The organism is Halorientalis litorea, assembly GCF_023028225.1.
In the GTDB taxonomy this organism is placed as follows: Archaea; Halobacteriota; Halobacteria; order Halobacteriales; family Haloarculaceae; genus Halorientalis; species Halorientalis litorea.
Genome location: NZ_CP095482.1, coordinates 162,467 through 271,019, shown reverse-complemented (window position 1 = coordinate 271,019; position 108,553 = coordinate 162,467). Strand labels below are relative to the sequence as shown.

124 protein-coding genes and 4 tRNA genes (2 of these 128 cut by a window edge) are annotated in these 108,553 nt (G+C 66.5%); 53 read left to right on the top strand and 75 right to left on the bottom strand.

What is annotated here, in order from left to right; all coding sequences use genetic code 11:
• Together MUG95_RS01545 and MUG95_RS01540 are read left to right on the top strand one after the other, a co-directional pair.
• Positions 1-271: the 3' end of an ABC transporter permease gene (locus MUG95_RS01545; protein WP_247009309.1), read on the top strand. It extends 974 nt beyond the left edge of the window; the window shows 271 of its 1,245 coding nt (coding positions 975-1,245); its start codon lies off the left edge, out of view; its stop codon occupies positions 269-271.
• Between the two features lie 67 nt (positions 272-338).
• Positions 339-1,100 carry a hypothetical protein gene (locus tag MUG95_RS01540; protein WP_247009308.1) on the top strand — a complete coding sequence of 254 codons (762 nt, stop codon included), beginning with the start codon at positions 339-341 and terminating at the stop codon, positions 1,098-1,100.
• 5 nt (positions 1,101-1,105) lie between these two features.
• Here the strand turns inward: MUG95_RS01540 and MUG95_RS01535 are convergent, their stop codons facing one another.
• The gene (locus tag MUG95_RS01535; protein ID WP_247009307.1) at positions 1,106-3,373 is read right to left on the bottom strand and encodes a CDC48 family AAA ATPase; all 2,268 of its coding nucleotides are present in this window, start codon (positions 3,371-3,373) and stop codon (positions 1,106-1,108) included.
• The gene (locus tag MUG95_RS01530; RefSeq protein ID WP_247009306.1) at positions 3,370-3,609 is read right to left on the bottom strand and encodes a DUF7127 family protein; all 240 of its coding nucleotides are present in this window, start codon (positions 3,607-3,609) and stop codon (positions 3,370-3,372) included. Before MUG95_RS01530 ends, MUG95_RS01535 begins: the two co-directional genes overlap by 4 nt.
• Positions 3,610-3,769: 160 nt before the next feature.
• Between MUG95_RS01530 and MUG95_RS01525 the strand changes: the two genes are divergently transcribed.
• Entirely contained in the window at positions 3,770-4,561 is a 792-nt protein-coding gene (locus MUG95_RS01525) for an alpha/beta fold hydrolase (RefSeq protein WP_247009305.1), read from the top strand.
• Positions 4,562-4,572: 11 nt separating this feature from the next.
• On the opposite strand, the gene panB is transcribed toward MUG95_RS01525, so the two are convergent.
• On the bottom strand, positions 4,573-5,385 hold the full coding sequence (panB, locus tag MUG95_RS01520; RefSeq protein ID WP_247009304.1) for a 3-methyl-2-oxobutanoate hydroxymethyltransferase: 813 nt from the start codon (positions 5,383-5,385) through the stop codon (positions 4,573-4,575).
• A gap of 93 nt (positions 5,386-5,478) precedes the next feature.
• Between panB and MUG95_RS01515 the strand changes: the two genes are divergently transcribed.
• Positions 5,479-5,718, top strand: coding sequence for a DUF5822 domain-containing protein (locus MUG95_RS01515; protein ID WP_372608182.1), 240 nt, complete (start codon positions 5,479-5,481; stop codon positions 5,716-5,718).
• On the opposite strand, the gene MUG95_RS01510 is transcribed toward MUG95_RS01515, so the two are convergent.
• Genes MUG95_RS01510 through MUG95_RS01500 form a run of 3 tightly spaced genes read right to left on the bottom strand, consistent with a single transcriptional unit; the run spans position 5,719 to position 7,981 of the window.
• Positions 5,719-6,258 carry an HAD family hydrolase gene (locus MUG95_RS01510; protein WP_247010507.1) on the bottom strand — a complete coding sequence of 180 codons (540 nt, stop codon included), beginning with the start codon at positions 6,256-6,258 and terminating at the stop codon, positions 5,719-5,721.
• Positions 6,259-6,317: 59 nt separating this feature from the next.
• Positions 6,318-7,442, bottom strand: a complete 1,125-nt coding sequence (locus tag MUG95_RS01505) for an acyl-CoA dehydrogenase family protein (protein ID WP_247009303.1) — start codon at positions 7,440-7,442, stop codon at positions 6,318-6,320.
• A 41-nt stretch (positions 7,443-7,483) separates the two neighbouring features.
• Positions 7,484-7,981: a helix-turn-helix domain-containing protein gene (locus MUG95_RS01500; protein WP_247009302.1), complete on the bottom strand. Its 498-nt coding sequence runs from the start codon at positions 7,979-7,981 to the stop codon at positions 7,484-7,486.
• 121 nt (positions 7,982-8,102) lie between these two features.
• Between MUG95_RS01500 and MUG95_RS01495 the strand changes: the two genes are divergently transcribed.
• Positions 8,103-8,187 (top strand) — tRNA-Leu (locus tag MUG95_RS01495).
• A gap of 209 nt (positions 8,188-8,396) precedes the next feature.
• Here the strand turns inward: MUG95_RS01495 and MUG95_RS01490 are convergent.
• On the bottom strand, positions 8,397-9,008 hold the full coding sequence (locus MUG95_RS01490; RefSeq protein WP_247009301.1) for a response regulator: 612 nt from the start codon (positions 9,006-9,008) through the stop codon (positions 8,397-8,399).
• 377 nt (positions 9,009-9,385) lie between these two features.
• On the opposite strand from MUG95_RS01490, the gene MUG95_RS01485 reads away from it, so the two are divergent.
• Complete coding sequence (locus MUG95_RS01485) at positions 9,386-10,507, top strand: S1C family serine protease (RefSeq protein WP_247009300.1); 1,122 nt, start codon at positions 9,386-9,388, stop codon at positions 10,505-10,507.
• A 51-nt stretch (positions 10,508-10,558) separates the two neighbouring features.
• Complete coding sequence (locus MUG95_RS01480) at positions 10,559-11,119, top strand: DUF420 domain-containing protein (protein WP_247009299.1); 561 nt, start codon at positions 10,559-10,561, stop codon at positions 11,117-11,119.
• A gap of 116 nt (positions 11,120-11,235) precedes the next feature.
• On the opposite strand, the gene purF is transcribed toward MUG95_RS01480, so the two are convergent.
• The 3 genes from purF to MUG95_RS01465 are packed head-to-tail and all read right to left on the bottom strand — an operon-like array spanning position 11,236 to position 13,050.
• Complete coding sequence (gene purF, locus MUG95_RS01475) at positions 11,236-12,678, bottom strand: amidophosphoribosyltransferase (RefSeq protein ID WP_247009298.1); 1,443 nt, start codon at positions 12,676-12,678, stop codon at positions 11,236-11,238.
• A gap of 7 nt (positions 12,679-12,685) precedes the next feature.
• Complete coding sequence (locus MUG95_RS01470) at positions 12,686-12,859, bottom strand: 50S ribosomal protein L37e (protein WP_247009297.1); 174 nt, start codon at positions 12,857-12,859, stop codon at positions 12,686-12,688.
• Positions 12,856-13,050, bottom strand: a complete 195-nt coding sequence (locus tag MUG95_RS01465) for an LSM domain-containing protein (RefSeq protein ID WP_247009296.1) — start codon at positions 13,048-13,050, stop codon at positions 12,856-12,858. The genes MUG95_RS01470 and MUG95_RS01465 overlap by 4 nt, the downstream gene beginning before the upstream one ends.
• 127 nt (positions 13,051-13,177) lie before the next feature.
• Between MUG95_RS01465 and MUG95_RS01460 the strand changes: the two genes are divergently transcribed.
• On the top strand, positions 13,178-13,399 hold the full coding sequence (locus MUG95_RS01460; RefSeq protein ID WP_247009295.1) for a hypothetical protein: 222 nt from the start codon (positions 13,178-13,180) through the stop codon (positions 13,397-13,399).
• A gap of 75 nt (positions 13,400-13,474) precedes the next feature.
• Positions 13,475-14,422 (top strand): Rv3626c family coenzyme F420 biosynthesis-associated protein, encoded by a 948-nt coding sequence (locus tag MUG95_RS01455; protein WP_247009294.1) that lies wholly within the window; start codon positions 13,475-13,477, stop codon positions 14,420-14,422.
• A gap of 36 nt (positions 14,423-14,458) precedes the next feature.
• Here MUG95_RS01455 and MUG95_RS01450 read toward each other — a convergent pair whose 3' ends face one another.
• The 3 genes from MUG95_RS01450 to MUG95_RS01440 form a co-directional block, all read right to left on the bottom strand.
• Positions 14,459-14,692 carry a DUF8527 family protein gene (locus MUG95_RS01450; RefSeq protein WP_247009293.1) on the bottom strand — a complete coding sequence of 78 codons (234 nt, stop codon included), beginning with the start codon at positions 14,690-14,692 and terminating at the stop codon, positions 14,459-14,461.
• Complete coding sequence (locus MUG95_RS01445) at positions 14,692-15,120, bottom strand: nuclear transport factor 2 family protein (RefSeq protein ID WP_247009292.1); 429 nt, start codon at positions 15,118-15,120, stop codon at positions 14,692-14,694. Before MUG95_RS01445 ends, MUG95_RS01450 begins: the two co-directional genes overlap by 1 nt.
• 75 nt (positions 15,121-15,195) lie before the next feature.
• Positions 15,196-15,738 carry a hypothetical protein gene (locus tag MUG95_RS01440; RefSeq protein WP_247009291.1) on the bottom strand — a complete coding sequence of 181 codons (543 nt, stop codon included), beginning with the start codon at positions 15,736-15,738 and terminating at the stop codon, positions 15,196-15,198.
• Positions 15,739-15,839: 101 nt separating this feature from the next.
• On the opposite strand from MUG95_RS01440, the gene MUG95_RS01435 reads away from it, so the two are divergent.
• From MUG95_RS01435 to MUG95_RS01425, 3 genes are read left to right on the top strand one after another with little or no spacing between them, the layout of a single operon-like run.
• Positions 15,840-18,536 carry an AAA domain-containing protein gene (locus MUG95_RS01435; RefSeq protein WP_247009290.1) on the top strand — a complete coding sequence of 899 codons (2,697 nt, stop codon included), beginning with the start codon at positions 15,840-15,842 and terminating at the stop codon, positions 18,534-18,536.
• Between the two features lie 40 nt (positions 18,537-18,576).
• A complete protein-coding gene (locus tag MUG95_RS01430) occupies positions 18,577-19,155 on the top strand; it encodes a hypothetical protein (protein WP_247009289.1) in 579 nt (192 codons plus the stop codon).
• 37 nt (positions 19,156-19,192) lie between these two features.
• Complete coding sequence (locus MUG95_RS01425; RefSeq protein WP_247009288.1) at positions 19,193-20,425, top strand: lactate racemase domain-containing protein; 1,233 nt, start codon at positions 19,193-19,195, stop codon at positions 20,423-20,425.
• 23 nt (positions 20,426-20,448) lie between these two features.
• Here MUG95_RS01425 and MUG95_RS16830 read toward each other — a convergent pair whose 3' ends face one another.
• Both MUG95_RS16830 and MUG95_RS01420 read right to left on the bottom strand, forming a co-directional pair.
• A complete protein-coding gene (locus tag MUG95_RS16830) occupies positions 20,449-20,583 on the bottom strand; it encodes a DUF7331 family protein (RefSeq protein ID WP_256463861.1) in 135 nt (44 codons plus the stop codon).
• Between the two features lie 108 nt (positions 20,584-20,691).
• Positions 20,692-23,430: an ATP-dependent helicase gene (locus MUG95_RS01420; protein ID WP_247009287.1), complete on the bottom strand. Its 2,739-nt coding sequence runs from the start codon at positions 23,428-23,430 to the stop codon at positions 20,692-20,694.
• Positions 23,431-23,555: 125 nt separating this feature from the next.
• Here MUG95_RS01420 and MUG95_RS01415 point away from each other — a divergent pair, with 125 nt between their 5' ends.
• Positions 23,556-24,332 carry an MBL fold metallo-hydrolase gene (locus MUG95_RS01415; protein WP_247009286.1) on the top strand — a complete coding sequence of 259 codons (777 nt, stop codon included), beginning with the start codon at positions 23,556-23,558 and terminating at the stop codon, positions 24,330-24,332.
• 7 nt (positions 24,333-24,339) lie between these two features.
• On the opposite strand, the gene MUG95_RS01410 is transcribed toward MUG95_RS01415, so the two are convergent.
• Positions 24,340-25,407 carry an mRNA surveillance protein pelota gene (locus MUG95_RS01410; RefSeq protein WP_247009285.1) on the bottom strand — a complete coding sequence of 356 codons (1,068 nt, stop codon included), beginning with the start codon at positions 25,405-25,407 and terminating at the stop codon, positions 24,340-24,342.
• Between the two features lie 79 nt (positions 25,408-25,486).
• Between MUG95_RS01410 and MUG95_RS01405 the strand changes: the two genes are divergently transcribed.
• The gene (locus tag MUG95_RS01405; RefSeq protein ID WP_308219582.1) at positions 25,487-26,842 is read left to right on the top strand and encodes an NAD(P)/FAD-dependent oxidoreductase; all 1,356 of its coding nucleotides are present in this window, start codon (positions 25,487-25,489) and stop codon (positions 26,840-26,842) included.
• Positions 26,843-27,028: 186 nt separating this feature from the next.
• Here the strand turns inward: MUG95_RS01405 and MUG95_RS01400 are convergent.
• A tRNA-Leu gene (locus MUG95_RS01400) sits at positions 27,029-27,113 on the bottom strand.
• Positions 27,114-27,220: 107 nt separating this feature from the next.
• Between MUG95_RS01400 and MUG95_RS01395 the strand changes: the two genes are divergently transcribed.
• A complete protein-coding gene (locus MUG95_RS01395) occupies positions 27,221-28,822 on the top strand; it encodes a hypothetical protein (RefSeq protein WP_247009284.1) in 1,602 nt (533 codons plus the stop codon).
• Between the two features lie 21 nt (positions 28,823-28,843).
• On the opposite strand, the gene MUG95_RS01390 is transcribed toward MUG95_RS01395, so the two are convergent.
• Positions 28,844-29,311, bottom strand: coding sequence for an MOSC domain-containing protein (locus MUG95_RS01390; protein WP_247010506.1), 468 nt, complete (start codon positions 29,309-29,311; stop codon positions 28,844-28,846).
• A 143-nt stretch (positions 29,312-29,454) separates the two neighbouring features.
• Here MUG95_RS01390 and MUG95_RS01385 point away from each other — a divergent pair, with 143 nt between their 5' ends.
• A complete protein-coding gene (locus MUG95_RS01385; protein WP_247009283.1) occupies positions 29,455-29,763 on the top strand; it encodes a cyclin family protein in 309 nt (102 codons plus the stop codon).
• Here MUG95_RS01385 and MUG95_RS01380 read toward each other — a convergent pair whose 3' ends face one another.
• From MUG95_RS01380 to MUG95_RS01360, 5 genes are all read right to left on the bottom strand, one after another.
• Entirely contained in the window at positions 29,764-30,261 is a 498-nt protein-coding gene (locus tag MUG95_RS01380; protein ID WP_247009282.1) for a phosphopantetheine adenylyltransferase, read from the bottom strand.
• Between the two features lie 74 nt (positions 30,262-30,335).
• Entirely contained in the window at positions 30,336-30,863 is a 528-nt protein-coding gene (locus MUG95_RS01375) for a winged helix-turn-helix domain-containing protein (RefSeq protein WP_247009281.1), read from the bottom strand.
• A 49-nt stretch (positions 30,864-30,912) separates the two neighbouring features.
• Positions 30,913-31,995 carry a glutamate--cysteine ligase gene (locus MUG95_RS01370; protein ID WP_247009280.1) on the bottom strand — a complete coding sequence of 361 codons (1,083 nt, stop codon included), beginning with the start codon at positions 31,993-31,995 and terminating at the stop codon, positions 30,913-30,915.
• 82 nt (positions 31,996-32,077) lie between these two features.
• Entirely contained in the window at positions 32,078-32,707 is a 630-nt protein-coding gene (locus MUG95_RS01365; protein WP_247009279.1) for a fibrillarin-like rRNA/tRNA 2'-O-methyltransferase, read from the bottom strand.
• Entirely contained in the window at positions 32,700-33,551 is an 852-nt protein-coding gene (locus tag MUG95_RS01360; protein WP_247009278.1) for an NOP5/NOP56 family protein, read from the bottom strand. Before MUG95_RS01360 ends, MUG95_RS01365 begins: the two co-directional genes overlap by 8 nt.
• Positions 33,552-33,701: 150 nt before the next feature.
• Between MUG95_RS01360 and MUG95_RS01355 the strand changes: the two genes are divergently transcribed.
• The 13 genes from MUG95_RS01355 to MUG95_RS01295 all read left to right on the top strand — a co-directional run bounded on the left by MUG95_RS01355 (position 33,702) and on the right by MUG95_RS01295 (position 42,340).
• Complete coding sequence (locus MUG95_RS01355) at positions 33,702-34,073, top strand: hypothetical protein (RefSeq protein ID WP_247009277.1); 372 nt, start codon at positions 33,702-33,704, stop codon at positions 34,071-34,073.
• Between the two features lie 82 nt (positions 34,074-34,155).
• Positions 34,156-35,043, top strand: coding sequence for a 3-hydroxyacyl-CoA dehydrogenase family protein (locus MUG95_RS01350; protein WP_247009276.1), 888 nt, complete (start codon positions 34,156-34,158; stop codon positions 35,041-35,043).
• A gap of 3 nt (positions 35,044-35,046) precedes the next feature.
• Complete coding sequence (locus tag MUG95_RS01345; RefSeq protein WP_247009275.1) at positions 35,047-35,667, top strand: DUF2391 domain-containing protein; 621 nt, start codon at positions 35,047-35,049, stop codon at positions 35,665-35,667.
• Between the two features lie 64 nt (positions 35,668-35,731).
• On the top strand, positions 35,732-35,911 hold the full coding sequence (locus MUG95_RS01340; RefSeq protein ID WP_247009274.1) for an HVO_2753 family zinc finger protein: 180 nt from the start codon (positions 35,732-35,734) through the stop codon (positions 35,909-35,911).
• Positions 35,912-35,954: 43 nt separating this feature from the next.
• Positions 35,955-36,221, top strand: a complete 267-nt coding sequence (locus tag MUG95_RS01335; protein ID WP_247009273.1) for an elongation factor 1-beta — start codon at positions 35,955-35,957, stop codon at positions 36,219-36,221.
• A gap of 56 nt (positions 36,222-36,277) precedes the next feature.
• Positions 36,278-36,568, top strand: a complete 291-nt coding sequence (locus MUG95_RS01330) for a 50S ribosomal protein L21e (RefSeq protein ID WP_247009272.1) — start codon at positions 36,278-36,280, stop codon at positions 36,566-36,568.
• Entirely contained in the window at positions 36,565-36,921 is a 357-nt protein-coding gene (locus tag MUG95_RS01325) for an RNA polymerase Rpb4 family protein (protein ID WP_247009271.1), read from the top strand. The genes MUG95_RS01330 and MUG95_RS01325 overlap by 4 nt, the downstream gene beginning before the upstream one ends.
• A gap of 54 nt (positions 36,922-36,975) precedes the next feature.
• Positions 36,976-37,566: a DUF655 domain-containing protein gene (locus tag MUG95_RS01320; RefSeq protein WP_247009270.1), complete on the top strand. Its 591-nt coding sequence runs from the start codon at positions 36,976-36,978 to the stop codon at positions 37,564-37,566.
• A gap of 34 nt (positions 37,567-37,600) precedes the next feature.
• Positions 37,601-38,464, top strand: a complete 864-nt coding sequence (locus tag MUG95_RS01315; protein WP_247009269.1) for a 16S ribosomal RNA methyltransferase A — start codon at positions 37,601-37,603, stop codon at positions 38,462-38,464.
• Positions 38,461-39,660 carry a mechanosensitive ion channel family protein gene (locus tag MUG95_RS01310; RefSeq protein ID WP_247009268.1) on the top strand — a complete coding sequence of 400 codons (1,200 nt, stop codon included), beginning with the start codon at positions 38,461-38,463 and terminating at the stop codon, positions 39,658-39,660. The genes MUG95_RS01315 and MUG95_RS01310 overlap by 4 nt, the downstream gene beginning before the upstream one ends.
• Positions 39,657-40,247 carry a HemK2/MTQ2 family protein methyltransferase gene (locus MUG95_RS01305; protein ID WP_247009267.1) on the top strand — a complete coding sequence of 197 codons (591 nt, stop codon included), beginning with the start codon at positions 39,657-39,659 and terminating at the stop codon, positions 40,245-40,247. The genes MUG95_RS01310 and MUG95_RS01305 overlap by 4 nt, the downstream gene beginning before the upstream one ends.
• Before the next feature lie 36 nt (positions 40,248-40,283).
• Complete coding sequence (locus MUG95_RS01300) at positions 40,284-41,279, top strand: 5-methyltetrahydropteroyltriglutamate--homocysteine methyltransferase (RefSeq protein ID WP_247009266.1); 996 nt, start codon at positions 40,284-40,286, stop codon at positions 41,277-41,279.
• On the top strand, positions 41,276-42,340 hold the full coding sequence (locus MUG95_RS01295; protein ID WP_247009265.1) for a methionine synthase: 1,065 nt from the start codon (positions 41,276-41,278) through the stop codon (positions 42,338-42,340). Before MUG95_RS01300 ends, MUG95_RS01295 begins: the two co-directional genes overlap by 4 nt.
• Positions 42,341-42,400: 60 nt before the next feature.
• Here MUG95_RS01295 and MUG95_RS01290 read toward each other — a convergent pair whose 3' ends face one another.
• From MUG95_RS01290 to rpl7ae, 5 genes are all read right to left on the bottom strand, one after another.
• A complete protein-coding gene (locus tag MUG95_RS01290) occupies positions 42,401-42,766 on the bottom strand; it encodes a hypothetical protein (RefSeq protein ID WP_247009264.1) in 366 nt (121 codons plus the stop codon).
• Positions 42,767-42,841: 75 nt separating this feature from the next.
• Positions 42,842-43,321, bottom strand: coding sequence for a nucleoside-diphosphate kinase (gene ndk, locus MUG95_RS01285; RefSeq protein WP_247009263.1), 480 nt, complete (start codon positions 43,319-43,321; stop codon positions 42,842-42,844).
• On the bottom strand, positions 43,318-43,692 hold the full coding sequence (locus MUG95_RS01280) for a 50S ribosomal protein L24e (protein WP_247009262.1): 375 nt from the start codon (positions 43,690-43,692) through the stop codon (positions 43,318-43,320). The genes ndk and MUG95_RS01280 overlap by 4 nt, the downstream gene beginning before the upstream one ends.
• Complete coding sequence (locus tag MUG95_RS01275) at positions 43,692-43,922, bottom strand: 30S ribosomal protein S28e (RefSeq protein WP_247009261.1); 231 nt, start codon at positions 43,920-43,922, stop codon at positions 43,692-43,694. Before MUG95_RS01275 ends, MUG95_RS01280 begins: the two co-directional genes overlap by 1 nt.
• 6 nt (positions 43,923-43,928) lie before the next feature.
• Positions 43,929-44,291, bottom strand: coding sequence for a 50S ribosomal protein L7Ae (rpl7ae, locus tag MUG95_RS01270; RefSeq protein WP_247009260.1), 363 nt, complete (start codon positions 44,289-44,291; stop codon positions 43,929-43,931).
• 224 nt (positions 44,292-44,515) lie between these two features.
• Between rpl7ae and tmcA the strand changes: the two genes are divergently transcribed.
• The 3 genes from tmcA to MUG95_RS01255 are packed head-to-tail and all read left to right on the top strand — an operon-like array spanning position 44,516 to position 47,440.
• A complete protein-coding gene (tmcA, locus tag MUG95_RS01265; protein WP_247009259.1) occupies positions 44,516-46,753 on the top strand; it encodes a tRNA(Met) cytidine acetyltransferase TmcA in 2,238 nt (745 codons plus the stop codon).
• Complete coding sequence (locus MUG95_RS01260; protein ID WP_247009258.1) at positions 46,750-47,247, top strand: DUF456 domain-containing protein; 498 nt, start codon at positions 46,750-46,752, stop codon at positions 47,245-47,247. The genes tmcA and MUG95_RS01260 overlap by 4 nt, the downstream gene beginning before the upstream one ends.
• A 37-nt stretch (positions 47,248-47,284) precedes the next feature.
• Entirely contained in the window at positions 47,285-47,440 is a 156-nt protein-coding gene (locus tag MUG95_RS01255; RefSeq protein ID WP_247009257.1) for a DUF8014 family protein, read from the top strand.
• Here the strand turns inward: MUG95_RS01255 and MUG95_RS01250 are convergent.
• The 9 genes from MUG95_RS01250 to MUG95_RS01210 form a co-directional block, all read right to left on the bottom strand.
• The gene (locus MUG95_RS01250; RefSeq protein WP_247009256.1) at positions 47,437-48,171 is read right to left on the bottom strand and encodes a GNAT family N-acetyltransferase; all 735 of its coding nucleotides are present in this window, start codon (positions 48,169-48,171) and stop codon (positions 47,437-47,439) included. The two genes, MUG95_RS01255 and MUG95_RS01250, sit on opposite strands and share 4 nt — an antisense overlap.
• 25 nt (positions 48,172-48,196) lie before the next feature.
• Positions 48,197-48,589, bottom strand: coding sequence for a DUF8055 family protein (locus MUG95_RS01245; RefSeq protein WP_247009255.1), 393 nt, complete (start codon positions 48,587-48,589; stop codon positions 48,197-48,199).
• A 2-nt stretch (positions 48,590-48,591) separates the two neighbouring features.
• The gene (locus MUG95_RS01240) at positions 48,592-50,265 is read right to left on the bottom strand and encodes an FAD-dependent monooxygenase (RefSeq protein ID WP_247009254.1); all 1,674 of its coding nucleotides are present in this window, start codon (positions 50,263-50,265) and stop codon (positions 48,592-48,594) included.
• Positions 50,258-52,060, bottom strand: coding sequence for an electron transfer flavoprotein subunit alpha/FixB family protein (locus MUG95_RS01235; protein ID WP_247009253.1), 1,803 nt, complete (start codon positions 52,058-52,060; stop codon positions 50,258-50,260). Before MUG95_RS01235 ends, MUG95_RS01240 begins: the two co-directional genes overlap by 8 nt.
• Before the next feature lie 2 nt (positions 52,061-52,062).
• A complete protein-coding gene (locus tag MUG95_RS01230) occupies positions 52,063-52,917 on the bottom strand; it encodes an electron transfer flavoprotein subunit beta/FixA family protein (protein WP_247009252.1) in 855 nt (284 codons plus the stop codon).
• A gap of 142 nt (positions 52,918-53,059) precedes the next feature.
• The gene (locus MUG95_RS01225; protein WP_247009251.1) at positions 53,060-53,389 is read right to left on the bottom strand and encodes a 4Fe-4S dicluster domain-containing protein; all 330 of its coding nucleotides are present in this window, start codon (positions 53,387-53,389) and stop codon (positions 53,060-53,062) included.
• Between the two features lie 45 nt (positions 53,390-53,434).
• Entirely contained in the window at positions 53,435-55,147 is a 1,713-nt protein-coding gene (locus tag MUG95_RS01220; RefSeq protein WP_247009250.1) for a glutamate--tRNA ligase, read from the bottom strand.
• 72 nt (positions 55,148-55,219) lie between these two features.
• Positions 55,220-56,263: a geranylfarnesyl diphosphate synthase gene (idsA3, locus tag MUG95_RS01215; protein ID WP_247009249.1), complete on the bottom strand. Its 1,044-nt coding sequence runs from the start codon at positions 56,261-56,263 to the stop codon at positions 55,220-55,222.
• Positions 56,260-57,606 (bottom strand): ribonuclease J, encoded by a 1,347-nt coding sequence (locus tag MUG95_RS01210; protein ID WP_247009248.1) that lies wholly within the window; start codon positions 57,604-57,606, stop codon positions 56,260-56,262. Before MUG95_RS01210 ends, idsA3 begins: the two co-directional genes overlap by 4 nt.
• A 382-nt stretch (positions 57,607-57,988) precedes the next feature.
• Between MUG95_RS01210 and MUG95_RS01205 the strand changes: the two genes are divergently transcribed.
• Positions 57,989-58,369, top strand: coding sequence for a hypothetical protein (locus tag MUG95_RS01205; protein ID WP_247009247.1), 381 nt, complete (start codon positions 57,989-57,991; stop codon positions 58,367-58,369).
• 80 nt (positions 58,370-58,449) lie between these two features.
• On the opposite strand, the gene MUG95_RS01200 is transcribed toward MUG95_RS01205, so the two are convergent.
• A complete protein-coding gene (locus tag MUG95_RS01200) occupies positions 58,450-59,259 on the bottom strand; it encodes an SDR family oxidoreductase (RefSeq protein WP_247009246.1) in 810 nt (269 codons plus the stop codon).
• Between the two features lie 148 nt (positions 59,260-59,407).
• Here MUG95_RS01200 and MUG95_RS01195 point away from each other — a divergent pair, with 148 nt between their 5' ends.
• Positions 59,408-60,595, top strand: coding sequence for an acyl-CoA dehydrogenase family protein (locus MUG95_RS01195; RefSeq protein WP_372608181.1), 1,188 nt, complete (start codon positions 59,408-59,410; stop codon positions 60,593-60,595).
• Here MUG95_RS01195 and MUG95_RS01190 read toward each other — a convergent pair.
• The 18 genes from MUG95_RS01190 to moaA all read right to left on the bottom strand — a co-directional run bounded on the left by MUG95_RS01190 (position 60,590) and on the right by moaA (position 71,161).
• The gene (locus tag MUG95_RS01190; RefSeq protein ID WP_247009245.1) at positions 60,590-61,558 is read right to left on the bottom strand and encodes a hypothetical protein; all 969 of its coding nucleotides are present in this window, start codon (positions 61,556-61,558) and stop codon (positions 60,590-60,592) included. The genes MUG95_RS01195 and MUG95_RS01190 overlap by 6 nt on opposite strands.
• A gap of 123 nt (positions 61,559-61,681) precedes the next feature.
• Complete coding sequence (locus MUG95_RS01185) at positions 61,682-62,428, bottom strand: isopentenyl phosphate kinase (RefSeq protein WP_247009244.1); 747 nt, start codon at positions 62,426-62,428, stop codon at positions 61,682-61,684.
• Positions 62,425-63,417, bottom strand: coding sequence for a mevalonate kinase (mvk, locus tag MUG95_RS01180; protein WP_247009243.1), 993 nt, complete (start codon positions 63,415-63,417; stop codon positions 62,425-62,427). Before mvk ends, MUG95_RS01185 begins: the two co-directional genes overlap by 4 nt.
• A gap of 69 nt (positions 63,418-63,486) precedes the next feature.
• Positions 63,487-63,855, bottom strand: coding sequence for a DUF5518 domain-containing protein (locus MUG95_RS01175; protein WP_247009242.1), 369 nt, complete (start codon positions 63,853-63,855; stop codon positions 63,487-63,489).
• Between the two features lie 51 nt (positions 63,856-63,906).
• Entirely contained in the window at positions 63,907-64,683 is a 777-nt protein-coding gene (gene rpsB, locus MUG95_RS01170; protein WP_247009241.1) for a 30S ribosomal protein S2, read from the bottom strand.
• On the bottom strand, positions 64,680-65,882 hold the full coding sequence (eno, locus tag MUG95_RS01165) for a phosphopyruvate hydratase (protein WP_247009240.1): 1,203 nt from the start codon (positions 65,880-65,882) through the stop codon (positions 64,680-64,682). The genes rpsB and eno overlap by 4 nt, the downstream gene beginning before the upstream one ends.
• Positions 65,879-66,058 carry a DNA-directed RNA polymerase subunit K gene (locus MUG95_RS01160; protein WP_247009239.1) on the bottom strand — a complete coding sequence of 60 codons (180 nt, stop codon included), beginning with the start codon at positions 66,056-66,058 and terminating at the stop codon, positions 65,879-65,881. Before MUG95_RS01160 ends, eno begins: the two co-directional genes overlap by 4 nt.
• A gap of 8 nt (positions 66,059-66,066) precedes the next feature.
• Positions 66,067-66,258, bottom strand: a complete 192-nt coding sequence (locus MUG95_RS01155; protein ID WP_247009238.1) for a DNA-directed RNA polymerase subunit N — start codon at positions 66,256-66,258, stop codon at positions 66,067-66,069.
• A gap of 11 nt (positions 66,259-66,269) precedes the next feature.
• Positions 66,270-66,668, bottom strand: coding sequence for a 30S ribosomal protein S9 (locus MUG95_RS01150; protein ID WP_247009237.1), 399 nt, complete (start codon positions 66,666-66,668; stop codon positions 66,270-66,272).
• On the bottom strand, positions 66,662-67,099 hold the full coding sequence (locus MUG95_RS01145; protein WP_247009236.1) for a 50S ribosomal protein L13: 438 nt from the start codon (positions 67,097-67,099) through the stop codon (positions 66,662-66,664). The genes MUG95_RS01150 and MUG95_RS01145 overlap by 7 nt, the downstream gene beginning before the upstream one ends.
• Entirely contained in the window at positions 67,096-67,446 is a 351-nt protein-coding gene (locus MUG95_RS01140; protein ID WP_247009235.1) for a 50S ribosomal protein L18e, read from the bottom strand. The genes MUG95_RS01145 and MUG95_RS01140 overlap by 4 nt, the downstream gene beginning before the upstream one ends.
• 18 nt (positions 67,447-67,464) lie before the next feature.
• Positions 67,465-67,549, bottom strand: a tRNA-Leu gene (locus MUG95_RS01135).
• 120 nt (positions 67,550-67,669) lie between these two features.
• Positions 67,670-68,431 carry a DNA-directed RNA polymerase subunit D gene (locus tag MUG95_RS01130; RefSeq protein ID WP_247009234.1) on the bottom strand — a complete coding sequence of 254 codons (762 nt, stop codon included), beginning with the start codon at positions 68,429-68,431 and terminating at the stop codon, positions 67,670-67,672.
• Positions 68,432-68,434: 3 nt separating this feature from the next.
• Positions 68,435-68,824 carry a 30S ribosomal protein S11 gene (locus MUG95_RS01125; protein ID WP_247009233.1) on the bottom strand — a complete coding sequence of 130 codons (390 nt, stop codon included), beginning with the start codon at positions 68,822-68,824 and terminating at the stop codon, positions 68,435-68,437.
• Position 68,825: 1 nt separating this feature from the next.
• Positions 68,826-69,350, bottom strand: coding sequence for a 30S ribosomal protein S4 (locus MUG95_RS01120; RefSeq protein ID WP_247009232.1), 525 nt, complete (start codon positions 69,348-69,350; stop codon positions 68,826-68,828).
• Positions 69,350-69,883, bottom strand: a complete 534-nt coding sequence (locus tag MUG95_RS01115) for a 30S ribosomal protein S13 (protein ID WP_247009231.1) — start codon at positions 69,881-69,883, stop codon at positions 69,350-69,352. The genes MUG95_RS01120 and MUG95_RS01115 overlap by 1 nt, the downstream gene beginning before the upstream one ends.
• Before the next feature lie 19 nt (positions 69,884-69,902).
• Positions 69,903-69,987: transfer RNA gene (locus tag MUG95_RS01110), tRNA-Ser, on the bottom strand.
• Between the two features lie 166 nt (positions 69,988-70,153).
• The gene (gene moaA / locus MUG95_RS01105) at positions 70,154-71,161 is read right to left on the bottom strand and encodes a GTP 3',8-cyclase MoaA (protein WP_247009230.1); all 1,008 of its coding nucleotides are present in this window, start codon (positions 71,159-71,161) and stop codon (positions 70,154-70,156) included.
• A 135-nt stretch (positions 71,162-71,296) separates the two neighbouring features.
• Here moaA and MUG95_RS01100 point away from each other — a divergent pair, with 135 nt between their 5' ends.
• Positions 71,297-72,358: an Mrp/NBP35 family ATP-binding protein gene (locus MUG95_RS01100; protein WP_247009229.1), complete on the top strand. Its 1,062-nt coding sequence runs from the start codon at positions 71,297-71,299 to the stop codon at positions 72,356-72,358.
• Positions 72,359-72,382: 24 nt separating this feature from the next.
• Here the strand turns inward: MUG95_RS01100 and MUG95_RS01095 are convergent, their stop codons facing one another.
• The 4 genes from MUG95_RS01095 to MUG95_RS01080 form a co-directional block, all read right to left on the bottom strand.
• Complete coding sequence (locus MUG95_RS01095; RefSeq protein ID WP_247009228.1) at positions 72,383-73,201, bottom strand: ABC transporter permease subunit; 819 nt, start codon at positions 73,199-73,201, stop codon at positions 72,383-72,385.
• Positions 73,198-74,007, bottom strand: a complete 810-nt coding sequence (locus tag MUG95_RS01090) for an ABC transporter permease (RefSeq protein WP_247009227.1) — start codon at positions 74,005-74,007, stop codon at positions 73,198-73,200. The genes MUG95_RS01095 and MUG95_RS01090 overlap by 4 nt, the downstream gene beginning before the upstream one ends.
• Positions 74,004-74,924, bottom strand: a complete 921-nt coding sequence (locus MUG95_RS01085) for an ABC transporter ATP-binding protein (RefSeq protein WP_247009226.1) — start codon at positions 74,922-74,924, stop codon at positions 74,004-74,006. The genes MUG95_RS01090 and MUG95_RS01085 overlap by 4 nt, the downstream gene beginning before the upstream one ends.
• A gap of 95 nt (positions 74,925-75,019) precedes the next feature.
• Positions 75,020-75,460 carry a DUF7960 family protein gene (locus MUG95_RS01080; RefSeq protein WP_247009225.1) on the bottom strand — a complete coding sequence of 147 codons (441 nt, stop codon included), beginning with the start codon at positions 75,458-75,460 and terminating at the stop codon, positions 75,020-75,022.
• Positions 75,461-75,546: 86 nt separating this feature from the next.
• On the opposite strand from MUG95_RS01080, the gene MUG95_RS01075 reads away from it, so the two are divergent.
• The gene (locus MUG95_RS01075; RefSeq protein ID WP_247009224.1) at positions 75,547-76,578 is read left to right on the top strand and encodes a tyrosine--tRNA ligase; all 1,032 of its coding nucleotides are present in this window, start codon (positions 75,547-75,549) and stop codon (positions 76,576-76,578) included.
• Here MUG95_RS01075 and MUG95_RS01070 read toward each other — a convergent pair whose 3' ends face one another.
• Positions 76,579-76,932 carry a winged helix-turn-helix transcriptional regulator gene (locus tag MUG95_RS01070; protein ID WP_247009223.1) on the bottom strand — a complete coding sequence of 118 codons (354 nt, stop codon included), beginning with the start codon at positions 76,930-76,932 and terminating at the stop codon, positions 76,579-76,581. It abuts the gene before it with no gap.
• Between the two features lie 139 nt (positions 76,933-77,071).
• On the opposite strand from MUG95_RS01070, the gene MUG95_RS01065 reads away from it, so the two are divergent.
• From MUG95_RS01065 to MUG95_RS01055, 3 genes are all read left to right on the top strand, one after another.
• Positions 77,072-77,488, top strand: a complete 417-nt coding sequence (locus tag MUG95_RS01065; protein WP_247009222.1) for a DoxX family protein — start codon at positions 77,072-77,074, stop codon at positions 77,486-77,488.
• Positions 77,489-77,623: 135 nt separating this feature from the next.
• Positions 77,624-78,217 carry a flavin reductase family protein gene (locus tag MUG95_RS01060; RefSeq protein ID WP_247009221.1) on the top strand — a complete coding sequence of 198 codons (594 nt, stop codon included), beginning with the start codon at positions 77,624-77,626 and terminating at the stop codon, positions 78,215-78,217.
• Positions 78,218-78,322: 105 nt separating this feature from the next.
• Positions 78,323-78,799, top strand: coding sequence for a sodium:calcium antiporter (locus MUG95_RS01055; RefSeq protein ID WP_308219603.1), 477 nt, complete (start codon positions 78,323-78,325; stop codon positions 78,797-78,799).
• 67 nt (positions 78,800-78,866) lie between these two features.
• Here MUG95_RS01055 and MUG95_RS01050 read toward each other — a convergent pair whose 3' ends face one another.
• Positions 78,867-79,943: a phosphotransferase family protein gene (locus tag MUG95_RS01050; protein WP_247009220.1), complete on the bottom strand. Its 1,077-nt coding sequence runs from the start codon at positions 79,941-79,943 to the stop codon at positions 78,867-78,869.
• A gap of 155 nt (positions 79,944-80,098) precedes the next feature.
• On the opposite strand from MUG95_RS01050, the gene MUG95_RS01045 reads away from it, so the two are divergent.
• Positions 80,099-81,307: an acyl-CoA dehydrogenase family protein gene (locus tag MUG95_RS01045; RefSeq protein WP_247010503.1), complete on the top strand. Its 1,209-nt coding sequence runs from the start codon at positions 80,099-80,101 to the stop codon at positions 81,305-81,307.
• 75 nt (positions 81,308-81,382) lie between these two features.
• On the top strand, positions 81,383-83,032 hold the full coding sequence (locus tag MUG95_RS01040) for a rhomboid family intramembrane serine protease (protein ID WP_247009219.1): 1,650 nt from the start codon (positions 81,383-81,385) through the stop codon (positions 83,030-83,032).
• Here MUG95_RS01040 and MUG95_RS01035 read toward each other — a convergent pair.
• Entirely contained in the window at positions 83,029-83,652 is a 624-nt protein-coding gene (locus MUG95_RS01035) for an METTL5 family protein (protein ID WP_247009218.1), read from the bottom strand. The two genes, MUG95_RS01040 and MUG95_RS01035, sit on opposite strands and share 4 nt — an antisense overlap.
• A gap of 174 nt (positions 83,653-83,826) precedes the next feature.
• On the opposite strand from MUG95_RS01035, the gene lipP1 reads away from it, so the two are divergent.
• Together lipP1 and MUG95_RS01025 are read left to right on the top strand one after the other, a co-directional pair.
• Positions 83,827-84,768: a LipP1 family hormone-sensitive lipase gene (gene lipP1 / locus MUG95_RS01030; protein WP_247009217.1), complete on the top strand. Its 942-nt coding sequence runs from the start codon at positions 83,827-83,829 to the stop codon at positions 84,766-84,768.
• Between the two features lie 41 nt (positions 84,769-84,809).
• Positions 84,810-85,160 carry a DUF4112 domain-containing protein gene (locus MUG95_RS01025; protein ID WP_247009216.1) on the top strand — a complete coding sequence of 117 codons (351 nt, stop codon included), beginning with the start codon at positions 84,810-84,812 and terminating at the stop codon, positions 85,158-85,160.
• A gap of 27 nt (positions 85,161-85,187) precedes the next feature.
• Here MUG95_RS01025 and dph2 read toward each other — a convergent pair whose 3' ends face one another.
• Positions 85,188-86,243, bottom strand: coding sequence for a diphthamide biosynthesis enzyme Dph2 (gene dph2, locus MUG95_RS01020; RefSeq protein ID WP_247009215.1), 1,056 nt, complete (start codon positions 86,241-86,243; stop codon positions 85,188-85,190).
• Between the two features lie 140 nt (positions 86,244-86,383).
• Between dph2 and MUG95_RS01015 the strand changes: the two genes are divergently transcribed.
• The 4 genes from MUG95_RS01015 (at position 86,384) to MUG95_RS01000 (ending at position 89,965) form a co-directional block, all read left to right on the top strand.
• A complete protein-coding gene (locus tag MUG95_RS01015) occupies positions 86,384-86,779 on the top strand; it encodes a YlbF/YmcA family competence regulator (RefSeq protein ID WP_247009214.1) in 396 nt (131 codons plus the stop codon).
• A gap of 40 nt (positions 86,780-86,819) precedes the next feature.
• Positions 86,820-87,653, top strand: a complete 834-nt coding sequence (locus MUG95_RS01010) for an MBL fold metallo-hydrolase (RefSeq protein WP_247009213.1) — start codon at positions 86,820-86,822, stop codon at positions 87,651-87,653.
• 107 nt (positions 87,654-87,760) lie between these two features.
• Entirely contained in the window at positions 87,761-89,008 is a 1,248-nt protein-coding gene (locus MUG95_RS01005) for a coiled-coil domain-containing protein (RefSeq protein WP_247009212.1), read from the top strand.
• Between the two features lie 54 nt (positions 89,009-89,062).
• A complete protein-coding gene (locus MUG95_RS01000; RefSeq protein ID WP_247009211.1) occupies positions 89,063-89,965 on the top strand; it encodes a phosphoribosyltransferase HisG-related protein in 903 nt (300 codons plus the stop codon).
• 29 nt (positions 89,966-89,994) lie between these two features.
• Here the strand turns inward: MUG95_RS01000 and MUG95_RS00995 are convergent, their stop codons facing one another.
• From MUG95_RS00995 to MUG95_RS00980, 4 genes are all read right to left on the bottom strand, one after another.
• The gene (locus MUG95_RS00995) at positions 89,995-91,008 is read right to left on the bottom strand and encodes a PfkB family carbohydrate kinase (RefSeq protein WP_247009210.1); all 1,014 of its coding nucleotides are present in this window, start codon (positions 91,006-91,008) and stop codon (positions 89,995-89,997) included.
• A gap of 52 nt (positions 91,009-91,060) precedes the next feature.
• Positions 91,061-92,005, bottom strand: a complete 945-nt coding sequence (locus MUG95_RS00990; RefSeq protein ID WP_247009209.1) for a PfkB family carbohydrate kinase — start codon at positions 92,003-92,005, stop codon at positions 91,061-91,063.
• Positions 92,006-92,270: 265 nt separating this feature from the next.
• Entirely contained in the window at positions 92,271-93,320 is a 1,050-nt protein-coding gene (locus MUG95_RS00985) for a tyrosine-type recombinase/integrase (protein ID WP_247009208.1), read from the bottom strand.
• The gene (locus tag MUG95_RS00980; RefSeq protein ID WP_247009207.1) at positions 93,317-93,709 is read right to left on the bottom strand and encodes a DUF5805 domain-containing protein; all 393 of its coding nucleotides are present in this window, start codon (positions 93,707-93,709) and stop codon (positions 93,317-93,319) included. Before MUG95_RS00980 ends, MUG95_RS00985 begins: the two co-directional genes overlap by 4 nt.
• A 1,046-nt stretch (positions 93,710-94,755) precedes the next feature.
• Between MUG95_RS00980 and MUG95_RS00975 the strand changes: the two genes are divergently transcribed.
• Positions 94,756-95,472 carry a dolichyl-phosphate hexose transferase gene (locus tag MUG95_RS00975; protein ID WP_247009206.1) on the top strand — a complete coding sequence of 239 codons (717 nt, stop codon included), beginning with the start codon at positions 94,756-94,758 and terminating at the stop codon, positions 95,470-95,472.
• A 64-nt stretch (positions 95,473-95,536) separates the two neighbouring features.
• Positions 95,537-96,667, top strand: a complete 1,131-nt coding sequence (locus MUG95_RS00970; RefSeq protein WP_247009205.1) for a DUF3179 domain-containing protein — start codon at positions 95,537-95,539, stop codon at positions 96,665-96,667.
• On the opposite strand, the gene MUG95_RS00965 is transcribed toward MUG95_RS00970, so the two are convergent.
• From MUG95_RS00965 to MUG95_RS00945, 5 genes are read right to left on the bottom strand one after another with little or no spacing between them, the layout of a single operon-like run.
• Positions 96,655-98,790, bottom strand: coding sequence for an ArnT family glycosyltransferase (locus MUG95_RS00965; RefSeq protein ID WP_247009204.1), 2,136 nt, complete (start codon positions 98,788-98,790; stop codon positions 96,655-96,657). The two genes, MUG95_RS00970 and MUG95_RS00965, sit on opposite strands and share 13 nt — an antisense overlap.
• Complete coding sequence (locus tag MUG95_RS00960) at positions 98,783-99,928, bottom strand: ABC transporter ATP-binding protein (protein ID WP_247009203.1); 1,146 nt, start codon at positions 99,926-99,928, stop codon at positions 98,783-98,785. Before MUG95_RS00960 ends, MUG95_RS00965 begins: the two co-directional genes overlap by 8 nt.
• Entirely contained in the window at positions 99,918-101,555 is a 1,638-nt protein-coding gene (locus tag MUG95_RS00955; protein WP_247009202.1) for an ABC transporter permease, read from the bottom strand. Before MUG95_RS00955 ends, MUG95_RS00960 begins: the two co-directional genes overlap by 11 nt.
• Before the next feature lie 7 nt (positions 101,556-101,562).
• Positions 101,563-102,732, bottom strand: a complete 1,170-nt coding sequence (locus MUG95_RS00950; RefSeq protein WP_247009201.1) for an extracellular solute-binding protein — start codon at positions 102,730-102,732, stop codon at positions 101,563-101,565.
• 41 nt (positions 102,733-102,773) lie between these two features.
• A complete protein-coding gene (locus MUG95_RS00945; protein WP_247009200.1) occupies positions 102,774-103,943 on the bottom strand; it encodes an alpha-1 4-glucan-protein synthase in 1,170 nt (389 codons plus the stop codon).
• A 232-nt stretch (positions 103,944-104,175) separates the two neighbouring features.
• On the opposite strand from MUG95_RS00945, the gene MUG95_RS00940 reads away from it, so the two are divergent.
• From MUG95_RS00940 to MUG95_RS00925, 4 genes are read left to right on the top strand one after another with little or no spacing between them, the layout of a single operon-like run.
• Positions 104,176-104,919, top strand: coding sequence for a beta-ketoacyl-ACP reductase (locus tag MUG95_RS00940; RefSeq protein ID WP_247009199.1), 744 nt, complete (start codon positions 104,176-104,178; stop codon positions 104,917-104,919).
• Between the two features lies 1 nt (position 104,920).
• Positions 104,921-106,498, top strand: coding sequence for an acyl-CoA carboxylase subunit beta (locus MUG95_RS00935; protein WP_247009198.1), 1,578 nt, complete (start codon positions 104,921-104,923; stop codon positions 106,496-106,498).
• Complete coding sequence (locus tag MUG95_RS00930; protein WP_247009197.1) at positions 106,495-106,785, top strand: DUF8022 family protein; 291 nt, start codon at positions 106,495-106,497, stop codon at positions 106,783-106,785. The genes MUG95_RS00935 and MUG95_RS00930 overlap by 4 nt, the downstream gene beginning before the upstream one ends.
• Positions 106,786-106,828: 43 nt before the next feature.
• Positions 106,829-107,215, top strand: a complete 387-nt coding sequence (locus MUG95_RS00925) for a hypothetical protein (RefSeq protein ID WP_247009196.1) — start codon at positions 106,829-106,831, stop codon at positions 107,213-107,215.
• Between the two features lie 8 nt (positions 107,216-107,223).
• On the opposite strand, the gene MUG95_RS00920 is transcribed toward MUG95_RS00925, so the two are convergent.
• Entirely contained in the window at positions 107,224-107,805 is a 582-nt protein-coding gene (locus tag MUG95_RS00920; RefSeq protein WP_247009195.1) for a cysteine hydrolase family protein, read from the bottom strand.
• On the bottom strand, positions 107,792-108,553 hold the 3' portion of the coding sequence (locus MUG95_RS00915; protein ID WP_247009194.1) for a YqcI/YcgG family protein. 42 nt of this gene lie beyond the right edge of the window; only the last 762 of its 804 coding nucleotides appear in the window; its start codon lies beyond the right edge, outside the window — the gene reads right to left on this strand; it ends in the stop codon at positions 107,792-107,794. The genes MUG95_RS00920 and MUG95_RS00915 overlap by 14 nt, the downstream gene beginning before the upstream one ends.

The window sequence follows — 108,553 nt, the reverse complement described above, 5'->3', positions numbered from 1 at the left end:
GAAAGCCGTCGGTGCGCGCAACCGCGATATCCTCCAGTTGTTCCTCGTCGAGTCGTTGCTGTTGGGTGTCCTCGGTGCCGTCCTCGGTGTGCCCCTCGGCGTCGCTGGCGGGTTCGCCGCCGTCACCTACGCGGACCTGCCGCTGACGCTGGCGGTGGAGTGGTTCGCCGCCGCCGTCCTCGTCGGGATGGTGGTTGGCATCCTCGCGGGCCTGTACCCAGCGTGGAGTGCCGCGCGGGTCGACCCCATTGAGGCACTCCGGTACGAGTGAGACGCTCACTCCGAGGCCGCCGTGTCGGTACCTCAACGCTTGTGCCTGTCGCGCCCTTCCATAGGGTATGACCGACGAGGGTTACCGGACGACGGCGGTAGCGGCATTGGCCGACCGTGACTACGAGCGGGCCGGCGACGAGTTCACCCGCGACGGGTGGGCCACGCTCGCGGAACCTCGGCCCGAGTTGTCTCCCTTCGCAGTCGACGACAACGGCTGGGTCGGACGGGGACTCGCCGCCCTCTCCGCGGCCGTCGCCGCGTACCGCGTGGCAGGGCTGGACACACGGGCGACCAACCGCGCCGTCGAGGGCGTCGCCGTCGCCCGCGATTTGGCTACCGACACGTCCCACGCCGTCCAGTCCGCCTGTTTCTCGGAGTTCGTGGCCGACTTCAAGACGCTCGGCGGCCTCGCCGGCGCGGGCGACGCCTACGAGGCCGCCGCCGACGAGTACGGAGACGCGGCCGAGAACATCGACAGCCCACAGGCTTGGGGGACGACGCCGCTGTTCGAGGCGGCCGCGGCGACGCTGAAGCAGGTCGCTCGCGGGCAGGACAACGGTGAAATCGCGGTGACGTGGGAGGACCTCCACGGGGCTGACCCCGCGCAACCGGGGGCGTTCCTCGCACACCGCGCCGCGTTCAAACGCCAGCGGTTCCCGACGTTGGTCGAGCAGGCCGTCGCGGACGGTTTTCTCGCCGCGCCGCGTGGCACGACCGAGTACGACAACGCCAACCACGAGTGTCCGAACTGTGGGTCACGCGACGTGAACTGGGTGGCGGACACCACGCTCTGTCTCCGGTGTTCGACGCCGACAGAAAAGCGGTAGGCGCGCTACTGGAAGGTCCGGCTGACTTCGTCCTCTTGGACGCCGGGTTCGGCCGTCTCGAACTCCTCTTCGATGTCGTCGTAGCGTTCACGAGTCTCCTCGGTGACGCTCGCACCGACTTCGTCGAGAGCCTGCTCGAAGTGCGCCATCGTCACGCGGACGTTGCCGACGGACTCGCCGACTTCCTCGGGCGTGACGCTGTTGATGAACTCGCGGCTGGCGGCCATCGACGCCTCGCGGGTGAGTGCCTCGATGTCGGCCCCGACGAAGCCCTCGCTCTTCCGGGCGAGGGCGTCGAGGTCCACGTCGTCTGCCAGCGGCTTGTTCCGGGTGTGGACTTCGAGGATTGCGCGGCGGGCGTCCTTGTCGGGCACGGGCACGTGGACGTGCCTGTCGAGGCGGCCGGGGCGCAACAGTGCCGAGTCGATGAGGTCCGGCCGGTTCGAGGTGGCGACGACAACCACGTCCTCCAGTGCCTCGATGCCGTCCAACTCGGTCAGGAGCTGGGAGACGACGCGCTCGCCGACGCCGGAGTCGGAGGCGTTGCGGCCACGTTCGCCCGCGATGGCGTCGATTTCGTCGAAGAAGACGACGGTCGGTGCGTTCGACCGCGCCTTCTCGAACACCTCGCGGACGCCCTTCTCGGACTCCCCGACGAACTTGTTCAGCAGTTCGGGGCCTTTCACCGAGATGAAGTTGGACTTGGACTCGTTGGCGACGGCCTTTGCGAGCAGGGTCTTCCCCGTGCCCGGCGGGCCGTACAGCAGGACGCCCTTCGCGGCCTGCATGTCCATCTGCTCGAACACCTCGGGGTACTCCAAGGGCCACTGGATGGTCTCACGGAGGCGTTCCTTCGTGTCTTCGAGGCCGCCCACGTTGTCCCACGTCACGTCGGGCACCTCGACGAACACCTCGCGGAGCGCGGAGGGTTCGATGCCCTTCAGCGCGTCCTTGAAGTCCCGTTCGGTGACCTGCAACCGGTCGAGTACGTCGGCGTCGATTTCGTCGGACTCGAGGTCCAAATCCGGCCGGATGCGCCGGAGGGCGTTCATCGCCGACTCCTTGGTCAGCGATTCGAGGTCCGCACCGACGAAGCCGTGCGTGTTCTCGGCGTACTCGTCCAGGTCGATGTCGTCGGTCAGCGGCATCCCGCGGGTGTGGACCTGCAGGATTTCCTTGCGGCCACCCTTGTCCGGGACGCCGATTTCGATTTCGCGGTCGAAACGACCGCCACGGCGGAGCGCGGGGTCGATGGCGTCGACGCGGTTGGTCGCGCCGATGACCACGACCTCTTTGCGCTCGTCGAGGCCGTCCATCAGGCTGAGGAGTTGGGCGACGACGCGCCGCTCCACGTCCCCGGACGTCTCCCCGCGCTTGGGCGCGATGGAGTCGATTTCGTCGATGAAGACGATGGCGGGGGCGTTCTCCTCGGCCTCCTCGAACACCTCACGGAGTTGCTCCTCGCTCTCCCCGTAGTACTTGGACATGATTTCGGGGCCGGAGATGTCCGTGAAGTAGGCGTCAATCTCGTTGGCGACGGCTTTGGCCATCAGGGTCTTCCCCGTGCCCGGCGGGCCGTGGAGCAGGACGCCCTTCGGCGGTTCGATGCCCAACTGCTGGAACAGTTCGGGGTGGCGCATCGGCAACTCTATCATCTCCCGAACCTGTTCGAGTTCGTCGTCGAGGCCGCCAATGTCCTCGTAGGTGACGTTCGGCGTCTCGCTGCCCTCGCCGGGCGCGCTGCCGGTAATCTGCTTTGCCGGCTGTTCGCTGACTTCGATGTCCGTCGAGTCGGTCACCACGACGGTGCCGCTCGGTTCGGTGTTGGCCACCTTCAGCGGAATCTGCTGGCCGGACATCGAGGAGAGTGGTCCCAGCCCCAGCGAGAAGGGGACCGTCTGTCCCTGCGTGATGGCCTGGCCGCTCAGCTTGTTGCGGATGTGCGGACCGACGTTCCCGCGGATGCGGAGGTTCTGCGGGAGCGCGACGGTCACCGAGGTGGCGGGCTGAACGTCGGCGTCCTCGACCTCGACGGTGTCGTCGATGCCCACGTCGGCCTCTTGACGCAGTTGGCCGTCGATGCGGACGACGCCCTTGCCCTCGTCTTCTGGGTAGCCGGGCCAGACGCGCGCGACCGCTCGGCCGCCATCACGGCCGTCGATGACGACGTAATCCCCGTTCTCCAAGTCCATCTCGCGCATCGCCGCTCGGTCGACGGCGGCGAGGCCACGGCCCGCGTCTTTCTGCTTGAGGGGTTTGACAGTCAGTCTCATTTTTCCACCTCGATAGTGAGGATACCGTTGTGCATAAACGCTTGCGCGCCCCCGTCCGCGGGCACCTCGAACTCGTACTGTTCACCGTCGGCAACGACGATAGCCGTCTCACCGACGACGTCGACGCTCGCCTCGTGGCCGGCGCCCACGTCGGCGACGAGACTGACGGTCCCGTCGTCGTCCTCGACGTGCCGCACGGGACCCCGCTCTTCGACAAACCGCTCTTGTCCAGTCATACTAACTCTAAGTTAGTCGTCAAAGTATATAAACCTAACGCCGAAGGACCGCAATAGGGCGGTCGGATTGGGTATAGACGGTACGCAAGCGGTTCACGGTTTATCCTCTCGGTTTCCGGGACGGTCGGCGTTTATATCGCTGTCGGGGCTATCGGTGGGTATGCGGACGGAAACGGTGACACACGACGGGCGAACGACGACGTACAGAGCCGTGGGGGACACGGACGGTGCCGACCCGATACTGCTCGTGCACGGCGCGGGCCAGACGCACCGCTGTTGGGCCGAGCAGTTCGAACGGGCCGCGGAGACGCCCGTCGTGGCCGTGGACCTGAGCGGCCGGGAGGGGTCCGAGGACGTGGACACTGGTCCCGGGATAGATACCATCGACGCATACGCGCGCGATGTCGTGGCAGTCGCGGCGGAGACGGGCGTCTCCGTCGCCGTCGGACACTCGATGGGCGGAGCGACCCTCCAGTGGTGTCTCGTGGAACACGACTTCGAACCCGACGGTGCCGTCCTCCTCTGCACCGCCGCGAAGTTCGTGATGGGCGAGGCAGTGACACAGTGGCTGGACGGTGGCGACTTCGAGGGGGCCATCGAGTTCCTCCACGACAACGGCATGCTGTTCCACGACACCGACCACGAGAACGTCGAACACTCGGTTGCGGCGATGCGCGCCGCCGGGTTCGAGATGTTGGAGCGTGACCTCCTCTCGTGCGGTCACTTCGACGTGCGCGACAGACTCGGGGAGATAACGACACCTACGCTCGCCATCACGGCCGAACACGACATGCTCACCCCGCCCTCCTTCGGCGAGTACCTCGGCGAGAACGTTCCGGGTGCGACGCACGCGGAAATCGACGAGTCCGGACACATGGCGATGCTCGAACGGCCGGCGGCGTTCGAGACGCTCCTCACGGAGTTCCACGAGTCGGTGACCGGCGACCGGTAACCCACGTCGGGTCAGTAGATGTCCTCTAACTCGTCCTCGTGGTGGCTGTGTTCCTCGGCGGGGTACTCGCCGTCCTCGACGGCCGTCACGTAGTCGTCGATGGCCGATTCCATCTCGCCACGGACGTCGCCGAACGTCTCGACGAACGGCGGCGTCCAGTCGCTCAGGCCGACGGCGTCGTTGACGACGAGGACTTGCCCGTCACACGCCGGTCCGGCTCCGATGCCGATGGTCGGGATGTCGAGCGTCTCGGTCACCTGCGCCGCGAGGTTCGAGGGGACGTGTTCGAGTACCAGCGCGAACGCTCCGGCACGCTGGTGTTCGGTCGCCAAGTCGAGTATCTCCCGGGCCGCCTCCGGCGTCGTCCCTTGTCGGGTGTGTCCGCCCAACTGGTTGACCTGCTGCGGCGTCAGTCCGAGGTGTGCCATCACCGGGATGCCGAGTTGGACCAACTGTTCGGTCAACTTGACGGTGTGGTCGCCGCTCTCGATTTTAACCGCGTCCGCGCCGGCCTCCTTGAGCAGACGGCCACAGTTCTCGATGCTGTCGCCCTCGTCGGCCCCGACAGAGAGGAACGGCACGTCAGCCACGACGAGTGCGTCCTCCGCGCCCCGAACGACGGCGGACGTGTGACTCACCATCTGGTCCAACGTCACCGGGAGCGTCGAGTCGTGCCCGAGCATCACGTTGCCGACGCTGTCGCCCACGAGTATCATGTCCACGCCGCTATCATCGACGATACTGGCCGTCGGCGCGTCGTACGCGGTGAGCATCGTGATGGGGGTGTCGTCGGTCCGGTCCCGAATCTCTGTCACAGTGGGCATACCCGACCGCTGGGTGCCCGGCGTGGTAAACGTATCCGATAGTGGCAACCTGCGGTCGCAACCGATTTGTTCGGGCGTCGCCGACCCGGACGTGTGCCAGTACGCGTCGACGAGGAGGACGAGGAACCGACGGAAGGGGTCGACTACGGGTGGGTCATGCAGGTCACGTTCGTCGCCACCATCGTCGTCGGCGCGCCGGTCGTCGCCGTCCTTTCGGCCACCGTCACGCTCCCGTCGTGGCCGGCACGCGTGAGTTTCGCCGTCCGCGTCGGGGCCATCGTCTGGCTGTGTACCGCCGTCGCGGTGTTCCTCTACGCTCGCCGCACGGCGTAGTCACTCCTCCGGTGCCCACTCCTCGGCCCACGCGAAGGCCGTGCCCGCCTCCCGGGCCGTCTCCGCGTCACGCTCCGTGTCGCCCACGAACAGCGTCTCGCCCGGCGACACGCCCAACTGCTCTACGACGGACAGCAGGGGACCCGGGTGGGGCTTCTCTGCCTCGTGTGAGTCCCGCCCGACGACCGGACCCACCGCGTCGTCGAGGCCGTGAATCTCCAACGCGATGCGGCAGGCGGCCTCGCTGTTGAGCGAGCAGACACCGACCGGCACGTCGTGCGGGAGTCTGTCGGCGGGGGCGAGTCGCTGTGAGGAGCGGGCCCCATCACGTTCGTACTCGCCGACGTGTTCCTCGACGATGTCACGGTACCCCGTCTCGTCGCCCAGTTCGAGCAGTCCCCACAGGTTCACACCGTCCACGTCGAGTCCGCGTGTCCTGAGTGCGGCGGCGACGTCGTCTCTGACGGCCGCCCAGTCCACGTCGAGGTGGACGAGCGTGCCGTCCAAGTCGTACACGTACGCCTCGTACTCCCGGTGTATCACTGGTGGCGATACGGGCGGACGGAAAATAGGGGCTTCGGTGGGACCGACTCGCCGCCCTACAGCAGTTCGCGCGCGACGACGTTCTTCTGTATCTCGGTGGTCCCCTCGTAGATGGTCGTCACCTTCGCGTCGCGGTAGAGTCGTTCGACCGGGAAGTCGGTGGTGTAGCCGTAGCCGCCGTGAATCTGGACCGCCTCGTTCGTCACGTCGACGGCCGTCTCGCTCGCGTAGTACTTCGCCATGCTCGCCGCCGTCCGCACTGACTCGCCCGCGTCCTCCCGCCGGGCCGCGTCCCGCGTCAGCAGACGGGCGGCCTGTGTCTCGGTGTGCATCTCCGCGAGTTTGTGCCGGATGGACTGGAACTCGCCGATGGGCCGGTCGAACTGCTCGCGGTCGGCCGCGTACGCGAGGGCCTCGTCCAGCGCGGCCTGTGCCAACCCGACCGACTGCGCGGCGATGCCGATGCGGCCGCCCGTGAGCGTCGACAGTGCCGCCGACAGCCCCTCACCTTCCTCGGTGAGTCGGTACTCGGCGGGAATCCGTGCCCCGTCGAAGGTCAGTTGCGTGGTGTCGCTCGCCCGGAGGCCGAGTTTGTCCTCCCTGTCCCCGACCAGCAGGCCGTCGGTGTCCTTCGGGACGAGAAACTGCGTGACGCTCCCGGGGTCGTCGGGGTCCGTCTTGGCGAAGACGACGACGACGCCCGCCCGTTCGCCGTTCGTAATCCACTGTTTCGTGCCGTCGAGGACGTACTCGTCGCCGTCCCGGCGTGCGACCGTCGACATCTCCGCCGGGTTCGACCCGGCGTCGGGTTCCGAGAGCGCGAACGCGCCCACGGGTCGCCCCTCGACCATCGCGGGAAGCCACGCCTCGCGCACGTCGGGAGAGCCGAACTCGCGGATGCAGGCGGTGGCGAGACAGTGGACGGAGAGTGCCGTCGCCACCGCGAGCATCCCGTACGCGACTTCCTCGTTGACGAGTGCGTAGGTCAGCCGGTCGGCGTCGAACCCGCCGTACTCCTCGGGGGCCGTCAGCCCGGTCAGTTCGAGGTCCGCGAGGCCGTCCCACACGTCTTCGGGGAAGGTCGCTGTCTCGTCCGCGTCCCGGGCCGTCGGTCGAATCTCCTCGACGGCGAACTCCCGGACCGTCTCGCGGATGGCGGCCTGTTCGGGTGTGAGGTCCATACGCGCCGTTGGGCGCGTCGGGTGAAAAGTCGGCAGGGTGGCTACTCGTCGGCCAGTTCCACGTCGAGGAAGTCCTCGAGTTTGGCGACCACGGACCCGCCCACGCCCGCCTGCGTCGCGCGACCCTGCTCGATGGCGAGCAAGTCGGACTCTTCGACGTCCAGTTCCGCGGCGAGTTCCGACAGTTGGAGGCCCGCGTCCTGTCGAGCGGCGGTCAGTTCCTTGCCGTAGTCGGAGACGAGATACGGGAGTTGGTCCTCCTCGTAGTCGGTCCCCTCTTTCTCCCAGTGTGTGGAGTCGCCCGTGCGGGCGTCGTCGATGCGTGCCGTGTTCTGTGCCGCACGGCGTTTCCGGTCTCGGTCGCTACGGTCGCTGTCGTCGGACCCGCCCCCGGATTCGTCGTGCTGGGCGCACTCGCCACAGACCTCAAGCGTCGCGCCGGCGACGGTCGCGGTGCGGAGGTCCGCGTCGTCCGCACCGCAGAGTTCACAGCTCCCGCCGGCACCGCCACCTGCGTCGCCGGTCGAGTACTTAGCCATGCCGGTGGGTAGTAGATGGGCAGTATTTGAAAGGTCCGTTTCGCGTGGCCGCTCTCGCGCGACCAAACGAAAGCCCTTTTATCGGATCACCCAGTACCGACGAGTGCAACAGAGCAAACGTGCGTGGGTAGCCAAGCCAGGCCAACGGCGCAGCGTTGAGGGCGCTGTCCCGTAGGGGTCCGCCGGTTCAAATCCGGTCCCACGCACTGCAAAGTGCAGGTGGAGTCCCAAGAGACTGCACCCACGCAAATTCTTACCGGAGCAAGCCACCGAGCGACTGCTCTCTCGGGGCCACACCTCCGAACCTGACCCGGCGAACCGCAGGTGTAGTCCGGAGTGGAGTCACACGAGCGACGGGGATACTGCCGACTCGCCGGTGAGACCTGACTGGGATAGAAGACGGCCGCCGGCAGTGTCACTCGTCGTCTACGTCGTCCTCTCCGTCGTCGCCGCGAACGTCGTCGGGAATGTGGACCGCGCGTGACTCGTCGCCGAAACTCTCCTCCAAGTCCGAGAGGTCGACGCCGACTTGTTCACGGCGTTCCGCGAGGCGGTCCTCGATTTTCTGGTACTCCTCGCTGGCCTCCAGTTCGTCGATTGCTTTCTCCGACTCCAGCGTGGTCTTTTTCGACACCAAGGTCAGGAACCGCCGGAAATCGTCGTCGTACGTGGAGCGTTCGACCATCTCTTGGACTACGTCGTTGAGTTCCTCGCGCTCGATGGGCTTGACGATGTACTCGTCGAAGCCCATGTCCACGATGTCGAAGTCCGGGTCGACTGCGGTGAGCATCACGACGCGACAGTCCAGTTGGCGGGACTCTATCTCTTCGAGGACGGCGTCGCCCGACACCTCCGGCATCCGGCGGTCGAGGAGAACCACGTCCACGTCGGGGTCGAGTTCCTCCAACGCCTCCGACCCGTCGTAGGCCGTCCGGACGGTGTACTCGTCCGAGAGGAAGGCAGTGTAGGTGTTCGCGATGGCCCTGTTGTCGTCGACGACCAACACGGTCGGTGAACTGTGATTCATGTTCTAACCACGCCGAGCCCGGAACTCGGCAGCGACTCCACGGTGAGAGAGCCCATTCTTGCCAGTGCCTTGACCGTAAGCGAAGAAATAGGTTGCGGGAACCACACGCGAGGATACTGTCGGCGTGGCCCGTGACCGCCGCCCGTGTGTGGTTTTCAAATACGATAATCGGAGCAGTGGATTTATGTACATCTCATCGCAACTACCTGTTGCTGGCACAACGGTGCCACGTACCCCACCACCCACCCCACCACCCACACCCACACCCTTACCCCACCCCAAGCAACCGTACTCTCCGCGGACTCCCGCGGACCCCGTTTCATCCCGGCGATGCGTGCAATCGCCGGGCTTTACCTGCCACCACCGTACTACCGTGTATGAGCGACGAGCACCTCTCTCGTCGACGGTTCGTGTTGGCCGCCGCTGGCCTCTCTGCCGGTCTCGCCGGCTGTAACGCGCCGTCGACTGACCGACCACGTGACTCGCCGGACCGAGAGCGTGAGCAACTCAACGTATCCGCCAGAACGACTCCCGCGTCGTCGTCTGCGTACACCGACGTCTACCGGGCGACGATAGATTCGGTCGTCCTCGTGCGCGTGTACGACCGGTCCGGTTCTGGCGGGCAAGGGTCCGGGTTCGTCTACGACGGAGACCACGTCGTCACCAACCAGCACGTCGTCGACGGTGCCGACGCGGTTCAGGTCCGTTTCACCGACGGGACGTGGCGCGAGGCGTCCGTCGTCGGTACCGACCGCTACAGCGACCTCGCTGTCCTCGATGTCCCCGACCATCCCGAACAGGCGACCCCACTTCCGCTCGCCGAGGGCGGCGTCGCAGTCGGGCAGGAGGTCATCGCAATCGGGAACCCGTTCGGCCTCTCCGGGTCCCTCTCGGCCGGCGTCGTCAGCGGTGTCGGCCGTGCCATCCCCGCGTCGGCCACCGCCGACGGACCGAACTTCTCGATTCCCAACGCTATCCAGACGGACGCCGCGGTCAACCCCGGTAACAGCGGCGGCCCACTCGTCACACTCGACGGCGAAGTGGCCGGTGTCATCAACTCCGGCGGCGGCGACAACATCGGGTTCGCCATTTCGGCACCGCTCGTCCGCCGCGTCGTCCCAGCCCTCATCCAGCGTGGCGACTACGACCACACTTACATGGGCGTCCAGTTGATGAACGTCACGCCGCGCATCGCGGATGTAAACGACCTCGCGGACGCGACCGGTGTCTACATCGACGATGTCGTCGAGGGTGCCCCGTCGGACGGCGTTCTCGAAGGTTCCACCGGCGACCGGACCGTCAGGGGTGTCTCGACGCCCGTCGGCGGCGACGTGGTCGTCTCGATGGGCGACCGCGCCACCCCGTCACGACAGGAACTTTCGACGTACCTCGCGCTCTCGACCAGCCCCGGCGACACGATCTCCGTGGGTATCGTCCGCGACGGCCGCCGCCAGACTGTCGACCTCACCCTCGGCAGTCGTCCCGAACCCGACGCCTGACCGCCGTCGGCGACGGTAAGGCCCTTGCCCGTCCGGTCCATCGGTTCCGATATGGAACTTCGAGCGCGCGACAGAGTGCCGGAACTGACCGGACTGTTGACCGTCGTCTCGCTCGCGCTGGTGTTCGGGGCCGTCCTCAACGTCATTCCCGCAGCCGCGCTCCCACAGGCCCCCGAGTGGGTCCTCGCCGCCATCCCCCACGTCAACGCCGTGGTGAGCGTCGTCGCTATCGGAACCATCCTCGCCGGCGTCCGGGCCATCCGCCGCGGCAACGTCACCCGCCACCGGGCCGCGATGGTGACGACGCTCGGCCTGTTCGCCGTCTTCCTCGCCCTCTACCTCTATCGGGTGAGCCTCGAAGGTCCGACCGATTTCACCGGCCCCGCCGTCGTCGGGCAGTTCGTCTACCTACCGATACTCGCAATCCACATCCTGCTCGCAATCGTCTGCATCCCGCTGCTGTACTACGTCGTCTTGCTCGCGCTGACACGTCCCATCGAGGAACTCGCCGAGACGGCCCACCGGCGCGTCGGCCGGGTCGCCGCGTCGCTGTGGCTCGTCTCGTTCGCACTCGGAACTGTGGTCTACCTGTTGCTGTACGTCGTGTGGTAACCGGCGAGTCACCGGCCACAGTCTGACGTCCCCCTACCGTTCGTTCCGGGACGCTCGTTCTGCCGTGGCTCACGCCGCTCCCCTTGCCGAGACGCGCACTTCGTTCGCGTCTCGCGTCAGTCGTCCGCTTCCGCACCGACGCCCGAGATGACGGGGCGCTCCACGTCTCGGTCGGTCGTCTCGCCGTCGATGTCGTAGGGATACTCCCCAGTGACACAGCCGAGACAGAGGTCCGCCCGGGAGTTCCCCAGTGCCGAGGAGACGGCGTCGATAGAGAGGTACGACAGCGAGTCGGCCTCTATCTCCGCGCGTATCTCTTCGACGGACTTGTCGGCCGCGATGAGTTCCTCGCGGGAGGCCATGTCGATGCCCATGTAACAGGGCGCGATAATCTGGGGCGCGCCGATGCGGACGTGGACCTCCTCGGCCCCGGCGTCCCTGAGCAGTTGGACGAGTTGGTTCGAGGTGGTCCCCCGGACGATGGAGTCGTCGATTATCGTCACGCTCCTGCCCTCGACGGAGGATTTGATGGGGTTGAGCTTCAGACGGACCGCACGCTCGCGTTCGTCTTGGGTCGGCATGATGAACGTCCGGCCGACGTACCGGTTTTTCATCAGCCCCTCGGCGAACTCCACGCCCGACCCGTCCTCGTTCGCGGCCTCTGCGTAGCCGGAGGCGAAGGCCCGTCCGGAGTCCGGGACGGGCATCACCACGTCCGACTCGATGCCGCTCTCCTCCCAGAGTTCACGGCCGAGTTCGCGACGAACCTCGTAGACGAGTTCGTCGTCGATGACCGAGTCCGGGCGCGCGAAGTAGACGTGTTCGAAAAAGCAGTGTGCGGTCGTTTCGGCCTGTACCAACTGATAGGTGTCGTATCCGGTGCCGTCCGGGTGGAGGACGACGAGTTCGCCCGGTCGTACGTCACGGACGAGTTCGCCGTCCAACGTGTCGATGGCGGCCGACTCCGAGGCCAGTACGTAGCCGTCCTCCAGTTTCCCGATGCAGAGCGGGCGGTTGCCCTGCGGGTCGCGCACGCCAAGCACCGTGTCGTCGTGCATGATGGTCAGCGAGTACGACCCGTGGATGCGCGACATCGTGCGCTTGACCGCCCGCACGAGGTCCTCCTCCAGTAGGTTCCGCGCGAGGTCGTGGGCGATGACCTCGGTGTCGCCGTCGGAAGTGAACGCGTGCCCCAAGTCCGCGAGCTGTTCGCGGATTTCACCGGCGTTGACGAGGTTCCCGTTGTGGCTCAAGCCCAGGGACCCGCTCTTGAACGAGACCGAGAACGGCTGGGCACAGCAGGCGTTGACGCTCCCGGCGGTCGGGTAGCGGACGTGACCGATGCCGTTCGGTCCGTTCAGCTGTTCGAGGTCACCGGGCTCGAAGGCGTCGCCGACGAGTCCCATCTCCACGTGGGAGTGTTGCTGGAACCCGTCGTGGGTGACGATACCGGCCGACTCTTGGCCGCGGTGCTGGAGGGCGTAGAGAGAGTAGTAGAGGGGGCGGGCGGCGTCACGGTCCTCCAACGAGATGCCGACGACGCCGCACTTCTCGTGCATTGCTCGGTTACTCGCCTGCTTTTTCCTGCCAGGCGTAGCCTCGTCGCTTCGACGACTTGCCGAATCCACAGGACGAGCAGACTTTCTTCTTCGAGTGGTACGATTTTTCGCCACAGCGGCGGCACTTCACGTGTGTCGTCGTATTTTTCTTCCCTTGGCTCGGGGTTCCTGCACCAGTCATAGGCTGATTGTGACCACGTTATCGCCGCGTATAATCGTTGTGTCTTCACCCGCTTCGATGACGAGGTTCATGTGCTGGTCGTACCCTGCTAACTCCCCTTGGAACTGCTCGCCGTCCTTCAGATGGACCGTCACAGTCTCACCGACCGCCTGTTCGAGTACGTCCAGCGGTCGCCCGTCCGTCTCACTCATACGCCTACGGCGTGGCGACGGGTGCATAAACGTACCGCTCCGTTCCGTTCCGGTGGCCCCTAGTCGCGTGTGGCCGCTGGTCTGCCCCCATCCCAAACGGTAAGCGGACAGCCGTGGAACGTCGCCTATGGCCGAGTTCACACTGCTCGAGGTCCACCTCGACGATGCGACGTTCACCGCCAACGCCCCGTTCACCGGGAGCGACGAGGAGAGTCCCGAGGACGCGACAGCCACGGCCTCGGACGGGTCCGGCCGGGGGCGACTCCTCGCTCTCCTCGCGGCACTCGCCCTCGCCGGCGCGGCGGCGTGGGTTCTGCGAAACAGGGCGAGCGACGACGACGGCGCGTAGCGCGACCGACGCCTCGCACGCTGAGACGCCTGCGGCGGGGGAAGACCTTTGCCCGGTGGTCGCTTCCTGTCGGGTATGAATCTCTATCGAAGCGTCCGCGCGGTCACCGGAGCCTCGGGCGACGGGCCGGTCGACTGGTCGGCCGTCACCGAGGCCGCGAGGGCCGCGACGGACCCGGGGTCGCTCGACCTCTCGACCGCCGAACGCGAGGGGTACGCCGCCGACGTGCGCGACGCCCGAACCAGCCTCCGTGACGTCGCCGGTATCGACTTCGACGTCCCCGAGACCGTCGAGGTACAGTCCCGTCACCACTGGATCGACGCGAACGTCGACACCTTCCGGCGGGTGATGGACCCGCTCGAATCACAGGTCGGGATGCTCCCCGGCCTCGCCCGCGTCGCCAACACCGCCTCGATGTCGGTCGCTCTGTCGTTCCTCGCCGAGAACGTCCTCGGGCAGTACGACCCGCTCCTCTTGGCCGACGGCGACGACCACGCGCTGTACTTCGTCCACCCCAACATCGGCCGGGTCGCCGACTCGCTCGACGTGGAGACGGACCGCTTTCGCCGCTGGATAGCGTTCCACGAAGTCGCCCACGCCGCCGAGTTCGGGGCCGCGCCGTGGCTCTCGGACCGACTGGAGGGTGACCTGCAAGTCGCCGTCGACGCCCTCGCGGAGGGAACCATCGACCGCGACGCGCTCTCGGCACTCGACACGACCATGACGGCCGTCGAGGGGTACGCGGAACTCGTCATGGACCGTGCGTTCGACGACGAGTACGCCGACCTGCGGGCGAAACTCGACGACCGCCGCCGTGGCCGTGGCCCGGTTTCACGGCTCGTTCGCCGACTGCTGGGGCTGGGGATGAAACGCCGGCAGTACGAACGCGGCAAGGACTTCTTCGACGCGGTGGCCGACGCACACGGCGTCGAGGCGGCAGGGGCGGTGTGGGCCGACCCCGACAACCTCCCGACCGACGCGGAACTCGACGACCCCGGCCTGTGGATGCGTCGCGTCCTCTAACAGTACGTTCGTCGGCCGCCCGACATCTCCGACCCGTTACCGCCGGCCCCGCCCTTCCTGCCCGTCGCGGTACTCCACGTCCGGGAACAGGAACCACATCAGGATGACGCCGACGACGACGCCGCCGACGACTGCGGCCCCGACGACCATCAGCGGCGGGTCACCTTGGAGCGTGATGAGGCCCGCCGAGACGGCCACGAGAGCGACGAACCCGATGCGGAGGCGAGTCATGAACTCGTCTCGCTCCTCGTTGGAGATGGGGCCGACCATCAGACATCCCCCGGGACGCTGACGTGCATCCCCACGAACCGCCAGTCGCCGTCCCCCTCGCTCTCACTGTTCGATGCGGCCGTGCCATTCGGCGCGTCCTGCCGTTCGAGCGTCCCGCTCCAGCGGGTGTCGAACTCGTACCCGATGCCACGCTCGGTGTCCGTCCACGACAGGAACACGTCGTCGCTGAACCACGCGTGACAGGACCGCTCGGTCACCCGGAGGGCACGACTCTCGACGGCCCATCTCGTCGTCGTCTCCGTCTGCTCTCGCAATCCCGCCCGTATCTCGTCGCTCCCGACCAGTCGCTCGGAGATGCCGAACTTCACCGCCGTCTCGTCGGCTCCGTCGGCGGCGAAGAACGGGCCGAGCGGGTCGCCGTCACGGAGCGCGTCGTAGTAGTCCCGAACCGTCGCCGCGGCGTTCATGTCGTGGAGAAGCATCCGCGCCGACTTACCGCTGTGGATTTTCCTGCGGCGACGCCCGACTCCGGCACTCGCTGGCTACTGGAAGCCCCGGTCCACGGTGTCGTCCACCACGTCGTCGAACTCGGCTTCGAGCAACGCCTCCGCTTCCTCGAACGTGCCCGAGAGTTCGTCGAGTTCGTCCGGGCGGTCGGTCAACTCGAACTCCGCGGGACCGAACGCGGGACTGTCCAGCGTCTCCATCACGTCGTCGAAGAGGGCGTCCGGCGTCGTCGGGGCGTCGGCGTGGGCCTTCAGGACCTCTTCGAGGTTCCGTACCGTGTCCTCGGCGTCGTCCTCCTCGATGGGTTGCTGGACCCCGAAGCGGCCGGCGTCCTCGCTCGGGAACAGCGGGTCGAGGTCCTCGTCGACGCGGCGGGCGACGCGGGTGCCGATACCCTCCACCTCGAAGGGGTTCTTCGCGTAGGTCTTGAGTTGGAAGACGCCCGCGTCGCGGTGGCCGAGATAGAGGTCCTCGCCGATGCCGCCTGCGCGGTCCCCGCCGACTGCTCGCCACCCGTCCGGGTCGGCGTCGCTCTCGACGACCGCTTCGAGGATGTCCTGCCAGTCTCTGACGCGCATACGTCCAGTGTGGGGCCTGTCGCCGAAGAACGTGTCGGAACCCGCCGACCACATTCGCCGCGGGGCGAGGCCTTTTGCCCGTCGGGACTGTTCGACCGGGCGTGCAACTCCGCGGTCCCGTAGTCGAAGTCGGTGACGGGCGGACGGTCGAGACCAGTTCCGGCACGTCCGAACTGGTCGAGGTGCGGATACGGCCCGACGGTGGCCGTGCCGAGGCCGTGACGGTCACGCTCTGGAACAAGTGGGCAGAGACGGCCGAGTACCTCGATGTCGGGATGGAACTGCTGGTGACCGACCCCGAAACGGACGAGTTCCGCGGCCAAACCCAGTACGCCACCAGCCGAGACTCGATGGTCGTGGTCGAACCCGATTTCCTCGTGAACGTGACCGACGTGCGCTCGTGGGTCCAGTGTCCCCGGATGTACTACCTGAACAAACTCGCGGGCGTCGAACTGGTCTACCCGGTGGTCAAGGGGACCATCGTCCACGAGGTGTTCGGTGACCTCCTGCGGGACCGCGACCTCGACACCTCCATCCCCGACCGGGTTGCCGAGGCGGGGCTGGAACTGGGCATGCTGGACCGGGACGCCGACGCGGTGACCGAGGACGTTCGGGACCACGCCAGTGCCATCGACGGGTGGCTCTCACAGGGAACACTCACAGAAACCGACGGGTGGCGGAGCGAGCAGACCCTCGTCTCCGAGACGTACGGCCTGAAAGGGCGGGCCGACGCCGTCCGTCGCGGGATGCCGGTCGAACTCAAGACTGGCAAGAACACCAAGCGCGAGCCACGGTTTCAGGACAAGGTGCAGGCTACCTGCTACGCCCTCCTGTTGGGCGAGGAGACCGCCGGCCCCGACGAGACACACGTCCAGGCCGCGCCCGATACGGGCACGCTCCTCTACACGAAGAACGCGGCCGTCGAGCGCACCGAGGAGACGGGCGACCTCTCCCCGGCCAAGGAGTTCTCTATCGGCCCCGGCCTCCTCCAGTACGTCGTGCGGACGCGCAACGCGCTGGCGGCAATGGAGTTCGACGCCAGCGTGCCGACGGGCTTCGAGGCCGACGCCAAGTGTGAGTACTGCTTCGAGCAGGACACCTGTATGGCCGTCTCCGGCCGTCTCGACCAAGAGTCCAAGGCCGGCCAAGTCGGGACTCCCATCCCCGAGGCGGAACGGGACTACTTCGACCGCTTCTACCGCGCCATCGAGGCCGAGCGACGCGAGGTCCACCGCGAGTACGTCAAGTTGTGGGAGCAGACGGCCGCGGAACGGGCCGAGGACGACCGCGCCCTGACAGACCTCGAACCACGGGGCCGGACACAGCGCGAGGGCGGCCGCTGGGAACTCCGCGCGGCGGGGACGGGAGCCGTCTCGAAGATACGCGAGGGCGACGTGGTGTTGGCGAGCGACGGCCACCCGATTCGCGGCCGGGCGGAACTGGCGCGGGTCGAGCAGTTGGGCGAGGAAATCGTCGTGACGACGGACGAACCGGTCGAACTGCGACGGCTGGACGTGTACCCCTCCGAGATAAGCGTCAGTCGGATGCTCACCGCGCTCCACGACGCCCTGCTCAAACAGTCCGCCGAGCAGAAGGCCGCGCTGTTCGGCCGCCGTGACCCCGCGTTCTCCCACGACGACGGCACCTACATCGACAACAACGAGGCCCAGAACGAGGCCGTCTCGCTCGCCGTCCGTGCCGAGGACTACGCGCTCATCCACGGGCCGCCCGGGACGGGCAAGACGTACACGCTCGCCCGGACGGTCCGCGCGCTGGTCGCGGCGGGCGAACGCGTCCTCCTGACGGCCTTCACGAACCGCGCGGTGGACAACGCCCTCGAAGCCCTCCGGGAGCAGGGATTCGACGACTTCGTGCGCGTCGGTACGGAGACGGGCGTCCGGCCGGACATGCAGGCGTTCCGGCTGACCGAGCGGGGTGACCCCGACGAACTCGCCGCCGAACTCCGGTCGGCACCCGTCGTCGCGGCCACGACCGCCTCCTGTGGCTCCTCGGTGTTGCGCGGGCAGGCGTTCGACGTGGCACTCGTGGACGAGGCGGGCCAATTGACCGAACCCGGCGCGCTGACGGCGGTGAACCTCGCCGAGCGGTTCGTCCTCGTGGGCGACCACCAACAACTCCCGCCGGTGGTCCGGGCCGAGGGCGGGGGCGAGGACCGAGCGGACCTCTCGGCGTCGCTGTTCGAACGGCTCATCGACGCCCACCCCGAGGCGTCGGTGATGCTCGACCGACAGTACCGCATGGCCCAGCGGATTCAGGCCTTCGCGTCCCGGGAGTTCTACGACGGGGAACTGCGGCCCGCGACGGGCGAGGTTGCGGCCCAGCGTCTCGGTGACCTCCCGACCGTCGATACAGACAGGTTGCCCACACACCTCCGTGACCCGGTGACCTTCGTCGACCCCGACGGGCGAGCGCGGGGGAACACGAACCCCGACGAAGCGGCGGCGGTCGTGGAGACGGTGCAGGCGTACCTCGACGCCGGCGTCGCACCCGGCGACATCGGGGTCATCGCCCCCTACCGCGCGCAGGTCGCAGAAATCGGCAAGCGCGCGCCTGACGGCGTGGCCGTCGACACCGTTGACCGGTTTCAGGGCTCCTCGAAGGAGGTCATCGTCGTCTCTTTCGTCGCCACAGGGTCACTCGACGGCCCCATCTTCGAGGACTACCGCCGCATCAACGTCGCGCTCACGCGGGCGAAGAAGGCACTCGTTCTCGTCGGCGACGCCGACGCGCTCTCGACGGACCCCGTGTACGGCCGGATGGTCGAGTGGGCGCGGTAGGACACAAAGCGTTTCTGCGAGCGGGGTGCCGTTTCAGGTGATGGTACCCGCATCTCCCTCCCGCAGACTCGCGCTCGTCGCCGGCCTCGTCGTCCTCCTGTTCGTCGCCGGTGTCACCCACCCGTACATAAACGACGTGCCGGGCTTCTCCGACCACACCGGGCCGACCGAGATGGACGTGACCGGCTTCGAACGGCTCGGTGCCGGTTGTGCCGACGACGTGGCTACCTACGCGCGGAGCGGAACCGGACCGAACGGCACCTACGAGCGGATTACGTTCGTCGAGACTGGCGACCCCGACGCGAACCTCTCCGTCTCGGCGGTTCGGACCTCGCCACGCGGGGCCGACCTCAGCACCTTCCGCGTCGCAGTCGACTCACACACCGACGCCCCGCCGAACGAGACGTGCCGAATGGGCGTCCAGTACCGTGTGGAACTGGAAAGCAGCGGTGGCTCACCGCCGGGATTCATGCCCGACGCGCACGGGACCCGCATCCTCTGGCTGGAGAACGGCGAGTACGCGGGCTGTTCGTCGAGTTCGACGGGCACGCTCGACACCGAGTGTCACCGCTTCCTCGGTGACCACCCCGACCGGACGTGGGCGAACGCCACCACCTGACCGTCAGGTTCTCGGCCCGCCGCCGCCACTGCGGAGTATGTCCCATACGCTCCCACTCGGCGCGGAGACGGTCACGTTCGAACTGCCGGACTGTCGCGTGAGCGTCGCCGACGCCCCCGGCGGCGAGGCAGTCGACGTTCGTACCGCCGCCCAGAACGCCGTCGCCGACCCGCACGGCCCCGCGCTCGCCGACGCGGCCGACCCGGACGACGCGGTGACCATCGTCGTGACCGACGTGACGCGTGCCACGCCCGACGACGTACTCGTCGACGTGCTCGTCGAGGAACTCGCCCGGGTGGGCATCGCCCGCGAGCAGGTGACGGTGCTGGTCGGTCTGGGCCTCCACCGGCCGATGACGGACGCCGAGATAGCCGACGCGATGGGCGAGTACGCCGCCATCACGCGGAACCACGACCCGGCGGAGACGGTGCGGATGGGAGCCGTCGACGGCTGTCCGGTCGAGGTTCACGAGTCCGTCGCCGACGCCGACCTGCTGGTCTCGACTGGGATGGTCGAACCCCACCAGTACGCCGGCTTCTCGGGCGGGGCCAAGACAGTCGCTATCGGTGCGGGGAGCGAGTCGCTCATCGGCTACACCCACGGCCCGGAGATGCTCGGCCGGGATGGCGTCAGGCTCGGCCGGGTGGACGGCAACCCCTTCAGAGAGACGCTCGACAGTGCCGGTGACGTGGTGGGGCTGGACTTCGCCCTCAACGTCACACACGGCCCGGCGGGCATCCTCGGCGCGAGCGCGGGCGACCCGCGCGCTGTCGTCCGTGACCTCGCGGCGGTCGGCCGCGAGGCACTGTCGGTTCCGGTAACCGACGAGTACGACGCCGTCGTCGCCGGCATCGGCGCGCCCAAGGACGCGAACCTCTATCAGACGACGCGGGCGGCCACGTACGTCGCGTTGGGGGACCGCAACCCCCTCCGGCCCGGCGGGCGCGTCGTCCTCCCGGCGACGCTCCCGGAGGGGGCTGGTGACGGGACGGGTGAGCGACGCTTCTACGACCGTCTCTCGAACGCGGAGAGTGCGTCGGCACTCTACGAGGAGATGCTCGAGGGCTACGACGCGGGCGCGCAGCGCGCATTCGTGACGGCCCGTGTGCTCCGCGAGTACGACGTGTACGTCACGAACAGTCGGTCGCCCGCCGTGGTCGAGGACTGCCTCATGCACGCCGCGGCGTCCGTCGAGGACGCCGTCGAACCCGGGAGCGACGTTCTCCTCGTCCCGGACGCGCTGAACACACTGTTGGTAAGCCCGGACTAACCCCGGCCGTTACGCCGACTCTCTCACGCCCAGTGGCGGATGTCGGCCGGCGTGTCGGTCTGTATCCACGCGTCCAGATTCCGGGAGTCGTAGATGACGACCACGCCATCTGGGGCCGCTTCCTCGACGTACCGACTTGTCTCGTCTTCCCGTTGCATCACTCTCCGGTAGTAGGGTCGTCGTATATGAGTTTAATCGGTGAATTAGAGACACGTCGGTTTGGTGACAGCCCGGCAGGAAGTCCCAACAGAGACGATAGGACGGCCTTACCCGGAGACAGGCGCGTCCTCGTCTTCGCGTATCTCTTCGACGACGCGCTCGTGGAACGCACGGAGGACTTCGCTCTCGTCTTCGGCCAGCACCACGTCGCTCGCCAGCAACGTCGCCAGTCCGAACGCCCGGGGCGTCGGCGAGTCGACGCGGTGGTGCGTGACCGCTATCTCGCCCGCGCGGATGGCCCCAATCACGTCCTCGATTGCCCCCACGGCGAGTTTATCAGCCAGAATCTCGCGGTACGTCTCCTCGATGACCGCGAAATCCGGCAACTCCTCGGCGAACGAGAGCAACATGTCGCTGGACACCTGTTGCTGACTGGCCGACTTCTCGTGGCCCTTGTAGCGTTTGAGTATCATCAGCGACCGCGTGGCGTTGATGCGGAAGTACCGCTTGAGCAGGTCCGTCTCCCGTAGACTGGCCCGCAGGTCCGGACGCACGTCCGCCGGGTCGATGTCTTCGAGGATGCCCCGGAGGTCGACCTTCCGGTTCAGCGGCATCGAGAGCGTGAACCCGTGGTCGGCGACGGCGACTTGGACGTTGGCGTTGGCAGTCTGTGCCACGCGGTAGGCCAGCAGGCGCGAGAGGCCGTCGTTGAACCGCCGCCCGTAGTTCGAGTGGACGTAGTAGTGTCGCTCGTACTGCTCGCGGTCCGTCTCCTCCTCGACGACGAGACGCTCGTCCGTGCTGACGCTCTCCGGTCCCGCGTACGCCACCTGCTCTGTGAACATTCGCGCGACTGCTCGCACGCTGTCGTCGTCCAGCGGGAACTCGCGGAGCCACCGCCTGACTGCGGGCGCGCCGCCCTCCTCCAGTCGGGCCAGCAGTTCCCGCTGGAAGTCCAGAATCTCCCGGCCCAAGTCGTAGGAGAGGGGCAACCGCTCGGAGAACCACGACGGCACCGTCGGGCGGGCGTTCGTGGGGTCGACGTACACCTTCGAGCCACGCCGGTAGCGGAACTCGTAGTTGCTCCCGCCCAGCACGAACACGTCGCCCGTTTCGAGCGTGTCGAGGTACTCCTCGTCCAACTGGCCCACCCAGTCGTCGCCCGACCGAGTGAACACGTCACACGTGAACGAGTCGGGGATGGTGCCGATGTTGGTCATGTAGATGACCCGCGCGAGGCGGCCGCGCTTGCCGAGCAGTTCCTCGCCGACCGGGAACTCGTCGTAGTGGTACTCCCCGTCCGGCGGGTCGTTCTCGTCGCGCCAGACCTTCGCGTAGACGTTCTTCGCTTCGAGTCCCTCGTAGTCGGCGGTGAGGTACCGCATGAGTTGCTCGAACTCCCGGTCGGTGTAGTCTCGGTAGGGGTAGGCACGTCTGAGAATCCCTTCGACTTCGCGCTCGGGCCTGACGGCGTTGATAGCCATGCCGTAGACGTGCTGGGCGGCGACGTCCTGTGCGTTCTCCGGAATAAACACGCGGTCGACGAACCCCGCTTCGGCCTTCTTGAGCATCACCGCACACTCGACCAGTTCGTCCCGGTCCAGGGCGACGACGCGGCCGGTCACCGTCTCGCCCAACTGGTGGCCCGCCCGCCCGACGCGCTGGAGGAGCGCGGCGACCGACTTCGGCGAGCCGACCTGTACCACCAAATCGAGGTGGGGCATGTCGATGCCGAGTTCGAGGCTCGTGGACGTCGTCACCACGTCGAGCGTCCCCGCTTTGAGACGTTCCTCGATACGCTGGCGTTCGTCCTTCGAGAGGCTGCCGTGGTGACAGCCCGAGTTCCCCTCGTCGTAGGCGTCGAACCGCTCACGGAGGTTCTGCAGGACGCGTTCGGCCCCCGAACGGGTGTTGGTGAACACGAGCGTGTTCGTGTGGTCCGCTATCAGGTCGTGTAACTGCCGATAGAAGCGGTCGTTGACCACCTCGCGGGGCGTGTCGATGAGGTCGTCGGTCGGGCAGGTGAGTTCCATATCGAACTCCCGGACGAACCGCGTGTCCACGAGTTCGTACTCCCGTGGCTCGCCGCCGGGTTCGGTCCGCCCGACGAGGAACTCGGCCATCGTGTCCAGCGGCTCGACGGTGGCCGAACAGCCGATGCGGGTCGGCGACCCCTCGGCCATCGCCTCCAGCCGTTCGAGCGACACCGAGAGGTGGGTCCCCCGCTTGTTCTCCGCGAGGCTGTGTATCTCGTCGACGACGACGTACTCGACGGTTCGCAGTTTCTCGCGGAACTTCGGCGAGTTCAGCAGAATCGCCAGCGTCTCCGGCGTCGTGTTGAGGATGTGGGGCGTCTCGTCGAGCATCTGCTGGCGTTCGCTGTCGGGCGTGTCGCCGTGGCGGATTGCGTGGCGTATCTCGGTCTCTTCGCCCCGAGCGTCGAGTTTCTCGGTGATACCGGCGAGTGGCACTTCGAGGTTTCGGTGGATATCGTTGGCCAACGACTTCAGCGGAGAGACGTACAGACAGTAGACGCTGTTGTCCAGCCCCTCGGCCCGGTCACGCCGGAACAGTTCGTCGATGATGCCGGTAAACGCCGAGAGCGTCTTCCCGCTGCCAGTCGGCGACGCCACGAGCGCGTTCGTCCCCTCGTCGATGAGCGGGATGGCCTCCTTCTGTGGCGGCGTGAAGAACCCGCCGTTCTCCGGGACGTACTCGCCGAACTGCTCGACCCACCACTCCCGGACCGGCGGTTCGAGCAGGTCCAGCACGTCGGCGTCGTCGATGGCGACTGCTTCCGGGTCGTAGTCCACGGACTGGTCGGCCAACAGCTCGCGTGCTCCCATCCGGGTCCGTCGTTAGGGCGGGCGGGTAAAGTTGGTTCCGACCGCACGGTGAAAGTGAAATCTGGCGCGGGCGCGCCCGACGCGCCTGTCGTCGGCTTGAAGTCCCCGGCCGTCCGGGTACCGGTATGCGCGTCACTTTCCTCGGAACCGGGAGCGCGATGCCGACGGGTGAACGGTTCCAGACCGGCATCCTGCTCGAACAGGGCGGGGACAAACTCCTCGTCGACTGTGGGAGCGGTGCCCTCCAGGGCCTCGCCCGGACACCGGCGGGCTACGAGGGTATCGACGGCGTCCTCCTGACCCACCACCATCTGGACCACGTCGCCGACCTCCTCCCGCTGTTGAAGGCCCGCTGGCTCGCTGGGTCGGGCGAGGTGACCGTCGCGGGACCGTCCGGTACCACGGACCTCGTCGACGACATGCTCTCGGTCCACGACTACTTGGCGGAGAAGGTGGCCGTGACGACACGAGACATCGACGCCACGACCGAGTTCGAGATTGGCGGGTTTGCTGGCCGTGCCGCCGAGACGCGCCACTCCATGCCGTGTCTCGCCTACCGTCTGACGCCCGCCGGTAGCGTGCCCGGCCCGACGGACCAGCCGACGGTCGGCTACAGCGGCGACACCGAGGCGTTCCCCGAACTGCTCGACTTCTTCGACGGCACCGCCGTCCTCGCCCACGACTGCTCGTTCCCGGACGGCATCGACGTGTCGAACCACCCCACACCCGCCGAGTTGGGCGACGCACTCGCCGAGTCCGACGCCGAACTCGGCCGGGTCTACCTGATCCACCTCTACCCGCACACGGACGGCGAACACGATGCGATGCTCTCGTCCATCGCCGACCGGTACGACGGCGACGTTCGAATCGCGGACGACGGCCTCACGCTCGACATCGGATAGCCCGCCGTCAGTCCAGTCGGTAGCGGAGAATCGCCGCTATCTCCCCGAGGTTCGCCAACTGCTGGCCGGGGTCGAACTCGTTCGAGAAAACCGTCACCTCGCCGCCCTGCTGTTCGACCGACTCGAGTATCTCGTCGGCGTCCACGTCCCACTCCCCCTCACCCGCACGCTCGCGCCGGAGTGCCTCGTCTAACACGAGCAGTTCGTCTACGGCCCCGAACTCCGCCGCCTGTGCGACGTTCTCGGGTCCGTACGCCGCCTTCGCGCCCTCGCCGATTTGCTCCATCAACTCGTCGATGAGCGAGGCTTCCTCGGCGATACGGGTCTCGGCTTGGACTTCCTCGACGGCCCCACGCTTGAGCACCTCGTGGACGCCGCGGTCACCCACCGCGCTCGTGTCCACGGTGGTGATTCGCTCGACGAGGTCCGGCTGTTCGTCCTCGATGTAGTCGAGGGCGTCCTGTTTGGTGAACCCCGGGCCGGCGAGGATGACGGCGTCGGCGTCCTGCCGGACGAGTACGTCGGTCACCTCCGCGAACAGTTCCTCCCGGGGCCGCGCGTACTCCCCCTTCCCGGTGGGAGCCGTGATGCTCGCACGCTCTTCGGTCCCGTACTGACTGACGGTGTGAACGTGGGCTTCCCCCTCCTCGACGGTGGCGACGACCACGTCCGGGTTGTCGGCCGCCTCGACGGCCTCCTGTAGTCGTTCCAGTTGGTCGGACTTCCAGACCTTCTCGACGTCCAACTCGTCGCGTTCCTCCACGTTCAGCGTGTGGTGGTGGCCGAGTTGGTCCTCCCGAGAGCAGTCCACGATGTCTCCGCCCACCCGGAGGCGGTTGGCGAACCGCGCGAACTCCACGTCCGCCACCTCGATGGTGACGTACATGTGTTCGCGCTCACCGCCCGTGTCCCGCATCTGGTCGTCGTTCCGCTGGATGCGTCGGGTCGTGTCGCCCGAGACGTGGTCACCGGGTTCGAGCACGTAGGTGAGATGCCACAGGTCGTCGAGCGTCTCCGGGACGAGCGTGATGCGTTCCCGGCCCCCCTCGACGGCCACCCGGTCGTCGATGCGCATGCGAGTGGGTGGGTTCGTCGCCGGTAAGTGCTCTCCGGTCTGTCGGTGGGGTTTAGACCCCGCCGCCAGTAGCTAACGTATGCGCGTCGCCGTGTTCGGTGCCGGGTACGCCGGCCTGACCGTCGCCCGCCGGGTCGCTCGCCGGGCCCCCGACGTCGAGTTGGTCGTCGTCGACGAGGACCCACACCACCTCGTCAAGCACGAACTCCACCGCCTCGTCCGGCACCCGGACCTCGCGGACGCCCTCCGGGTCCCACTCTCGGACCTCCTGCCGTCCGCACGGGTCGAACAGGCACGAGTGACCGATATCGACCCCGAGGAGCGGGTCGCCACCCTCGACTGCGACGGGGAGACGAGCACGCTGGAGTACGACGCCGCCGCGGTCTGTCTCGGGGCAGCGACCGCGTTCTACGACCTGCCGGGCGTCCGGGAGAACGCCCGCCCCCTCCAGCGAGTCCCCGACGCCTTGGGCATCCGCGAGGACGCGCTGGCTACCCCGGACGGTCACGCCGTCGTCGGCGGTGGCGGGCTCTCGGGCGTCCAAGTCGCCGGCGAACTCGCCGCCCTCGCGGCCGACCGGGACCTCCCCCTCGACGTGACGCTCGTCGAACGGGCGGACCGGGTCGCGTCGGGATTCGGAGATGCGTTCGCCGACGCCGTCGCCGCCGAACTCGGTGCCCGGGACGTGACCGTCGAGACCGGCGTCGCCGTCGATGGCAGCGACGAGGACACGGTGACGCTGGCCGACGGCCGGACCCTGCCCGCCGACGTCTTCGTCTGGACCGGCGGCATTCGCGGCCCCGACTCCCTCGACGGTGACCGACCAACCGTCGGTGCCGACCTGCGCGTGGCCGAGGGGACATACGTCGTCGGGGACGCCGCCGCCGTCGTCGACGCCGACGGCCGTGAAGTGCCGGCGAGCGCACAGACCGCCGTCCGCGAGGCACGGGTCGCCGCCGCGAACCTCCTCGCGGAGGTGACCGATGCCCCGACCGACGGCCCGGCGACGTACAGGTACGAGAACGCCGGATGGGTCGTTAGCGTCGGTGACGGTGCCGTCGCGCAGGTGGAGGACGTGGTCCTCAGCGGTGAACCAGCACGCTTGGTGAAAGCCGCCATCGTCGGCGGCCACCTCGGGTCGGTCGGCGAACTCGGGCGGGCGGTCGACCTCGTGGCGGAAGAACTGGGGTGGCCGACCGTCGCCGACCTCACTGGCCTGCCTGCCGCGGCCGTCGGCACCGACCCCTCGACCCTGAGCGGCTTGCAGTCCAGTTTCGGGACGGCCGCCGTCGGCCTCTCGACGGTACTGCTACCCGGCGACACACACGACCTGACGTGGCTGACGCGCCTCCTCGACCGGGATTTCCCCGGTAGCCCGGTTGCGTCTGTCCTCTCGATACCACACGGCCGCCACGCCGACGACCGGCCGGAGTGACACACAGTTCCCGCGACGGACCGTAGCGAGTGCGCGGGACCGGATTCGAACCGGACGAAACCTCGCTCCGCTCGGTTTCTAGAGTTCAAACCGGTCCTGTTCTTCGCTCTCTTCGGTCGCTCGTTGCTCACGGGTCGCTTCGCTCCCCGTTCGCCTTTCTAGGCCTCACTACGTTCGGCCTCGCAATGCGCGGGACCGGATTCGAACCGGCGGACCCCTACGGGACAGCGTCCTAAGCGCTGCGCCTTTGGCCTAGCTCGGCAACCCGCGCTCACTCCGCCGGTTTTCCCGAGTCGAGTAAGAACCTGTCGCTCTCGGACGACACACCGTGGAGAACAACGACAACAACAATAGTACCGCCCACCCTACGTCCCCTCAGTGTCCCGGAACCGAGATATCGTCGTCCCGATACTGCTCCTCGGTGGGGTGTGTCTCCTCGTGGCGGCCGGTACTGGCCTCGCCGGCGGTACGACTGCGGGAACGAGCAACCACACGTCCCCCACGCTCGACGTGACGCTCGACGGCGACCGTATCACGGATGGGGACGCGCGGATTATCCGTGAACAGCCACGCCTCGGCCTCGACGCGTCGGTTCCCGGGTCGAACGCAACCGTCGAGACGGTGGTCGTCACGGTGGACGGCGAAACCGTCTACGAACGTGACGACGCCGACGGGCCGGTCCGGTTGGACCGCCCGCTCCCGCTCGGCGGCGGGAACAACACTGTCAGAATCCTCGCCGAGGGGACCGACGAGGTAGCCACGTCGGTGCGGTTCCGCGTCTACCTCGAAACCGTCCCCCCGTCGCTCAGCCTGACGGAGCCGAGAACGACGCCGGCGTCACCGTACTTCTTCCCCGACATCACGGTCAACCGGACACGAATCACGCTCGCTGGCGTGTTCCGGGACGTGACCGGCGTCGACGAAGCGACCATTACCCACGAGCGGCCGGGCGTCACCGGGACGTACCAGTCGTTCGGCGTGGAGGGACCGGACGCACAGTTCTCTCGCCCGTTGCTGCTCTACGACGGACGGAACCGCATCGAGGTCACCACGCGGGACGTTCTCGACAACAGGCACATTGGGTCGTTCGTCGTCCGCGTCGTGGACCGCGAGGCACCGGAGTTGTCACTCGACTACCGCGCATCGACCGAATCGACGCCACGGTACACCGTTTCGGGGCGTATCACGGACGGCGTGTGGGTCTCGAACGCGACTGTCTCGGTTCTTCACTACAACAACGGTCCGTACGAGCCACGGAACCGGTCGTATCGGGTCGTCCCGGACCGGAACTACCGGCGTGGGACTGGGCGGTTGAACGTCTCCTTCGAGCAACGGGTTCGGCTGCTCGAAGGGGAGAACTACGTCTCTGTGACCGCACACGACAGTCACGGTAACAACGTCACGAGCGGCTACTGGATCCGCTACTCTCCGAACACGTCCCGGCCACCGTCTGTCGGACTGGATTGGAACCGGACCGTGGTGCGAGACGACGAGACGCTGATTGCCAACGCGCTCGTCACCGACGACGACCGCGACCTCGAACGCGTCCGCGTGACGGTGACGAACCTCGACACCGGCCGGGCCACTGACGTGGAATCGATTTACCCCGACCGGAACGACACGTATCTGCTCGACCGACCGCTCACCATCGAACCCGGCGTCAACCGCGTCAACATCCGCGCCTTCGACAGCACCGGCAACGATACGCAGTTGATATTCTTCGCCGACACGGCGACGGAGAACGTCAGTCGGTCACGACCAGCCACCGCCGACGGCACGACCGAAACCACCGGCATCGAAACGACCACCGACTCGACGACACCTGACGGAACCGAACCGGACCAGCCGACGGCGACGGCCGAGGACGATGGCGGCCTCGTCTCGCTGCCACCTGTCCCGTCCCTGCCGACGCTCGGCGGGGGATTCGTCCTCGTCGCCGGTCTCGGGTACCTCTGGTACCGACGAGTCACCCGGGTCTGACCGAGCGAGGGCGTGCCCGTCTCAGTCGTGGCGGTCCCGTATCGCCTCGGCCAGTTCGTCCGGGTCGGTAGTCAGCCGCTCCCGTACCTCGACGGTGTCGCCGACTTCGACAGTCCCGCTCTCGACGACGTGCGCGCAGATGCCGCCCCTGTCTGCCTGTAGTGCCCGTGCCACCCCGTCTTCCTCGGCGACGGCTTCGACGTGGGCACACGGTGGCCGTGGGCGCGTCCCGTCGAGAACAGTGTCACCGACAGCGAACCGCGTGTCGAGGAGGTGGATGAGGGGTACGCCGCGTGTCACGACGTTGCGCCGGTGGCGGCCGTCCCGGAGGTCGATGTCGTACTCCTCCTGGATGCTTTCGAGTGCCGACTCGGTCACGAGTGTTACCTCACACCCATCGAACCCCGAGTAGTAGCCCGTCCCCCGGAAATACCGGTCGCCGCGCAGGCCACGGTTGGCGACTGCCTCGACCGACTCGACTGCCGCCATCGGTTTCGAGCCCTCCTCTGCAATCCAAATACCCTCGACGGTACCGGAATCCGTGGGCGTCACACCGGTCGTACGAACGACAGGCGCAAGTGTGTTCCGACGGCTGGACAGCGTTTAAAGCAGTCGGTGGCGAACGTGGTGACGTGTACCGTGCCAGCGACGAGGTGGAACACGAGCAGTGGCTCACCGAGTTAGCCGACGCGAGGGAGACGCTGGACCTCGGGGAGGAGACGGAAGTCCGCGCCGCCGACCTGTTCCTCTCGTCGGTCCCGGACGACGACCGGTCGAAGCGGGCGGTGCTGGCGGCCAGTCTCTACGTTGCGACGTTGGTCACGGGTGAACGCCGGTCGCAAGGGGAGGTGGCGTCGGCCGTGGGCGTCTCACGGCTGACGGTGCAGCAACGGTGGAAGGACCTTCTGGAGACTGCCGGGCTAGACGCCCCGGACTGGTAGTCACTCGCCGGCGTCGCGCATCGGGCGGCCGTCGCGGTCGGGGGTGAGATTCCCGTGTTCGTCTATCTCGCCGCGGACGATGCGGGTACTCGAAATGATTTCGCCGTCGTCGGCGTACACGTGGTCGACGACTTCGATGTCGAGCGGGTCGTGTCCCCTGTCCCGCCGTATCTCGTTGATGCGGCGGCCACCCGTTTCGGTCTCGGGGGAGACGATGAGTACGTCGAACTGTTCCTCGGTGGCGATGCCGGTCGGTTCGCGGAGTTGCCGTATGTCGTACGTGCGGTCGTACTCCTCGGCGAACCGGCTCAGTTCGGCTTCGAGGTCGCGCTCTCGCTCCTCGAACGAGCGGACGCGCCTGTCCTCGTCGCGCGTCTTCGGCGCGAGCTCGTCGCTCGTCAGCCCGACAGTCACGTCACCCAACTCGAACGCCCGCTCGAACAGTGCGCGGTGCCCGTCGTGTACGGGGTCGAACGTTCCGCCCAGCGCGACCTTCATATCTCTCCGGATAGACCGCACCGGGTTTAGTGGCTTCGGAATCCCGCGTCCACACCCCCTGACAGGTTCGGCGGTTACTCCCCGTCGTCTGCCTCGGTCACCGTGATGGAAACCGGGTCGTCCGTCTCCGTCGTCCGGTCGCCATCTGGCACCTCCTCGTCGGTGTCGAGGTGGCTGTCGAGGTTGAACAGCGTGTTCAGTTCCGACTGCACGTCACCGACGATGCCCGAAACGAGGTCGCTCGGCGGGATGGCCGTGTACTCGTAGGGGTTGTTGCCCGCACCGCCGCTCTCGCGTTTCCGCCGCTCCACCTTCCGTTCCTCGTGGAGTTCCGCGAGTGCCTCGCGGACGGTACTCGGGTACAGCCCGGTTTCGTCGGCGATCTCGTCGCTCGTGCTGTGTGGGCTCTGCCGGAGACTGACGTAGATGCGGGCCCGCGTCTCGGTGTCCAGAATCCACGAGAGGAGGTCGACGACGCTCTCGTCGAACCGCTCGACCGCTCTGTCGGCTTCTTCCTCGATTCGCTCTCGGACGCTTTCGTCGTCCCCCGATTCGATACCATCCAGTTCGTCGTCTTCCGAACTCCCGTCGTTTGCAGACATGCGTCCTCTCCAGAGCGACAGAAGGAAACTGCCGAATAAAAACCCTTGGCTACAGTTGGAGGGCCGCACAGACGGCGTCGAGGCCGCCCTCGTCTCGGAGTCTCCGCTGTCTCGCCGCGCCGCTTTCGGCCTCGTACACCTCGCGGATGCCGTCGATGCCGAGGCGGTCACACTCCCGGTCGACCAGTTCGCCCAGCGGCACCGACGACGCCAACTCACGGTCCAACAGGTCGGCGTCCTGTCCGTAGCGGATGGCTCGCCACTTGTTCTCGTCCAGCAGTTCCCGCCGGTGGTCCCGGCCCGTCTCGCCGTCCTCGTAGCGCGCCGCGAGGTCGGTCACTAGCGCGTGCGTGTACTCGACGAACGCCATCACGCGCTCCGGGTCTGCCTGCCCGTCCGGAGCCCGCACCTCGACCGTCCCGTGGCCGGAGTGGGGCCGCACGTCGTACCAGAGTTCGCCCCGGTCGTCGATGGCGTCCGTCGCGAGCATCGTCCGCTCGAACTCGTCGAAGGCCGCGTAGGAGTCGAAGGCCGTCGGCACACCCGTGTTCGGCAACGCCTCGAAAATCTTGGCGCGCGCGGACTGGAGGCCGGTGTCGAACCCACACCAGTACGGCGAGTTGGCTGACAGCGCGAGCATGGGTGCGAGGTGCCAGCGCGCCTCGTTGGCCACCCAGACTGCCTTGTCCGCGTCGTCGACTCCGACGTGGACGTGGAGGCCGGCCGTCGTGTTGCGGTGCTGTGGGTACTGGATGCGGTCGAGTTGCGCGCGGTACCGTGGCTTCTCGGCGTGTTCGAGTTCCCGCCAGTCCGCCGCCGGGTGGAGGCCCGCCGCCGCGATGCCGTATCCGTGGGCCGCCGCGTGTTCGACGAGGGCCGACCGGACCGCGTGGAGTTGTTCACGGGCGTCGTCTAAATCGTTCGCCGCGATGGTCGGTGTCTGCGTCTCGATAACACACTTGAACAGTTCGTGGTCGAGTCGGTCCGCCAGAATCTCGGGCGGGTCCGACTCGTAGACGAGTTCGTCCGTGCCGCTGGTCGGGCGACCACGGTCGTCGACGACGAAGAACTCCTCCTCGATGCCCAGCGTGCCCATCTGCGTGAAGTTCTCGGCCGAACCCCGCTCGTCCATCGAAACACCGGTTGGGTGGCCCCGGGCTAAAACGTTCCCCTTGGGCAGTTCCGGCACACGACCCGAAGCCACACGCTGTGTCTCACCGTGGCCGCGCCACGACTGCGAGGTGGTCGGCGTGGTACGGTTCCAACCGCTCGCGGTCGAGTATCTCGTAGCCCTCACGCAACGAGTCGAGTACGTCCCCGAATACCGCCTCGGGGTCCCTGGTCACGTCCTCGCTTCGCGCCTTGACTGCGAGGAGCAGACGGCCGTCCGACCGGAGGAACTGCCGGTTCCGCAGTGCCACCTCCGCCTGCGTCCGCGTCGCCACGTCCTGTACGAGTACGTCGACCGGTTCGACGACGTGGGCGTACGTTTCGGGTTCTCTCGCGTCTTTCAACAGCGGAAAGAGACGGTCGCGGTCCGCGGCCACGTCCAGCAGGTCCCGCGTCGGTCGCGGCGCGAACTCGACGGCGTAGGTCGGTCCGGCGAAGTCGGCGACGTGACTGACCGTCGTCCCAGCGGCCGCACCGAGGTAGAGGACGTGCTCGCCGCCCGCCAGTCCAGTGTCCATCCCGAGGTCCAGCATCGCGCCGAGTTTCGACCGGCGGGCGTCCCAGAGCCGCCACCCGTCCCGGGTCGCTTCACCGTACACGGGGTCGCCCTGCGTCGCCAACCGCTTCTCGCCGTCGAAGGCACGACGCTCCACCCCAGTCGGGAGGTCACTCATCGCCGTCCCCCCGCGCGTGGATGGTCGCGATGCGTTCCGTGAGGTCCTCCTCCAGTTCCGGCCGCAGGTCCCCGCTGTAGTGGTCGATTCGGGCGGCGATGGCGAGTTTGCCCGCGAGAGCGCGTGCGGCCGACCCACGGTCCGACGGGTGAGCCCCCTGTACCGCCTCGTGCGTGTAGATGACGCCGTGTTTCGGCGACGGGGCCTGCCCGCGGAGGTGTGCGAACAGCGCGTCCTCCGCGCCGAGGACTTGGACCGTGCCGCTCGGCTTCTTGGCGAGGGGTTCGAGGCCGCCCGCCAGTGCGACCAACCGCGCGGCCAGCACCGGCCCGGCGAGTGCCGCGAGGTTGGGCGCGACTTCCGGTGCCGTCGTCTCCACGAACGACCGGAGTTCGTCGGCCTCCTCGTCCAGCGCGACGACACGGCGAGCGAGACTCACCACCCGTCTGTCGGCGGCGTCTGCCGTCTCCCGTGCCGCCAGTTGGCGACACGACTCGATGCCGGTCCCGGCGTCCGCGAACCGGCTCCCGGCCCACTCCGCGACGCGCTCGGCCAGTTCGTTGGCCTGTCCCCGGCAGTCGTCCATGGCCCTGACCGCGTGGACGAGTTGCTGGTCGTCGGCACGTTCGCGCTCGCGGACCGCCGCCCGCGTCGCCGCCATCGTCGCCTCGTGCAACTGGTCGTAGTACGCCGCCCTGTCCTCGGCAAAGCCCGACTCGACGGCCTCGGTCGGCCAGTCGTGAGACTGTTCGGCGTGCCCCTCCCGAACCGCAGCGGCGGCCGTCTCGGTGTCGCCGGGGTCGGGGCCGTCGAACCAGCCCGAATTCCCGGTGGTCTCGTTCATGCTGCCCGTTAGACCCCCGTCCGGTAAAGTCGTTCTCGATGTGCCCCGCCTCGGCGTCGTCGGCGGGCAGAACTGTACAGTCGGTGCGAGTCCGCTGCTCCTGTGGCAAAAACAGCACGCTCTTGACAGTCGTCGTTCAAACACAAGGATATGACCGGCCAAGACCTCGACTCGCTGGACGCGTTCCACAAGTTCGTCCTCATCGCAGTCATCGACCTGCGTTCGCGGGAAGACACGCCCGTTCACTCCTTCGACGTCTCCGGCGTCTGTGAGGACCTGCTCGACGAGTTCGAGCGACTCGACGAGATGCTTCCCGGTGGCGTGACCCGCCAGCGTGTCATCTCGGCACTCGGTGACCTCGAAGACGCGGGCCACCTCGGCAAGGAGACCACGGAATCAGCGACCGGGAAGGGCCGCCCGGCGTACGCGCTCTCGGTGGACGAGGCGGGCATTCTGGACGCACTCGGCGACGACGACCGATTCGCCGCCGCCGTCGACCACGTCCGCGAGCGTCGGAACTGAGTGCCGGCCGAGCAGTGGCGTCGACCTTCCGACAGCAGAAAGAGCGTGAACGTTTATCAGCCCGGCTATCCCGGTATCTGACATGAACGTCGCAGTAGTCGGTGCCGGGTCCCTGGGGGCTGGTATCGCACACGTCTGTGCGGCCGCCGGGCACACTGTCACCGTCCGGGGTGTGGAACCGAACGTCGTGATGGACGCCATCGACACAGTCAGCAACCGCCTCGAAGGCGGTGCCGCGGCCGGCGACATCTCCAGCAAAGAGCAGCACGCGGCAGACGATGCCCTCGAAGGAACGACGAACGTCCAGTCGGCCGTCGACGGGGCCGACCTCGTCATCGAGGCGACATCGAGTGACCTCGACGGCAAGCGTGACACGTTCGCCGACGTGGAGGGGTACGTCGACGAGGAGACGGTCATCGCAACGGCCACCACGTCCCTGTCGGTGACGGCCATCGCCACCGCACTCGAACACCCGGAGCGGGCGGTCGGGTTCCACTTCGCCGACCAGCCCCACCTTGTGGAACTCGTCGAAGTCGTCCCCGCCGACCAGACCGACGACGAAACGGCGGCCTTCGCCGTGGAATTTATCGAGGGCCTCGGCACGGAACCCATCGTCGTCGCGGACGCGCCCGGCCTCGCCTCGGACCGCCTCGGCCTGTCACTCGCCGTCGAGGCCATGCGGATGGTCGAGGACGGCGTGACCGACGTTCGGGACGCCGACGCCGCGATGGAGTTGGGATACGACCACCCAGTCGGGCCGCTCGAACTCAGCGACCGCGTGGGGCTGGACACGCGACTCGACACGCTGGAACGTCTCAGCGACGAACTCGGCGACCGGTTCGAACCGCCCGCAATCCTCCGCGAGAAAGTCGACGCGGGAGACACCGGCAAAAGCGTCGGCCGCGGCTTCTACGTCTGGGAGAGCGGCGAACCGGAGGCACCGGGCGACGACACGGAGGACTTCGCCTGAGGGATGACAGACGGTGACGACGGTGGGGCGGAGTCGGGCGCGGGTTGGGGAGCCGACCCCGGAGCGACGACGGCCGACGGTGACCCGCCCACGCTCGGTGACCTGCTCGACGAACTCGACGAGTATCGGGACTCGCTCACCGACCCGCAACGGCGCGAGCAGATCGAGGACATCATCGAGACTGCCACCGACGTGGAGGAACCTGCCGTGTTCGGCCGGACTATCGTTGGGTTCGACTGGGCCGACCTCGCCGAGGCGATGCTGGGGTCGGTACTGTTCGGCATCCCGATGCTCGTGGAGGGCGGCACACAGGAGGTCGGCGTCTCCTTGGCCGAGTCGCCGCTCTTTCTCGGCGGGACCCTCGTGTTCGCCGTCGGAATGGTGGTCGGTATCCTCTACGTCGCCGACATTCAGGACGTTCGCATCTACGAGCCGATTTTGGGCTTCATTCCCCGCCGGGTGGCCGGCGTTCTCGGCGTCTCCATGCTCACGGCACTCGTCCTGAGTACCGCGTGGGGCCGCGTCGACTGGAACGAACCGCTCGTTGCGTTCGCCCAATGTACTGTCGCGTTCGTCCCGATGGCCGTCGGGGCGGCACTGGGCGACATCCTGCCGGGGTCGTAGCCCCGCCCTGCATACCCACGGGGGATTATGAAGGGTTAAATGTGGGCGCGTCTACTCGGGAGATATGAGTGAGTCCGAGCAGAAACAGCGGCAAAAGTGCATCTCTTGTGGCATCAACATCGCGGGGAACAGTGCGGCGGCGTTCAAGTGTCCCGACTGCGGACACCAGATTTACCGCTGTGCCAAGTGTCGCAAGCAGAGCAACCTCTACGAGTGCCCCGACTGCGGATTCATGGGTCCCTGACCGATACCGCAATCCAAATCACCCCCCACACCAACCACCAACCATGGGAAAAGTCGCAGCCAAAGTCAAGGTAATGCCGCAGAACCCCGAAGTCGACCTCGACGCGCTCCAAGAGCGTCTCGAGCAATCCCTGCCCGAAGGGGCCAAGATAAACGGGTTCGAGCGCGACGACGTGGCGTTCGGTCTGGTCGCACTGTTCCCGACGGTCATCGTCCCCGACGACGCCGGCGGGACGGACGCCGTCGAGGAAGCCTTCGGTGACGTCGAAGGCGTCGAAAGCGTCTCCATCGACTCCGTCGGTCGCGTATAGTCGGCTGGCCCGGAACGCACGTTTTATAAGTCCGACCACACAACCGACAGCCACGAATGCCCAACTCGAATGGCCCCAAAAAGAAGACGAGGCACAAACTCAGCAACAAACCGCGAGACCGAGGTACGTCGCCGCCACAGCGGTCCGTCGAGGAGTTCGAGGTGGGGCAGAAGGTCCACCTCAAAATCGACCCCAGCGTGAACGGCGGCCGATTCCACCCGCGGTTCAGCGGCCTCACGGGAACCATCGACGGAACCCAGGGCGAGGCGTACAAGGTGATAATCGACGACCAGGGCAAGGAAAAGACCCTCATCACCAAGCCCGCCCACATCACGGCGCAGGAATGACGATATTCAAGGAGAAGGTCAGCGAGGAGTACCTGACGCTCGCGGAGACCAAGGAGATACTCGAAGGCCTCGAACGCGAGCGGGCGGCCAACGAGGACCGCGAGATGCGCTACGAACTGGCGCGGGCCATCGAGCACGTCAACCATTTCGCGGAACTCACTATCGAGGAGTCGACGGAGTTGGTCGCCGAACTCCGTGAACTCGACAAGGTGGACGAAGCGACGGCCTACAAGATTGCGAACCTCCGGCCGCGTGACCGCAACGAACTCCGGGCCATCTACGCACAGGAACGGTTCTCCCTCTCGGGCGAGGAACTCGACGACATCCTCAACGTCGTCACGAAGTACGCCTGACTGCGCGGGCGGCCCGGTGTGGCTTTTATATAGCCAGTGGCCGTAGTCGAACGCATGACTGACTCCGAGAGCGGCGACCCCGAGGCCGACGCAAAGATGGGTGTCGTCTTGGACTTCCTCCGCCACGGCCGCACCGAGGACGACCGCCCTCAGTACGAGAAGTCGCCGCTCGCCTACGTCCTCACCGAGGACGATTTCGAGTTGTTCGAGGTCGAGTTCACCGACGACCCCGACATCGCCATCGCGGACCGCGTGAACGTCGCCCGCGACTCGGACCTCCCGGTCGGTGCGATTCGCGACATCGACTACGATGACTTGCCCGGCGGCGCGCGCTCGGAACTAGAGTACGTCGTCGAGGACATCGTCGCCGACAACGAACGGCGGTTCGTGGACTTCTACAACGAGGCCCAACCAATTACCCTCCGCCTCCACCAGTTGAACCTCCTGCCCGGCATCGGCAAGAAACTCCGCAACGACATCCTCGACGCCCGCGACAGGCGACCGTTCCAGTCCTTCGAGGACCTCGAATCCCGCATCGACGGGCTTCACAGTCCCCGAGAGACGCTGGTCGAACGCATCATCGAGGAACTCCGCGAGGACGACCTCAAATACCGGACGTTCGTGCGCACGGACGAACAGGACTGACAGGCTTTTACTGCCGGGGCCGCGACGCACAGCTATGACCGGTGACTCCCGGCGGACGGACGGGTCGCCCGAGCGACGCGACCCGGACGCGCTGATGCGGCGGGCGGGCGTCCGGGGGAATCCCGACCGTGACCAACACTTCCTCGTCGACGACCGGGTACTCGACCGCCTCCCGACGTACGCCGACGAGGCGGACACGAGCCACGTCCTCGAAATCGGCGGCGGGACCGGCGCGCTGACCGACCGGTTGCTCGCATTCGCCGACCGCGTGACGGTCGTCGAGCGCGACCCCGACCTCGCGGCGTTCCTGCGTGCGGAGTTCGCCGACGCCGTGGCTGACGGCTGTCTCACCGTCGTCGAGGGTGACGCGCTCGACGTCGACCTGCCCGAGTTCACCCTCTCGGTGTCGAACCTCCCGTACGGACTCTCCAGCGAAATCACCTTCCGCCTCCTCCCTCGGGGCCGCCCGCTCGTGTTGACGTTCCAGCGGGAGTTCGCCGAGCGGATGGCCGCCGAGGCCGGAACCGACGACTACGGACGGCTGTCGGTGACGGCGGGTCACTACGCGGACGTGGAGGTGGTCGAGACCATCCCGCCGGAAGCGTTCGCGCCGCCGCCTGCCGTCGAGAGCGCGGTGGTCCGGACGACGCCGCGTGACCCCGAGTACGAGGTCCCGGACGACGGCTTCTTCCTCGATTTCGTGACGGCAGTGTTCACACAGCGACGCAAGACGATGCGCAACGCCGTCCGGAACACGGCCCACATCTCGGGGTTGGGCGACCCCGACGCGGTTGTCGACGCCGCCGACGACGACCTGATGGGCAAACGCGCCGGGAACGTCACGCCCGCCGAGTTCGCGTCGCTCGCACGACTCGCGTGGGGCGTGGGTGAGCCGTGACACCGGACCTCGCGACGGGCGTGCAGGCGTCATTCGGAACCCCGGAGAGCCGCTTCCCCGCGAGTGGCGTCGTACTCGCGTTGCTGGCACTCGCCGCCGCCGCCATCTGGCGGCTGGACGAGGTTCTCGAAGCGTGGCTCTCGACGGACGACGTAGAGGCAGTCCAGGCCGTCGCGTTCAGTATCGCCGCCAGCGTCACGGGGTGGTTCCTCGTCGTCGTGTGGCGTGCGGCGGACGAGGTTGCCAGTAGCCTCGAAGTCATCCGGTTCGGGCCGCGGCAGGGCGTTCTCGCGCTGGTGGGTCTGTTGACGCTCATCGTCGCCTACACGCTGACGCGTGTGAGCAAGGGCCTGCTGGACCAGCGCGGCGGCGACGTTATCACGGCTCATCGCCGGGAGATACTCCACCACTTCATCCAGATAGCGGTCTACGTCTTCGCGTTCGCGTTCGTCCTCTCGCTGGCCGGTGTCAACCCCGGTGACCTCCTCGTCGGAGCGGGTGCCATCGGTCTGGTCGTCGGGTTGGCCGCCCGACAGACGCTCGGTGGGATACTCGCGGGGTTCGTTCTCATCTTCGCCCGGCAGTTCGAGGTCGGTGACTGGGTCGTCATCGGCGACCAAGAGGGCGTCGTGACCGACATCACGCTGTTCAACACGCAACTGCGGACGTACGACGACGAACACGTTCTGATTCCGAACGACGAGGTCACCCAGTCCGAGGTGGTCAATCGGTCACAGTCGGGTCGCCTCCGCGTTTCGGTCGACATCGGTGTCGACTACGACGCCGACGTGGGCCACGCCGCCGAAACCGCAGAGCAGGCCGTCGCAGACTGCGACGTGGCACCGCTCCTCTCGGAACCGTCGCCGACAGTCGTGGGCAAGCGGTTCGGCGACTCGGCCGTCGTCCTCGAATGTCGGTTCTGGATATCGGACCCGAGCGCGCCGCAGATGTGGCAGACCCAGACCGCCGTCATCCGCGAGATTAAGGCGGCGTTCGCCGCCGAGGACATCAAGATACCCTTCCCACAGCGTGAACTCATGGGGCGTGAGGAGGCGACGGGGCTTCGCCTCACCGGCGACGCGTCCGGCGAAGGGGACCGCGCGTCGATGTCGGCCGACGGCCACGGCGGACCCGACCGGGGTGGCGACCCCAACGGGCCAGCGGGGACAGAGACCGAGGGGGACGCGGACGGATGACCGACCTCGCGGAGCGACGTGGCATGGACGACGACGTGTACGGGCCGGCGGAGGATACCCGTCTGCTCGCCGAGGCGACTCGTGACGCGGTCACTACCGGGGACCGGGTGTTGGACGTGGGGACGGGGTCGGGGTTCGTCGCGGAAGTCGCACGCGACGCCGGTGCCCGCGTCGTCGGGTCCGACGTGAACCCCCACGCCTGCCGGGCCGCGCGCGAGCGTGGGATTCCGGTGGTCCGGGGGAACCTCACCGCACCGTTCCGGGCCGGAACGTTCGATTTCGTGCTGTTCAACCCCCCGTACCTCCCGACACCGCCGGAGGAGACGGGCGACGACTGGATGGCAAAAGCACTGTCCGGCGGCGAATCCGGGCGGGCGGTCGTGACGCCGTTCCTCGACGACGTGGGTCGCGTCCTCGCGCCGGACGGGGCAGTCCTCCTGTTGGTCTCGTCGCTGACCGGTCTCGACGAAGTTCGGGACACGGCGAACGAGAACGGTCTCGTGGCAGAAGAGGTAGCGAGCGAGAAGTACCCATTCGAGCGACTCGTCGCCCTCCGTTTGATTACTACAAATCATCAAACCGATTAGCAAATATTAAAGGCCGTCATTTCGTACCACTTCGTAATGACAGAGGTAGTTACGACGACACCGGGACTGTTCCCGTTGCCTGACTGGACGAAAGACGAACTCTCGGAGTTGAAGGGCCACCAGAAGGCCGACCTCATCGACGGCACCGAAGGGGCCGAGATTCAGAGCGTCTACGACCGCACGCGCGGCGAATTGATCGAGCGACAGCAAGCGGCTGGCCTCGACCGCGTCGTCGAGGGGCAGGCACGCTGGGACGATATGATTGCCCACCCGCTGGCCGTCGCCGACGCCGTGGAGACGCGCGGCATCGTCCGCTACTACGACAACAACAACTTCTACCGCGAGCCAGTCGTGACCGACGACCTCGCGGCGACAGGCGACGTGGCGGCGGAACTCGACTCGGCCGCGGACCGCGTCGACTCGGGGCTTCAGGCGGTCCTCCCTGGCCCGTACTCGCTCGCGGACCTCGCTACCGACGAACACTACGGCGACGAACAGGCGTTCCTCGGAGCCATCGCGGAGTTCCTGACGGCCGAACTCGCGGAGTTTCCCGACGTAGAAACGCTGTTCCTGCTGGAACCGTCCCTCGTGGAGAACCCGCCCGGTGACGGTGCGGACCAGCGGGCGAGCGAGGCCATCGACCACGTCGCCGCCGCCACTGACGCCGACGTCGTCGCCCACACCTACTGGGGCGCGCTGGAGGAGAAAGTGTACGCACACCTGATGGACGCCGACGTGGACGCCATCGGCTTCGACTTCGTCGCGAACCACGAGGACAACATCTACAACATCAACGAGTACGGCACCAAGTCCGACGTGGCACTCGGCCTCGTGGACGGACAGAACACGCTCGTCGAGGACCCCGAGACCATCGAGGAGCGTATCGAGTGGGTCGGCGAGCAGACCCCGAGCGCGGACTTCGAGACGGTGTACGCGACCATCAATACCGAGACGTTCTACCTCCCGGGCAACCGCTTCGAGGAGAAACTGGACGCACTCGGAGCCGTCGGTAAGACGGAGGTGGAAGCATGACGGACACCCGCGAGCAGTTCCGACCCGAAGGACACGGCACCGACCACTTCCTTCTGACCACCGTGGTCGGGTCCTATCCCAAGCCGACGTGGCTCAACCGCGCCCGCGACCACTGGGAGGACGAGGACCACGAGTTCGACGACGACGACTGGCACGAGGCCACCGACGACGCCGCCCGCCTCATCACGAACGAACACGAGCGTACCGGGATGGACGTGGTCGTCGACGGCGAGATGCGCCGCAACGAGATGGTCGAGTACTTCGCCCACCGCATCGACGGCTACGAGTTCAACGGCCGCGTGAAGGTGTGGGGACACAACTACTTCGACAAGCCGTCTGTCGTCGACGAGGTGACCTACGGCGAGGAGTGGCTGGTCGAGGAGTTCGAGTTCACCGACGACGTGTCGGCCCGCCCGGTGAAGGTGCCCATCACCGGCCCGTACACGCTCGCTAACTGGTCGTTCAACGAAGTCTACGACAGCCAGGAGGCTCTCGCCTACGACCTCGCAGACCTCGTGAACACGGAGATAGAGCGACTCGTGGACGCCGGCGCGAAGTACATCCAGATAGACGAACCCGCGCTGGCGACGACGCCGGACGACCACGCCATCGTCGGCGAGTGTCTCGACCGTATTGTCGACCAGATTCCCGACGACGTGCGCGTCGGCCTGCACGTCTGTTACGGGGACTACTCGCGTATCTACCCCGAGATTCTCGACTACCCTGTCGAGGAGTTCGACCTCGAACTCTGTAACGACAACTACGAGCAGTTGGACGTATTCACAGAACACGAGTTCACGAAGGACCTCGCGCTGGGTGTCGTGGACGCCCACGTCGCCGACGTGGAGTCCGTCGCCGAAATCAAGGACAACATCAAGAAAGGGTTCGAGATAGTGCCCCCGGAGCAGTTGACCGTCTCGCCGGACTGCGGGCTGAAACTCCTGCCGCGTGACGCGGCGTACGGCAAGATGGAGAACATGGTTCAGGCCGCCCGCGAAGTGGAGCAGGAACTCGACGACGGCGACATCGAGGTCGGTTTCGCCGCGCCTGCTGACGACTAGCGAGGCCGACCAACGGGAGGCCTCGGCAAAGCCGACCACCTCGCTTCGGCTGTGGTCTTTTTAGGACAGTTCCTGCACCAGTAGTGCCACCGACAACCCGACCGGCATCAGGTAGATGCCGGCGACGACGGCGAAGTCGGTTCGGCGGTTCCTGACAGCCCACAGGTGACGAGCGATGGCGAGGAGGACGCCACCGATAGCGAGCGCGGCCCACGGGTGTTCGAACTGGCTCGCGCCGGTCAGGAGAAAGGCCGTCAGGATTGCCACTGCGGCCGTGAGGAGGTACTGAAACGAGTGGTCACGGTTCAGAACGGCCCCGACTGTCGCGACTAGCGGCGGCACGCCCAACACGCCGAGGACGAGCAAGAAGAACAGTGACTCGGACGTTAGCACGCCACCCTGCAACACCGTCCGGAATACGGCCATGGTGGCCGTATCAGCGCGGTGACCTAATAGCTACTGACGAGTTAACGGCCGGCGAAAAACGGGTCCGCGTCGGGGTCAGTTGTCGACGTCCTCGTAGACCCACGGTTCGTCGCTGCGGTCGTAGTCGACCAGTTCGTCCTCGTCGAAGAACAGGTCGATTTCGCGCTCGTTGGCACCGGGGTCTTCGTGGTCGGAGCCGTGGATGACGTTCTGTCCGAGGTCGAGGCCGAGGTCACCGCGGATGGTGCCCGGCTGTGCCTCGGCAGGGTCGGTCGTCCCCATCATCTGTCGGACCTGTCGCGTCGCGTCGGCACCTTCCCAGACCATCGCCATGACTGGCCCGGACGTGATGAACGCCACGAGGTCGTCGAAGAACGGCTCGTCCTCGTGTTCGCCGTAGTGCTGGTGTGCGAGGTCCTCGTCTATCTGCATGAACTTCGCACCGACGAGCTTCAGGCCGCGACCTTCGAGTCGGTCGATGATTTCACCGACGAGGCCGCGCTGGACCGCGTCCGGCTTTGCCATCACGAAAGTACGCTCGTCGTGGTGGCTCATGCGTCCTCCTCGGCCTCGGCGTCGTCTGCACCGTCCGCGTCGGCCGCTTCGGTGTCGTCCTCGGCTTCGGCTTCGGCCGACTCGAGGTCCGGTGCGGCACCGCTCTCGTCTGCGTCCTCGTCTGCGGCCGGTTCCGCCTCGATGTCTGGTTCTTCGTCCGCGTCCGGCTCCTCGTCGGGTTCGGCTCCGCCTTCGGGGCCGCGACCCTCTTCGGTCCACTCCACGTCGCGCGCTTCGCGGCCGAGGTCGGCGTTTTTCTCACACTTCGACGAGCAGTAGTCGACGGTCGACCCGTCGTTACGGACGAGCATCGTCCCGGTTCCGGGCTCGATGTCGTCGCCACAGTAGTCACACTCTCGGGTTCGGGGCATTATTGTCCTCCAATCTGGTCGGCTTCGCGGGCCGTCTCGCGGAGTTGGAGTACGTCGCCCTCACGGACCGGCCCGAGGACGTTCCGCGTGATGATGCGGCCTTGGTTCTCGCCCTCGCCGATGCGGCACTTGACCTGCATCGCCTCGCCGTGCATGCCGGTTCGGCCGACGACTTCGATGACCTCGGCGGGCGTCGAACCGCCGTCGCCTTCGGATTCCGATTCACTCATCGTGTATCACTGAAGGTCTTCGAGTTTGTCGGCGATGTCGTCGATGTCGGCGGCGGCGTCGCCACCGTCGACGATGGCCGCCGCGGCACTACCGACTTCGAGGCCGGCGGCGTGGCCGATATCGTCCTGCGTCTCGACGAACAGGTACGGAATCGCCTTCTCGTCGGACAGTTCGGGGAGGTGCATGACGATTTCCTCCGGCTGTACGTCCTCGGCGACGTACACGAGGTCGGCGTTCCCGCGCTCGACTGCTTTGGTCGTCTCGTTTGTACCCTTCTTTACTGTTCCCGTGTCCCGCGCGACCTCGAGTGCCTCGAGGGCGTCGTCGGCGAGGTCCGCCGGAACGTCGAAATCAACGTATACTGACATTGGTAATCTCCTCCTGTCCGTGGGCTCGCGCTCCCCCGCCTGAGAGTCCTGAGAGGCTAGGAGCATCATCAACCCCGCACAGGCTGTACCCGTGAGTGGCCCCGCTCCGCTAAAAGCCCTTTCGATGCCGAAAAGCGAGTGACAGCCCCACACACGCCCACGATTGTCGGGACAGCGACGGGACGACCGCCACACCCAAGCCCCCACCACGGTACTGTTGGAGTATGCTCGCCGAGGTGACGACAGCCCTCCGCCGGGACGCCCAGCGAGCGGACGAGCGTCGCGTCCTCGTCCTCGCCGGAACCGCCAGTTCGGGGTACGACGGAGCGCGTGCGGTACTCGACGCCGCCGAAATCCCCGCTACGGCGGCGACGCTCGTGGGTCCCGACCCGACACTCGACTGTGAACACCTCCCCATCGGACACTCCGGCGACTTGCTCGGGACAACGCGTGAGGCCGTCGTCCTCGACGTACACGAGGAGTGCCGACCGAACGCCCTCGGTCGGGCCGTCGGTGCGGTGGACGGCGGCGGCCTCCTCGTGTTGCTGACGCCGTCGTTGGCGGAGTGGCCCGACAGACGCGACGCGTTCGACGAGACGCTCGCGGCACCGCCCGCGGACGTGGCCGACGTGACCGGCCACTTCCGGACACGGCTGGTCGAGACGCTCCGCGCGCACCCTGGCATCGCAATCGTCGACGTGGACGCCGGGACTGTCGAGCGCGACGGCCTGACCGACCCGGACCCACACCGACCGGACCACGACGTGACGGTCCCATCGGACGCCACGTTTCCGTCTAGCGTCTACACGGCGTGCCTGACCGAGGACCAAGCCCGGGCGGTCCACGCCCTCGAAGTCCTCCGGGACGACGAGCAGGCCGTCGTGGTGGAGTCCGACCGTGGCCGCGGGAAGTCGAGTGCCTGCGGGTTCGCCGCCGCCGCCCTCGCGATGGCTGGCCGGGACATCCTCGTGACGGCCCCCGACTACCGCAACGCCGCGACGGTCTTCGAGCGGGCACACGAGACGCTCGATGAGAACGATGCCCTCGTGGGTACGCCGAGTGACGAGTCGCCGCGTGACCTGCGGACGGCCGAGGGCCGGGTCCGGTTCGAGCGTGCCGCCGACGCAACCGCGCTCCCGGGCGACCCGGACGTGGTCATCGTGGACGAGGCGGCCGCACTTCCCGTCGGCGTCCTCGCTTCGTTCCTCGACGCGCCCGCCGTCGCGTTCGCCACGACCATCCACGGCTACGAGGGAGCGGGCCGGGGGTTCTCGGTCCGGTTCCGGGACCGGCTGACGGAGAGCGACCACGAGGTGACCGAGGCCCATCTCGACGACCCGATTCGGTACGCCGCGGGCGACCCAGTGGAGGTGTGGGGGTTCCGTGCCCTCCTCCTCGACGCGCGGCCACCGGTCGCGGAACTCGTCGCCGACGCCACGCCCGAGACTGTGGAGTACGCCGCACTCTCGCCCACCGAACTGCTCGCGGACGAGAATCGACTGCGCGAAGTCTTCGGACTGCTCGTGTTGGCCCACTACCGCACGGAACCCGACGACGTGGCGCGCCTCCTCGACGCGCCGAACGTCTCGGTTCGCGCGCTGGTTCACGACGGCCACGTCGTCTCTGTCGCACTACTGGCTCGCGAGGGCGGACTCGAATCGGAGACACGAGCCGCCATGTGCGACGGGAGCCGTATCCGGGGGAACATGCTCCCGGACGTGCTCACGACCCAACTGCGGGACGAGGCGGCGGGGAATCCGGTCGGGATGCGCGTCCTCCGTATCGCGACACACCACGCCGCCCGTTCGCGGGGGCTCGGCTCGGCACTCCTCGAAGCGATGCGGGCGGAGTTCGCCGACGACGTGGACTGGCTCGGCGTCGGCTACGGTGCGACGCCGAGCCTCGTCGACTTCTGGGCTACGAACGGCTACACGCCGGTCCACCTCTCGACGACGCGCAACGACACGAGCGGCGAGTACTCGGCCCTCATGCTCGACCCGACGAGCGAGGCCGGGCGCGCGCTCGCCGACCGACACGCAGCCCAGTTCGTCGCCCGCATCGGCGCGGTGCTGGCCGACCCACTCCGTGACGCCGACGCGGACGTAGTACGCGCCGTCCTCGGTCCTCTCTCGCGGGAGTACGACCCGCATCTCGCCGACTGGGAGTGGCGACAGGTCGCGAGTGCCGCCTTCGGCCCGGGCCTGTTCGACATGGCTCCGGGACCGTACCGACGGCTCGCCGTGGCGTACTTCGTGACCGACACCGACGCGGATCTGACCGACCGACAGGAGCGACTGCTCGTCCGCAAAGGACTGCAGGGGCGGCCCTGGGACGCGGTTGCCGCGGCGTCGTCGTACCCCTCGACGGCCGAGTGCATGCGGGCGTTCGGGACTGCCTTCGAACCGCTCGTGGACGCCTTCGGGAACGACGCGGCACTGACGGAGGCCGACCGCTACCGATGACGGCCGTGCTCGGACAGGACCCCGTGACGTGGCTCGCGCTCACGCTGGCTCTCGTCGGCGTCGTCGGCAGCGTCGTCCCGCTCGTTCCGGGGGCGGTACTGTCGCTGTCGGGACTGTACCTCTACTGGTGGGGGACCGGCTACAGTGACCCCGCGCTGTGGGTGCTGGTGTTGCTCACCCTCGTCGGCTTGTTCGCCGTGGCCGTGGACTGGCTGGCGGGGGCCATCTCCGCGAAGGCGAGCGGCGCGTCGACGCTGACGACGGTGGCCGCGGGCGTCGCCGGGTTCGCCCTCTTTTTCGTCGCCGGACCGTTCGGCATTCTCGCGGGCGTGGCCGGCGTCGTCTTCCTCGCGGAACTGAGCCGGACCGACGAGGTGCGGGCGAGCGCGCGGACGGCGGCCTACACGACGCTGGGGATGCTCGCTTCGGCCGTCGCTCAGGTCCTGCTCACGGCGACGCTGTTCGTCGCGCTGTTGGTCGTCGTGTTCGTCTGAGGGAAACCGGCTTGTCCTGCCTGCACGAAAGGCTCGTATGGGCGAGTGTACAGAAGAGGGGTGTACCGAGACGGCCGCGGTGCGTCTCCACATCCCGTGGGCCGAGAACCGCGAGGTGTGTGCGGGGCACGCCCGCGTCTGGGCGCAGAAAGACGGCGTGGTCGCCGACCCGCTGGACGGGGCCGACCTCTAGAGGTCCCGCTCCATCATCACCTCGTCGATGTACTCGCCGTCGAGTTTGTAGTGGTCCTCGCGGCGGGCGTCTTCGGTCCAGTCGTGTTCCTTGAGGAACGCGATGGCACCCTCGTTCGTCGAGGGGACGCTGTTGTATATCTTCTCGGTGCCCTGCGAGGCGGCCCACTCTAGGCCACGCTGCATGAGGTGGCTCCCGATGCCGTGCCCGCGGTAGGCTTCGAGGACGCCGAGCGTGAGTTCCGCGGTGTGACTGAGTTTCTCCATCTCCGGGTGGCGGATGTGGACCCAGCCGACCACGTCGTCGTCGACGCAGGCGACGAAGAACATCCGCGATTCGAGTTCGTTGTGGCGGAGCAGTACCTCCTCGTGGTCGATGATGTCGGCGACGCTCTCGGCGACGACGTACGTCCCGCTCTCGACTGCGGCCCGGATGGCACCGACCAGTCCGGTGATGTCCTCCTGTCGGGCCTGCCGGATGGTGAACTCGACGTCACCCTCCTCGTACTCCTCGGCGACGCCGCTGTCGTAGGCGATTCTGAGGTGGTCCGCCGCTGTCTCTTCGAGCAGGCCGTCGCGTTTCAGGATGGCGACGTGGTGGCCGAACTCGCGTGCGTCCATCGAGAGCGCGTCACGCGCTCTGTCCGGCCGAACCTCGCCGTGACTCTCGACGAACTCGTACACGTCTTTCCGCCCGCGGTGTTCGAACTGGAGACTCTCGGTCATTCCCATGTGGTTCGGTAGCACGGAACACTACTTAAGCGTTGGTGCCGTTCTCGCCGTGCCGGGCGGGAACGCCCGTGAGCATCGCGGCCACGTCACGGACGTTGTGCGTGTCGAGTAGCAACTCGGCGGCTTCCCGGACGGTGACGTCGGCGTGGATGTCGACGCCGTAACAGGCCGCGTACAGTTCGAGATAGCCGTTCAGCGTCTCGTGGAGGGCGTCGAACTCCGACTCCGAGAACCGGACGCCCCAGTCGTTCGCGCGGGCGTCGACGTACACCATGACCGTCGGCCCGAGTCCCTCACGGCAGAGCGACATCGCGCGGTCCGACGCCGGTGGGTCCTCGGGCGGGTCGAACGCCTGCCTGTCCTCGCGGTACTGCCGCCGTAGCGCGCGGATTCGGTCCCCGTACTCCCGGTCGGGCATTCTCAGCCCTGCTTGAACTCGACACCTTTCCCGCCGGCGGGGTGTTCCCAGTCCGTCTCGGCGACGACGGCACAGGTCCCGCACTCCACGCAGGGCTGTGTGTCGAGGCTGACGAGGTGCTCCTCGTGGCCGTTGGTCTTCACCCGCTCGTCGCGGTAACAGCCGCCGCCGAAGTCCTTCGCGCTGACCGGGCAGGCCGCGACGGCCGCCCCGCTCGCCTCGAAGGAGTTGTCGACCAGGTCGATGTGCGGGTCGCCTACGTCGTAAGTCAGGTCGCCGATGCGGTCGGCCAACTCCGGCGGCTCTATCTCGCTCTCGTCGGTGACGCGCGTGCCGAGTGCCTCCGCGATGGCCGTCGGCATCGTCACGTACGGCGTCCCCGTGTCGGGGAGCATCCCGACCACGAACGGCGAGTTGAACCCCCAGTCGAGCAGGCCCGCCTTGTCGGCGAGTTTCATCCCCACCCGGCCGACGGCCGACCCGAGCACGGCGTCCGCCGCCGCCGTCACCGGCCCGTTCTCGGCGACGGCACTGACCGCCCGGTAGCGGGTCGGACGGAGTTTTCGCATCACGCCCTCCTCGTGGAGTTTCTGCTCGTATCGCTCGCCCGCGCTTGCCGGCTGGTTCTCGACACGAGCCTCCGCGACGGCTTCCCCGGCCAGCGCGCCCGCAGTGACGGCGTGGTTCATCCCCTTGATAATCGGGCCTTGAGCCTGCATCTGTCCGGCGGCGTCACCGACCAGTAGGAGACGGCCCCGATGTGGCGAGGGGTTTGCCACCTTCTTCGAGTCGGGAACGAGTTTGGCCCCGTACTCCAACTCCTCGTACTCGTCTCCGAGCCACTGCGCGAGCAGAGGGTGCGTCAGGAGGCCGTCGAGCAGTTCGTGTGGTTCGGCTTCCTCCGCCACCAGCGAGTCGAGGTGGAAGACGGTCCCGATGGACAGTGACTCCTCGTTCGTGTAGAGGAACCCCCCGCCGCGGACGCCCTCGAAGAGGTTCCCAGAGAACAGGTGTGCGGCACCCTCGTCCGGGCCGACGCCGAACCGCTCGTCGATGGCGTCCGCCGGCACGTCCACGACTGCTTTGACGCCTTGGAACCACTCGTCCGGTTCCTCCCAGTCCATCAAGCCCGCGTCGCGGGCGAGTTCGGAGTTCACGCCGTCGGCGGCGACGATGGTGTCGGCCGTGATGGGGTCCAGTTCGTCGCAGGTCACGCCGACTATCTCGCCGTGGTCCCGGAGGAGGCCGTTCACGCGCACGCCGGTCAGCAGGCCGCCGCCCGTCTTTCTCGTCAGTTCGTGGACGCGCTCTTCGAGCCACGAGTCCATGTGTCGCCGCAGGACGGCGTCCGACCACGCCGTATCGTGTTCGTGGAGGTCGGTCATGTCGACGGTCTTGACCTGCCGCCCGGCGATGTTGTGGAGGTAGTACTCCGTGACCGGCCGCTCGCTGGCCTCCTCGCGGAACGCCGGGAAGAAGTCGTCGATGGTGTGTGGCGCGGACTCCTCGGCGTAGATGAGTCCGCCGCTGACGTTCTTCGACCCGGATTCGGTGCCCCGCTCCAACACCAGCGTCTCGACGCCGCTGTTGGCCAGTGCCGCGGCCGCCGCCGCACCGCCCGGCCCGGCACCGACGACGACTGCCTCGTAGTGTTCGTACTCGTCTGTGTCACTCATTGGTGTCACCTCTGTCCGACCGCGAACGCCCTCCGCTCGCCTCGTCTTCTCGCGGGCGTTGCCCGCTCGGCCTGTCCGCGGACCTCCGTTCCACGCTCCCCCCGTCCGCCATCGCCTTCAGGTCCAGTTCGCCCGCCTCCAGCGACTCGGTCAACTCCGGGAGTACCTCGAAGAGGTCGCCCTCTACGAAGTAGTCCGAGAACTCCCGAATGTCCGCATCGGTGTCGGTGTTGATGGCGACGATGGTGTCCGACTCGTCCATCCCGACCTTGTGCTGGACCGCGCCGGAGATGCCCGCCGCGATGTACACGTCCGGTTCCACGACTTGCCCGGACTCGCCGATCTGCCGCTCCTCGGCCACGTACTGCTCGACGTGGCCGTCGAACTGGTAGGAGGCCGTGATGACGCCACGCGAGAGGCCGAGGTCGGCCTCTTCGAACTGGTCGACGAGGTCGAGTCCGAGTTCGATACCGGTGGTCGGGTCGTCCCCGATGCCGCGGCCGAGTGCGACGATTACCTCGTTACCCGAGAGGTCGACGCCGCCCTCCAGTTGGTCGTGGTCGGTGACCGCGACGCGGAACCAGTCGTCGTCGAGTGGCATCTCGTGTTCGATTACCTCGCCCTCCCGCTGGTCGTCCGGATCCGGCACGTCGAAACTGCCGGGAATCACGGACGCACCCTGCGGGTGGAACTCCCGCCCGGGTTTGTCCAGACAGAGGATGGTCGAGTACTCGAACCCGGAGAAGTCGGGCCGCTTCATGTGTAGCACGCGACGGAAGGTGACGGTCTCTCCGGGTTTGCCGGTCTTCGCCGGGTTCGAGATTTCGGAACTCTCGATGAACAGGTCCGAACAGTCCGAGGCCAGCCCCGAGTCCAGTTCGGCCTGTACCATCGCCGAGAGGTCGCGTCCGTTGTTCGTCGCCGGGAAGACGGTGTAGCGCGGTTCGTCGTAGTCCCGCCACTCCTCCGCCGGTCTGTCCTCGCGCCCGTACTCGTGGCCCGCGCCGCGTGCCATGTCGCAGAATATCTCCGTGTAGGGCTTGTGGCGGAACCGCGAGAGTCGGTCGTCCTCCAGATACACCACGTAGTCGGCCCCGTAGGCGATGCACGTCTCGGCGTGGTCGGCCACCTCGTCGCCGATGAGGACTGCCACGACGCTCTCGTCCTCGCCGGAAGACTCGTCTTCCGAGCCCCCACTCGCTTCGCTCGCGGGGACGCCGTACTCGTCGTTGTACCCATCCATCAACTCGCGGGCCTTCCCCAGCATCTCCTTGGACACGTCGATGAGCGACCCTTGCTGTGTCTCACAGTAGACCCACATGTCACGGTAGTCGCCGCCGTCCAGTGCCTTCACGTACTGCTTGTCGGCGGTCGGGTGGTCGAGGTCCGGGTGCTTCGCCTCGGGGTCCTCGACGACTACCTCCTCGCCCTCACCTTCCTCGGTCTCTCGGAGACTCTCGATGCGGTCCTCGATTTGACCCTTCGCAGTCTTGCGGTCTTTCCCGTCTCTCTCGCGTTCGAGCAGGTCCTCCAGTGTCTCGATGGCCTCGACGTCGCGCACGAGGTTCGCCACGTCGGCGACGGTCATCTCGGTGAGGTCGACCTCGCTCGGGTCCGCCGCTCCGTCCTCCTCGGAGACCTTCTCGATGCGGTCCTCGATGAGCGTCTTGACCGGTGCGCGGTCCTCTCCCGCCTCCTCGGCGTCCAGCATCTCGGCCAACTCCTCGGGGTCGTCGACGTCTTTGATTTTCGGCCCCAGTTCGGCGATGTCGTACTCTGTCGGGTCGATATCCATGCTCAGTCACCTCCGGCGTACGGCGTCAGTTCCTCGAACACCGATTCCATCGCCGCCTCGTCCGTCGCGTCGACCATCGTCGCCTCCCGTTCGGAGGGAGCCTTCGGAATCGGGTCGACGCCGGCCACGATGGTCGGCGACCCGTCGAGGCCGATGTAGTCCGGGTCGAGGTTCAACTCCTCTTGATTGAACGTCGTCAGATGCTCCTCGAACTCCTCGGCCCGGTCCTGTGTCTCGGCTCGGAGGTCCTTGTGCCGGAGGCGATGCTCGGCCTTCCGGTAGGTCGGTTCGAACTCGGGGTCGGCCACGACGAAGCAGGGCAGCGGTGCCTCGACGGTCTCTATCTCTGCCACGTCGCCCTCCACGAGGCGTTTCGCGCGGAGTGTCTCCGCTGCCTCGTCGATGTCTAGGGCGACGACGTGGGTGACGACGGGCCAGTCCATACACCAGCAGGTCTGCGGGCCGGTGTGGCCCGTCTCCCCGTCTGCCGTCTTGAAGCCCGCGAACACCACGTCCGGTGGCTCCTCCAACTGCTCGATGCCCGTCGAGAGCGTAATCGACGTGGCCCACGTGTCCGCCGCCCCCATCTCCCGGTCAGAGAGGAGATACAGGTCGTCGGCGTACACGTCGGCCATCCCCTCCCGGAGGACTTCCTTGTACCCCGGCGGTCCCATGCTCATCAGGCTGACCGTTCCGCCGTGCCTGACTTTTGTCTGGAGGGCGGCCTCCAACGCGTGCTTGTCGTTGGGGTTCATCACCGTCGGCGTCTTCCCGCGCTCCAAGTGGCCGTCTTCGTCGAACGATACCTGCCCCTCCCGGAAGTCGGGGACGCCTTTCGTGAGAACTACTGTGTGCATAGGTATCACACCATTTGGGTGAACATCTCTACCACGTTGTTCATCCTATTTTGGTATTGTGCCTCGACAGGTGGAAACAGAGCCAAAGCATCGGCTACCGGGGGCGACGAACTGTCAGAAGCCGTGGCGACCGACCGTCGACTCAGATGCGGCCTGCGCGCCCGGGGTCCACGTCGATGGCGTCAACCGGGCAGACGTCGACACAGAGCATGCAGTCGATGCACTGTTCCTCGCTCGCCGGGTCGGCCTTGATTTCACTCTCGGGGTGGTCGGGTGTGTCGACCCACTCGAACACGTCCACGGGGCAGTCCTCCAGACAGGCCCCGTCCGCGATGCAGATGTCGAAGTCCACGGCGACGTGGGTCCCGTGGATGCCCAACTCCTCCGGTTCGTCGACCGGTCCCCACACGTCGTGCCCGTCGTGTTCCTCGACGACTTCACGGTTCTCCTCGAACTCCGGGTCAATGGCCATTAGGCTATATTTCCGCGGGAAGACACTTAAAGTTTGAACCGAACCTCAGGGATGCGCGTAGTAGGCCACGGTTTCCTCCCCGTCGTGGCTGTCGACTCTGGCGAACCCGACGCGCTCGAACTGCACCACGGCGTCGGCCTCGTCGCCCTCGATACCCGGTTCGGCGTGTCCCGTCACGTCCCCGTCCATCGTCCGCAGTCTGAGTGGACGGCTCTCGGCAGGAACCCAGTGGACGACGGGTACGTCGCCGTCGCGTACCACCTCGATGTCGTCGTCCGTGTACTCGAACCCGTCCCCATCTCGGCGGACCGGGCCGTACCCTTTCAGCCATACGCGCTCGCCCTCGGCAGGCACGTCCTCGGATTCGAGTCGTACGGCGTCACCGACTTGGATGTCCCGCGTTCCCCGGCCCTCGTGGTCCGGGTGGCGCGGCGGGTGGGCGGCGTCCGGGCCGTCGGCGAGTGCGACCTCAACGCCGTCGCGGACGAAGAACCGCCGGTCCGCCCCGTCGTCTATCAGGTCGCGGTTGTTCGCGTACACCGCGGACATCGCGAGGTCGACGTTCGAGGTGGACGTGCCGAGTTCGACCATCGCGTCCACGATGGCCTGCCCTCGGATGCCCCGCTGCTTCAGACTCGCGAGCGTCGGCGCGCGCGGGTCGTCCCAGCCGTCCAGTTCCCCGGCGTCGATTCGCTCCTTGATGGTCGAGGTAGAGAGCGACACGTCGTAGGCGTCCACTTGGACGTGGCCCCAGTGGACGACTTCGGGGTACTCCCAGTCGAAGTAGTCGTAGACGAACCGCTGACGCTTGGCCGAGTCCTGCAGGTCGATGCCCCGGATGATGTGCGTGACGCCCGTCAGGTGGTCGTCGACGCCGCTCTGGAAGTCGAGCATCGGCCAACACCGGTACTTGGCCGCTTCCTCGCGGGGGTGAGGCGTGTCGATGATGCGGAAAGCCACCCAGTCCCGGAGCGCGGGGTTCTTGTGTTCGATGTCGGTCCGCACGCGCAGGACCATCTCCCCGGAACTGTACTCGCCGGCGACCATCGCGTCGAACTCCTCCCGGGTCGTCTCGGCGTCTTTCGCTCGGTGTGGACAGGCCTCCCCGTTGTTCTTCAGGTCGGAGAACTCCCCCTGTGGACACGAGCAGGTGTAGGCCCCGCCCTTCTCGACGAGCCTCCGGGCGTGGTCGTAGTAAGTTTCGAGACGGTCGCTGGCCCGGATGACCTCGTCGGGTTCGAACCCGAGGTAGTCGATGGCGTCGAGGATGGCGTCGTAGGCGTCCAAATCCGGCCGCTTCGTCTCGGGGTCCGTGTCGTCGAACCGCACGAGGAACGACCCGTCGTAGCGGTTCTTGTACGTCCCGATGACCGAGGGCATCCGCGCGTGGCCCAGATGCCACGGGCCGTTGGGGTTCGGCGCGGCACGCATCCGCACCTCGTCGTACTCGTCTGTGTTCGGGAGGTCCGGGAGTGGGTGGTCCTCGCCCTCGTCCTCGGCGTCGAGTTCGTCGAGGGCCTCCGGGTCGAGTTCGGCCAGTCGCTCGCGCTGTTCGGCCTCGCTCATGGCGTTCACGTCGTCGATGACCGGCGCGACGACGCCCGGAATCTCGTCGCCGTACTCGCGAAAGTCGGGGTTCTCGCCCATCAGCGGCCCCATAATCGCTCCGACCTGTGCGTCGCTTCCGTGTTTGAGCGCGTTGAACAGGGCACTCGCCTCGGCGGCGTCCCTGACCCGCGCTTCGAGGTCGTCGTCCATTACCCCGGACTACTGCGTGGCCCCTCAAAACTTCGCCGTTCCCGAGTGGGGCCACACTGGCCCGTCTCGCGGTCAGTACTCGCGCTCGACGAGGTAGTCCGCGATACCGCGGAGGAGGTCCCGGGACTCGTTGTCCGGGAGTACGTCGAGGTTCCGCTTCCCGTTTCTGATGAGGTCGTGGGCCGTCTCGCGGGCGTACTCGATGCTACCCGCCTCGCGGAGGCGGTCGACGGCTGCCTCGATTTCTCCTTCCTCGACTACACCGACGCTGTCGGCCGTCACGAGGTTGTCCACGTCGACGCCGTTCTCGCGGGCGTGGAGCGTCACGAGCGTCTTCTTGCCCTCCACGAGGTCGCTCCCGCGCTGTTTCCCGAGCGTCTCGCTCGGCGTGGTCAAATCGAGCAGGTCGTCCTGAATCTGGAAGGCACGACCCACGTCCAACCCGTAGCCGTACAGGGCGTCGACGGCGTCGTCGGCACCGAGCAACATCGCGGGGACGGCCGCGGCGGCCGCGTACAGCACGGCAGTCTTCAACTCGACCATGTCGAGGTACTCGTCCGGGTCGACGGCGTCGCGAGACTCGAAGTCGATGTCGATGGCTTGCCCCTCACAGATTTTCGTGCAGGTGGTGGCCAGTTCCGAGAGCGCGCGCACCGACCGGTCGGCCGGCGCGCCGGTTTCGAGCATCGATTCGAACGCCTTCGAGTAGAGCGTGTCGCCAGCGAGTATCGCCGTTTCGAGGTCGTACTCCTCGTGGACTGCGGGGACACCACGGCGCATGTCGTCGTCGTCCATGATGTCGTCGTGGATGAGCGTGAACGACTGGATTATCTCGATGCTCACCGCGGCGGACATCACGTCGACCGGACCTGCCGGTGACGGGAACGCCCGGTAGTCCGCGTCGGCCGGGTCCACGTCCGCGATAGCCTCTGCCGCGAGGAGAAGGACAGTCGGCCGGAGTCGCTTCCCGCCCGCGTCCAGCAGGTACCGCGACGCCTCGTACAACCGCTCCGGGCGGATAATCGGCAACTCCTCGCTGATGGCCTCGTTGACGTACTCGCGGCGCTCGGTGAGTCCCGCTTCGACCGCCGCCTGCGTGGCCCCGTTGTCGCTCATTCCACGAGCTGAATCATGTTGCCGTTCCGCGTCACGTGCAGGTCACGGCCGAGCGTGTACCCCATGTTGCTCGCGAGGTCCACGTACGGTGCGAAGCCCTCCATGTCTTGGTGAGCGGGGATGACGTGCTGGGGCTGGAGGGCATCGAGCATCTCGTAGTGGCCTTCCTCGCGGAGGTGGCCCGAGACGTGGATGTCGTCGTAGATGCGCGCGCCCTGCATGCCGAGCAGTTGCTCGCTCTGGTAGCGCTGACCCTCGTTGGTCGGCTCGGGGATGACCCGCGCCGAGAACAGCACCTTGTCGCCGTCTTCCAGTTCGTACGGCGTCTCGCCCCGGCCCATCCGGGTGAGCATCGCGCGTGGCTCGCCCTGGTGGCCCGTCACGATGGGCAGGAAGTTCTCCTTGCCCTCGTTCATGACTCGCTTGAACGTCCGGTCGACGGACTTGCGGTGACCGTACATCCCGAGGTCGTCGGGGAAGTCCACGAAGTCGAGTCGCTCTGCCGTGCCCGAGTACTTCTCCATCGACCGTCCCAGCAATACCGGCTGGCGGCCGATGTCCTCGGCGAACTCGACGAGTGACTTCACGCGGGCGATGTGTGAGGAGAACGTCGTGGCGACGATACCGCCGTCGTAGTCCTCGACGCTGGTCATCACGTCTTTGAGGTGGCGACGGGCGACGGCCTCGCTGGGCGTGCGGCCCTTGCGACCGGCGTTGGTACAGTCCTCGATGTAACAGAGGACGCCGCCGTCCTCGCGCGCTATCTCCCGGAACCGCTTCATGTCGATGGGGTCACCGATGACCGGGGTGTGGTCCATCCGCTTGTCCAGTCCGTAGACGATGGACCCCTCGGGTGTGTGGACGACGGGGTTGATGGCGTCGATGATGGAGTGGGTGACGTTGACGAACTCGAGTTCGTTGCGTTCGCCGATTTGCATCGTCTCGCCGGCCTCCATCTTCACGAGGTCGTTCTCGACGCCGAACTTCTCCTCGCTCTGAATCTGCTGTTTGACCAGTTCGATGGTGAACGGCGTCGCCACGATGGGTGCGTCGTAGCGGTGGGCCAACTTCGAGATGGCACCGATGTGGTCGAGGTGGCCGTGCGTCGGCACGATGGCCTTCACGTCGCCTTCGAGGTCGCTCATGACCCGGTCGTCCGGGATTGCTCCCATGTCTATCAGGTCGAGGCTGTGCATCCGCTCGGTTTCGACGTTGTCGTGGATGAGAACCTTCGACAGGTTCAGCCCCATGTCGAAGATAACCACGTCGTCCCCGGCCCGCACTGCTGTCATCTGGCGGCCGACTTCCTGGTAGCCGCCGATTGTCGCGATTTCGATTTCCATAGTTGTGTCGCCGAGTCGACCGCCGAGAACACGGATGCCCGCGACGACCGGCAAAACACGCGCCGTTCGAGATGGTCCGAAGACTACCGACGCCCACGCGTCACCGGGACACGTCCGGAATGCGACGCCGGGCCAACGGCCCTGTCGCACGGTGACGGGAGGGTGCCTGTTCCGGTCCGGACACATCGAACCGCTCGATGTGGTGCCGGCCGCCGCGTCCGCGTCCGGGCGACCGTACGCTCGGTTACGTCGTCCTTCGACGGCTGCTCATAAAAACTGTGGGGTTCGCCCGCCGCTCCGCCGTCGCCGCTCTCGCCCCTATTAAAGAAACCGTGGTTTATTTGCACTCTTCTTAGGGACTTTCGGCGCGTATCTTCCGGTAATGTTCCAGAACGCCTCCGTTCGTGTTCCGCGCGTGCCACCCGGCGTCGACGTCAAACTGCTCGTGCCGGTACTCGGCCTCATCGCCGCCGAGGTGTGGTACTTGGCGACGCAGGCGAGTGCCGTCATCTTCCCCGCCTTCTGGATGGTCCCGATGGCGGCCGTCCTCCTGTTGTACGCCCTCGACGAGTCGCTGTCGCTGGCGACGGTGACGGCCGTCCTGTTCTCGGGGCGTCTCTTGGGGCTTCCGTACCTCTTTCTGGCCCCGATGGACAACTACCTCCTGTTCTACGGGCTGTTCATGGCTCCCGTGGACGTACTCATCCTCCTCTACGCGTTCCAGACGTCGGACGACAGCGGCGAGCGTGCCCGGACCGCCTGACGCCACGGTGTGACCGCCCCGGTCCCTCGGTGGTTCCCGCCGCGTGCGGTCGGGCCGACCCGACCGGTAGGGGAGCGCGTCTATTCGTACGGTGACCCACGGATGAGGTGGCCGCCGTCCACGCTGAAGTACCCGCCCGTGATGTAGTTCGCCGCCGGACTCGCGAGGAAGAGGACGAGCGGAACGCAGTCGGCTGGCGTCCCGAAGCGGTCGGCCACGACTTCCGAGAGCAGGTAGTCGGGCAGTTCGCCACCGGCCGCGTTCTTGATGCCTTCCGTCTCGATGATGCCGGGTGCGACGGTGTTCGCTGTGATGCCGTGCTGTGCCCACTCGCCCGCGAGCGATTGCATGAGGTTGTGGATGCCCGCCTTCCCCGCACCGGAGTGTGCGTGGAACGGCGCGCCCATCTCGGAGTTCGTCGCGCCCATCGCGATGATGGTGCCGCCGTCGTTCGCTATCATGTGTTCGCCGACGGCGAAACTGCAGTAGGCCGTCCCGTCGAGGATCGTCCCGACGACGGCCCGCCACCCGTTCGCGCTCAACTCTTCGGCGGGTGTGAGGAAGTTCGCCCCCGCGTTGTTCACGAGAATCGTAATCTCGCCGAGTTCCTCGACGACAGTCTCGACCATCGCCTCGACGTTGTCGGCGTCGCGCACGTCGACTGTCGTCGCACACGCGTTCTGCCCGCGGGCCTCTATCTCCTCGGCGACCGGTTCGAGGTGGTCCATGTCGCGACTCGCGATGGCCACGTCGGCCCCGTGGTCCGCCATGGCCAGTGCTATCTCCTCACCGATACCCGTCCCGCCACCCGTAATCAGGGCTGTCTCGCCCGCGAGTAGATTGTCGTCGAACAGTTCCGTACTCGGCGGCGTCGCCGGAAAGTTCGTCATCGTGTCCCTTATCGCGGAGACCCACGGTAAATGAGTTTCTAATTCATTGTGATACCTTCCCACGTGCGCACCCGTGCCGAAACTATAAACTCGTATTTAATTTCTTGAGTTCGGAAAGCGTTAACATACCGACACCCGTGGAGAGTGTATGATAGATTTCTCCCTGACAGAGGAGCAGCGAGCGGTCAGAAAGACGGCACGCGAGTTCGCCCAGAACGAAGTCGACCCGGTCGCCCGCGAACACGAAGAAAGTGGCGAGTGGCCCGAGGAAGTCTGGCAGAAGGCCGTCGACGCGGGACTCATCGGCGCGTCCATCCCCGAGGAGTACGGCGGAGCTGGGATGGGTGCCGTCGAGGGGACAATCTTCGCCGAGGAAATCGCCTACGCGGACGCCGGGATGCTCGCGGCCATCGGCACCGAGTTCGGCACGCGGATGATTGCGGAGTACGGCTCCGAGGAGCAGAAAGAGTGGATTCTGGAGGGCGTCTCCTCGGGTGAACTCATCGGCGCGATGGGTAACACTGAACCCGAACACGGGAGCGACGCCGCCAGCATCGAGACGAGAGCCGAGAAAGTCGAGGGAGACCGAACCACGACCAGTCCTGCGGTGCCGGAGGCAGAGGAAGACGGCGGCGAGTACGTCATCGACGGCGTGAAGACGTTCATCACGCACGGTTCCATCGCCGACTACGTTCTCACGATGTGTCGCACGGGCGAGGAGGGACACAGCGGCGTCTCGGCCATCATCGTCGAGACGGACCGCGACGGCTTCGAGGTGGAGTCCGACATCCACAAGATGGGCTGGAACGCCTCCGACACCGCCCAACTGCGCTACGACGGCGTGCGGGTCCCCGAGGAGAACCTCGTCGGCTACGAGAACATGGGCTTTTACCAGTTGATGGAGTTCTTCGAGCAGGAACGGGTCGGCATCGCCGCACAGGCTCTGGGCATCGCTCAGCGGTGTCTCGACGAAGCGATGGACTACGTGGGCGAGCGCACCCAGTTCGACCGCGAACTGCAGGAGTTCCAAGCCGTCCAGCACGACATCGCGGACATGGCGGTGAAAGTGGAGAACGCACGCTCGCTCACCTACCGCGCCGCGGCGAAGTTGGACGAGGGTGAGAAGCCGACCAAGCTAGCCAGTATGGCGAAACTCTACGCCTCCGAAGTCGCGGAGGAAGTCGCCAGCGACGCTATGCAACTCCACGGTGGCAACGGCTACACCCGCGACTATCCCGTCGAACGCCAGTACCGTCACGCGAAACTCTACCAAATCGGGGAGGGCGCGAGCGCGATTCAGCGCAACATTATCGCCGGCGAACTCCTCGACCTATAGGTCGTCCTCGTCGAGCGGTTCCCAGTCCCCGGGTTCGTCCGTGGTGTCCTCGATGTCCTCGAACTCCGCGTCCTCGACCGCTTCCTCGTCCGCCTCGACATCGGGTGCAGGGCCGTCTTCGACCCGATAGATGTCCGCTCGCTCGATGTCGCTGTCTGCCTGCTCGGCCCCGTATCCCGCTGGCTCGCCCGCACCGGCCCTGTACTCGTCCGTTCCCGTGCCGGTGTCGTCGTACGGTTCGTCGGTCGAACTGGTGGCACCCGCTCCGTAGGCGTCCTCCTCGACCGGGTCCGGGTCCCGGTCGCTCGCGGTCGACGGTCCGGCAACCGCGCCGCCCTCGTCCGCCGACGGCTCCGTGGCTTCGCTGACGACCCTGTCGAGTTCCTCGCCGCTCGGTTCGCCGTCGATTGTCGCCCCCGTGTCGGACGTCGCTGAGTCCGGGTCGGTGGCGGCGTCGTCCCGTGCCCCGTCCCACGTCGACCCCGTGTCGGCAGTGCCGGTATCGGCCGTCTGCCCGGACGTGTCGTCGGTGTCGTCGCTCGCCGCCGCAACCGGACCCGAGTCGTCGACGCCGGCACTGCTGGCCGTCGGTTGGCCTTCGGCGGCCGACGCCTCGGCCGCGCCAGTCTCCTCAGACTCGTCCTCGGGTTCGGCCGCCTCCTCGGCATCACCGCCACCGGACTCCGTCAAGTCGACACCGGTGGCGACACTGTCGGCGACGAACTTGTGCAACAGGCCCAGCGACGCGCCGTAGACCCACAGGACACCAACGAGCGAGAGGACGACGCCGCCGCCGACCGCGGGCGTGAGAGTACTCTGTGTCCGGGTCGATGTATCGATACCGCCAGCGGCGAGGGCGGCCCCGCCGCCGATGAACAGCCCACCGACGACGAGCACGAGCAAAGAGAGACCGAGAAACTTGAAGCCGTATTTCAGTCCGTCGAGCGTCCTGACAGTCGACATGCTCTCACCCACGTATGACAGGAGTGAAATAGGTTACGCCGTCCGTCGGCCGTCCGCCCGCAGGGTAGCGGTTTCCCCCACCACGCGGGTCCCGTTCCGGAAGGGTGTACGCCCGGGGCCCCGCTATCGGTCGGTGTGTCCGTCGACCACCGTTCCGGGGGTTTCGCCGCCGAGGAACGCCGACAGGTCCTCGGGTCCGAACACCGCGGCGGGAGCACGCAGTCCGAGCAGTGCCTCCACCTTGGCGGCCATCCCGCCGGTCACGTCCGTCGTGTCGCTCGCGCCGAGGGCGTCGGCAACCTCGGTGAAGGCGTCGATACGCCCGATTACGTCTCCGTCGGTGTCGAGGACGCCGGGGACCGTCGAACAGAGGCCGACCCGTGCCGCGTCGAGTCCCTCCGCCAGTTCGACGACCAGTTCGTCGCCGCTCACGATGGTCGCCCCCGCGTCCGCGTGGACCACCACGTCGCCGTGAAGCACCGGAGTGAACCCCTCGGCGAGCATCGACGCGACGCCCTCGGCGGCCATCCGCAAGTCGCCGTCTGCCGTCCGATGGGCGAGCGAGAGCGGGTGAACCGGGAGTGCCGACACGCCCGCCCGGGCGAGTGCGTCGACCACCGCGTCGTTCAGCCGTGTCATCGCTCCGTGTACGTCACGGACGGCGGCGGCGTCGTGGGTTCCGTCCGTCGTCGAGACGCCGTGTCGGTCGGCGTAGTGGTGGCCGAAACTACCGCCGCCGTGGACGAGAACCACGTCGTCGCGCGCCTCGGCGACTGCCGCGGCCGCCTCCTCGATCGCCGCCTCGTCGAGCGTCTCCGGCGACTCCTTCCGGGTGACGACACTCCCACCGAGTTTGAGGACCGTCGTCATGGCTCCTCCACACGGACGCCGTCTGCGTCGAGTTCCGCCCGGAACGTCGTCTCACACCCCGGCGTGTACTTCAGTGCCGTCTCCGCGCCGTCCGTCCGGTCGAGGGCCACGATGCACCCGCCGCCGCCCGCGCCCGTGAGTTTCGCGCCCAGCGCGTCGGACTGCCGGGCCGCCCACACCATCTCGTCCAGCGAGCGCGCCGAGACACCCAGTGCCGACAGCAGGCCGTGGTTGAAGTCCATCAGGCGGCCGATTTCCGCGAGGTCACCGTCGGCCAGTGCGGCCTCGCCCGCCCGCACGATGTCCCCGATGGTCTCGACGGTGTCGGCCGCGAAGTCGTACTCCTCGCGGAGTGCCCGCACTCCCGCGACGAGTTCGCCCGTGTCGCCCGCGCCGCCGTCGTACCCGATGACGAACGGGAGGTTCGGCACGCTCTCTATGGCCCGACAGTCCTCACCCTCGACGCGGACGGCCCCGCCGACGGCGGAACAGAACGTGTCCGCCCGCGAGGCCTGTCCGTCCTGTACCTCGTACTCGACGCGGAACGCCCGGTCCGCGATGTCCCGGGCCGTCAGTTCGACGCCCAACTCCCGTGTCGCCGCGTCGATACCCGCGACGACGACGGCCGCCGACGACCCGAGTCCCGCACCGAGCGGAATCGCGCTCTCGACGGTAATCTCGAACCCCGCGTCGGGCCTGTCGGCGGCGTCGCGGGCCTGTTCCACCGCGCCCTCGATGTACCCCACCGCGGCCTCGACCAGCGACTGTGACACGTCCACGTCCGGTGTCGTCTCACTCTCGCCGTCGTACTCGACGGTGAACCCGTCGAGGGTCAGGTCTTCGGCGTGGACTCGCAGGGCGTCGTCGTCGCGTTCGTTCACCGTGACCCGTGCCCGCCGCTCGATGGCACAGGGGACTGCTGGCTCCCCGTATACGACCGCGTGTTCCCCGAACAGATACACCTTCCCCGGGGCACTCGAAGCGACCATGCCACTCCGTCGGTCCGGGGGGATGTTAGGTATTTCCGAAGGACACGGCCTGCCCGCGTGGCCTCGGCCTCACAGCACGTCTTCGGTGTAGAGATACTCGCCGACGTAGCCCCCGAGCGCGCCCAAGCCGACGCTGTAGACGAGGAGCAACCCGAACACGAACACCAGCACGACGATGCCGAATCCGGCACCGAACCCCGCCCGCGGCCCGCCGCCCATCACCGGCACGAACGCGAGGAAACTCCCGACCAGAAAGAAGATGAACAGGAGTGGGATGGTCGCGATGGCACCGGAGATGGCACCCACTTTCACCCCGTCGCGCCGGTTGAGATAGCCCGCGACGGCACCGCCGACGACCGGAGCGAGTCCGGTAAAGGAGGTCAGGACGGTCACGACGGCACCGACGAGCGCGTTCTGGCGAGTATTACCTTCTGCCATACCGCAGCGTGACCACGCGCTCGAATATAAACCGATGGAAAACAGTGCCGTTCAGATACCGCTCTCGAAGTCTTCGAGGGCGTAGGCCGGTTCCGCACCGCGCCGGTCGAGCGTCTCGTTGGCCAGCAGCCAGTAGACGACCGACAGTGCCTTGCGCCCCTTGTTGTTCGTCGGGACGACGAGGTCCACGTTGCCGGTCCCGTTGTTGGAGTCACACATCGCGATGACGGGAATGCCGACGGTGATTGCCTCCTTGACCGCCTGACTGTCGCCGATGGGGTCGGTGACGACCACCACGTCGGGTTCGATGTACCCGTCGTAATCGGGGTTGGTCAGCGTCCCGGGGATGAACCGGCCGGTCCGGGCGCGCGCCCCGACGGCGTCCGCGAACTTCTCGGCCGGGAACCGGCCGTACTGGCGCGAGGAGGCCACGAGCACCTGCTCGGGGTCGTAGTTCGCGAGGAAGTCCGCGGCCGTCCGGACGCGCTGGTCGGTCATCGACACGTCCAGCACGTACAGCCCGTCAGTGCGGACGCGGTGGATGAACCGCTCCATGTCCTTGGTCTTCTGCTGGGTCCCGATGTGGACACCAGCCGCGAGGTAGTCCTCGACGGGGATGAGGAGGTCCGCCTCGTCGTCGGGCATGACGTCCTCGTCCAGCCGTGGCTCCGCTGTCTCTTCGGCCGCCTCGTCGGCGGCCTCTGTCGATTCGTCTGCAGACTCGTCGCCGTCTCGTTCCTCGGCCACGGCCCCGGCCTCGGTGGCCGGGTCCGGGTCGACGTCGGATTCGGTGGCGTCGAGCCCTTCTTGGTCTTCGTCTCCGCTCATGCGTTGTCCTCGATTCGGATGAGTTCGTTCAGCTTGGCGGTTCGCTCGCCACCGACCGCACCGGTCTTGATGAACGGTGCGTCGGTCGCAACGGCGAGGTGTGCGATGGTCGTGTCCTCGGTCTCACCGCTCCGGTGGGAGACCACAGGGTCGTACCCGCTCTCGACTGCCATCTCGATGGCGTCGAAGGCGTCGGTCAGCGTGCCGATTTGGTTGGGCTTGACGAGGATGCTGTTCGCCGCATCCTGCGCGATGCCGTCCGCCAACCGGTCCGTGTTGGTCACGAACAGGTCGTCACCGCAGACCAGCGTCTCGTCTCCCACTCGGTCGGTCAACTCGGCGAAGGCCGCGTAGTCGTTCTCGTCGAGCGGGTCCTCGACGTAGACGAGACTGTACTCGTCCACGAGGTCCGCGACGTACGCTATCTGCTCGTCCGTGTCGCGTTCGCGGTCCCCGTAGCGGTACACGCCTGCCTCGGGGTCGTACAGTTCCGCACCGGCCACGTCGAGACCGAGACGGACCTCGAAGCCCACCGCGTCCTCGACGCGCGCTATCGCCTCGGCGACGACTTCGAAGGCCTCCGCGTCGTCGACGGACGGTGCCCACGCGCCCTCGTCGCCCTTGCCCGCGGGCAGGTCTCGGTCGTGTAGGATGTCCGCGACTTCGCCGTGGACGGCCGCGTTGGCGAACACGGCGTCGGTCACGCTCGGCGCGCCGACCGGGGCCGCGAGGAACTCTTGGATGTGGGTCGCGTCCGCGGCGTGTTCGCCACCGCCGACGACGTTGCCCAGCGGCACCGGGAAGTTCCGACCGCGGAACGCGCCGCCGAGGTGCTGGTACAGCGGGATGCCCTGTACGTCCGCACCGGCCTTGGCCGCGGCCATGCTGATGGCGACGGCACTGTTGGCACCGATTTGCGAGAAGTCGTCGGTACCGTCGGCGGCGTGGAGCGCGGCGTCGACGCCGCGCTGGTCACCCGCGTACACTTCACCGACCAGTCGCGGGACGGCGTGTTCGCGGGCCGCCGCGATTGCCTCGTTCGGCGGGAGTTCGACAGCCTCGTACTCGCCCGTCGACGCACCGCTCGGTGCCGCGGCGCGGCCGAAGCCCCCACTCTCGGTGGTGACTTCCGCCTCGACAGTCGGGTTCCCCCGCGAGTCGAGGACGCGCCGGAGCGCGACGCTGGCGACCAGCGTCACTGTTCACCCCGCCACACCGTAAAGGGCAGGACACCAGCGTCGTACTCCTCTGCCGCGATGAGGATGGGCTGGGTCTGCTCCGTGTCGATGAGCACCGGCGCGCCGTGGGCCACCTGCAGTGCTCGCGCGCCGAGGATGCGAGCCTTCTCGTATCGGTTGTCTTGTTGGTCAGCCATGTGCGGTGTCACTGATACGGTGCGACGATGTCGACGAGGTCTTTGTGCGAGACGAGCATGCGACGGCAGCAGTGTCGCTCCAAGCCGAGGTCGTCGAGGACCGCCTCCGGGTCCTCGCCCTCTTGGGTCCGGGATTTAAACTCCTCCCAGTGCTCGCCGACGACGGTACCACACGTGAAACACCGGACTGGGACCATCATGCGTGCTCACCTCACCGGTATGATTTCTGGTAGCGCGCACGGGCACCCGGTCCGCCCCACTTCTTGGGCTCGGACTGGCGCACGTCGTTGACAAGGAGCGACCGGTCGAACTCCATGTACGCGTCACGCAGTTCCGCGTCGTTCGTGTGCTGGACCAGCCCGCGAGCGATGGCCGTCCGCACCGCGTCGGCCTGCCCGCTGGTGCCGCCGCCCTCGACCTGCACATCCACGTCGACGCCCTCGCGCAGGTCGTCGTCCGCGATGCGGAACGGCTCCAGCATCTTCAGCTGTGACAGTTCCGGTTCGACCAGTTCGACCGGCCGGGCGTTCACCCGGACGAGTCCCTCGCCGTCCGTCACCGTCGCTCGCGCGATGGCCGTCTTCTTCTTGCCTGATGTGTTCGTTACCATGTGACGTTTGCTCCGAGTTGTTCGCTGATCGTCCCCAACTGGACGAACTTGATGTTCGAGAGTCTATCCAGCGACGTTCCCTCGATGATTTCGCCGTCCTCGTCGTTCGGGTTGCCCTTGTAGACGCGGACGTTCTCGTACGCCTCGCGGCCGCGGGGCTTCTTGTACGGAAGCATCCCGCGAATCGACCGCTTGAAGATGCGGTCGGGCTGTTTCGGGTAGTACGGCCCGCGGTCCGAGCCGACTTCCCGCCGCGTCTGGTACTTCTCGACGAGTTGCTCCTCGCGGCCGGTGATGACCGACTGCTCGGCGTTGATGACGGCGACGCGTTCGCCGTCGAGTGCGCGCTCGGCCACCTCGCTGGCGACCCGTCCGAGGATGCAATCTCGGGCGTCGATGACCGTCTCGGCCTCGAAGTCCGGCACGCTCATCGAATCACCCGCACGTCGGTACCGTCGGGGTTCTGTTCGACTGCCTGTTCGATATCCATGTATTCGCCGACTTGGTCGATTTTCGTCTGTGCCGTCCCGGACACGTCCACGGCGGCGACGGCAACGTCCTTCTGCAGGACGCCGCTGCCGAGGACTTTGCCCGGCACGACAACCGTTTCGTCTTCCCGTGCGTACCGCTCGATGCGGCCCAGGTTGACTTCGGCGTGTGTACGACGCGGCTTCTCGAGTTGCTCTGCCACGTCGGCCCAGACGTCCCCGCCCGAATCACGGGCGGTCGACTTCAGGTCGGCGATGAGACTACGTAGTCTCGGGTTCGTCTTGCTCATAACCTACCTCCAGAGAAGTGCAGGGAGCAGGATTTGAACCTGCGGACCCCTACGGGACAGCGCCCTGAACGCTGCGCCGTTGGCCTGACTTGGCTATCCCTGCGTGCTTGTGTCAGTTCCAACTGCCCCTTCAAACCGCTTACGGTTGCCCGCCGCTCTGCCCGGCCGCTCGTCAGGGTACGGCTGGCGTCATGTCGGGGGGTACTCGGGGCAGTAGCTGTTCTCATAACTGTACGGCTTCCTTCAGTTCGGTCGCGCGGCCGGACAGCGTGTCCACGGCCTGGGTCACCAGTTCGTCGACCGACAGCGACCCGTCCGTCTCGACGCTGAACACGAAGGCGTTCGGTACGTCGTGTACCTCGACATCCTTCCCCGGGTACCGGTTCGTGAGGTCGTGGTCGAACTCTTCGGTCGGGACCAACTCGCCGTCCTCCTCGATGACACCGCGGAGGATGTGCGGGTCGTCGTCGCCGAACTCGTCGGCGTCCCCGACGACCTCCACGCGCTGGAGGTGTCGGTAGCCGACGGCCACGCCGCCTTGGTGTTTCGCGTGTTCTCGACCGCGGTCCATCACCGCGTCGGCCTCGACTTCGAGACGCTGTGGCGTCTCGGACCCTTCTGGGTCCTTGAGGTCGATGATGGGAATGTTCTCGTCGGCCGGCTTTACTTGATCGTCGCTGCTGACGAGGTCACCGGAGTAGGCCGTGCCCGGCCCCTCCACGTCCAGCGCGAGGGTGACGGTCTCACCGACTTCGTAGTCGTCGGGCGTGGTCAGCGGCACCAACCCGAAGCGAAGTGCGATCATCTCGTCGAACATCACCGACGAGTTCTCGATGACGCGTACTTCGTCGATGGACAGCGTCGGCACGTCGGCTATCATGGCCCGCCGGACGCCGTTGGCGAACGCTGGGGTGACCCCACGCACGAGGAACCGTGCGTCGCGTTCGTCCCGGTCGATGAACTGGACCTCGTAGTCGCTTGCCATGAGTTAGAATCCGCTGTTTTTCGGGCCACGTGTCCCGTCGTGCGGGATGGGTGTCACGTCCTCGATACGGCCGATTTCGAGGCCGGCACGGGCCAGTGCCCGGATGGTCGCCTGCGCGCCCGGGCCGGGGTTGGTCTGCTGGTTCCCGCCGGGGCCACGAACGCGCACGTGGACGCCTTCGACGCCCTGCGCGAGGGCCTCCTCGGCGACGACTTCGGCCATCTGCATGGCCGCGTACGGCGACGCCTCGTCACGGTTCTGCTTGACGACGGTCCCGCCGGAGGACTTTGCCAGCGTCTCCGCGCCGGTCTGGTCCGTGATGGTGATGATGGTATTGTTGAACGATGCGTGTACGTGGGCGATGCCCCAGATACTCTCTTGCGTTTCGGACATGTTACTGCTCCTCCGCACGTTCGGGGTGGAGTTCGTCCGTCAGCGGACTCGCGCTGTCGAAGCCGACGGTGTCGGCCTCGTCGACGGCCACCTTCGCCGACGGCTCGGTGACGCGTCGGTCGCCCAGCGTGATGTGCCCGTGGACGATGAACTGGCGGGCCTGCTTCGCGGTGTTGGCGTAGCCCTTGCGGTAGACGACCGTCTGGAGGCGACGCTCCAGTACGTCGGTCACGTCCAGCGACAGGATGTCGTCGAGGCCGTCCTCGGAGCCGAGAATCCCGAGTTTCTGCAGTCGCGTCAGAAACTCGTCGCTCTCGGCGGCGGCCGCCTCGGCGTCACCCTGCGCTTGGCCCAGCAGTTCGCGGGCCTCCCGGCGGAACGACCGCAGTTCCGACTGGGCGCGCCAGAGCTCTTCCTTGTTCTTCAGGCCGTAGCGCCCGACGAGGTCGTGTTCGCCGGCGATGCGCTCGCCCTGGAAGGGGTGGTTCGGCGTCTCGTAGCCTTTGGTGTTGCTGCCGAGCGCCATTATTCCTCACCACCTTCCTCTTCGGCGGCTTCCTCGGCCTGTTCTTCTTTGATGGCCTCGACGTTGACGCCGATGGTCCCCTCGGTACGTCCGGTAGACTTCGTACGCTGGCCACGGACTTTCTGTCCGCGCTTGTGTCGAACGCCCCGGTAGGAGTCGATCATTTTCATTCGGTTGATATCTTGTCGCCGGGTGAGGTTGAGGTCGTTCCCCACCTCGTGGGTCGTCTCGCCGGTGAAGAAGTCCGACTGGTGGTTCGTCATCCAGTCGGGCACTTCGTCGGCGTACCCTTCGACCAACTCGACGACGTCCTCGATGGTGTCGTCCTCGAGTTTGCCGAACACTGCCCGGCGGTCCACGTCCGCCTTCTCGGTGATGATGCGGGCGGCGCGGGTTCCGATGCCGTTCATGTCAGTCAATGCTCGCTCGACGGACTTCGTGCCGTCGAGGTCTGTCTGTCCGATGCGGACGAAGTAGCGGATGTCCTCTTCCTCCTCCGTCTCTTCGTCCTCGGGTGGGTCTTCTGCACTCATGTGTACCGGTTTCGGTCAGCGTCGTGGCGGGGATTCGAACCCCGGAGGCTTGACGCCACAGAGTTAGCAACCCTGCGCCTTGGGCCAGGCTTGGCTACCACGACCCGTGTCGCTTGCAATTATCTCATCGCCCGCGAGGCACGCTGCCTCGTACTGGACTCGGGGCGTACACCCCTGCACGAGCGTACGATGACTTCCGCCGCCCCCGTATAAAAACGCAACGAATCACGTCACCGCTGCCTGCCGGAGTGGACCGGGACAGCGAGTCGGTCAGACGCCGATGTACTCCTCGTTGATGCTCCACTCGCCGTCGTCGTCTTTCATCATGTACTCCCCGTAGTAGGGCACGCGGTTGGCGACGACTTCGCGGAACGTCTCGCGTATCTCCGGTTTCGTCATTTCTCCCATCGACCGCAGGTCGTCGTTGCGGTTGAGACACCCTTTGAGATACCCTTCGTGTGTGACGCGCACGCGGTGGCAGTTCGCACAGAACTCGGCGTTCTCCACGGGGTCGACCACCTCGACCATCCCGCCGTCGCCGGTACCCTTCGCGCCGTCGTCCGACTGCTCGCCCCGCTTTTCGTCTATCCAGTAGCGTCGCCGGTCGTGCATCTCCCGGTGTTCGACGGTGTGGGCCTGCTCCTCCAGCCAACCGTGGACGCGTTCGATGTCGACGGCCCAGTCTGGCCGCCCGGCCAGTTCGGGCATGTACTCGATGAGTTGGAGTTGGAGGCCGTCGTTCGCGGCGACGTGGTCGACCATCTCGGGGACGTATCCGGCGGTGGCCTCGAAGACGACCATGTTCAGTTTCACCGGGTCCAGTCCCGCGTCGAGCGCGGCGTCGACGCCCTCGATGACCGCCTCGTACTCGCCGCTCTGTGTGACCTGCTTGAACGCCTCGGGGTCCAGCGCGTCCTGGGAGACGTTCACCCGGTCGAGTCCGGCGGCGACCAACTCCTCGGCTTGGCCGGGCAGGTAGGTGCCGTTAGTCGTCAGCGATGTCTCCATCCCCGCGGGTGCGCGCTCGATGATTTCCGCGAGGTCGTCGCGCAACATCGGTTCGCCGCCGGTGAACTTCACTGCGTCCACGTCGAACTCGCGGGCGACTTCGAGGAACCGGACCACGTCGTCGGTGGCCATCTCGTTGTCCTGCGGTTCCATCGGCCCCCGCGTGTCGCCCAGTCCCTCGTTGTGGCAGTAGACACAGTCGAAGTTACACCGGTCGGTCAGGGAGACTCTGACCCCGGTGACTTCGCGCCCGAACTGGTCAACGAGCATACCACGGCTACCGGACCGACGTGCTTAAATCCGCCGTCGTTAGCGGCCGTTATGTAATCTTGAGCGGTTACATCACCCGCGCGAACCGCGGTTCGCTCCACAACCCTTATCGACTGGGGCGGACCTACCGGAGATATGGACGAAGCCGACGTGCGCGACAGACTCCGCGGCGTCACGGACCCCGACCTCGGCGACGACATCGTGTCGCTAGAGTTGGTCAACGAAATTTCCTTCGAGGGCGACACAATCAGAATCGACCTCGCGCTCGGTGCCCCCTACTCACCGATCGAGACTGGCATCGCAGACGAGGTGCGCGCCGCGCTCTCGGACGTCGACTACGAAATCGACCTCTCGGCGAGCATCGACCGCGGCCTCTCGGCCGACGAGCAAATCCTCCCGGACGTCAAGAACATCATCGCCGTCGCCTCCGGGAAAGGCGGCGTCGGGAAGAGTACGGTCGCGGTGAACCTCGCGGCCGGCCTCTCGCAACTGGGTGCGCGGGTCGGTCTGTTCGACGCCGACGTGTACGGGCCGAACGTCCCGCGGATGCTCGACGCCGAGGAACGGCCGAAAGCGACCAAAGACGAGACGCTCATCCCGCCGGAGAAGTACGGGATGAAACTGATGAGCATGGACTTCCTCGTCGGCGAGGACGACCCGGTCATCTGGCGCGGCCCGATGGTCCACAAGGTCCTCACCCAGCTGTGGGAGGACGTCCAGTGGGGCGCGCTCGATTACATGGTCGTCGACTTGCCACCGGGCACCGGCGACACGCAACTCACGCTCCTGCAGAGCGTCCCCGTCTCCGGGGCCGTCATCGTCACGACGCCACAGGAGGTGGCCGTCGACGACGCCCGCAAAGGGCTGGAGATGTTCGGCAAACACGAGACGCCGGTGCTGGGTATCGTCGAGAACATGAGCGGGTTCCGCTGTCCCGACTGCGGGTCCGAACACGACATCTTCGGCGAGGGCGGCGGCGAGGAGTTCGCCGACGAGTCCGAGATGCCCTTCCTCGGGTCCATTCCGCTGGACCCCCGTGTCCGCGAGGGTGGCGACGACGGCCGCCCGACGGTACTGGACGAGGACAGCGACACCAGCGAGGCGTTGCGCGAGTTCACGAACAACGCCGCGAACATGCAGGGACTCGTCCACCGCCGCGGGCTGTCGGTCCAGCGGTCGGAACCGCACTCGCACTGACCCACGCCGCGACGGCGATACGAGTCAGAGGTCCATTGCGGTGAACCGCCAGTATCCGAGAGCCAGCGGGGCTGCTATCCACACACTCAATAACACGGCCGCCATCCACCAGTCGACGTACAGGGGCGCGCCGTCGGCGACGTATCGTCCCGCTCGCTCGATGTCGAATCCGACCCTGAGTAGCCGGTAGTAGGACTCGGCCGGCTTGAGGAGGCGGAACAGCAACGCCCAGTCGGGCATGTTGGCCAGCACCGCGGCGTCAAACCGGTGCAAGATGACGAGGACTACTGAATGGACCTCGTCCCAAATCAGTGCGAGCAGTAGGTAGCTTCCGAGGGCACCGAAGGTGATTCGCCGGTCGACAGTTGTCGACATCGACACGCCGAGCGCGATGCCGACGAACGCGACACCGTACAGCACAGTCACGAACAGGAACCACGGGTACAGGACGGCACCGTCCGTTCCGTAGCGGGCCGCCCCAGCGACACCTGCAGCGGCGAGTGCCACGAGTGTCGGGACGAGCAAGACGACGGACCGACCGACGAACTTCCCGACGACCATGTCCTTCCGGGAGTTGGGGAGCGATAGCGAGAGGTAGACGCTCCCGCTGGTCCGCTCCCCGGCGATTGACTTGTAACTGAGAAGAACCGCAATCAACGGTAGGAGTATGCCGACGACGCCCGCTAGGCCGTCCAAGAACGCGACGAACGCCATCTCACCGAGGTACGCGTGTGCGGCGGCGTAGCCGACGAACACGACCAGCAGGAGCGCGGACAGGGCCCAAATCGACCACGACCGGCTGGCATCGTGGACGTCTTTCCGTGCGATGTCTCGCCAACTCATGCGATGTCCCTCCCGGCGAACCGGCGGTACGCGAGCCACAGCGGCCCGACGGTCCAGCAGCCAAGCAACACCAGTGCAACCCACTCGCTGAGGTACCACGGACCAGCGAGCGAGGCACTCGGGTCGATGAACCCCGCGGTGAGCCGGTCGAACACGTTCCCGGGCGTGAGTCCGAGGACGAACCGCGCTGGACCGGGCAGTTCACCGCCGATGAGGCCGGCCGCCCTGAGCCCGAGTTCGACTGCCGTCCCCAGCGGGTCCCACACGAGCGTGAACAGTGCGAACAGGCCGAATCCCAACACGATTGCGCGTTGCTTGGTCGCCACTGCGAGCGAGACGGCGACACCGATGGCTGTCCAGACGATGCCGAACACCACTGTGAGTGCGACGAAACCGAGGAACTCGGCCAGCGCGAGCGTCCCGAACGGGTACACGACGAGTACCCCCGCACCGACCATCGCGAGCAGAATCGTCGCGGCCAACACGCCGACGCGGCCAGCGAGTTTTCCGACGACGAGTGCTTTCCGACTGTAGGGAAGCGACAAATGGAGTCGCAGCGCGCCCGACTCCCGCTCGCTTACGACGGCATTGTATCCGAGCATGACGCCGACCAGCGGTACCACCGTCGTGACCCACCCGGAGACGAACCCCGAGAACCGTGCAGTCGTGAACGGTTCGTCACCGACGATGGGGTACACGTACGCCGCCACGACGATGCCGACCCCCAGCAGGCCGAGCAGAATCTTGACCGTCCGGGACTCTGCCGTCAGGCGTCCCTCCTGACGGGCGAGTACCGGCCACGTCATCTCCGTGTCCCTCTGGTGTACTCGACGAACATATCTTCGAGCGACGCCTCCTCGGTTCTGAAGTTCACCACGTCGACACCGGCTTCACGGAGTTCCACGAGAACGTCCATCTTCGCGTCGTTGGTGCAGGTGACTTGGATGGTCGTCTCGGAGTCGTCGCGGAACACAGCGGTTTCGACGCCGGGGACGGTCCTGACTGCCCCCAACGTTCCCTCTTTCACCTCGTCGAGCGTAATCACGAGTTTCGTTCCACCGCCGAGGGCTTCCCGGAGACCCGAAATCGTGTCCTTGGCGATGAGCTCACCGTCCTGCAGGATTCCGACCCGGTCACAAACTGCTTCGACCTGTTCGAGGATATGACTGGAAAAGAAAATCGTTGCCCCGCGCTCGTTCTCTTCGCGGAGGATTTCTCGGAAATCCGCAGCACCGTTGGGGTCGAGTCCGGTCGTCGGCTCGTCCAGAACTAACAGGTCCGGCGAGTCGACGAGTGCCATGCCGAGGACGAGCCGCTGTGCCATCCCTTTCGAGTAGCCACTCGCCTGACGGTCTGCGGCCTCTCGGATGCCGACGCGGTCCAGAATTTCGATAGGGTCGTCGTCGGCGTCTTTCGACCGGATAGCGTACTCGACGTGTTGGCGTCCCGTCAGCCGGTCGAACACGGAGTAGCCTTCGGGAAGGACCCCGACCCGCTCTCGGGCCGTAACACCGTTTCGCTGACAGTCGTGCCCGAAGATAGAGACCGCACCCTCCGAGGGCGTCACGAAATCGAGAAGCACGTTGATGAACGTCGATTTCCCGGCCCCGTTCGGTCCGAGGAACCCGAACGTTTCGCCGGACTCGACCGTGAGGTCGATGCGGTCCAGCGCGATTACCGTATCGTATCGTTTCGACACGCCCGTCGCTTCTATCGCGGCCATGCCCGGCCATACCGACGACGCCCGATTAAAACGTAGTGGAGGACTTCAGAGTCAGAAGTAAAGCCGGTCCCCGCCAGGCACCCGACCGGCGTAACTCAGGCTTCCGTCCGCAGGTCTTCCATTGCCCACGTGACGACGCGCGCCTCTACGAGGTCACGCAACTCGACGTTACTGTCCTCGTCGTACTCCTCGATGTCACGCTCGGCCTCGGCGAGCATCTCCCGTTCTAACGGCTCTTGATCGGGCTCGTCACGGATGTCGTTGAGCAGTGCCTCGAAATCGGCACGGAGGTCAAAGTCGGCACGGGCAGCGTTACACCGTGGGAGCGGGCTCATGCCCGCATCGAGGACGAGGTCGATGACCGTCTCCCAGTCGGAGTCACAGAAGTAGACCGACACTTCCCCCTCGATATCTTGCCACGCGATAGGGCCACTATTGTCGAGCAATTGAACGGCTCGGGGCGGGATGTCGAGTCGGGACACCGTCTCGGGGTTCCCACACAGACAGCACGGCTTGCCCGTCTTCCCGGTGTACATACCAATCATTCCGGACTGGGACGGCTTGTGTCTGTCCATCGGCCGCGACTGAAAGGTTTTAATCGGCGGCCGGGGGTATCGGAGGTATGGACACGGCCGAGCGGACACACCTCGTCACGCGGTACACCGAGGAAGTCGTCACGGAGGAGGAACTCACGGACCTGTTGGACGGTGACCCGTCGGCCTACATCGGCTACGCCCCGACCGGTGAGATGCACATCGGTCACTTCACCACCATCCGGAAACTGGCCGATTTCCAGCGGGCGGGCGTCGACGTGACGGTGCTGATTGCGGACCTGCACGCCCACCTCGACAGCGAGAAGTCGCCGTGGGACCTGCTCGACGCCCGGAGCGAGTACTACGAAGTCGCCATCCGCGCGATGCTCGACGCCGCCGGTGGCGACCCCGAGGCCGTCGAGTTCGTCCGCGGACAGGAGTTCCAGCTCTCCGAGGAGTACACCCTGGAGATGTACCGAATGGCCGCCGAGACGACGCTCTCCCGTGCCCAGCGCGCGGCCAGCGAAGTCGTCCGCGAGACGGAGAACCCGGCACTCGGAGGCCTCATCTACCCGCTGATGCAGAGCCTCGACGTGAAGGCTCTCGACGCCGACATCGCCTACGGCGGCATCGACCAGCGTGGCATCTACATGCTCGGCCGGGAAATCCTCCCGGACCACGGCGGCGAGGCACCCGTCTGCGTGTTCGCGCCGCTCCTCTCGGGACTCACCGGCGGCAAGATGAGTGCCTCCCAAGCGGCGTCGAAGGTGAACCTCACCGACACGCCCGAGGAGGTTGCGGAGAAGATAAACGATGCCTACTGTCCGCAGGGCGAAGTCGAGGACAACGGCGTGTTGGAGTACGTCCGTTACCTCGTGTTCCCGGTGCTGGAAGAGCGCGACGAATCGTTCGTCGTCGAGGTGCCCGAAGAGTACGGTGGGGACGAGGTGTACGACACATACGATGAACTGGAGTCGGCGTTCGTGGACGGTGACCTGCATCCACAGGACCTGAAGAACGCGGCCGGCGGCTACATCTCGGATGTCATCGACCCGGTGCGCGAACAGTTGGCCGAACGGCCGGACCTACTCGCCGAGGCCTATCCCGAGAGCGACGCGTAGTCAGTCCGCGATGGCCGTCTCGGGTTCGGCGTCCCCCGTATCGAGCCACTCGTCGGCCCACGCCTCTATCTCGTCGAAGACCGGACACAGCGACTCGCCTTTCTCCGTCAGGTCGTAGTAGGTGGCGACGGGCGCGTCCTCTTCGAGACGGCGCGTGACGAACCCCATCTCGCGCAGGTCGTCGAGGACGCGCGAGAGCGTCCGCGAACTGGCGTCCGTCGAGCGTTTGAGTTCGTTGAACCGCTTCTCGCCGTCGTGTAGATCGTGCAGGACGACGAGTCGCCACTGGGACCCAATCTGTTCGAGAGACTCGACCACGGGGCAGGCGTCCGGGTTGCTGGATTCCGCTGACATCGGTGTTACCTGATTGTACCACTGTCCGCGAACGCATATATAGGTTCGGTATCGAACTAAGTAATGTGATGAAATCAACTATCGCAGTGCAACCCGGTATCGAAGCGGAACCACGCCCAGTCGTCGGGGTGGTCGCCTGATGGTGTTCGACACCGTCGGGTCCGGCATCGTCTTCCTCCTCGCGCGGGTGCTGTTCGGCGGCGTCCTCGCGTTCATGGGGTTGAACCACCTCTCCAGCGGGGACCAGATGGTCCCGTACGCGGCGGCGAAGGGCGTTCCGGCGGCGGGGCTGATGGTCCCGTTCACCGGCGGGATGCTCCTCGTCGGCGGCCTCTCCATCGTCACGGGCGTCTACCCCGTCGTCGGGGCAGGCGCGCTCGCGGTGTTCCTGCTGGTGACCACGCCCGTCATGCACGACTTCTGGGCCGCGCCCGCCGAGGAGCAACAGAGCGAGATGACGGCGTTCCTGAAGAACGTCGGCCTGCTCGCGGGGTCGCTCGTCTTCCTCGCGCTGGCGAGCGTCCAGTGGCCCTACGCAGTGGGCGTCGGACTCTAATACCGGGGCGTCATAGGGGCTATCGCACGAAATGTTCGACACGAGCCCCACCCACACCTCGAACCGCGACGGTGCCGCGTTCGGCCACCCGACTGACGCGTCCGACGCCGTGACGGCCGGCCGGGAGTGGTCGGCGTGAAAATCGACCCCGAGACGCACCACCGGTCGCTGTACCGCACGCTGACTGGCGCGGTGATTCCCCGACCTATCGGCTGGATATCGACCACGAGCGAGGACGGCGTCGACAACCTCGCGCCGTACAGTTTCTTCAACGTCGTCTCCGCGCTCCCGCCGACGGTGATGTTCGCCCCCAACAAGGAGGGCGGCGAGGAAATCAAGGACTCGGCCCGGAACGCCGAAGCCAACGGCGAGTTCGTCCACAACGTCGTCACCGCCGACCTCGCCGAGGGGATGAACCAGACGGCCGCGACACTCCCACCGGCGGAGAGCGAGTTCGACCACGCCGACATCGAGCGCGCCCCCTCGGAGAAGGTTTCACCGCCCCGCGTCGCCGGCGCGAAACTCTCCTTCGAGTGTGAGGTGCAGGACATCGTCGACATCGGCCACGCGAAAGTCGTGTTCGGTGAGGTCGTACTAGTCCACGCCGACGAGTCCGTACTCACCGACGACGGCAAGGTCGACGTGGAGCAAATCGACGCGGCCGGCCGCCTCGCCGGGAACTGGTACGCCTCGACCGACGACCGATTCAGGATGGTTCGGCCTGACTGAGGGAGTCCTGCTCCGACTCGCTCGACGGGCAGACACGTCGCTCGCGTGGCCACGACTATCAACTCGTACACGTAAACGACACTCGTGACGGAACTGTAGACCGCCATCGGTCTCGCTGTCGTCGCCGTTCTCGTCATCTGGAAGGGGAGCGAGTATTTCGAGCGGGCCGCACGACGCCTCAGTAAGTACTACGGACTGCCCGTTGCCGTCCACGGTGCTATCGTGGTCGCAGTCGGGTCGAGTTTCCCCGAGTTCAGCTCTGTCGTCATCAGCACGGTATTTCACGGCGAGTTTTCCCTCGGTGTCGGTGCCATCGTCGGGAGTGCCATCTTCAACCTCCTCGTCATTCCGGCCTTCTCGGCTCTGGCCAGCGAGGAACTAGAAGCGACACGCGACATCGTTCACAAGGACGCACAGTTCTACGTCATCAGCGTCCTCGTCCTGTTCATCGTGTTCATCCGCACCCACCTCGAACACACCGACCGCGAAGCGTACGGCTTCCTTCTCCTCCTGTACGCCTTGTTTCTCCTCTGGATGGTTCTCGAATCGGTCGGACTCGTCGAGACCGTTCGCGGTATCTAGCGAGAGGCGGGCCCGAACGAGCCGACGCACACCGCTCCGCTACGGCCGGGGGGTCGTGACAGGGTAACTACAGCGGTTCCTCGCCGTCGATGATGCGCTGGGCGCGGTCCGCGAGTTGCGGGACGCCGTGGCGCATCTTCGGATACATCGGGTCGTCGCTGTTCCCTTCGAGGTACCGCCGGAAGAACATCTCCCCGAGGCCGGCGAGTTTGTACACCGCGAGGGCGCGGTAGAAGCGCGGGTTGTCGAACTCGAAGCCGGTCGCTGCCTCGTAGCGGTCGACCAACTCCTCCCGGGTCAGGTAGTCCGGCCCGGCCATGAAGTTCGTCGTCAGCGACTCCGTGGCGTCGGGCGGGGCCGGGTCCTTCCCGTCCCACCAGTAGGACAGCATCCACCCGAGGTCGGTGAACGGGTCCCCGAGCGTGGCCATCTCCCAGTCGAAGATGCTCACGATTTCCGGCGGCGTCCCCGGCCCGAACATCACGTTGTCGAGTTTGTAGTCCCCGTGGACGAGGGTATGTGGGTACTCCTCGGGCACGTTGTCCTCTAGCCACGCCATCACGTCGTGGAGGACGGGGACTTCGCGCTCCTCGGTGGTGACCGAGAACGCCCACTGCAACTGTTCGGTCCACGTCTCGACCTGTCGCTCCGTGAACCCCTCGGGGTAGCCGAAGTCGCCGAGGCCGATATCCTCGTAGTCGACTTGGTGAATCTCCGCGAGTCTGTCGACCAGTTCCGCGCCGATTCGCTCCCGGTACTCGGGAGTGGCGAACCGCTCGGGTTCCTCGGTGCGGATGACCGTCCCCTCTTCGCGCTCCATCACGTAGAAATCGGAACCGAGAATCGAGTGGTCGGCGGACGACGCCACCGTCGTCGGCACCTCGACGCTCGTGTCCTGCAGGGCGTCGATGACTTCGAACTCCCGGAGTACGTCGTGGGCGTTGTCCGCCGTCTCGCCCGGCGGCGGCCGTCGGACGACCAACTCTTGCTCGCCCCACGTCACGAACAGCGTCTCGTTCGAGTGTCCCTCCTTGTGGTGGCGCACGTCGTACTCCTCGACGGCCCCGAGGTGGTCCTCGAAGTAGGCCGCCAACTTCTCCTCGTCGACGATGCGTGCGAAGTAGTCCTCGTCCGATTCGGTCATGCGTTCACCGCCCGTCCCGCGTCTGTCTGTACACTGGCTAACATTGTTAGGCGTGTTCAGCCCCGAGGTACGAATAACTGTGGGTGCCACGGAAACTTCGTTGTTTGCGGAGGGCGTTGTTTTACATTGTTGTGCGCTAAAGGGCTGGTATGGTAGTGGAATACGAAGATTCTGAGACGGCGACAGCGTTGGCCGAGCGCGCGGAAGAGTTCATGGAGACCGAGGTGCTGCCAGTCGAACGCGAGTACCTCGGTGACGGCCCGGTTCCCGAGTCAGTCATCGCCGACTTGCGGGCGAAAGCTCACGAGTACGACGTGTACTGTCCGCAGATAGACGAGGAGTACGGCGGGATGGGCCACGACTTCCGTGACGTGTTGCCGCTGTTCGAGCAGGCCGGGCGGAGCATCCTCGGACAGCCTGCGATGCGGGTCGACGCGCCCGACGAGGGCAACATGCACACCTTCGAGATGTTCGGCACGGAGGCCCAGAAGGAGGAGTACCTGAAGCCGCTCGTCGCCGGGGAGATTCGTTCCGGGTTCTCGATGACGGAACCCAAGGCCGGTGCTGGTTCGGACCCCAAGATGATGCAGACTACCGCAGAGAAAGACGGCGACGAGTGGGTCATCAACGGGCACAAGTGGTGGACGACGCAGGGCGACGAAGCCGACGTACTGCTCGTGATGGCCCGGACCGACATGGACGCACACCCCTACGCTGGCACGTCCATCATCGTCGTTCCGGCCGACGCCGACGGCGTCGAAATCGTCGAGGCCACGCCCCACCTCGGGCAGGACCTCATCGCGGAGAGTCACGCCGAGATTCGCTACGACAACGTCCGCGTCCCCGAAGAGAACCTGCTCGGCCCGGAGAACGAAGGGTTCCAAATCGCCCAGAAGCGTCTCGGGCCGGCCCGGTTGACCCACTGCATGCGCTACTCCGGGATGGCGCAGCGGTCGCTCGACATCGCCAAGGAGTACATGCAGAACCGCGACGCCTTCGGCGACCGACTCGCCGACAAACAGGGCCTCCGGTTCCGCGTCGCCGAACAGGAGACGCAACTCCACGCCGCCAAAACCATGGTGCGCCACGCCGCGCAGAAAATCGCCCGCGGCGAGGAGGCACGCATCGAAGTCGCGATGAGCAAGTACTACACCGCCAACGTCGTGCAGGAGACCGTCGACTTCGCCCTGCAGGCCTGCGGTGGCTCCGGCATCTCCAAACACCTGCCGCTCGCGGACTTCTACGAGTCGGTGCGCGCGTTCCGTATCGTCGACGGGGCCGACGAGGTTCACAAGCGGTCCATCGCGCGTGAGGCCTTCGAGAACGTTCCCGAAGGCGAACTCGTGAACATCCCCGAGTTCTGAGCGGCGCGTCCGGTTCCCGGCTCGGTGCCGACAGCGGAAACGACTAAACGCGCGCGCTCCCGGGTACCGATAACGATGGTGTCGGAACAGTGGCAGGCAGTCGCCGAGGCGGTGCCAGTCTGGACGCTGGGGCTGGCCGTCGCGCTCGCACTCTCGGCTGGTGTCGCGTACCGCCTCGCCGACCCGCGGGGCGCGTGGGGGCGTCGCGTCCGACAACGGCTCTTTCTCGGGCTTCCGTGGGGGACGCTCGTCGTCGTCGGTGGAATTGTCGGCATCTATCTGTTCGTGCAGGGCGGCCTATCGGCACCCAGAAACCCGCTCGTCGCGCCGTTCCGCGCGTGGTCGTACACGTACCCGCTCGGTATCCTCACCGCGGCGTTCTCCCACGCGAGTCTCGGGCACGTCACGGGGAATCTGGTCGGGACGCTCGCGTTCGCACCGCTCGCGGAGTACGCGTGGAGTCACTTCCCGACGGAACGGGGCAGTCAGTCGTTCGCCAGCCTCGGGCAGAACCCCTTCGTCCGCATCGGCGTCTTCGTAATCGGCGTCGTCGCCGTCGGACTCCTCACCAGCGTGTTCGCCGTCGGACCGGTCATCGGCTTCTCGGGGGTCGTGTTCGCATTCGCCGGGTTCGCTTTGGTCTACTACCCGATACCGACCGTCGTGGCACTGGCGGTCAACGACGTGTTCCGGCTCCTCTATCGCGCGGTGCAGACGCCAGTAGACCCGGCACAGGCCGGGACGCGTTTCGTCACGCCGTACTGGGCGAACGTCGCCATCCAAGGGCACGCCATCGGCCTGCTGTTCGGCGTCCTGTTGGGCGCGCTCGTCGCCTCGCGGCGCGGGCACAGGCCCGACCCGGGACGGCTGTGGCTTTCCGTGGTCGTCTTCGCCGTCGCGCAGTCGCTGTGGGCGGTGTACTGGTTCCGCGGTGGCGGTCGGTACATCCTCTTTCGCGCCGGGGGAGCCATCCTCGTGTTCCTGCTCGCGGCACTGCTCGCGGCCGCCCTGACTGCCTCCCGCCGCCCGCTGATAGCTCGCATCGACCTCGACAGGCGCGAGGCGGCCGTCGGGCTCCTGCTCTCGGTCACTATCGCGCTGAGCGTCGTCGCCGTCCCGACGAACCTCGTCGCCGTCTCCGACGACCCCTTCGACAGCGGCGTCGAGGTCCGTGATTACACCGTCACCTACGCGGAGAACACGCCCGACCAGTACGTCTCCCCGTTCGATATCGGCCTGTTCGGGGAGGCGTCGCAGGTCAACACGAGCGGCGTCCTCTTGGTCAGCGAACGGCGCGACGTGTTCCAGACCGTCGTACCGAAGTCACGGCTGGCGTTCAGTGGTGACACCGAAGTCCTCGTCGGCGGCCTCGGGTGGCGTCAGTCGGTGGGCGTCAACCTCTCCGTGTGGCGACCGGTCGGCAACGACAGCGTCTATCGCGTGTTCCTCGAACCACCCGACGGCGAGCGGGCATTCGCGTACGCGTCGCCAGCGGCTGTCGCGGAGCCACGGGTCGCGGGCCGACGGGTCACGTTCGTCCCGGCAGAGACGGAGTTCCGGGTACTGGTCGAACGGGGCAACGAGTCACTGGGCCGGACCCCAGTTCCGTCCGCGGGGAAGAACGTGACCGCCGGCGGACTGACGTTCAACCGGACGGCGAACCGCCTCTACGTGATACGGAACGAGACGCGCGTCAGAATCGCGGTGCAGGGGAACAGCGACTAACGCCACGCGATGCGGAACACTTCGGCGTCGACTGTCCGGGTCGCCTCGGTGTGGTGTTCGAACTGGTGTGGCAGGTCGAAGGCCGCCTCGAAGGCGTGTGTCACCTCGCCGCCGTTGTCGGCCGCGAACGCCTCGACGAACTCGACACTCCCACGGTTGTGAATCGAGTAGGATACGTCCGCGATATCGGCGGCCGTCCCGAGGAACTCTCTGTCGGCGTGTTCGTTGTCGGACTGTGCCCCGAACGGGGGGTTCATCACGACTGTCGTGGGGTCGTCGGGGGCGAGTGGTACGCGTGTCGCGTCGCCGCGAACCCACCCCACGTCCGTCGTGGAGGCCACCTTGCGCTCGTTCTCACGCGCCGTCGCGAGCGGTGCGGGGTCGATGTCGAGGCCGACGACGCGCGTCGGCCCGCGGAGCGCGGCAGCGAGTGCGAGCATCCCTGTCCCACAGCCTAAATCGAGGACGGTCCGGTCGGCGATGTCCTCGTGGAGGTCTGCCGTGTGAACGAGCGTCGCCGCGAGTTCCGGCGGCGTCCGGTACTGCTCCAGCGAGACGGTCGGGTCCTCGAACCCCGCGACGATGGCCAACTGCTGTGCGAGGGCACTCTTCGTGCTCATGCGCTGCCCTCCCCCGCAGTCGTTCGCCCGTCGCGACACGGCCGGTGACCGCCCGCTCTGTGGCTGTCCATGACACGTGTACATATCTGCCAAGAATACAAAAATCTTCGCTAATGCTTGGTGGTAATTATCGGGGTTGGGGCCATTAAGTTCCCCCCGCGCGACTGGGGAATTATGGCAGACGAACCCCATCCACACGCACAGAACCTCCTCAACATCATCGACAGCCAGCCGATTCCGCCGGTGTACGCGCTCTCGGTCGCGGATGCCCGCGAGCAGTTCGAGAACGTCGCCACGCTCCGGGACGCGCCCGACGTGGCCGACGTGCGGAACTTCGAGATTCAGGGGCCGGAGGGGCCGCTCCCGGTCCGGACGTACTACCCCGAGGGGGAGGGACCGCACCCGACGCTCGTGTACTTCCACGGCGGCGGGTTCGTCCTCGGAAACATCGAGACACACGACGCGCTCTGTCGCGAGTTGGCGAACGCGGGCGAGTGCGCCGTCCTCTCCGTCGACTACCGTCTGGCTCCCGAACACTCCTTCCCCGCGCCGGTCTACGACGCCTACGCCGCCGTCGAGTGGATCGCGGAGAACGGTGCCCACGTCGACCTCGATTCCGACCGCATCGCAGTCGGCGGCGACTCCGCCGGGGGGAACCTCACCGCCGCGACGACGTTGATGGGACAGGACCGCGACGGCCCCGACATCCAGCACCAGTTGCTCCTCTATCCCGCCCTCGCGTCCCCCGCAGTCCACGACTTCGACTCCTACGAGGAGAACGCCGAGGGGTACTTCCTCGAGACGCCCGGCATGGAGTGGTTCCTCGACTGTTACGTCGACGACGACCTGCACCTCCGGAACGAGTACTTCTCGCCGCTGCTCGCCAACGACCTCTCTGACACGCCCCCGGCGAGTGTCGTGACCGCCGGTTTCGACCCGCTCCGCGACGAGGGGCAAGCCTACGCCGAGCGCCTCGCCGAGGACGACGTTCCCGTCGACCACTACCACTACGAGGACATGATTCACGGCTTCGTCAGCATGTCCGACATGATAGACGCGGGTGCCGACGCCGTCGAGAAAATCGGTGCCGACCTGCAGGACGCCTTCGCCGAGTGAGAAGGCCAGCGGTTTTGTCGGTCGGCGTGGAACGTCGGCGCATGTCGACTCCCGACCACGCGAGCGCGGCCGCACTCGAACGCGCCCGCGACGCGGCCACCCTACTCGACAGTGCCGTCGAAATCCCAGTCGTGAACTACCGCGTCGGCCTCGACCCGATACTGGGAATCCTCCCTGTCGCCGGGGACACCGTCGCGACAGCACTCTCGCTGTACGTCGTCTTCGAGGCAGTGCGCGCCGGTGTTCCGCTCCGCACCGTCGCCGTAATGCTCTCGCTCGTCGGTGTCGACTACGTCTGTGGGTCGGTCCCGGTGCTCGGGACGCTGTTCGACGCCGTCTGGAAGGCGAACGTCTGGAACGTCAGGCTATTCGAGCGACACGTCGAGGGGTAGCGGTCGGACGGCCCGACGCCGGTGTCCTCACCACGTCCCGTGGAAGGTGTCGAAGGAGAGTTCCTCCAGCGGTTTCTCGCCGATGGCGATTTCGTACTCGCCGGGCGTGAGCATCGGCTGTTTGAACTGCGGGCCGTCGTCGGTGGTGATGCGCGGACACCCGGTGTTGACGTAGGCGTCGAACCCGAAGTTCGTCAGGCGGTCGGGCGTCACCTCGTCCATCGTGACGAGGTAGGCGTTGTCGTTGTTGTCGATTATCTCCTGAGCCTGGTCCCAGCGGCCCTGACCGATTTTCGTACAGAAGATGACGCCCCACTCCTCGGCATCCATCGCACGGTGGACCGCGCCGTATCGCTGTTTCAGGAACTTCTCCGGGTCGGCGATGGTGACGGCGTTGTTGACGGGGTCGGCGATGACGACGTGTTTGTCCGGGTGTTCCATCGCCAACCCGAGGGGGTGGAACTTCCCGCCGCCGACGTACAGAATCTGGTCGGCGTCCACGTCCGCGCTTGCGTAGTTACAGCCGAGTACCTGTCCCTCGTGGGTCAGTCGGTCGTCGCCGCGGCGGGTGTGGACCTCGTAGCCGCGGTCCTCCAACCACTCGCGCATCTTCTCGAATTGGTTCATGTGCTGGGCCGTCGTCACGAGTCCCACGGCGGGGTCGTCCGCGGGGTCCGAGAGGTCGTCGAGGGCCGACTCCATGATGGGCGTGACCTCGACGTTCGAGAACAGCGGCACGTAGATGATCTTGTCCGACTCCTTCATCGGGGAGTGCCCGAAGTGGACGAACACGTCGGTCCGGCGCATGAGGAAGGTGTCGAGGTCACACGCGCCGTAACAGGGCTGTCCGGAGGTCATGACGGTCACGTCGTCGTCCAGCAGTTCGCGCAAGTCGTCCGTGACCGGCCGCGCGCGGCGTTTCAGCCCCTCGGGGAACTGTAACCCAACCGTCTCTGCGTCGCGTTCCTCGACGGCTTCGGTGATGCGGTCGAGTTCGTAGTCCCACTCCCGGTCGTGTTTCAGCGAGAGGCCCGTGTTTCGGAGGTCCCCTTCCGAACGGTCGTCAGCCGAATCCTGACTCATTGCCTCTCCGTATCCGCTCGCGGCGTAAAACGCCGACGTTTCTGCGACCCACCTCGCCTGCCATCGCCCGGTCTCGCCCGCTCCGAACCCGATTTTCGCGTTCGGCAAGTTGAAAACGCTGTAGTCCTAACCTGACAGTGATGAGTATCGACACGGAAGCCGCGGACGCCGCGGAGTCGACCGTCGACCAGTTGAGTGCCCAACTCGGCGAGGCAATCGCCGACATGCCCGCCTATCAGGAGTTCGTCGAGAAGAAGGCGGCCGTCGAGAACGACGCCGAGGCACAGGAGAAAGTCCAGGAGTTCGAGGAGTTCCGCGAGGAGTTCATGCTCGCCCGGCAGACGGGCGACGCCACCCAAGAGGACCTCCGGGAACTGCAGGCGAAGCAGGAGCAACTCCACGACATCCCCGTCATGGCCGAGTTCCTGCAGGCACAGAACGAACTCGAACTCCGCCTGCAGGAGATAAACGAGCAGATTTCCGCGCCGCTCGCGCTGGACTTCGGCCAGAAGGCCGGCGGCTGTTGCGAGGACTGAACTCGTAACCCCTTTCTCTCCGCCGCGTCCACACCGGGCCATGTCCATCGAGAGCGACTGGGACGAGTGGCTCCCGGCGGCCGTCGCCGACGCCAGTCCCGACGGCGTGACCCTCTGGTATCTGGGCTGTAACGGATTCGTGCTGAAGGCCGACGACGACACTACCGTCTACATCGACCCGTACCTCGGAACGGGCGACCCGCCGCGAACCGTCCGGATGATTCCCGTCCCCTTCGACCCGACGGACGTTCGGGACGCCGACGCCGTCCTCGCCACGCACGAACACACGGACCACGTTCACGGGCCGAGTCAGGCACCGATTCTCGCGGAGACGGGTGCGGATTTCGTCGGCCCCGACGCGTCCGTCTCCGTGGCGGAAGAGGAGGACTGGACCGACGAGTGGGCCGTCTCCGACGAGCAGTTCCACCGTGTCGCGCCCGGCGAGTCCTTCGAACTCGGCTCGTTCACCGTCCACGTCGAGGCGGCCAACGACCCCGACGCTATCGACCCGGTGTCCTACGTCTTCGAACACCCCGCAGGAACGTTCTTCCACGGGGGCGACGCGCGACCGAGCGAGGAGTTCGAACGCATCGGGAGGGAGTACGACATCGACCTCGGTGTCCTCGCGTTCGGGTCCGCCGGGACAATCCCGGACAAGGAGACGCGCGAGCCGAAATACACCAAGTGGTACAGCGACGAGGGTGAAGTCGTCGACGCCGCGCGACAACTACGACTCGACCGTCTGCTCCCGACCCACTGGGATATGTGGAAGGGGTTGACCGCTGACCCGACCGCACTCCACGACCACACTCGAAGCTTCGAGTTCCCGGAACGGCTAGAAATCGTCGAAATCGGCGACCACGTCTCGGTCTGAAGACAGGCGTCCCGTGCCCGTCCGGCGCGTGGCGGGTAAGCGCAAATTAATTGTTATCAAATGACACGGACGTAGGTTTAATACCATTGGTAGCCGGAAGTGTACGCATGAGCGAATCACAGAACTACGAGGAGGTGACCGTCGCCTCGGACGGCGTGACCGTCATCAAGACGTTCGAGGCCGACGCGTTCCCCGTTCCCGCCATCGCGTTCCGCATCAACTCCGAGCGGTCCGAGGCGGTGACGGTGACGTTGACCGACGACGTACCGGAGGACGTTGCCGTCGAGGACTTGGGATTCCACCCCGAGTACGGGAGCGAATTCTGGACGATCGACGACGACGAAATTACGTTCGAGCGGGAAATCGAGGCCGACGAACAGTACACGACTGTCTACGGTATCCGCGCGACTGGGACGGACAACGTCGAGCAGTTCCTCACCGAACCGACGATAGAGTCGGTCGACCCGCCGCTCGACGACGATGACGACGTGGTCGGCACCAGCAGCGACGTGGTCCGTGACGTCATCTCTGGCGACACCGACTCCGTACCGGGACTGGACGACGACGAGGACGGCGACGACGACATCGGGACACTCGACCTCGCGGACCCGAACGACGAGGGGGACGCAGACGAAGAAGAAGCCGACGAGGAGGACGAGGAGACGGCGGCCGAGGATGCCGACGAGAGCGAAGGGGACGCAGACGAAGAAGAAGCCGACGAGGAGGACGAGGGGACGGCGGCCGAGGACGCCGACGAGGACGCAGACGACGAGGCGGAAACCGAGGCCGGGAGCGAGACTGCCGACGGTCCCAAGACGGCGACGAACGGGTCGGCGTCCGTCGAAAGCGTGGCGGCCACGCTCGCGGACGAGATTCGTGCCGGTGAGGTCGCGGACGACGACCTCGAACTGTTGGCGGACGAACTCGACCTCGGCGGCGGGACGAACGGTGCGGTCGACGCCCGCATCGAGAGCCTCCAGACCGACGTGAGCGACCTCGAAGCGTACATCGACGCGCTCGAGGAGTTCCTCGAAGACAACGGAACCGGGCAGGACCTCATCGAGGACGTGCAGTCTCAACTCGACGGGATACAGGAGCAGATGCGTTCGGTCCAGAGCGACATCGACGACAACAACCAGCAAGTCGACGGCCTCGACGACACCGTCGGGACCATCGAGGACGACGTGCAGTCGCTGAAGGGCGACATCAAGGACCTCGACGACGACGTCTCGGACCTCGAAGGTGACTTGGGCGACGTGGACAACCTCGGGGACCGACTCGACGACCTCGAATCCGACCTCGAAGACCTCCAAGAGTGGCGCGACCAACTGGGGAACGTCCTCGGCGGGAACTGACGCGCCCGGCCGAAACCGGACCGGTTTTACTTTCGGACCCTCTGTGCTCTGGCAATGACTACTGTGCGGGTCGCCGTCCCGCGGAAGGGCCGGCCACTCGAGGCCGTCCTCGAACGCATCGCGGACCGGACCGGAACGACCGCACTCGCGGACGAAATCATCTCGACGCTCCGGTTCGAGAAGGCCGTCACGAAGGGCAACCAGTCCGCCGAGGGCGACGTGTACGACCGCCTCGCCGAGTACTCGGACCACGGCGACCCGCAGCATCCGGAGTACACGCTGCTCCGCGACGAACGGGAGGGGTTCCCCCGGCGCATCGTGTTCGACAGCGTGACCATCCCCGTCGACGACGTGGCTGTGCAACTCGTCGGCCGGGAGGAACCGTTCCGCGCGCTCCGCAAACACGAGTTCGCACTCGGCTTCGACAGTGCCGACCTCGTGCTCGAAGAGGTGGTCGAACTCACCCCCGACCCGTTGCGCAGTCTGGGTGACGTGAACGACCGCATCGACCCCCACGACACCGACGTGCGCCTCGTGTCGGGCCTCGGGGATACGGTCTGGCACACGCTGTTGGCGACACCCGACCAACGGCGTCGGTTGGACCGCGACCTCACGCGCTCGTTTGTCGACGCCTACGAGGGGCCGCTCTGTATCTCTCCGCGGTACGAACGCCTCGTCGAGGCGGTCCTCGGCACCGACGCGCTCGCCGGCATCGAGTTCGTCTATCCCCGGAACGGCGGGCCCGAGGAGGCGGCTATCGCCGAGACCGGTGTCGGCGTCTACCTGACAGTCACCGGGTCGACGGCCCACGACCACGGCCTCGAACTGGGTGAACGGCTGTTCCCGAGCGAGACGGTCCTCCTAGAGAACGCCGCCGAGACCACCGACGCGGCCGAACGGGTTGCCGACTCTCTCCTCGCCGACACCGAGACGGAACTGACGGCCGCGTCGCTGTAACTCCGAGAACTGTCGGCTGGCGTCGCGGTTCACGTGTCTGCAGTGGTGCGACTGACTCGCCGCACGTCCTCGACTGTCCCTGTCTCACCCGCCGTGACGTAGTGGCTGGCACAGACGTTGCCACAGGCGAGCGCGAGGTCCCAGTCCCAACCGTTGGCGAGTGCGTACCCCACCCCTCCGGTGAAGTGGTCGCCACCGCCGGTGTGACGACGCGGTTGGTCGACCGGGCAGTTCTCGACGCGTGCCCGCTGGGTGGTCGTCACCGCGATGGCCTCCTCGGGAGCGTGCATCACGGCCGCCTCGATGCCGGTCGCCGAGCGAATTGCCGCGAGGCGGTCGGCGTCGTCCGCTCCGGCGTCGAGTGTCCCCGCGAGCGCGCCCACTTCCTGGCGGTTCGCGTTCAACACCACGTCGAAGGTCCTCTGCAGTGCAGTCAGCGCGTCGTGGAGCGCGTCGACTTCCTCGGGTGTCGACCCGACGATGTCGCCGGGGTCGAACACGAACGGCACCCGCGGGAGGTCCATCGTCCCGAGACGGTGGAAGGCCTCCCCCATGTGTGGGAACGATATCCAGTTACTACAGCAGACAGCGTCCACGTCGAAAACCGCCGGGAGGGTAGCCACGTCCCGCAGGTCTTCGAGAGTCCACGCCGGGAGTCCGGCTTGCTCGACGAACATCACGTCGCTGTCCCGGAAATTGAACGCGTCGACCAGCGCGGGTTCACCCATCGAGACTGTCTCGAAGGGCAACTGCGCGAACACTGGCGCGTCGAGGTGCCCGTAACACGTCACCTCGCTCCCGAGGGCGTGGAGTTGCTGGGCCGCGTTCACCGCCTGCCCGCCGGGTTCGGTCGATTCGACGCGGATGTGAAAGGACGAGTGGTCCCCACGCAGTAGCTCCCGACCCAACGCTTCACGCGTCTCGAGTGGCCCGACGGCACCCGCCGAGAGTTGACAGTACCGGTCGACGCTCCCGTCCGGCAGCGTCGAGAGCGTCGGCGACGGTGCATCGGCGAGACGGCGACCAAGACGTTCGTACGGCACGCCGACTGCTTGGCAGTTGGCGGGCAAAAGCATCCCCCTTCCGATGCTCCGGTCAGGTGTCGGTCGACGCTTGGAACGACCGAACCGCCGACAGCGTCGGGACGGCACCGCGTGCACCGACTGCCCGCGTCGAGAGCGACCCCGCGACGACGGCCGTTTCGACGGCCGCACGGACCGAAGCTCCGTCCGCGATTCGGGCAGCGAGGAACCCGTTGAGCACGTCACCGGCACCTGTGGTGTCGGCCACCTCGACGGCCGGGGGTGTGACGGTGAACGCCTGTTCTCCCTCGACTATCACGTCGCCCTCGCCACGTTTGCGGACGAGGGTGCCGTCGAAGGCGTCGAGGTACGGCCTGAGTGTCTCGTACTCCGTCTCGTTCGGGGTGAGATAATCCACGACGCCGTGCCCGAGGAGTCGCTCGGCTCCCGCGGCGGGTGCCGGGTCGAGGAAGACGGTCGGTCGGTCCGGCTCGTCCGCGAGGTCGGCGAGCAACGCGGCGACCGGTTCGACCGGAATCTCGTTCTGGAGGAGGAGGCAGTCGGCCGCCAGTATCGTCTCGTACTGCTCGTCGATGTAGGACTCGTCAACGGTGCTGTTGGCCCCCGGCCGGAGGACGATGCTGTTGTCGCCTGCCGGGCCGACGAACACGAAGGCAGTTCCGGTCGGTACCGAGGCGATACCGATACGCGACGTGTCGACATCGTCCCCTTCGAGGGCGGAGAGGACACCGAACTCGTCGTGGTCGGGGCCGACGCGGCCGAGCAGCGTCGCCGCGGCGGCCGCGTGTGCTGTGGCGACGGCTTGATTCGCGCCTTTTCCCCCGTGGCGTACCTCGTCCGGGTCGTCCCCGAACCCCGACGGGACTGAATCGACCTCGACCGTCTCCCCACGGTCGGGAAACCACTCGTACCGGTCTTCGAGGGACTCCCGTTCCGCGCGCGTGATTGTGTGGACGCTATCGACGTTGACGCTTCCGAGACTGAGGACCTGTGACATACGTGCTCCCGTCGCCCTGCTTGCGACACTCAGTTCGGTGTCTCGGAGGTACTTCTGTGTATCGTGACTTCCCACGGACTGGGGACCACCCGTGAGACGGGACGCTCACGGTCTACAACCGGAATCCTCCACGTCCAGTGTGGTTGCGAGCTGGGTCGGATTTGATATAGCGATATAAGATTTACTAGTCCGGTATAGAACGCCATCCGCTCGTGGTCACACGCGAAGTTCACGAGACGTGTCACGAGATTCAGCAAAAAACCCGCTACAGCAACTCGTAGATGTGTCGTTCGTACGTGTCCCGAACCCGGGTGCCCCAGTTGTGCGTGTAGGTGTCGATGATGTCGTCGGCGACGTCGCCGCGGAGGTACTTGACGATACCACGGTCCCCGGTTCTGTCCCGGAGGTGTGTCGTGAAGAAGTGCCGGAAGTAGTGGGGTGTGACGTTCTCTGCCGGGCCACCACCCGTGCGGTACCAGCCGACTGCTTCGGCGTGGTCTTTCACCCGCGACCGGACCATCGAGGGCGTCACGCGCTGTCCCCACTCGTCCCCGGTGCTACAGAACAGCGGCTCAGCCGGTGAGACTGCGTTCGGTCGGATTGCGAGCCACTCACGGAGGACGACGGCGAGTTCGTCGTCGACTGGGACGACGGTGCCGCGCTTTCGTTTGTTCGCGGCGGTTCGGTCCTCGCCGTTGATGGCGTCCCCACGCGCGATGTCGCTCGCGACGTACAGCGAGTCTCCGCGGCCGTCGAGTTGCGCCCGCCCACCGAGGTCGTACGCCCCGAAATTCCCCGTCATCGTCACGTCCCGCAGGTCGAGATTGCAGAGTTCCCCGACACGCATCCCGGTCTTCAGGAGCGTGACGACGAGTGCGCGGTCCAGCGGATGGGTCAGTCTGGCGACGAACTCGCGCATCTCAGGGACGGCTATCTCTCGCCGTGTCGGGTCGGTGTCGATGCGTTCGTCCATCTCCTCGCGGACGACTGTCATCGGGTTGTTGTCGAACTCACCGACCTCGGTCATGTACGCGTAAAAGCGGTGGAGATACGCGGCGTACGTGGCGACGGTGCTGGGTTCGAGGTCACCGCGGAGCGTATGTATCCACGCCATACACTCCCGTCGTCCGGCCGCGTCGGGTGGGAGTGCCCTGTCAGCTGGATTCGCCGCCGGGTCCGCGAGGAAGGCCTCGAACCGCCTGAGGACCCGTTCGTAGGCGGCACGGGTTCGTTCGGTCTTCCCGTGGAAAGTCAACTCTTCGAGGAATCGGTCTATCGCGTCGTTACTGCTCGCCGCCGCTCGGTCCGTACTCACGCGTTCTCACCCGCGAGCGTGTAGCCGCCGTCGCGGCCGCTGTATCGAATCTCGTTCTGGTCCTGTAGGTCCGTCAGCACCTCGTCCAGTCGGTCCTCTATCCCCTCGGTCACCGCAGCGCGCAGGTCGTCCCACGCCTGTGGCCCCCGGTCGCGGAGGATGTCGAGAACACGGTCTTCGAGGGGCTGACCCCCAGGGTCAGCGTCCGAATCTTCCATCTCTTCCGGGTTTATCGAGAACCCCCGCCTGCCAGCCTGTACCATCGTCCGAACGAACTCGCTCTGGCTCATGTCTAGGTCCGTTGCGTGTGCCTCCCACTCGGCCTTCTGGTAAGCCGGGACGTACGTCTTGACCGCGACTCGCTCCGTCTCCGCGCCGTCACTACCCATACCGGGCGGTCGAACGGCAGCCACTTCAACTTATCCCCAAATAGATGGATAAAAGAACTTATCGACCAGTGTGAAACCACAATTTGCCGCACTCATTCAAATGGGGGCGGATATTCTCGTGTAGCCAGACAGTGTAGTACCAAATACGTCGATAAAATACACCCTCTCGTTTGCCGGCAATCTGGTCCGATACCCTTCGAAGCGTGGCGTGTCGTCCGCCGGGTTCGTAGGTTGGCATCCGTCACGCCTCGGTGTGTCGGTGCGTCTGCCCGCGCGGCACTGCTAGACTGGAGTTTGTCCTCGGCGGTTGGCTTGAGGGTCCGTAGCTCGTGGGTGACGCTACTCGCGCCTATTGTGCGTCGGGTCGCGGAACGCGACGACTCTCCTCCCGACGAGAGGCGAGAATAAAAAGCGGAGTCACTGCCTGCCCCGCTACGGCCCCGCTGTCAGTCTGTACGGGGGCTTCGACAGAGTGGCACTTCGATCAGCGACGTGGGCCGGCGTCTCGTCGCTGTCTGGCCAGCTGATGCCCGGCTGGTAGAGTGTTCGGGACATTCAACGCCTAGCTACAGGTTGAAACGGAGCGATAGACAGGCGTTCATCTCCGTTTGTGGCTGTACGAGAGGTTAGCAAATCGACCTCGTAACTGACCGTGATAACGAGACCCGGTGGTATCACAGCGGTTTCGCACGGGACAGGCCGCTATACAGAACGACTGTTGTCCACCGAGTTCGATTGGTCCACCTCGATGCCACTCGGGTTCGAGCGACAGCACGAAGTCCGGGTGAAACACTGCGGCGGACGTTCACCCCCGTTTTCCCAGTCGTACTGAGTTACAGTACTCTTGGGGTTACGAAACAATACCCTACTGGGGCCGCTGTCCCGACGCAGAGCGAACACGTAAACCACATACCGCTATACTGAAACTCGCCCTGGGCTTCGGGTTGTCGTAACTGTGTGTTGACACTCCTGCCGGCCGTTGCATCCGCGACTCTGATTTTGGCGAACCTAAAAACTCAAGAGGTGCCAGTGACGACGGGCATACGATGAGTGACGCGACTGCGGCGGAACCGGTGACAGGTGACGAGTACACCTTCGACGACGTGAGTGTCGTCATGGGGACGTACAACGAGGAGGCGGCAATCGGGACGGTTCTCGACGACATCGACCGGGTTACCGACGGGCGGGCCTCGGTAGTCTGTGTCGACGGGTCGAGTGACCGGACCGCAGAAATCGCCCGCGACCACGGGGCACGGGTCATCGAACAGGAACCGCAGGGCTACGGCGTCGCCGTGCGTGCGGCAGTCCTCGCGGCCGACCGACCGGTCGTCGTCACCACGGACTGTGACGACACGTACCCGATGGACCGACTGCCCGACTTCCTCGACCGAATCAACGACGGCTACGATGTGGTCAGCGGTGACCGCCTCTACTGGGGGGCCGAGACGATGCCGGGGTTCAACCGACTCGGTAACCGCGCCTTCGCCGCGGTGGCCAGCGCGCTCACAGGCCGCCGCATCCACGACACGACCACCGGGATGCGGGCCTACCGGCAGGAACTCGTCCAGAAAATCGAGTGGACAGAGAACACCGGCCTCTCGGCGGAGTTGCTCCTCCGGCCGCTGATGCGTGAGTACGATGTCTGTGAACTGCCTATCGAGTACGGCGAGCGAGCGGGAGAGACGACACTGGACCCGATTCAGGGCGGCCTCGCTATCGGGAAGTCCATCGTCAAAGTCTGTCTCGAAGAACGCCTCCGCTAACGGCTGTGGTCACGGCGCGCGAAAGCGGCGAGTCAGTTTATACCTCCGTCTGTTACCGTGCCCCATGAACCGACGTACGTTGCTCGCGAGCATCGGGACGCTCTCGGCCGCCGGGCTGGCGGGGTGTACCTCTGAACTGACGGGTGGCGGTGAGGAAGCTGGAACCGGCGACCCGGCGACGGACGGGACGCCAGCACCGACGGTGCTGGACCGCTCGCTACCCATCGCTCGTGACGAACTGCAACGCGGCGCGCCGAAAGACGCGATTCCCGCGATTACGGACCCTGCATTCGGCGACGACTGGCAGACCACCGATTTCTCACTCGACGACGACGCCGAGGTACTCGGTGTCACCCGGAACGGCGAGGCCCGGGCGTACCCCCTCGCGGTTCTCAACTGGCACGAAGTCGTCAACGACGAGTTCGGCGGGCCGTTGCTGGTCACCTACTGCCCGCTCTGTGGGAGCGGCGTCGTCGCCGAGCGGTTCGTCGCGGGCGAACCGACGGACTTCGGCGTGTCGGGGTATCTCTGGCGGTCCGACCTCGTGATGTACGACGAGGCGACGGAGAGTCTCTGGAGCCAAATCGCGGCGACGGCCATCAACGGTCCCCAAACCGGGGCCGACCTGACGCTCGTCCCGTCGTCACTCACCACGTGGGGTGCGTGGCGCGGCGACCACCCGGAGACCCGCGTCCTCCTCCCCCCGCCCGAATCCGGGACCATCACCGACGCACGCGCTCGCAACTACGCACGCGACCCGTACGAGAACTACGACGAGATTCGCCGGGTCGGCATCACGGGGAGCGACAACAACGCCGACGACAGACTCCACCCGAAAACTGTCGTCGTCGGCGTCTCGACGGCCGACGCGGCGAGGGCCTACCCGCTCGACAGAGTCGAGTCGGCGGGCATCGTTACCGACAGCGTCGGCGACCTGCCCGTCGTCGTCACCACCGACCCCGGGGGGTCGCTCGTGGCCTACGACAGGCGCGTCGACGGCGAGTCACTGGCGTTCGCCGCCGCCGAGGACGATGCCTTCCTCGCCGCAGGCGGGTCGCGCTGGCGTGTCGTCTCCGGCGAGGCAGTCGACGGCCCGTACGAGGGCCGGAGGCTCTCCCGAGCAAACGACCGGTCGCCACTGTTCTGGTTCGCGTGGGCCGAATTCAACCCCGATACCGGCGTCTACGGCGAGTGAGTCGTCAGGTTCTCCGCGACGGACACGCCGCCGACGTACCCCTCCGCACCGTCGACGTACGTCCCCTCGCGTCCGCAGTCGGCGACGAGACGGCAGACCGTGGTTTCGGGCGGCCAGACGACGCGGACGGCATCGTCGGTCCGCTCGACGGTCAGTTCCTGCCTGTAGGTCACCGTCGACCCGCCGGCCTGCGTGAACGTGACGGCGAGCGAGAGGTCTGTAGCGTTCTCGAACCGGACGACTGACTCCTCGCTGTAGCCCCGGAGGTTCGACTCGTTCACGCGTGCCTGGCCCGGCGTGACGGTCCACTCCACGGTGAGGTTGCGGTCGGGGAGTCGTTCGACGCCGTACTGGACGGCCACCTCGGAACTCGCGAGTCGGACCGTCGCGCTCTCGGCTCCGACGACGCGACCCACGGTGAACGTGACTCGGTGCCGGTCACCGCGGGCCACTTGGAGCGGTTCGACAGTCGCCACGATGGGGTCCCGCGACGCCTCGACGTTCGGATTCCACGCCCCCCGGTAGGTGTAGCGGTACGGGGTGCGGTCGTCGTAGGTGTCCAGAACCGCGAAGTTCTCGCCGGGACTTCTGTCGAGTGCGTACACTGCCGGGCCGTCGAGTTCGGGGTCGTTGCGGAGCGACTGGAACGGGTGGTTCAGCCACTCGCCGTACGGCGTCGGCACGAACACGAGTGCGTCCTCGAACGTTCGGTCCGCGAACGGTTCGTAGGCCTGCTCGTACCGGTCTGTGTACGCGCGGTTCCGTTCGACCGGTCCTGTGAGTGCGGCGGCCTGTGCGACGCCCGCGACGAGAATCACGGCGACGAGGACCCCTGCGACGACGGCCCGGCCCGTGCCAGCCGACCACCTGTTGGCAACGACCGACCGGAGCCAGTCACCGACCGTGAGAACCCCGAACGCGCCGAACGCCGCGACGGGGACGAGGAGGTCGAAGTGGTAGAACGGGCCGAGCAGCGAGACGAGTCCGTCGTCGGGCACGTCCAGCGCGGCGAGGACGTTCAGGTTCCCCCAGAAGAAGACGTTCCCCACCGGAACGCTGACCAACAGGCCAGCCAGCAGTGCCCGCGCGCCGTGGTCGCCGAGGTCATCCGGGTGCGGTACCGAGACGCCCACCGCACGCACCGCGCGGCTGGCGGCGACTAGCAGGCCGACACCGGCGGCGAGCGACCCGACCGGTCCGGCCACGACCCAGCGAGTCAGCAGGACCCACAACACCTCGGCGTTAGCCCGGAGCGCGAGCGCGGGAGTGTACTCGCGCTCGTAGCCGAGAATGCGCCGCACGCCGAAGCCGGGGCCGTCCTGCGGCGCGAAGGCCTGATACGGGAAGACGAGTGGGTCGCCCGTCACGACGGCGTTGTACGCGAGCGAGACACCGACACCCGCGAGGCCCAGACCAGCGATGAGCGCGTAGCGTTCCAGTACACTCCTGCTGATGCCGAGGACGGCTCCCCCGCCGCGCCGCCAATCGACGGCGAGGACGGCCAGCGCGTGGCCGACGAACGGTGCGGCGAACAGGACGGCGGTGTACGGTCGCGCGAAGAAGGCGAGGCCGACGGCACCCCCCGCGAGGGCGGCGTACGTGCGGTGGCGGGTCGAGGTGTCGGCCCGGCACGCCCGCAGGTAACCCAGCGCGAACAGCAGGTTCAACAGCGTCGTCGGCGCGTAGGGGAGGAACACCGCGGAATCCAGCAGGAACAGCGGCGAGGCGGCGAACAGGCCGGCCGCGAGCAGTCCGACCCGGTCGTCGAACGCCTCCTCGGTCACGAGGCCGACCAGCGCGACGCTCCCTGCAGCGACGAGCGCGAGCGACAGCCGCGGGACGCCGACGGCCACCCCGAGCGCGAACATCCCCGCCGGGACGGGCGTGTACTTGGGATAGAGGCGTCCGGCGTCCTCGACGAAGAACCACGGGTGGACGGCGTCGGGAATCGCGGGCTGCATCCAGAGTTGCCCGTCGAGCAGTAGCTGTGCCTGCTGGAGGTAGACGCCCTCGTCGTGGTTCGAGGAGTAATGTGCGAAGAGGTCGGCGGCGAGCCAGAAGACGACGATACCCGAGAGCGCGGCGAGTGCGACCAGCGCGGCCCGCCGTCGCCGGTCACGCATCGTCGTCGTGGCCGCCGTCCACCACGCGACGCGCGCCGCGGGGGAACCACGCGAGGTCGTGGTCCGCCGCTATCTCCACGTCGACGCGGCTGTCGAGTTGCAGGTCGTCCGCGTGGTTGTGCATACAGCCGACCACGTCGCCGCTGTCGAGTTCGACCCGGTAGAGAACTGTCGGGCCGTGGAACCGCCTGTCGACGACGGTTCCCTCGGCCTCGCCGTCGGCGGGGCTGGCCTGCAGGTCGTCGGGGCGAACCAGCACGTCGATGTCCGACCCGTCGTAGGCCTCGGCGAGGCCGTTGACCTGCGCGCGCCGGAGCGTCCCGATGCCCGTCTCCACGGTGTCGCCCGCGACGTGTCCCGAGACGAAACTCGCGTGGCCGAGGAACGTCGCGACGAATCGGGACTTGGGGTTCTGGAACACTTCCTCCGGCGTGCCGACCTGTTCGACGTTCCCGGCCCGCATCACGGCCACGCGGTCGCTGATGGACATCGCTTCCTCTTGGTCGTGAGTCACGGAGACTGCCGTGACGCCGGTACGCTTGATGATGCGCCGGACCTCTTGGCGCATCTCGACCCGGAGGTCCACGTCGAGATTCGAGAACGGTTCGTCAAGCAGGAGGACCGACGGCTCGGGCGCGAGCGACCGAGCCAGTGCGACGCGCTGTTGTTGCCCGCCCGAGAGTTCTTCGGGGTACTGGTCGGCGTGTTCGGTCAGGCCGACGAGTTCGAGCAGTTCCTGCACGCGCGCCTCCCGTTCCGCCGCTGGCCGGTCCGTGAGTCCGAAGGCGACGTTCTCGGCGGCCGTCTTGTGGGGGAACAGCGCGAACTCCTGAAAGACGACGCCCACGTCTCGCTCCTCCGGCGGCAGGAACGTCCCAGTGCCCGCCACGTCCTCGCCGCGGAGTCGCACGACGCCGCCGTCGAGGCGTTCGAGGCCCGCGATGAGTCGAAGCGTGGTCGTCTTCCCACACCCCGAGGGACCGAGCAGGGTCAACAGTTCCCCCTCCCGGACTGTGAGGTCGAGACTGTCGATGACGCACACGTCACCGAAGTACTTCTCGACGCCGTCGAGTTCCAACACCGGGTCCGTGACCGTCTGCGTCTCTCCGTCGGGTCGGTCGAGTGTGCTATTCGACATCGTATCCCTCCGCTTTGAGGATGATGAGCATCGAGACGGCGGACACGACGAGCAGGAGGATGGCCGGGACGGCGGCCTTCCCGAACTCGAAGGACCGCTGTGCGCGCCAGATGCCGGTCACGAGCGTGTCGAACCCCGGCGGCCGGAGCAGGAGCGTCGCCGGGAGTTCCTTCATCGTCGTCAGGAAGACGAGTGCCGCACCCGCCAGCAGTCCCGGCGCGACAAGCGGGAGCGTAACCGACCGGAACGTCGACAGCGGAGACCGGCCGAGCGTCCGGGCGGCCTCCGGGAGCGCGGGACTGACCTGCAGGAACCCCGCTCGCGTCGACCCGACGGCCTGCGGGAGGAACCGGACGACGTAGGCGAACACGAGCAAGGGAAACGCAATCAGGCCCTGCCGGTAGAGCGCGCCGCCATACTGCGAGCCGAGAAACACCAACGCGAGGCCGAGGACGACGCCCGGGACGGCGTAGCCGACGTACGTGGCGCGCTCGAAGAGGTTCGTCAGCCACGAGTCCCGGCGCGCGGCGAGGTACGCAACCGGGAGACCGGCGAGTGCCGCGACGAGTGCCGCGGCGACGGAGACGCCGATGGAGTTGAGGCTCATACCTACGAGGTCGACGGAGTAGTTGACCGCGCTCGTACTCCCGCGGACGGCCCACAGGCCGAGAATGGCGAGGGGGACGACGAGGGCGACGCCCGCGACGAGGGCACAGGCGGCGGCCGCGACCCACCGCCAGCGGCCGAGGTGGACGGACGCCTCGTCACCGCTCGCGTAGCCCCCTTCCGTGTCGATGCGCGCACCGCCGCGGACCCGCGACTCGACGGCGAGGATGAAGGCCGTGACGGCGACCAACTGGAGGGAGAGGAGGGCGGCCATGTTCTGTCCTTGTCCGAAGGAGTTGAACTCGACGTAAATAACGCGTGTGAAAACGTCGTATCGCATTATCTGGGGCGTGCCGAAATCCGACAGCGCGTAGAGGGCCACGAGGAGGGCACCGGCGGCCACGGCGGGCCGAATCTGTGGCCACGTCACCCGCTTGAACGCCTCCCAGCGCGTGTGTTCCAGCGTCCGGGCCGCGTCCACGAGCGTCGTATCGAGGGACTTCAACGCCGCCCGCGTCGTGATGAACACGTACGGGTACGTGTACAGGGTGATGATGAACGCCGCTCCTTGGAACCCGTAGATGCTCGGGATGGACTCGATGCCGAGCGGCGCGAGCAGCGTCTGGAACTCGCCCCGCGGACTGAACGCCGACACGAACGCGAACGCCCCGAGGTAACTGGGGACGACGAGCGGGAGCGCGAGCGCGACGGTGAAAAAGCGACGGAACGGGAGGTCCGTGCGGACGGTGAGATACGCCATCGGAACTGCGAGCAGGACGGAAACGGCGGTTATCGTGCCAGTCATCAGGAAACTGTTGACGACCACCGTCGCCGTCCGCGAGCGAAAGAGCAAGTCCGCGGCGTTGGACAGACCGACCTGCCCGGCTGCGATGAACAACCACGAGAGCGGCAGGAGAACTAGTACGGCGATGGTCCCAGCGAGTAGTGTCAGACCGAGCGAGCGTGTCCGCTGCTCCGCACCCGCCTCGTCCGTCCGCTCGGTGCCGGTCGCTCCTGCCATGTCTCCGTCAGAGGATACCCTCGTCCCGGAGTAATGTGACCGTCGATTCGAGGTCCGACAACTGCGAGAGGCTGATGTTCGGTACGTCCAACTCGCCGATGGACGGGAGGCTCCCGACCGGGTCGACGCCCTCGACGAGCGGGTACTCGAAGGTCCGAATCGCGAAGTACTCCTGTGCCTCCGAGGACAGGAGGTGTCGCACGAACAGGTCGGCCATCTCCGACTGCCCGGAAGCATTGATGCGAGCGGCACCTGCCACGTTGAAGATGCTCCCGGCGTCGCCGGAGGTGAACGCCGTCGCGACGGACGCGTTCGGTTGGCCGGCCAGCACGCGCTGGATGTAGTAGTGGTTGGTAAAGCCCATCGCGAGTTCTCCGTCGGCAACCGCCTGCGCGACGGCGAACTCGTCGTTGTACTCCTGGACGTTCAGGTCCTGCATCCCCGACAGCCACTGCCGGGTCGCGTCCTCGCCCTCCAGAATCCGCATGGCCGTCACGAACGCCTGAAACGACGAGTACGTCGGTGCCCACCCGATTTGGCCCGAGTACTGGCTCAGGTCGGGGAACGACATGATGCTGTCGGGCACGTCCGAGGCAGACAGCGTATCCGTGTTGTACGGTACCGTCCGTGCGCGCCCGGACGTCCCGGTCCACCCACCGTCGTTCGCGCGGAACTGCTCGGCGACCAGCGAGGTGGTGTCGTCGGTCAGCGTCTCGGTGTAGCCCTCCTCGTCGACGAAGCCGAGCGCGCCCGCGTTCACCGAGTAGAACACGTCCGCCGGCGTGTTCTCGCCCTCCGTCTGGATTCGCCGGGCGAGGTTCGTCGCGCTGTCGTAAGTCGGGTTCACGGTGAGGTCGGGATAGCGATTCTCCAGATACGAGACGAGATCACCGACCAGCCCCTCTCCGCGGCCCGAGTAGACGTTTATCGTCCCGCTCAGGTCCGGCATCTCGTCCATCGACGTGCCGCCGGGTGTCCCGCGCTCCTCGAACGCGCCCGGGCCGGACCCGTACCACGGCGGTTGGTCACCGCTCCCGTCACCGTCGCTCTCGCCGTCGGTACCGGTGCCCAAGAGTCCGCCACACCCCGCGAGCGACCCCGCCGTCACGACACCGCCCGCCTGTAGTAGCCGTCTGCGCGATACGCCCCGCCCCGTCGTCCGTCTGTCGTCGTTCATGGTTGGATTTAGGTCTGCCTAAAACACTTAACGTTGCCGGTTCAGTCGTCCGCGGTGGCCGCCGTCGCCGTGTCGGGCACCGTGCCGGGTTCCAGTTCCTCGATGCAGGCGAGCCAGTCCTGCATGTACTCGCCGCAGTAGTTGAGGAACGCGCCGTTCTCGTAGTCCGAGAAGTCACCTTCGGCGAGCGCGTCGGCCATCGCCGTGAACACGCCCGCGAACGTGTCGGCGTCCGCACCCACGTCGTCGATGACTTCCCAGACGTGTTCGTTGCACTCCAGCCCGTGGACTTCGTTGGTGAGGTCCGAGAAGGTCGAGCGGGGGGCCTTGTTGTGCTCACAGAGCGGGTCGCCGTTCACGATGTGCTTGTCCAGCACGTCGCAGGCCCGCTTGAGGAACAGGCCGCTCCAGATGTCGTCGAACCGACCCACGTCCCACTCGTTGTCGTCCATCGGCAACTGGTAGAACGCGGGGATGACCTCCCGGCGGAAGGCGAGGTTCATCGAGCAGACGGTGAGGTAATTGCCCTCACCCGCGACGAAGTTCCCGTCGAAGTCCTCGGTACTCGTCCGGGTCTGGGCTTGTCCCTGCAAGTCGCCGTCCATCAGGATGCGCACCGCGTCAAGGTCCGGGACGTTCGTCCAGAGGCCTTGGGAGGCCACCACGTCGGTGACTTTCGTGGTGTCCGTCTCCACCGTCTCGTCCATCGCGCTGTAGGGGTATCCCCGCGGATAGAGGCCGTGTTCCTCGGCGTTCTGGTAGAGGACGTTTACCCACTGCTCGTCCGAGCGGACGCGCTCTATCTCGCCTTCGTGTGCGAGGTTCTGGAAGTGCGTGCCGAAGAAGTCGTAGTCGGGGTGGGGGAGCGTGTCGTCGTCGAGGAAGACGCAGTACTCGAAGTCGTTGGCCCACGTGTAGAGCAGGCCGAAACTCGTCTGTGCGTGACTCGCCTCGGGAATCAGGTGGCTGTACTCGGGGATGCCCTGCTCGCCGAACCACGCCTCCCGGGCCGTCCCGTCGAAGACGCGGCCGTCGACACCCTCGTCGTCGAGCATCGCGGCCATCGCGTCGGTGTCACAGAAGTCCTCGGTGACGAGGACGACGTGCAGACGGTCCAAGTCGAAGCCGTGTGTCCGGGCGTTCTCGAAGTACGTCCTGAGACACTCGTACTCTCTGATGGTCGGGACCACCAGACAGGTGTCCTGCATCATGCGTACCTGCCGTTCTTTAGGCCACCCTAAAGTGACTGTCGCTTCGTAACCACGAACGACCGTTCCGCTCTCGTAAGTCCCTTATACACTAGCGAAGTCGAGAAACTCGGTTTAAGGGCAACTATTATTGTTGCGTGTGGGGGCGTCTTAGACGAGGAGGAGGGCCACCATCCGACGGTTCGCGCGGACGCCGAACGGTTCCCACTGTCGGAGATTGCCCTCACCGACAACTATGATGCTCGAAAATCAGACCTGCGTGGTGACCGGCGCGTCGCGCGGTATCGGACGGGGTATCGCGGAGGAACTCGGGAGACACGGTGCCGACGTGGTGGTCAACTATCGGTCTTCGGAGGCCGCCGCCAACGACGTGGCGGACGAGATAGAGCGTGCGGGCGGGTCGGCAGTGCCGGTACAGGCGGACGTGTCCGAGGTGCAGGAAGTCGAGGCGATGGCCGACCGCGTTACGGATATCTACGGGCGTACCGACGTGTTGGTGAACAACGCCGGCATCACCCTCGACAAGAAGTTCGAGAACATGACCAAAGAGGACTGGGAGCGGGTCATCGACGTGAACCTCGGCGGCGTCTACAACACGACCAACGCCTTCTTCGAGGACCTCAAAACAGCCGACGACGGCCGGCTCATCAACATTTCCTCGGTGGTGGGCCAGCAGGGGAACTACGGGCAGGCCAACTACGCGACGACGAAGTCGGGGCTGTTCGGATTCACTCGGACGCTCGCGCTGGAACTGGCCAGCACGGGGTCGACAGCCAACTGCGTCGCGCCGGGGTTCGTCGAGACGGACATGCTCGAGGAAGTGCCCGAACGCGTCCAGCAGAAGATACTCGACCGCATCCCCCTCAACCGCTTCGCCACCGTCGACGACGTCGCCGGCATCGTCCGCTTCCTCGCCGGCCCCGACTCCAGCTACATGACCGGCCAGATTCTCGCCGTCAACGGCGGCATGGAGTGGTAGTATGAGCCGGCAGGAAGAGTCCGACGAACCGACCGACGAATCGCCCGTCGAGGAGTTGCGACGGCGGCGAGCGGCGGCGGAACTGGGCGGCGGCGAGGCGCGCATCGAACGCCAACACGAGAAGGGGAAACTGACCGCCCGAGAGCGGGTCGACTACCTGCTGGACGACGGCACGTTCGAGGAACTCGACCCGTTCGTCGAACACCGCGCACAGTCGTTCGGGATGGACGAGAAGCAGTTCCCGGGCGACGCAGTGGTCACGGGCTACGGCGAGGTGGACGGCCGGAAGGTGTTCGTCTTCGCCCACGACTTCACCGTGCTGGGCGGGAGCGTCGGCGAAGTCGTCGCCGACAAGATTTGCAAGGTGATGGACAAGGCCATCGAGAACGGGGTGCCCGTCGTCGGCCTGAACGACTCCGGCGGCGCGCGCATTCAGGAGGGGGTCGACTCGCTGGTCGGCTTCGCCAAGATATTCCAGCGGAACACGCAGGCGTCGGGCCTCGTGCCCCAGATATCGGCCATCATGGGGCCGTGTGCGGGCGGTGCGACGTACTCGCCCGCGCTGACCGATTTCACCTTCATGGTCGAGGACACGAGCCACATGTTCATCACGGGGCCGGACGTCATCGAGACGGTCACCGGCGAGCAGGTGTCGAAGGCCGAACTCGGCGGTGCGCAGACGCACGCGACTCGCTCGGGCGTCGCACACTTCGCCGCCGAGTCGGAGGAGGCGGCACTGGACGACATCCGCCGCCTGCTGTCGTACCTCCCGCAGAACAACATGGAGGACCCGCCGCGTGTCTCGCCGTGGGACGACCCCGACCGCTCGTGTGACGGGTTGACCGACATCGTGCCCGCGGAACCACGCAAGCCCTACGACATGACCGAGGTCATCGGGCGCGTCGTCGACGAGGACTCGTTCTTCGAGACACACGACGGGTGGGCGCGCAACGTGGTGACCGGGTTCGGCCGCCTCGACGGCCACGTCGTCGGCGTCGTCGCCAACCAACCGCGCGTCTCAGCCGGAACCTTGGACATCGACGCCTCCGAGAAGGCCGCCCGGTTCGTCCGGACCTGTGACGCGTTCAACGTCCCGGTGCTGACGCTCGTCGACGTGCCGGGGTTCATGCCCGGGACCGAACAGGAACACAACGGCATCATCCGCCGGGGCGCGAAACTCATCTACGCCTACGCCGAGGCGACGGTCCCCCTCATGTCAGTCGTCGTGCGCAAGGCCTACGGCGGGGCCTACATCGTCATGTCCTCGAAGATGCTGGGGTCGGACGTGAACTACGCGTGGCCCGGCGCGGAGATGGCGGTACTCGGGCCGCGCGGTGCGGTCAACATCCTCTTCCGGAACGAAATCGCCGAGGCCGACGACCCGGACGCCCGGCGGCAGGAACTCATGGACGAGTTCCGCGAGGAGTTCGCCCACCCCTACGGCCCGGCGAAACGCGGTTACATCGACGACGTCATCGACCCCGCGGAGACGCGCTCTCGTCTCGTCGACGACTTGGACTTGCTCCGGCGCAAGCGTGAGGACACGCCACCGAAAGACCACGGCAACATCCCACTATGACCGACGACGCCGACATCGTGGAGGTGTCCCTCGACGACATCCTCAACCGCGTCGAACGGGCGACCCGTGAGACGGCCACGCCCGAGGAGGCCACCGCAGTCGCGGTAGCCATCGGCGCGCACCTCACCGACCGTGCCCGGGCGGCCGACAGCGGCGGAGACGAACCGGCGACGGTGGACCCGTGGGCCTTCGCCGGGCGGTTGACGTCGGTCGGACAACGGCCACGTGACCGCCCGCGAGCGGTGGAACGCGGCGACGAGTGGCGGGCGGCGGCCCGTCGGCACTGACCCGGCGGTGCCCGTTTCACCCCGGCGGTCGTAGCGACGGACGATGGACCCGCGCCACCGCGACGGAGTACTGGCAGTCTGTGCCCTCCTCGCTGTCCTGACTGTCACGACCGTGACCGGCCGGACGAGTGCCGCCCTGCATCCCGGTGCCGTGGTCGGCGGCGTCGGCGGTGCCGTGGGACTCGAACTCGCCTTCCTGCGGTATCCCGACCGGCTACTGACGCTCTGGAACCGGCCGGGCGTGGCCGTGACTGCCGCGGCCGCCGTCCTCGTGGCTGGCGTCCTCGCCGCATTCACTCTCCGATGGCTCCCGTGGGTACTCGTCTGGGGGTTACTGACCTACCTCGCGGTACTCGGCTGTCTCCTCGCGGGGGTGGGCAACCCGCTCGCACCGCTCGCCCGCGTCGGGCGCGACGATGACGGGGACTGACCGCTCGCTCACTGAAGCGCGTCGAGAACGGTCCGTGCGTCCACGACGGTGGCGAACTCGCCGTCGAGGTGGGCCAGTGCCGACCGGTGGACGGCATCGGCGGGCATCGACTCGCCGTCGAACGCCCGGTCGAAAGTCGCGGTGGCGTCGGCGACGACCAGCACGTCGAACCCCCGGTTCTCGGCCATCCGGGTCGTGGTCGAAACGCAGTGGTCGGTGGTCAACCCAGCGACGACGAGCGTGTCGATGCCGCCGTCACGGAGTTGTGATTCGAGGTCGGTCCCGACGAACGCGCCGTTGACCGACTTCGTGACGACCGACTCACCGGCCACGGGTTCGAGGCCCTCACGGAAGGCGAAGCCTGGTTCCGACCGCCGGAGCGGCGAGTCCGGTTCGGTCGAGTCGTGGCGGACGTGGACGACCGGCCGGGCCGTCTCGCGCCACGCACCGAGTAGGTCCCGCGCCCGTGTCTCGGCCGCCGGGTTGTTGCGCTCGCCCCACGTAGGGTCGCTGAACCCCCGTTGGAAGTCCACGAGCAACAGGGCCGCACGCTCCGGGAGGGTGACGGTCCGCTCCTCAATCGGCGGCATGGTCCTCGGGGAGTGTCCGCGTGGCTTTGGGGTGGTCGCGGGTCACGTTGATGGGGCACTCGTCGGGGGACTGGGCTTCGTCCTCGGTGAGCATGTACTGAGGCCACTCGTGGTCGACGCCGTAGTCGCCGATGTCGGCGTGTGGGCAGACGCCGTCGTAGTCCGACAACCGGTCGTGGATCACCTCGCGGGCCTGCTGTCCGGCCTCGGTGTCGTGGGTGATGCCCTCGAACAGCGTCCGGGGCTGGAACGTGATTTCCAGCCCGATGGGGCAGTACCGGCTGTGGTACGTGTCGTAGAACGGTGCGCGACAGGTCGGAAACATCGGCTCGCCGCCGAAGGAGAACTCCCACTCGGTGTCGTCGGTGTCGGTCGGAATCTCCTCTGGCCACGGCTCCGGGTCGTGGACGTGGAGGAACTGCAGAACGTGCCACAGTCGCTCGTGATACTCGGCTTCTGTCAGGTCGCGTTCGGGCGGCTTGAAGAACGTGACCAGCGACGCCTGTTCGGCGTGGTCACGGTAGGTGTCGAGGTACTCGAGTAGTACGTCGCGGAACCGGAGCAAGGCGTCCTTGTCCGTCATCGACGGGACCACGGTGTACAGCGGGTCGCCGTTCTCGACGGACTCGACGCCGAAGAAGCACGGGAACGGCGACCCCTCGTGTTCGCCAGTCAATGCCTCCCGGAACGTCTCCCAGTGTGCGACGGCCCAGTCGGGCCACGCGCCAGAGTCGGCTCGCGCCGCCAC

Coding starts and splice junctions, on each gene's coding strand:
- MUG95_RS01540 (WP_247009308.1), top strand. CDS start 339: ATGACCGACGAGGGTTACCGGACGACGGCGGTAGCGGCATTGGCCGAC.
- MUG95_RS01535 (WP_247009307.1), bottom strand. CDS start 3,373: ATGAGACTGACTGTCAAACCCCTCAAGCAGAAAGACGCGGGCCGTGGC.
- MUG95_RS01530 (WP_247009306.1), bottom strand. CDS start 3,609: ATGACTGGACAAGAGCGGTTTGTCGAAGAGCGGGGTCCCGTGCGGCAC.
- MUG95_RS01525 (WP_247009305.1), top strand. CDS start 3,770: ATGCGGACGGAAACGGTGACACACGACGGGCGAACGACGACGTACAGA.
- panB (WP_247009304.1), bottom strand. CDS start 5,385: ATGCCCACTGTGACAGAGATTCGGGACCGGACCGACGACACCCCCATC.
- MUG95_RS01505 (WP_247009303.1), bottom strand. CDS start 7,442: ATGGACCTCACACCCGAACAGGCCGCCATCCGCGAGACGGTCCGGGAG.
- MUG95_RS01500 (WP_247009302.1), bottom strand. CDS start 7,981: ATGGCTAAGTACTCGACCGGCGACGCAGGTGGCGGTGCCGGCGGGAGC.
- MUG95_RS01490 (WP_247009301.1), bottom strand. CDS start 9,008: ATGAATCACAGTTCACCGACCGTGTTGGTCGTCGACGACAACAGGGCC.
- MUG95_RS01485 (WP_247009300.1), top strand. CDS start 9,386: ATGAGCGACGAGCACCTCTCTCGTCGACGGTTCGTGTTGGCCGCCGCT.
- MUG95_RS01480 (WP_247009299.1), top strand. CDS start 10,559: ATGGAACTTCGAGCGCGCGACAGAGTGCCGGAACTGACCGGACTGTTG.
- purF (WP_247009298.1), bottom strand. CDS start 12,678: ATGCACGAGAAGTGCGGCGTCGTCGGCATCTCGTTGGAGGACCGTGAC.
- MUG95_RS01470 (WP_247009297.1), bottom strand. CDS start 12,859: ATGACTGGTGCAGGAACCCCGAGCCAAGGGAAGAAAAATACGACGACA.
- MUG95_RS01465 (WP_247009296.1), bottom strand. CDS start 13,050: ATGAGTGAGACGGACGGGCGACCGCTGGACGTACTCGAACAGGCGGTC.
- MUG95_RS01460 (WP_247009295.1), top strand. CDS start 13,178: ATGGCCGAGTTCACACTGCTCGAGGTCCACCTCGACGATGCGACGTTC.
- MUG95_RS01455 (WP_247009294.1), top strand. CDS start 13,475: ATGAATCTCTATCGAAGCGTCCGCGCGGTCACCGGAGCCTCGGGCGAC.
- MUG95_RS01450 (WP_247009293.1), bottom strand. CDS start 14,692: ATGGTCGGCCCCATCTCCAACGAGGAGCGAGACGAGTTCATGACTCGC.
- MUG95_RS01445 (WP_247009292.1), bottom strand. CDS start 15,120: ATGAACGCCGCGGCGACGGTTCGGGACTACTACGACGCGCTCCGTGAC.
- MUG95_RS01440 (WP_247009291.1), bottom strand. CDS start 15,738: ATGCGCGTCAGAGACTGGCAGGACATCCTCGAAGCGGTCGTCGAGAGC.
- MUG95_RS01430 (WP_247009289.1), top strand. CDS start 18,577: ATGGTACCCGCATCTCCCTCCCGCAGACTCGCGCTCGTCGCCGGCCTC.
- MUG95_RS01425 (WP_247009288.1), top strand. CDS start 19,193: ATGTCCCATACGCTCCCACTCGGCGCGGAGACGGTCACGTTCGAACTG.
- MUG95_RS16830 (WP_256463861.1), bottom strand. CDS start 20,583: ATGCAACGGGAAGACGAGACAAGTCGGTACGTCGAGGAAGCGGCCCCA.
- MUG95_RS01420 (WP_247009287.1), bottom strand. CDS start 23,430: ATGGGAGCACGCGAGCTGTTGGCCGACCAGTCCGTGGACTACGACCCG.
- MUG95_RS01415 (WP_247009286.1), top strand. CDS start 23,556: ATGCGCGTCACTTTCCTCGGAACCGGGAGCGCGATGCCGACGGGTGAA.
- MUG95_RS01410 (WP_247009285.1), bottom strand. CDS start 25,407: ATGCGCATCGACGACCGGGTGGCCGTCGAGGGGGGCCGGGAACGCATC.
- MUG95_RS01405 (WP_308219582.1), top strand. CDS start 25,487: ATGCGCGTCGCCGTGTTCGGTGCCGGGTACGCCGGCCTGACCGTCGCC.
- MUG95_RS01390 (WP_247010506.1), bottom strand. CDS start 29,311: ATGGCGGCAGTCGAGTCGGTCGAGGCAGTCGCCAACCGTGGCCTGCGC.
- MUG95_RS01380 (WP_247009282.1), bottom strand. CDS start 30,261: ATGAAGGTCGCGCTGGGCGGAACGTTCGACCCCGTACACGACGGGCAC.
- MUG95_RS01375 (WP_247009281.1), bottom strand. CDS start 30,863: ATGTCTGCAAACGACGGGAGTTCGGAAGACGACGAACTGGATGGTATC.
- MUG95_RS01370 (WP_247009280.1), bottom strand. CDS start 31,995: ATGGACGAGCGGGGTTCGGCCGAGAACTTCACGCAGATGGGCACGCTG.
- MUG95_RS01365 (WP_247009279.1), bottom strand. CDS start 32,707: ATGAGTGACCTCCCGACTGGGGTGGAGCGTCGTGCCTTCGACGGCGAG.
- MUG95_RS01360 (WP_247009278.1), bottom strand. CDS start 33,551: ATGAACGAGACCACCGGGAATTCGGGCTGGTTCGACGGCCCCGACCCC.
- MUG95_RS01355 (WP_247009277.1), top strand. CDS start 33,702: ATGACCGGCCAAGACCTCGACTCGCTGGACGCGTTCCACAAGTTCGTC.
- MUG95_RS01350 (WP_247009276.1), top strand. CDS start 34,156: ATGAACGTCGCAGTAGTCGGTGCCGGGTCCCTGGGGGCTGGTATCGCA.
- MUG95_RS01345 (WP_247009275.1), top strand. CDS start 35,047: ATGACAGACGGTGACGACGGTGGGGCGGAGTCGGGCGCGGGTTGGGGA.
- MUG95_RS01340 (WP_247009274.1), top strand. CDS start 35,732: ATGAGTGAGTCCGAGCAGAAACAGCGGCAAAAGTGCATCTCTTGTGGC.
- MUG95_RS01335 (WP_247009273.1), top strand. CDS start 35,955: ATGGGAAAAGTCGCAGCCAAAGTCAAGGTAATGCCGCAGAACCCCGAA.
- MUG95_RS01330 (WP_247009272.1), top strand. CDS start 36,278: ATGCCCAACTCGAATGGCCCCAAAAAGAAGACGAGGCACAAACTCAGC.
- MUG95_RS01325 (WP_247009271.1), top strand. CDS start 36,565: ATGACGATATTCAAGGAGAAGGTCAGCGAGGAGTACCTGACGCTCGCG.
- MUG95_RS01320 (WP_247009270.1), top strand. CDS start 36,976: ATGACTGACTCCGAGAGCGGCGACCCCGAGGCCGACGCAAAGATGGGT.
- MUG95_RS01315 (WP_247009269.1), top strand. CDS start 37,601: ATGACCGGTGACTCCCGGCGGACGGACGGGTCGCCCGAGCGACGCGAC.
- MUG95_RS01305 (WP_247009267.1), top strand. CDS start 39,657: ATGACCGACCTCGCGGAGCGACGTGGCATGGACGACGACGTGTACGGG.
- MUG95_RS01300 (WP_247009266.1), top strand. CDS start 40,284: ATGACAGAGGTAGTTACGACGACACCGGGACTGTTCCCGTTGCCTGAC.
- MUG95_RS01295 (WP_247009265.1), top strand. CDS start 41,276: ATGACGGACACCCGCGAGCAGTTCCGACCCGAAGGACACGGCACCGAC.
- MUG95_RS01290 (WP_247009264.1), bottom strand. CDS start 42,766: ATGGCCGTATTCCGGACGGTGTTGCAGGGTGGCGTGCTAACGTCCGAG.
- ndk (WP_247009263.1), bottom strand. CDS start 43,321: ATGAGCCACCACGACGAGCGTACTTTCGTGATGGCAAAGCCGGACGCG.
- MUG95_RS01280 (WP_247009262.1), bottom strand. CDS start 43,692: ATGCCCCGAACCCGAGAGTGTGACTACTGTGGCGACGACATCGAGCCC.
- MUG95_RS01275 (WP_247009261.1), bottom strand. CDS start 43,922: ATGAGTGAATCGGAATCCGAAGGCGACGGCGGTTCGACGCCCGCCGAG.
- rpl7ae (WP_247009260.1), bottom strand. CDS start 44,291: ATGTCAGTATACGTTGATTTCGACGTTCCGGCGGACCTCGCCGACGAC.
- tmcA (WP_247009259.1), top strand. CDS start 44,516: ATGCTCGCCGAGGTGACGACAGCCCTCCGCCGGGACGCCCAGCGAGCG.
- MUG95_RS01260 (WP_247009258.1), top strand. CDS start 46,750: ATGACGGCCGTGCTCGGACAGGACCCCGTGACGTGGCTCGCGCTCACG.
- MUG95_RS01255 (WP_247009257.1), top strand. CDS start 47,285: ATGGGCGAGTGTACAGAAGAGGGGTGTACCGAGACGGCCGCGGTGCGT.
- MUG95_RS01250 (WP_247009256.1), bottom strand. CDS start 48,171: ATGGGAATGACCGAGAGTCTCCAGTTCGAACACCGCGGGCGGAAAGAC.
- MUG95_RS01245 (WP_247009255.1), bottom strand. CDS start 48,589: ATGCCCGACCGGGAGTACGGGGACCGAATCCGCGCGCTACGGCGGCAG.
- MUG95_RS01240 (WP_247009254.1), bottom strand. CDS start 50,265: ATGAGTGACACAGACGAGTACGAACACTACGAGGCAGTCGTCGTCGGT.
- MUG95_RS01235 (WP_247009253.1), bottom strand. CDS start 52,060: ATGGATATCGACCCGACAGAGTACGACATCGCCGAACTGGGGCCGAAA.
- MUG95_RS01230 (WP_247009252.1), bottom strand. CDS start 52,917: ATGCACACAGTAGTTCTCACGAAAGGCGTCCCCGACTTCCGGGAGGGG.
- MUG95_RS01225 (WP_247009251.1), bottom strand. CDS start 53,389: ATGGCCATTGACCCGGAGTTCGAGGAGAACCGTGAAGTCGTCGAGGAA.
- MUG95_RS01220 (WP_247009250.1), bottom strand. CDS start 55,147: ATGGACGACGACCTCGAAGCGCGGGTCAGGGACGCCGCCGAGGCGAGT.
- idsA3 (WP_247009249.1), bottom strand. CDS start 56,263: ATGAGCGACAACGGGGCCACGCAGGCGGCGGTCGAAGCGGGACTCACC.
- MUG95_RS01210 (WP_247009248.1), bottom strand. CDS start 57,606: ATGGAAATCGAAATCGCGACAATCGGCGGCTACCAGGAAGTCGGCCGC.
- MUG95_RS01205 (WP_247009247.1), top strand. CDS start 57,989: ATGTTCCAGAACGCCTCCGTTCGTGTTCCGCGCGTGCCACCCGGCGTC.
- MUG95_RS01200 (WP_247009246.1), bottom strand. CDS start 59,259: ATGACGAACTTTCCGGCGACGCCGCCGAGTACGGAACTGTTCGACGAC.
- MUG95_RS01195 (WP_372608181.1), top strand. CDS start 59,408: ATGATAGATTTCTCCCTGACAGAGGAGCAGCGAGCGGTCAGAAAGACG.
- MUG95_RS01190 (WP_247009245.1), bottom strand. CDS start 61,558: ATGTCGACTGTCAGGACGCTCGACGGACTGAAATACGGCTTCAAGTTT.
- MUG95_RS01185 (WP_247009244.1), bottom strand. CDS start 62,428: ATGACGACGGTCCTCAAACTCGGTGGGAGTGTCGTCACCCGGAAGGAG.
- mvk (WP_247009243.1), bottom strand. CDS start 63,417: ATGGTCGCTTCGAGTGCCCCGGGGAAGGTGTATCTGTTCGGGGAACAC.
- MUG95_RS01175 (WP_247009242.1), bottom strand. CDS start 63,855: ATGGCAGAAGGTAATACTCGCCAGAACGCGCTCGTCGGTGCCGTCGTG.
- rpsB (WP_247009241.1), bottom strand. CDS start 64,683: ATGAGCGGAGACGAAGACCAAGAAGGGCTCGACGCCACCGAATCCGAC.
- MUG95_RS01160 (WP_247009239.1), bottom strand. CDS start 66,058: ATGGCTGACCAACAAGACAACCGATACGAGAAGGCTCGCATCCTCGGC.
- MUG95_RS01155 (WP_247009238.1), bottom strand. CDS start 66,258: ATGATGGTCCCAGTCCGGTGTTTCACGTGTGGTACCGTCGTCGGCGAG.
- MUG95_RS01150 (WP_247009237.1), bottom strand. CDS start 66,668: ATGGTAACGAACACATCAGGCAAGAAGAAGACGGCCATCGCGCGAGCG.
- MUG95_RS01145 (WP_247009236.1), bottom strand. CDS start 67,099: ATGAGCGTGCCGGACTTCGAGGCCGAGACGGTCATCGACGCCCGAGAT.
- MUG95_RS01140 (WP_247009235.1), bottom strand. CDS start 67,446: ATGAGCAAGACGAACCCGAGACTACGTAGTCTCATCGCCGACCTGAAG.
- MUG95_RS01130 (WP_247009234.1), bottom strand. CDS start 68,431: ATGGCAAGCGACTACGAGGTCCAGTTCATCGACCGGGACGAACGCGAC.
- MUG95_RS01125 (WP_247009233.1), bottom strand. CDS start 68,824: ATGTCCGAAACGCAAGAGAGTATCTGGGGCATCGCCCACGTACACGCA.
- MUG95_RS01120 (WP_247009232.1), bottom strand. CDS start 69,350: ATGGCGCTCGGCAGCAACACCAAAGGCTACGAGACGCCGAACCACCCC.
- MUG95_RS01115 (WP_247009231.1), bottom strand. CDS start 69,883: ATGAGTGCAGAAGACCCACCCGAGGACGAAGAGACGGAGGAGGAAGAG.
- moaA (WP_247009230.1), bottom strand. CDS start 71,161: ATGCTCGTTGACCAGTTCGGGCGCGAAGTCACCGGGGTCAGAGTCTCC.
- MUG95_RS01100 (WP_247009229.1), top strand. CDS start 71,297: ATGGACGAAGCCGACGTGCGCGACAGACTCCGCGGCGTCACGGACCCC.
- MUG95_RS01095 (WP_247009228.1), bottom strand. CDS start 73,201: ATGAGTTGGCGAGACATCGCACGGAAAGACGTCCACGATGCCAGCCGG.
- MUG95_RS01090 (WP_247009227.1), bottom strand. CDS start 74,007: ATGACGTGGCCGGTACTCGCCCGTCAGGAGGGACGCCTGACGGCAGAG.
- MUG95_RS01085 (WP_247009226.1), bottom strand. CDS start 74,924: ATGGCCGCGATAGAAGCGACGGGCGTGTCGAAACGATACGATACGGTA.
- MUG95_RS01080 (WP_247009225.1), bottom strand. CDS start 75,460: ATGTACACCGGGAAGACGGGCAAGCCGTGCTGTCTGTGTGGGAACCCC.
- MUG95_RS01075 (WP_247009224.1), top strand. CDS start 75,547: ATGGACACGGCCGAGCGGACACACCTCGTCACGCGGTACACCGAGGAA.
- MUG95_RS01070 (WP_247009223.1), bottom strand. CDS start 76,932: ATGTCAGCGGAATCCAGCAACCCGGACGCCTGCCCCGTGGTCGAGTCT.
- MUG95_RS01065 (WP_247009222.1), top strand. CDS start 77,072: ATGGTGTTCGACACCGTCGGGTCCGGCATCGTCTTCCTCCTCGCGCGG.
- MUG95_RS01050 (WP_247009220.1), bottom strand. CDS start 79,943: ATGACCGAATCGGACGAGGACTACTTCGCACGCATCGTCGACGAGGAG.
- MUG95_RS01040 (WP_247009219.1), top strand. CDS start 81,383: ATGGTGTCGGAACAGTGGCAGGCAGTCGCCGAGGCGGTGCCAGTCTGG.
- MUG95_RS01035 (WP_247009218.1), bottom strand. CDS start 83,652: ATGAGCACGAAGAGTGCCCTCGCACAGCAGTTGGCCATCGTCGCGGGG.
- lipP1 (WP_247009217.1), top strand. CDS start 83,827: ATGGCAGACGAACCCCATCCACACGCACAGAACCTCCTCAACATCATC.
- MUG95_RS01025 (WP_247009216.1), top strand. CDS start 84,810: ATGTCGACTCCCGACCACGCGAGCGCGGCCGCACTCGAACGCGCCCGC.
- dph2 (WP_247009215.1), bottom strand. CDS start 86,243: ATGAGTCAGGATTCGGCTGACGACCGTTCGGAAGGGGACCTCCGAAAC.
- MUG95_RS01015 (WP_247009214.1), top strand. CDS start 86,384: ATGAGTATCGACACGGAAGCCGCGGACGCCGCGGAGTCGACCGTCGAC.
- MUG95_RS01010 (WP_247009213.1), top strand. CDS start 86,820: ATGTCCATCGAGAGCGACTGGGACGAGTGGCTCCCGGCGGCCGTCGCC.
- MUG95_RS01005 (WP_247009212.1), top strand. CDS start 87,761: ATGAGCGAATCACAGAACTACGAGGAGGTGACCGTCGCCTCGGACGGC.
- MUG95_RS01000 (WP_247009211.1), top strand. CDS start 89,063: ATGACTACTGTGCGGGTCGCCGTCCCGCGGAAGGGCCGGCCACTCGAG.
- MUG95_RS00990 (WP_247009209.1), bottom strand. CDS start 92,005: ATGTCACAGGTCCTCAGTCTCGGAAGCGTCAACGTCGATAGCGTCCAC.
- MUG95_RS00980 (WP_247009207.1), bottom strand. CDS start 93,709: ATGGGTAGTGACGGCGCGGAGACGGAGCGAGTCGCGGTCAAGACGTAC.
- MUG95_RS00975 (WP_247009206.1), top strand. CDS start 94,756: ATGAGTGACGCGACTGCGGCGGAACCGGTGACAGGTGACGAGTACACC.
- MUG95_RS00970 (WP_247009205.1), top strand. CDS start 95,537: ATGAACCGACGTACGTTGCTCGCGAGCATCGGGACGCTCTCGGCCGCC.
- MUG95_RS00965 (WP_247009204.1), bottom strand. CDS start 98,790: ATGCGTGACCGGCGACGGCGGGCCGCGCTGGTCGCACTCGCCGCGCTC.
- MUG95_RS00960 (WP_247009203.1), bottom strand. CDS start 99,928: ATGTCGAATAGCACACTCGACCGACCCGACGGAGAGACGCAGACGGTC.
- MUG95_RS00955 (WP_247009202.1), bottom strand. CDS start 101,555: ATGGCAGGAGCGACCGGCACCGAGCGGACGGACGAGGCGGGTGCGGAG.
- MUG95_RS00950 (WP_247009201.1), bottom strand. CDS start 102,732: ATGAACGACGACAGACGGACGACGGGGCGGGGCGTATCGCGCAGACGG.
- MUG95_RS00945 (WP_247009200.1), bottom strand. CDS start 103,943: ATGATGCAGGACACCTGTCTGGTGGTCCCGACCATCAGAGAGTACGAG.
- MUG95_RS00940 (WP_247009199.1), top strand. CDS start 104,176: ATGATGCTCGAAAATCAGACCTGCGTGGTGACCGGCGCGTCGCGCGGT.
- MUG95_RS00935 (WP_247009198.1), top strand. CDS start 104,921: ATGAGCCGGCAGGAAGAGTCCGACGAACCGACCGACGAATCGCCCGTC.
- MUG95_RS00930 (WP_247009197.1), top strand. CDS start 106,495: ATGACCGACGACGCCGACATCGTGGAGGTGTCCCTCGACGACATCCTC.
- MUG95_RS00925 (WP_247009196.1), top strand. CDS start 106,829: ATGGACCCGCGCCACCGCGACGGAGTACTGGCAGTCTGTGCCCTCCTC.
- MUG95_RS00920 (WP_247009195.1), bottom strand. CDS start 107,805: ATGCCGCCGATTGAGGAGCGGACCGTCACCCTCCCGGAGCGTGCGGCC.